The 115,343-nt window shown below is 61.5% G+C and carries 83 protein-coding genes and 1 pseudogene (1 of these 84 running past the window's edge); 25 read left to right on the top strand and 59 right to left on the bottom strand.

Annotated features, from left to right (window positions below; translation table 11 throughout):
* The 3 genes from nfuA to JFU48_RS20410 form a co-directional block, all read right to left on the bottom strand.
* Nucleotides 1-13, bottom strand: the beginning of a protein-coding gene (gene nfuA / locus JFU48_RS20420; RefSeq protein ID WP_003225494.1) for a Fe-S biogenesis protein NfuA. It extends 572 nt beyond the left edge of the window; 13 of the gene's 585 nt are visible here — the first part of the coding sequence; it begins with the start codon at nucleotides 11-13; its stop codon lies off the left edge, out of view.
* A gap of 57 nt (nucleotides 14-70) precedes the next feature.
* Nucleotides 71-1,096 (bottom strand): acyltransferase family protein, encoded by a 1,026-nt coding sequence (locus JFU48_RS20415; RefSeq protein ID WP_201137456.1) that lies wholly within the window; start codon nucleotides 1,094-1,096, stop codon nucleotides 71-73.
* 181 nt (nucleotides 1,097-1,277) lie between these two features.
* Nucleotides 1,278-3,560, bottom strand: a complete 2,283-nt coding sequence (locus JFU48_RS20410; RefSeq protein WP_103520803.1) for a fatty acid cis/trans isomerase — start codon at nucleotides 3,558-3,560, stop codon at nucleotides 1,278-1,280.
* Nucleotides 3,561-3,715: 155 nt separating this feature from the next.
* Here JFU48_RS20410 and metH point away from each other — a divergent pair, with 155 nt between their 5' ends.
* Nucleotides 3,716-7,426: a methionine synthase gene (gene metH / locus JFU48_RS20405; RefSeq protein WP_103520800.1), complete on the top strand. Its 3,711-nt coding sequence runs from the start codon at nucleotides 3,716-3,718 to the stop codon at nucleotides 7,424-7,426.
* A 48-nt stretch (nucleotides 7,427-7,474) separates the two neighbouring features.
* Here metH and JFU48_RS20400 read toward each other — a convergent pair whose 3' ends face one another.
* Nucleotides 7,475-14,530: an NEL-type E3 ubiquitin ligase domain-containing protein gene (locus tag JFU48_RS20400; protein WP_201137455.1), complete on the bottom strand. Its 7,056-nt coding sequence runs from the start codon at nucleotides 14,528-14,530 to the stop codon at nucleotides 7,475-7,477.
* 165 nt (nucleotides 14,531-14,695) lie between these two features.
* Here JFU48_RS20400 and JFU48_RS20395 point away from each other — a divergent pair, with 165 nt between their 5' ends.
* Complete coding sequence (locus JFU48_RS20395) at nucleotides 14,696-14,914, top strand: DUF2970 domain-containing protein (RefSeq protein WP_003225504.1); 219 nt, start codon at nucleotides 14,696-14,698, stop codon at nucleotides 14,912-14,914.
* Between the two features lie 6 nt (nucleotides 14,915-14,920).
* Here the strand turns inward: JFU48_RS20395 and JFU48_RS20390 are convergent, their stop codons facing one another.
* Complete coding sequence (locus tag JFU48_RS20390) at nucleotides 14,921-15,994, bottom strand: ABC transporter substrate-binding protein (RefSeq protein ID WP_201137454.1); 1,074 nt, start codon at nucleotides 15,992-15,994, stop codon at nucleotides 14,921-14,923.
* Nucleotides 15,995-16,518: 524 nt separating this feature from the next.
* Between JFU48_RS20390 and JFU48_RS20385 the strand changes: the two genes are divergently transcribed.
* Both JFU48_RS20385 and JFU48_RS20380 read left to right on the top strand, forming a co-directional pair.
* Nucleotides 16,519-18,177: a nitrite/sulfite reductase gene (locus tag JFU48_RS20385; RefSeq protein ID WP_201137453.1), complete on the top strand. Its 1,659-nt coding sequence runs from the start codon at nucleotides 16,519-16,521 to the stop codon at nucleotides 18,175-18,177.
* Nucleotides 18,161-18,655, top strand: a complete 495-nt coding sequence (locus JFU48_RS20380) for a DUF934 domain-containing protein (protein ID WP_003225515.1) — start codon at nucleotides 18,161-18,163, stop codon at nucleotides 18,653-18,655. Before JFU48_RS20385 ends, JFU48_RS20380 begins: the two co-directional genes overlap by 17 nt.
* Before the next feature lie 57 nt (nucleotides 18,656-18,712).
* Here JFU48_RS20380 and JFU48_RS20375 read toward each other — a convergent pair whose 3' ends face one another.
* Nucleotides 18,713-23,542 carry a dermonecrotic toxin domain-containing protein gene (locus tag JFU48_RS20375; protein WP_201137452.1) on the bottom strand — a complete coding sequence of 1,610 codons (4,830 nt, stop codon included), beginning with the start codon at nucleotides 23,540-23,542 and terminating at the stop codon, nucleotides 18,713-18,715.
* Nucleotides 23,543-23,731: 189 nt separating this feature from the next.
* Entirely contained in the window at nucleotides 23,732-24,763 is a 1,032-nt protein-coding gene (gene sohB, locus JFU48_RS20370) for a protease SohB (RefSeq protein ID WP_003225526.1), read from the bottom strand.
* A 205-nt stretch (nucleotides 24,764-24,968) separates the two neighbouring features.
* Here sohB and JFU48_RS20365 point away from each other — a divergent pair, with 205 nt between their 5' ends.
* A complete protein-coding gene (locus JFU48_RS20365; protein ID WP_201137451.1) occupies nucleotides 24,969-25,679 on the top strand; it encodes a histidine phosphatase family protein in 711 nt (236 codons plus the stop codon).
* Nucleotides 25,680-25,743: 64 nt separating this feature from the next.
* Nucleotides 25,744-26,058, top strand: coding sequence for an SCP2 sterol-binding domain-containing protein (locus JFU48_RS20360; protein ID WP_008015934.1), 315 nt, complete (start codon nucleotides 25,744-25,746; stop codon nucleotides 26,056-26,058).
* 233 nt (nucleotides 26,059-26,291) lie between these two features.
* On the opposite strand, the gene JFU48_RS20355 is transcribed toward JFU48_RS20360, so the two are convergent.
* The 10 genes from JFU48_RS20355 to JFU48_RS20310 form a co-directional block, all read right to left on the bottom strand.
* On the bottom strand, nucleotides 26,292-27,866 hold the full coding sequence (locus tag JFU48_RS20355; protein WP_201137450.1) for an ABC transporter ATP-binding protein: 1,575 nt from the start codon (nucleotides 27,864-27,866) through the stop codon (nucleotides 26,292-26,294).
* A gap of 1 nt (nucleotide 27,867) precedes the next feature.
* A complete protein-coding gene (locus tag JFU48_RS20350; protein WP_103484769.1) occupies nucleotides 27,868-28,890 on the bottom strand; it encodes an ABC transporter permease in 1,023 nt (340 codons plus the stop codon).
* A complete protein-coding gene (locus tag JFU48_RS20345; RefSeq protein WP_103484770.1) occupies nucleotides 28,890-29,954 on the bottom strand; it encodes a microcin C ABC transporter permease YejB in 1,065 nt (354 codons plus the stop codon). Before JFU48_RS20345 ends, JFU48_RS20350 begins: the two co-directional genes overlap by 1 nt.
* The gene (locus tag JFU48_RS20340) at nucleotides 29,941-31,791 is read right to left on the bottom strand and encodes an extracellular solute-binding protein (RefSeq protein WP_201137449.1); all 1,851 of its coding nucleotides are present in this window, start codon (nucleotides 31,789-31,791) and stop codon (nucleotides 29,941-29,943) included. Before JFU48_RS20340 ends, JFU48_RS20345 begins: the two co-directional genes overlap by 14 nt.
* A gap of 228 nt (nucleotides 31,792-32,019) precedes the next feature.
* Complete coding sequence (locus JFU48_RS20335; protein WP_201137448.1) at nucleotides 32,020-34,662, bottom strand: TonB-dependent receptor; 2,643 nt, start codon at nucleotides 34,660-34,662, stop codon at nucleotides 32,020-32,022.
* Between the two features lie 116 nt (nucleotides 34,663-34,778).
* Entirely contained in the window at nucleotides 34,779-35,282 is a 504-nt protein-coding gene (locus JFU48_RS20330) for an RES family NAD+ phosphorylase (protein WP_003225547.1), read from the bottom strand.
* Complete coding sequence (locus tag JFU48_RS20325; RefSeq protein WP_201138504.1) at nucleotides 35,279-35,755, bottom strand: antitoxin Xre/MbcA/ParS toxin-binding domain-containing protein; 477 nt, start codon at nucleotides 35,753-35,755, stop codon at nucleotides 35,279-35,281. The genes JFU48_RS20330 and JFU48_RS20325 overlap by 4 nt, the downstream gene beginning before the upstream one ends.
* Nucleotides 35,756-36,024: 269 nt before the next feature.
* Nucleotides 36,025-38,946, bottom strand: coding sequence for a TonB-dependent receptor (locus tag JFU48_RS20320; RefSeq protein WP_201137447.1), 2,922 nt, complete (start codon nucleotides 38,944-38,946; stop codon nucleotides 36,025-36,027).
* A 90-nt stretch (nucleotides 38,947-39,036) separates the two neighbouring features.
* A complete protein-coding gene (locus JFU48_RS20315; protein WP_003225552.1) occupies nucleotides 39,037-39,984 on the bottom strand; it encodes a FecR domain-containing protein in 948 nt (315 codons plus the stop codon).
* Nucleotides 39,981-40,490: a sigma-70 family RNA polymerase sigma factor gene (locus tag JFU48_RS20310; protein ID WP_003225554.1), complete on the bottom strand. Its 510-nt coding sequence runs from the start codon at nucleotides 40,488-40,490 to the stop codon at nucleotides 39,981-39,983. The genes JFU48_RS20315 and JFU48_RS20310 overlap by 4 nt, the downstream gene beginning before the upstream one ends.
* 296 nt (nucleotides 40,491-40,786) lie before the next feature.
* Between JFU48_RS20310 and JFU48_RS20305 the strand changes: the two genes are divergently transcribed.
* From JFU48_RS20305 to JFU48_RS20290, 4 genes are all read left to right on the top strand, one after another.
* Complete coding sequence (locus tag JFU48_RS20305) at nucleotides 40,787-42,505, top strand: hydrogenase maturation protein (RefSeq protein ID WP_201137446.1); 1,719 nt, start codon at nucleotides 40,787-40,789, stop codon at nucleotides 42,503-42,505.
* A gap of 309 nt (nucleotides 42,506-42,814) precedes the next feature.
* Nucleotides 42,815-43,678: a LysR family transcriptional regulator gene (locus JFU48_RS20300; protein WP_045122483.1), complete on the top strand. Its 864-nt coding sequence runs from the start codon at nucleotides 42,815-42,817 to the stop codon at nucleotides 43,676-43,678.
* Nucleotides 43,679-43,790: 112 nt separating this feature from the next.
* Nucleotides 43,791-44,936, top strand: a complete 1,146-nt coding sequence (locus JFU48_RS20295) for an SRPBCC family protein (protein WP_201137445.1) — start codon at nucleotides 43,791-43,793, stop codon at nucleotides 44,934-44,936.
* Complete coding sequence (locus JFU48_RS20290) at nucleotides 44,933-46,003, top strand: SMP-30/gluconolactonase/LRE family protein (protein WP_201137444.1); 1,071 nt, start codon at nucleotides 44,933-44,935, stop codon at nucleotides 46,001-46,003. The genes JFU48_RS20295 and JFU48_RS20290 overlap by 4 nt, the downstream gene beginning before the upstream one ends.
* 152 nt (nucleotides 46,004-46,155) lie before the next feature.
* Here JFU48_RS20290 and JFU48_RS20285 read toward each other — a convergent pair whose 3' ends face one another.
* Nucleotides 46,156-46,320 (bottom strand): hypothetical protein, encoded by a 165-nt coding sequence (locus JFU48_RS20285; RefSeq protein ID WP_003225559.1) that lies wholly within the window; start codon nucleotides 46,318-46,320, stop codon nucleotides 46,156-46,158.
* 108 nt (nucleotides 46,321-46,428) lie between these two features.
* Complete coding sequence (locus tag JFU48_RS20280) at nucleotides 46,429-46,671, bottom strand: DUF465 domain-containing protein (protein ID WP_027613686.1); 243 nt, start codon at nucleotides 46,669-46,671, stop codon at nucleotides 46,429-46,431.
* 204 nt (nucleotides 46,672-46,875) lie between these two features.
* Between JFU48_RS20280 and JFU48_RS20275 the strand changes: the two genes are divergently transcribed.
* A complete protein-coding gene (locus tag JFU48_RS20275; RefSeq protein ID WP_201137443.1) occupies nucleotides 46,876-47,397 on the top strand; it encodes a DUF4142 domain-containing protein in 522 nt (173 codons plus the stop codon).
* A gap of 65 nt (nucleotides 47,398-47,462) precedes the next feature.
* On the opposite strand, the gene JFU48_RS20270 is transcribed toward JFU48_RS20275, so the two are convergent.
* The gene (locus JFU48_RS20270) at nucleotides 47,463-47,732 is read right to left on the bottom strand and encodes a hypothetical protein (RefSeq protein ID WP_201137442.1); all 270 of its coding nucleotides are present in this window, start codon (nucleotides 47,730-47,732) and stop codon (nucleotides 47,463-47,465) included.
* Nucleotides 47,733-47,981: 249 nt separating this feature from the next.
* On the opposite strand from JFU48_RS20270, the gene JFU48_RS20265 reads away from it, so the two are divergent.
* The 6 genes from JFU48_RS20265 to JFU48_RS20240 are packed head-to-tail and all read left to right on the top strand — an operon-like array spanning nucleotide 47,982 to nucleotide 53,409.
* On the top strand, nucleotides 47,982-48,833 hold the full coding sequence (locus JFU48_RS20265) for an STAS domain-containing protein (protein ID WP_201137441.1): 852 nt from the start codon (nucleotides 47,982-47,984) through the stop codon (nucleotides 48,831-48,833).
* A 4-nt stretch (nucleotides 48,834-48,837) separates the two neighbouring features.
* The gene (locus JFU48_RS20260) at nucleotides 48,838-49,200 is read left to right on the top strand and encodes an STAS domain-containing protein (RefSeq protein ID WP_003225568.1); all 363 of its coding nucleotides are present in this window, start codon (nucleotides 48,838-48,840) and stop codon (nucleotides 49,198-49,200) included.
* Complete coding sequence (locus JFU48_RS20255) at nucleotides 49,197-49,601, top strand: anti-sigma regulatory factor (RefSeq protein WP_003225570.1); 405 nt, start codon at nucleotides 49,197-49,199, stop codon at nucleotides 49,599-49,601. The genes JFU48_RS20260 and JFU48_RS20255 overlap by 4 nt, the downstream gene beginning before the upstream one ends.
* Nucleotides 49,598-50,608 carry an ATP-binding protein gene (locus JFU48_RS20250; RefSeq protein ID WP_201138503.1) on the top strand — a complete coding sequence of 337 codons (1,011 nt, stop codon included), beginning with the start codon at nucleotides 49,598-49,600 and terminating at the stop codon, nucleotides 50,606-50,608. The genes JFU48_RS20255 and JFU48_RS20250 overlap by 4 nt, the downstream gene beginning before the upstream one ends.
* Nucleotides 50,601-51,476 carry a sensor histidine kinase gene (locus JFU48_RS20245; RefSeq protein ID WP_003225574.1) on the top strand — a complete coding sequence of 292 codons (876 nt, stop codon included), beginning with the start codon at nucleotides 50,601-50,603 and terminating at the stop codon, nucleotides 51,474-51,476. The genes JFU48_RS20250 and JFU48_RS20245 overlap by 8 nt, the downstream gene beginning before the upstream one ends.
* Nucleotides 51,466-53,409, top strand: coding sequence for a response regulator (locus tag JFU48_RS20240; protein WP_201137440.1), 1,944 nt, complete (start codon nucleotides 51,466-51,468; stop codon nucleotides 53,407-53,409). The genes JFU48_RS20245 and JFU48_RS20240 overlap by 11 nt, the downstream gene beginning before the upstream one ends.
* 240 nt (nucleotides 53,410-53,649) lie before the next feature.
* Here JFU48_RS20240 and JFU48_RS20235 read toward each other — a convergent pair whose 3' ends face one another.
* The 3 genes from JFU48_RS20235 to JFU48_RS20225 form a co-directional block, all read right to left on the bottom strand.
* Nucleotides 53,650-56,283: an excinuclease ABC subunit UvrA gene (locus JFU48_RS20235; RefSeq protein WP_201137439.1), complete on the bottom strand. Its 2,634-nt coding sequence runs from the start codon at nucleotides 56,281-56,283 to the stop codon at nucleotides 53,650-53,652.
* Between the two features lie 188 nt (nucleotides 56,284-56,471).
* Nucleotides 56,472-58,583, bottom strand: a complete 2,112-nt coding sequence (locus JFU48_RS20230; RefSeq protein WP_201137438.1) for a hybrid sensor histidine kinase/response regulator — start codon at nucleotides 58,581-58,583, stop codon at nucleotides 56,472-56,474.
* A gap of 133 nt (nucleotides 58,584-58,716) precedes the next feature.
* Nucleotides 58,717-59,406, bottom strand: coding sequence for a GntR family transcriptional regulator (locus JFU48_RS20225; protein ID WP_201137437.1), 690 nt, complete (start codon nucleotides 59,404-59,406; stop codon nucleotides 58,717-58,719).
* Nucleotides 59,407-59,496: 90 nt separating this feature from the next.
* Here JFU48_RS20225 and JFU48_RS30020 point away from each other — a divergent pair.
* Nucleotides 59,497-59,607: pseudogene (locus JFU48_RS30020) on the top strand (flavin reductase family protein); the annotation flags it as partial.
* 150 nt (nucleotides 59,608-59,757) lie between these two features.
* Here the strand turns inward: JFU48_RS30020 and JFU48_RS20220 are convergent.
* From JFU48_RS20220 to JFU48_RS20185, 8 genes are all read right to left on the bottom strand, one after another.
* Nucleotides 59,758-60,417, bottom strand: coding sequence for a DUF799 domain-containing protein (locus tag JFU48_RS20220; protein WP_003225580.1), 660 nt, complete (start codon nucleotides 60,415-60,417; stop codon nucleotides 59,758-59,760).
* Complete coding sequence (locus JFU48_RS20215; RefSeq protein ID WP_003225593.1) at nucleotides 60,414-60,782, bottom strand: DUF4810 domain-containing protein; 369 nt, start codon at nucleotides 60,780-60,782, stop codon at nucleotides 60,414-60,416. The genes JFU48_RS20220 and JFU48_RS20215 overlap by 4 nt, the downstream gene beginning before the upstream one ends.
* A 28-nt stretch (nucleotides 60,783-60,810) precedes the next feature.
* Nucleotides 60,811-61,497 carry a CsgG/HfaB family protein gene (locus JFU48_RS20210; RefSeq protein WP_167734216.1) on the bottom strand — a complete coding sequence of 229 codons (687 nt, stop codon included), beginning with the start codon at nucleotides 61,495-61,497 and terminating at the stop codon, nucleotides 60,811-60,813.
* A gap of 268 nt (nucleotides 61,498-61,765) precedes the next feature.
* Nucleotides 61,766-64,843 carry an error-prone DNA polymerase gene (locus JFU48_RS20205; RefSeq protein WP_201137436.1) on the bottom strand — a complete coding sequence of 1,026 codons (3,078 nt, stop codon included), beginning with the start codon at nucleotides 64,841-64,843 and terminating at the stop codon, nucleotides 61,766-61,768.
* Nucleotides 64,840-66,255: a Y-family DNA polymerase gene (locus tag JFU48_RS20200; protein WP_201137435.1), complete on the bottom strand. Its 1,416-nt coding sequence runs from the start codon at nucleotides 66,253-66,255 to the stop codon at nucleotides 64,840-64,842. Before JFU48_RS20200 ends, JFU48_RS20205 begins: the two co-directional genes overlap by 4 nt.
* 7 nt (nucleotides 66,256-66,262) lie before the next feature.
* Complete coding sequence (imuA, locus tag JFU48_RS20195; protein ID WP_139053725.1) at nucleotides 66,263-66,880, bottom strand: translesion DNA synthesis-associated protein ImuA; 618 nt, start codon at nucleotides 66,878-66,880, stop codon at nucleotides 66,263-66,265.
* On the bottom strand, nucleotides 66,880-67,497 hold the full coding sequence (gene lexA, locus JFU48_RS20190; protein WP_003225601.1) for a transcriptional repressor LexA: 618 nt from the start codon (nucleotides 67,495-67,497) through the stop codon (nucleotides 66,880-66,882). The genes imuA and lexA overlap by 1 nt, the downstream gene beginning before the upstream one ends.
* 38 nt (nucleotides 67,498-67,535) lie before the next feature.
* Nucleotides 67,536-68,453 (bottom strand): LysR family transcriptional regulator, encoded by a 918-nt coding sequence (locus JFU48_RS20185; RefSeq protein WP_201137434.1) that lies wholly within the window; start codon nucleotides 68,451-68,453, stop codon nucleotides 67,536-67,538.
* A 103-nt stretch (nucleotides 68,454-68,556) separates the two neighbouring features.
* On the opposite strand from JFU48_RS20185, the gene JFU48_RS20180 reads away from it, so the two are divergent.
* Both JFU48_RS20180 and JFU48_RS20175 read left to right on the top strand, forming a co-directional pair.
* Entirely contained in the window at nucleotides 68,557-70,299 is a 1,743-nt protein-coding gene (locus JFU48_RS20180) for an amidohydrolase (protein WP_201137433.1), read from the top strand.
* Nucleotides 70,300-70,483: 184 nt separating this feature from the next.
* Nucleotides 70,484-71,221, top strand: a complete 738-nt coding sequence (locus JFU48_RS20175; protein WP_201137432.1) for a TorF family putative porin — start codon at nucleotides 70,484-70,486, stop codon at nucleotides 71,219-71,221.
* A 55-nt stretch (nucleotides 71,222-71,276) separates the two neighbouring features.
* Here the strand turns inward: JFU48_RS20175 and JFU48_RS20170 are convergent, their stop codons facing one another.
* The 11 genes from JFU48_RS20170 to JFU48_RS20120 all read right to left on the bottom strand — a co-directional run bounded on the left by JFU48_RS20170 (nucleotide 71,277) and on the right by JFU48_RS20120 (nucleotide 82,039).
* Nucleotides 71,277-71,555 (bottom strand): DUF971 domain-containing protein, encoded by a 279-nt coding sequence (locus JFU48_RS20170; RefSeq protein WP_103521660.1) that lies wholly within the window; start codon nucleotides 71,553-71,555, stop codon nucleotides 71,277-71,279.
* Nucleotides 71,552-72,514, bottom strand: coding sequence for a HEAT repeat domain-containing protein (locus JFU48_RS20165; protein ID WP_201137431.1), 963 nt, complete (start codon nucleotides 72,512-72,514; stop codon nucleotides 71,552-71,554). Before JFU48_RS20165 ends, JFU48_RS20170 begins: the two co-directional genes overlap by 4 nt.
* The gene (locus JFU48_RS20160) at nucleotides 72,511-73,359 is read right to left on the bottom strand and encodes an ABC transporter ATP-binding protein (protein ID WP_201137430.1); all 849 of its coding nucleotides are present in this window, start codon (nucleotides 73,357-73,359) and stop codon (nucleotides 72,511-72,513) included. The genes JFU48_RS20165 and JFU48_RS20160 overlap by 4 nt, the downstream gene beginning before the upstream one ends.
* Entirely contained in the window at nucleotides 73,359-74,141 is a 783-nt protein-coding gene (locus tag JFU48_RS20155; RefSeq protein ID WP_045122486.1) for an ABC transporter permease, read from the bottom strand. Before JFU48_RS20155 ends, JFU48_RS20160 begins: the two co-directional genes overlap by 1 nt.
* Before the next feature lie 139 nt (nucleotides 74,142-74,280).
* On the bottom strand, nucleotides 74,281-75,705 hold the full coding sequence (locus tag JFU48_RS20150) for an ABC transporter substrate-binding protein (protein ID WP_201137429.1): 1,425 nt from the start codon (nucleotides 75,703-75,705) through the stop codon (nucleotides 74,281-74,283).
* A gap of 209 nt (nucleotides 75,706-75,914) precedes the next feature.
* Nucleotides 75,915-76,160, bottom strand: a complete 246-nt coding sequence (locus tag JFU48_RS20145; RefSeq protein WP_003225615.1) for a 4Fe-4S dicluster domain-containing protein — start codon at nucleotides 76,158-76,160, stop codon at nucleotides 75,915-75,917.
* A gap of 25 nt (nucleotides 76,161-76,185) precedes the next feature.
* Nucleotides 76,186-77,916, bottom strand: a complete 1,731-nt coding sequence (locus JFU48_RS20140) for a fumarate reductase/succinate dehydrogenase flavoprotein subunit (protein ID WP_201137428.1) — start codon at nucleotides 77,914-77,916, stop codon at nucleotides 76,186-76,188.
* A 1-nt stretch (nucleotide 77,917) separates the two neighbouring features.
* Nucleotides 77,918-78,664 carry a GntR family transcriptional regulator gene (locus JFU48_RS20135; RefSeq protein ID WP_047597718.1) on the bottom strand — a complete coding sequence of 249 codons (747 nt, stop codon included), beginning with the start codon at nucleotides 78,662-78,664 and terminating at the stop codon, nucleotides 77,918-77,920.
* Between the two features lie 223 nt (nucleotides 78,665-78,887).
* Nucleotides 78,888-79,856 (bottom strand): Gfo/Idh/MocA family protein, encoded by a 969-nt coding sequence (locus JFU48_RS20130; RefSeq protein ID WP_103520313.1) that lies wholly within the window; start codon nucleotides 79,854-79,856, stop codon nucleotides 78,888-78,890.
* Nucleotides 79,857-79,881: 25 nt separating this feature from the next.
* On the bottom strand, nucleotides 79,882-80,769 hold the full coding sequence (locus JFU48_RS20125) for a Dyp-type peroxidase (protein ID WP_003225622.1): 888 nt from the start codon (nucleotides 80,767-80,769) through the stop codon (nucleotides 79,882-79,884).
* 232 nt (nucleotides 80,770-81,001) lie between these two features.
* A complete protein-coding gene (locus JFU48_RS20120; RefSeq protein WP_201137427.1) occupies nucleotides 81,002-82,039 on the bottom strand; it encodes an AraC family transcriptional regulator in 1,038 nt (345 codons plus the stop codon).
* Between the two features lie 210 nt (nucleotides 82,040-82,249).
* Between JFU48_RS20120 and JFU48_RS20115 the strand changes: the two genes are divergently transcribed.
* The 3 genes from JFU48_RS20115 to JFU48_RS20105 all read left to right on the top strand — a co-directional run bounded on the left by JFU48_RS20115 (nucleotide 82,250) and on the right by JFU48_RS20105 (nucleotide 83,919).
* Nucleotides 82,250-83,197: a SphA family protein gene (locus JFU48_RS20115; RefSeq protein ID WP_201137426.1), complete on the top strand. Its 948-nt coding sequence runs from the start codon at nucleotides 82,250-82,252 to the stop codon at nucleotides 83,195-83,197.
* 253 nt (nucleotides 83,198-83,450) lie between these two features.
* Nucleotides 83,451-83,645 (top strand): type II toxin-antitoxin system RelB family antitoxin, encoded by a 195-nt coding sequence (gene relB / locus JFU48_RS20110; RefSeq protein WP_095136765.1) that lies wholly within the window; start codon nucleotides 83,451-83,453, stop codon nucleotides 83,643-83,645.
* Nucleotides 83,551-83,919, top strand: a complete 369-nt coding sequence (locus JFU48_RS20105; RefSeq protein ID WP_342216042.1) for a type II toxin-antitoxin system RelE/ParE family toxin — start codon at nucleotides 83,551-83,553, stop codon at nucleotides 83,917-83,919. Before relB ends, JFU48_RS20105 begins: the two co-directional genes overlap by 95 nt.
* 48 nt (nucleotides 83,920-83,967) lie before the next feature.
* Here JFU48_RS20105 and JFU48_RS20100 read toward each other — a convergent pair whose 3' ends face one another.
* The 9 genes from JFU48_RS20100 to gspG form a co-directional block, all read right to left on the bottom strand.
* Nucleotides 83,968-96,474, bottom strand: a complete 12,507-nt coding sequence (locus tag JFU48_RS20100; protein ID WP_201137425.1) for a filamentous hemagglutinin family protein — start codon at nucleotides 96,472-96,474, stop codon at nucleotides 83,968-83,970.
* 212 nt (nucleotides 96,475-96,686) lie between these two features.
* Complete coding sequence (locus JFU48_RS20095; protein WP_201137424.1) at nucleotides 96,687-97,796, bottom strand: substrate-binding domain-containing protein; 1,110 nt, start codon at nucleotides 97,794-97,796, stop codon at nucleotides 96,687-96,689.
* Between the two features lie 465 nt (nucleotides 97,797-98,261).
* Nucleotides 98,262-99,473, bottom strand: coding sequence for a type II secretion system inner membrane protein GspF (gene gspF / locus JFU48_RS20090; protein WP_201137423.1), 1,212 nt, complete (start codon nucleotides 99,471-99,473; stop codon nucleotides 98,262-98,264).
* On the bottom strand, nucleotides 99,473-100,879 hold the full coding sequence (gspE, locus tag JFU48_RS20085; RefSeq protein ID WP_201137422.1) for a type II secretion system ATPase GspE: 1,407 nt from the start codon (nucleotides 100,877-100,879) through the stop codon (nucleotides 99,473-99,475). The genes gspF and gspE overlap by 1 nt, the downstream gene beginning before the upstream one ends.
* Before the next feature lie 907 nt (nucleotides 100,880-101,786).
* Nucleotides 101,787-104,165 (bottom strand): type II secretion system secretin GspD, encoded by a 2,379-nt coding sequence (gene gspD, locus JFU48_RS20080; RefSeq protein ID WP_201137421.1) that lies wholly within the window; start codon nucleotides 104,163-104,165, stop codon nucleotides 101,787-101,789.
* Entirely contained in the window at nucleotides 104,162-104,710 is a 549-nt protein-coding gene (gene gspM, locus JFU48_RS20075; protein ID WP_103521949.1) for a type II secretion system protein GspM, read from the bottom strand. Before gspM ends, gspD begins: the two co-directional genes overlap by 4 nt.
* Entirely contained in the window at nucleotides 104,703-105,887 is a 1,185-nt protein-coding gene (gene gspL, locus JFU48_RS20070; protein ID WP_201137420.1) for a type II secretion system protein GspL, read from the bottom strand. The genes gspM and gspL overlap by 8 nt, the downstream gene beginning before the upstream one ends.
* On the bottom strand, nucleotides 105,884-106,837 hold the full coding sequence (gene gspK, locus JFU48_RS20065; RefSeq protein ID WP_201137419.1) for a type II secretion system minor pseudopilin GspK: 954 nt from the start codon (nucleotides 106,835-106,837) through the stop codon (nucleotides 105,884-105,886). The genes gspL and gspK overlap by 4 nt, the downstream gene beginning before the upstream one ends.
* An 8-nt stretch (nucleotides 106,838-106,845) precedes the next feature.
* Nucleotides 106,846-107,304, bottom strand: coding sequence for a type II secretion system major pseudopilin GspG (gene gspG / locus JFU48_RS20060; protein ID WP_027613117.1), 459 nt, complete (start codon nucleotides 107,302-107,304; stop codon nucleotides 106,846-106,848).
* A 148-nt stretch (nucleotides 107,305-107,452) separates the two neighbouring features.
* Here gspG and gspI point away from each other — a divergent pair, with 148 nt between their 5' ends.
* Nucleotides 107,453-107,833 carry a type II secretion system minor pseudopilin GspI gene (gspI, locus tag JFU48_RS20055; protein ID WP_201137418.1) on the top strand — a complete coding sequence of 127 codons (381 nt, stop codon included), beginning with the start codon at nucleotides 107,453-107,455 and terminating at the stop codon, nucleotides 107,831-107,833.
* 37 nt (nucleotides 107,834-107,870) lie between these two features.
* On the opposite strand, the gene JFU48_RS20050 is transcribed toward gspI, so the two are convergent.
* The 4 genes from JFU48_RS20050 to JFU48_RS20035 all read right to left on the bottom strand — a co-directional run bounded on the left by JFU48_RS20050 (nucleotide 107,871) and on the right by JFU48_RS20035 (nucleotide 110,809).
* Nucleotides 107,871-108,251, bottom strand: coding sequence for a hypothetical protein (locus tag JFU48_RS20050; RefSeq protein WP_103486241.1), 381 nt, complete (start codon nucleotides 108,249-108,251; stop codon nucleotides 107,871-107,873).
* Nucleotides 108,252-108,375: 124 nt separating this feature from the next.
* Complete coding sequence (locus JFU48_RS20045) at nucleotides 108,376-108,765, bottom strand: hypothetical protein (protein ID WP_103486240.1); 390 nt, start codon at nucleotides 108,763-108,765, stop codon at nucleotides 108,376-108,378.
* The gene (locus JFU48_RS20040) at nucleotides 108,758-110,101 is read right to left on the bottom strand and encodes a hypothetical protein (protein ID WP_201137417.1); all 1,344 of its coding nucleotides are present in this window, start codon (nucleotides 110,099-110,101) and stop codon (nucleotides 108,758-108,760) included. Before JFU48_RS20040 ends, JFU48_RS20045 begins: the two co-directional genes overlap by 8 nt.
* 348 nt (nucleotides 110,102-110,449) lie before the next feature.
* The gene (locus tag JFU48_RS20035) at nucleotides 110,450-110,809 is read right to left on the bottom strand and encodes a DUF6124 family protein (RefSeq protein WP_095136351.1); all 360 of its coding nucleotides are present in this window, start codon (nucleotides 110,807-110,809) and stop codon (nucleotides 110,450-110,452) included.
* Between the two features lie 571 nt (nucleotides 110,810-111,380).
* On the opposite strand from JFU48_RS20035, the gene JFU48_RS20030 reads away from it, so the two are divergent.
* The gene (locus JFU48_RS20030) at nucleotides 111,381-112,634 is read left to right on the top strand and encodes an HNH endonuclease (RefSeq protein WP_201137416.1); all 1,254 of its coding nucleotides are present in this window, start codon (nucleotides 111,381-111,383) and stop codon (nucleotides 112,632-112,634) included.
* Nucleotides 112,635-112,737: 103 nt separating this feature from the next.
* On the opposite strand, the gene JFU48_RS20025 is transcribed toward JFU48_RS20030, so the two are convergent.
* The 4 genes from JFU48_RS20025 to JFU48_RS20010 all read right to left on the bottom strand — a co-directional run bounded on the left by JFU48_RS20025 (nucleotide 112,738) and on the right by JFU48_RS20010 (nucleotide 115,021).
* The gene (locus tag JFU48_RS20025) at nucleotides 112,738-112,905 is read right to left on the bottom strand and encodes a hypothetical protein (RefSeq protein ID WP_201137415.1); all 168 of its coding nucleotides are present in this window, start codon (nucleotides 112,903-112,905) and stop codon (nucleotides 112,738-112,740) included.
* Between the two features lie 84 nt (nucleotides 112,906-112,989).
* Entirely contained in the window at nucleotides 112,990-113,373 is a 384-nt protein-coding gene (locus tag JFU48_RS20020) for a hypothetical protein (RefSeq protein ID WP_201137414.1), read from the bottom strand.
* Between the two features lie 116 nt (nucleotides 113,374-113,489).
* Nucleotides 113,490-113,876 carry a hypothetical protein gene (locus JFU48_RS20015; protein WP_201137413.1) on the bottom strand — a complete coding sequence of 129 codons (387 nt, stop codon included), beginning with the start codon at nucleotides 113,874-113,876 and terminating at the stop codon, nucleotides 113,490-113,492.
* The gene (locus JFU48_RS20010) at nucleotides 113,873-115,021 is read right to left on the bottom strand and encodes a hypothetical protein (RefSeq protein WP_201137412.1); all 1,149 of its coding nucleotides are present in this window, start codon (nucleotides 115,019-115,021) and stop codon (nucleotides 113,873-113,875) included. Before JFU48_RS20010 ends, JFU48_RS20015 begins: the two co-directional genes overlap by 4 nt.
* Between the last annotated feature and the right edge of the window lie 322 nt (nucleotides 115,022-115,343).

The following is a 115,343-nucleotide window of genomic DNA, read 5'->3' as shown; positions in this document are numbered from 1 at the left end:
TAATAGCGGTCATGGAAACTCCTCGCAGGCTTGGGCGCAGTTTACGCCAATCATCGCGCGGCACAAAGTCCTAGTATTTTTGTCGGGAAAGCTCGGTAGCCGATTGACCAACAGGTTCGCGATCAATCCGCGCTTTAAGCCACTGATAGCTGCGTTTTTCCACCCATTCGTAACTCAGCCACGAGCCCACACCGATAGCCAGAGCACAGATAACGAACATCAGATATGGGTTGATACCGTAGCGCCGCGCAATAAAACCACCCACCGACAGCACCAGTACGTGCATCAGGTACACCGAATAGGAACAGTCACCGAGCCATTTCATCACCCGGCTGCGCTCGACGTAGCGTTCCAGTGCGATACAGGACATCACCAGCACCGCGCTCGGCACGCCCCAGTTCAACAGCCTTGGCGCTGGCGCCAGGTGATAGATCGCCATCATCGCAGCACCAATCGCCACCAGCGGCAGCCACAGCCCCGCGCCGATCCAGCCCCGGCGATACAGCACGCCAATGCCGATCCCCAGCAAAAACTCGTAAACGATGTCCGAACGGTAGAACTCATTGAGCCAGCCGAACGCCTGGCACGCCGAAAACAGCAATGCGGCGACCACCAGCAAGCGCAGCTGCCAGCGGAACACCAGCGCGCATGCAAACAACACATAAAAGAACATTTCGTAGTTGAGCGTCCAGCCGACATTCAGCGTCGGATAAATCCCGTAGCCGCCGGGGTTTTGCGCAGGGATGAATAACAACGACGCGAGGAAATGCGCCCAATCCACTGTCTGATCCGGCAACATCGGCCGGGCGAACACCACCAGCAACGCCATCAGCAGCGTGTACAGCCAATACGCCGGGACAATGCGAAACAGCCGATAGAGCAGAAACCGCGCCGGGGGCAACGCTTTGCTTTCGGTAGACAGGAAGATCACCAGCCCGCTGATGACGAAGAAGATATCGACGCCGACTGCGCCTTTGTCGATGAAGAACTGCCCGACCGGGCCGCGCGCCTTGAAGTCGAAGAAAATCTGCATGAAGTGGTGGCAGACCACGGTCCACGCGGCAAGCGCCCGCAGGGCCTGCACTGAAATCAACATCGGCCGCTCCCGATCACAACTGCAAAAACACCACTTCACCCTGTGGGAGCGAGCCTGCTCGCGAAAGCGACGGCACGTTCAATGTATTCGGTGCCTGACACTCCGTCTTCGCGAGCAGGCTCGCTCCCACAGGGGAATTGTGTGTTACCTGTAGCTGTGACAGTCGGCCTGTATTAAACGATCAAAGATTCTCGTAGCGGTTCATGTCCAGCACGCCCTCTTCCACCGGATCGGTTTCGTGGAGGTATTGGCTCAGATCGTGGAAATAGAACCAGAACTGCGGATGACTGCGACGAATCCCCCAGCGTTCGACGATTTTCTCGAAGCGCTCGGCATCCTTGGCGGTTTCCATGGCATCGACAAACTCCGGTACTTGCTCGGCCGGAATGTTGAAGATGAAGTTCGGATAGCTGCTGAGCACGCCCGGATAGAGGGTCAAGGTGTCCAGCCCCGGTTGATAGCGCAGCGATTCCCCCAGCAGGAACGCCACGTTACTGTGCGCGCGATTGCGCAGCAGGCTGTACATCTCGCGTTTCCCGCTGCGGGTTTCGATGCGCAGCATGGTCGCTTCCGGCAACTGGTCGATGACCTTCAAACCGGCGGCCGGACGTGACGTCAGGCGACTCAGCGCCTGCTCGGCATTTTGCAGGGCCGGGTCGATATTCGGCCGCGAGCAGTAGGCGCCGTCACAGCGGTTGATCGGATCGGGCCGCGCATTCAGATCGCCGTAACGCGCCAGCAACTGCATGGCGAAGTCGTATTTCGGGTCCTTCGGATCGAGTTTCAGCGCGGTCGGCTTGTCGTCATCGATGGCTTCGTAGTCGAGCCACATCTTGAACTGGCCGCTGCTCTGATACCAATCGTCGAGGTAGTCCTCGCGGGAATCGGCCGGCATCAGGCGCAGGAAATTCTGTTCGGCGCCGTTGCGGATCAGGTCGAAATACAGGCGGGTCTGCGCCTGATGGGAAACGTTGCCGAACACATCGAAGTTGACCGCCAACTGGTAATAGGTGCGCTCCAGCAGCGGATAGTCGAACAGCCACATCGTCTGTGGCACTTCGCCGATCAGGCCTTTGGTCACCGAGGCGCTGTCGAAGTGACGGAAAATGCTCAGCAGCGCGTTGTCGTTGCCGGCCCACAGCGTCGACCAGCTCGGCGCCGGTAAATCGGCGTAGCTGTCGCGACGCAGCGCTTCGTACTGGTTTCGTTTGTCGCGGTAGTTGTGCCACAGACTCAGGACGCTGCCGACGTCATCGTTCTGACCTGGCATCGCCAGCAGCGGCGTGGCCTGGCCGCGATAGACCGGGTCGGTGATGTACAGGTCGTGTTCCGGCGCCTGGAACAGCGCCCAGAAGTTGTCGCGGATCACGTCCGTCGCAATCTGCCCACGGCACACCGGCCCACGAATGAAGGTGCGTACGAAGTATTCGGCGTTATCGAGCATGAACTGATAGCGCGCCTGCGCCGGAATCGCCTCAAAGGTGGCAAACGGGTTGGCCCGACTCTGCGGGCCGTAACCCGGCAACGCACTGACCTGCCAGTTGCCGCTGTAGAACAGGCTCTTGACCCGCGCCATCTTCGCCGCGCTCAGCGGATAGGTGATGTGGGTCTTGTGCACGATCACCCCTTGCACTGGCCACAAACGGTAGTAAACCTGAGTGCCCGGGTCGTCATTCGGGCGACGGGTGGCGATCAGGTCGATCGGCTGGCCGCTAGGCGTGCGCGAACGCACCCACTGGAAGTAATGCCCAGGCTCACCGTCCTTGAAATAGAGGTGCGCGAGGAACCAGTGTTCGAACAACCAACGCCCAACCAGACTTTCCCGCGCCCCCGGCTGGTTGAGCAGGTTTTCCCACTGGACGATTTGCAGCGCTTCTTTGGCGCTCGGCGCCAGACCTTGCTCGTCGATCGGCGCACCGGATGCCAGCCAGCGTTGCAGGGTCTGGTATTGCTGATCGGTCAGGCCGGTCACCGCCAGCGGCATGCCTTCTTTCGGGTGGGCGCCGGCATAGCCTTCAAACTCGGCGGGCATCGCACACATGTTTTCCCGTTGCAGGCCGAGGACGATGTCTTCCGGCAGTTTGGCGTTGGGCGTCAGCGGGGTTTTGTGACCCAGTTCCAGCATCCGCGCCATCAATGCGGCCTGACTGCCTTGCGCATCAAGTACCGAATAAAAGCCTTTCTGCTGCCAGGCACGTTTGCCGAAGGCGTCGTAGAACAATCGAGTGGTCGGCGCGGCTTGAGTACGCTCGCCATCGTAGACCGGCATCTTGCTCGCGCCCCGCCCTGCACCTTCGCCGCTGCCCAGATTGAGCTGGCAGGCAGAGTCGTAGCAGGCATGGCAGGCCACACACTTCTCGGTGAAGATTGGCTGAATATCTCGGGTATAAGAGATCGCGGGCTCTTGCGCAACGGCGCCGCAGCTTAAGAACAGCATGAAAATGCTGATGACGCGGTACGACATGCCCATGATCCCGATCGTGAAAAAAACGCCGCGATTCTACAGTATGACGCCCGTACCAACATGAGCGATATTCATGCAAAACCACCACACGCTCCAAAACCACACAGGTTTGTTATGATCCCGGCCCTTCGTCATGGTCTTTTCGAGTAGTCCCAATGTCCGATCGCAGCGTCCGTCTTCAAGCTCTCAAGCAAGCCCTCAAAGAGCGCATCCTGATTCTCGACGGCGGCATGGGCACGATGATCCAGAGCTACAAGCTCGAAGAACAGGATTATCGCGGCAAACGCTTCGCTGACTGGCCGAGTGACGTCAAGGGCAACAACGATCTGTTGGTGATCACTCGTCCGGACGTGATCGGCGGCATCGAAAAGGCTTATCTGGATGCCGGCGCCGACATTCTGGAAACCAACACCTTCAACGCCACGCGCATTTCCATGGCCGACTACGGCATGGAAGAGCTGGCGTACGAATTAAACGTAGAAGGCGCACGACTGGCGCGCAAGGTGGCTGACGCCAAGACCGCCGAGAACCCGGACAAGCCGCGCTTCGTCGCCGGCGTGCTCGGCCCTACCAGCCGCACCTGCTCGCTGTCGCCTGACGTGAACAACCCCGGCTACCGCAACGTCACCTTCGATGAACTGGTGGAGAACTACACCGAGGCCACCAAGGGCCTGATCGAGGGCGGCGTCGACCTGATCCTGATCGAAACCATCTTCGACACCCTCAACGCCAAAGCCGCGATCTTCGCTGTGCAAGGCGTGTTCGAAGAACTGCACATTGAACTGCCGATCATGATTTCCGGGACCATCACCGATGCGTCCGGTCGCACCCTCTCGGGCCAGACCACCGAAGCGTTCTGGAACTCGGTGGCGCACGCCAAGCCAATTTCGGTCGGCCTCAACTGCGCCCTCGGCGCCAGTGAACTGCGTCCATACCTGGAAGAGCTGTCGAACAAGGCCAGCACCCACGTTTCCGCGCACCCGAACGCCGGTCTGCCGAACGAATTCGGCGAGTACGACGAGTTGCCGGTGGACACCGCCAAGGTCATCGAAGAATTCGCCCAGAGCGGTTTCCTCAACATCGTCGGCGGTTGCTGCGGCACCACGCCGGGCCACATCGAAGCCATCGCCAAGGCCGTGGCGGGTTACGCACCGCGGCAGATTCCGGACATCCCCAAGGCCTGCCGCCTCTCGGGTCTGGAGCCGTTCACCATCGATCGCAGCTCGCTGTTCGTCAACGTCGGCGAGCGCACCAACATCACCGGTTCCGCCAAGTTCGCCCGTCTGATCCGTGAAGACAACTACACCGAAGCCCTGGAAGTCGCCCTGCAGCAGGTCGAGGCCGGCGCCCAGGTAATCGACATCAACATGGACGAAGGCATGCTCGATTCGAAGAAGGCCATGGTGACCTTCCTCAATCTGATCGCCGGTGAACCGGACATCTCGCGCGTCCCGATCATGATCGACTCCTCGAAATGGGAAGTGATCGAAGCCGGCCTCAAGTGCATTCAGGGCAAGGGCATCGTCAACTCGATCAGCATGAAAGAAGGCGTCGAGCAGTTCATCCATCACGCCAAACTGTGCAAGCGTTACGGCGCTGCAGTGGTGGTGATGGCGTTCGATGAAGCCGGCCAGGCCGACACCGAAGCGCGCAAGAAAGAAATCTGCAAACGCTCCTACGACATTCTGGTCAACGAAGTCGGCTTCCCGCCGGAAGACATCATCTTCGACCCGAACATCTTCGCCGTGGCTACCGGTATCGAAGAACACAACAACTACGCCGTGGACTTCATCAACGCCTGTGCGTACATCCGCGACGAGCTGCCGTATGCGCTGAGTTCCGGTGGCGTGTCCAACGTGTCGTTCTCGTTCCGTGGCAACAACCCGGTGCGCGAGGCGATCCACTCGGTGTTCCTGCTGTACGCGATCCGCGCCGGCCTGACCATGGGTATCGTCAACGCCGGTCAACTGGAGATCTACGACCAGATCCCGCAGGAGCTGCGTGACGCCGTCGAAGACGTGATCCTCAACCGCACGCCGGAAGGCACCGACGCCCTCCTCGCCATCGCCGACAAGTACAAGGGCGACGGCAGCGTCAAGGAAGCCGAAACCGAAGAGTGGCGCAGCTGGGAGGTCAACAAGCGTCTGGAGCATGCACTGGTCAAGGGCATCACCACCCACATCGTCGAAGACACCGAAGAGTCGCGCCAGTCGTTCGCCCGCCCGATCGAAGTGATCGAAGGCCCGCTGATGTCCGGCATGAACATCGTCGGCGACCTGTTCGGCGCCGGCAAAATGTTCCTGCCGCAGGTGGTGAAATCCGCACGCGTGATGAAACAGGCCGTAGCGCACCTGATTCCGTTCATCGAACTGGAAAAAGGCGACAAGCCGGAAGCCAAGGGCAAGATCCTGATGGCCACGGTCAAAGGCGACGTGCACGACATCGGCAAGAACATCGTCGGCGTGGTACTGGGCTGTAACGGCTATGACATCGTCGACCTCGGCGTGATGGTTCCGGCGGAGAAAATTCTCCAGGTCGCCAAGGAAGAAAAGTGCGACATCATCGGCCTGTCCGGGCTGATCACTCCGTCGCTCGACGAGATGGTCCACGTGGCCCGCGAGATGCAGCGTCAGGATTTCCATCTGCCGCTGATGATCGGTGGCGCGACCACCTCCAAGGCACACACCGCGGTGAAGATCGAGCCGAAGTACAGCAACGATGCGGTGGTCTACGTCACCGACGCCTCGCGTGCGGTTGGTGTGGCGACGCAGTTGCTGTCCAAGGAACTCAAGGCCGGCTTCGTCGAGAAGACCCGTCTGGAATACGTCGATGTGCGTGAGCGCACCGCCAACCGCAGCGCCCGTACCGAGCGTCTGAGCTACGCGGCGGCGATTGCCAAGAAGCCGCAGTTCGACTGGGCCAACTACTCGCCGGTCAAACCGACTTTCACCGGCACCCGGGTGCTGGACAACATCGACCTCAATGTTCTGGCCGAGTACATCGACTGGACGCCGTTCTTCATCTCCTGGGACTTGGCCGGCAAATTCCCGCGCATCCTTGAAGACGAAGTGGTCGGTGAAGCGGCCACCGCGCTGTACAAGGACGCGCGGGAAATGCTCACCAAGCTGATCGACGAGAAGCTGATCAGCGCCCGTGCGGTATTCGGTTTCTGGCCGGCCAATCAGGTGCATGACGACGACATCGAACTGTACGGCGATGACGGCAAGCCATTGGCACGCCTGCATCACCTGCGTCAGCAGATCATCAAGACCGACGGCAAACCGAACTTCTCGCTGGCCGACTTCGTCGCCCCGAAAGACAGCGAAGTGACCGACTACGTCGGTGGTTTCATCACCACCGCCGGCATCGGCGCCGAAGAAGTCGCCAAGGCCTATCAGGACGCTGGCGACGACTACAACTCGATCATGGTCAAGGCACTGGCCGACCGCTTGGCCGAAGCCTGCGCCGAGTGGCTGCACCAGCAAGTGCGCAAAGAGCACTGGGGTTACGCCAAGGACGAAGTGCTGGACAACGACGCGCTGATCAAAGAGCAGTACTCCGGTATCCGTCCGGCACCGGGTTATCCGGCCTGCCCGGATCACACCGAGAAGGCCACGCTGTTCACCCTGCTCGACCCCGAGGCCAGCGAAATGCGTGCCGGGCGCAGCGGCGTGTTCCTCACCGAACACTACGCGATGTTCCCGGCAGCCGCGGTCAGCGGTTGGTACTTCGCCCATCCGCAGGCGCAATATTTCGCCGTGGGCAAGGTCGACAAGGACCAGGTGCAGAGCTACACCTCGCGCAAAGGTCAGGAACTGAGCGTGACCGAGCGCTGGCTGGCGCCCAACCTCGGTTACGACGAGTGATCGGCCGGTCAATCCCCGGGGGTGCCGGGGATTGACCGTCACCACGCTTTACGCGCCTGACAACGACCTGGACGAGCCGGGCCTCGGTGCGGAGGCAGACGATTCGATCTGTTCGATCTCCTGTCGCGATAACTCGATGAGCCGGGCATTGCGCTCGGCCGCCTGGTCGAACAGCCTGCTCAGATACAGTGGATCGTCGACACTTAGCCCTTCATCTTCGCCCTCCTCCTGCCATTGCGCTTCATCGAGCTTGCTGAATGCTTCAGGCTGCTGCTCGCGCAGGTAGTCGAGCCAGTAGTCGCGCTGAATCAGGTCCTCCAGAAACCGCTCGGAGCGTTCGGCGTTGAGTATCTCGGCCCGGGCGTTGACCAGTTGCTGCGGGGTAACGCCGGACGCGAACGTCATGTTTTTCGGTTGTCCCGGCAATTCTAGCCCGTCGTCCCAACCCCCGGTCAGCCCGATGCGATAACCGAGGCGCACCTCTGCTTCGTCAAAACCGCTGCTGGCTGCGGCGCTGCGCGCCAGCTCATCGACTTTGTCCAGGCGGAACAGCTTGCGCGACAGCGCCAACAAGGCCTGCCCCCTGATACCCGGACGACCGGCCGGCAAATCGAGCAAGGCGTTATAGGTGAACACTTTGCTCTCCAGGCCGCTGAAGGTGAGGATCCGTCCGTCAACGCAGGTGCCATGGGTGGTGGAGCCGGCGAAGATGACCTCGCGCAGTTGCGTATTGCTGGCGGCGGCTTCCATGACCGTCCACACCCGTCGGGTCAGATCGGCATTGGCGATCCTGAATTCGCGGGTATCCTGCAGACGTTCGAGCAAATGAAAGAACGCCGCGCTGTCCGGCTCGGCCGCCAACTGGTCCCACAACTGGCCGCGAGTGACCATCTGTTCGGGTGCCAGGTTGGCCAGCCACGGGGCCCTCTGCTGGACATCCGCCGGTTCCGGCGGCAGGGTCTCGTCGGACTCGAAACTGTCGGTGGTTTCGCTCAGCCCGCCGGTGGCATCATCGACCATTTCCTCCAGCTCCGTAACCGAAAAACCCAGGACCTGCTGGTAGCCGGTGCGCGTCTGATACGCCCGGATCTGCTCCAGCGTCTGTGGCGAGAGGTTGTAGTTGTCGGTCAGGTCGGTGCCGCCGATCAGGTCATCATGGTCACCCTCGAGCGCTGACTCAGGAATCGTGGTGATGTCGTTACGACTCAGTACCAGCCTTCGCAGGTATTGCGCGTCGAGCGTACCGGCCGGCCATTCGGTCAGGTTGTTGCTGGCAAGATCAAGGCTCTCCAGGCGAGGCAGGAAACTGACATCGAATGCCTCGAAATTGTTGTAGCTCACATCCAGCCAGCGCAGATGTTCAAGACCGGACAACGCCTCGTACAGCGGCCCCGCGTCGTCGAACCCATTGCTGGAAAGCTCCAGCCATTCCAGCGCACTCATGTGCCGGACCGCTTCCGGCAACGTTGTCAGCTCATTGCCATTGAGCACCAGATTGCGTACTTGGCTAAACGCCGAAAGGAAATCGTTGGAACCCTCGGCCGTGAGCATCACACCTGTCAGGTTCAGGCGCTCGACGTGGGCAAAGTCCTGCGGCAGCCGGGGCAGATCGCCCAGTTGCAGCCCGTTGAGATGCAGCACAACCTCCGCCTGAGCCTGCGCGCCGGGCAATCGTGCCCGCCAGCAGGTGAGGATGCGCCAGGCCGCCAGGTTGCGGGTCTGCGACGAGATGGACCAGTCGGTTCCGCGGAAATTCCGGGTGTAGAGCCAGCCATTGAGGGTGCGCACCAGGGATTCGTAAGTCTCGCTCCAGCCGGCGATGCGTGCGCTGATCTGCGTATCCGCAAGCCCACTGCCGCGCAACTCTTCGATGGCCTGCAAGGCCTGCTCATCGGTCAGGGCCGGTTGTATCCGTTGCAGGCTTTCGATCATCCAGGCCTGCCCTTCACTGACAGACGCCTGTGCCAGCGGCAGCAGATGGCGGCTGATCGACAAACCATCCTCGGCCGGGGGAAAGACGTCAGGCACCGGCTCGTTGGCAAACGCCGCCAATGCGCCCACCGGCAAACCGACTTCCAGTTCGATGCGGTGCTGCGCTGCTCGCAGCGCCTCGGACGCTTGCGCCGTCAACGGTGCACCGGTCAGATTGGTATGGATCAACGCATGGCTTTCGAGCAGGGTCGGCGGCAGCGCGGTGATCTGACTGTTGCGCAGATCGACCCAGGATAACTGCGGCAAATCCTCGGCGCCCGTCGGCCAGTTTTGTATCCGCGTGTCGCGCAGACTCAGGGCCTTCAGGCGCCCCAACCGACCGACGTTCAAGTCGGTCAGTGGGTTGTCGTGCAGGTCCAGGTATTCGAGGGCGGGCAAGGCCTCCAGTGTTTTTTGCACCTGCAAGGTGTCGCTCAACCGGTTTGCGGAGAAATCCAGCCGCGACAGCCTGGCCAGCCGCTCTGGCTGCAATGGCAACGCCTCCAGCGAGTTGTCACTCAGGTCGAGAGTCTTGAGCTCGTCGAACGCGCTGACGAAGCTGCGCATCTGCGCCGCGCCCACACGCAGGCCCTGCAGCAGCAAGCTGCGCACATGGCTGAATGCCTCGGCAGGCAACGGGGGTAGATCGCTGAGCATCAGTCCCGACAAATCCAGGGTCGAGGCGGAAACCGTCGAGCCATAGCGTTTGAACAGGCCTTTGCGCCAACTGGTCCGGATGACATGGGCCGCATTGGAACGGCCGATGATCTCCTTGAGTGATTCCTGCGACACCACCACTTGCTGTTGCCAGTCATTGAGGTCGCGATCCAGCGTTGCGTATTGCTCGCTCAAGGCGTCGATGGCGCTGACACGCTGCGGTTCGTCCGGCCAGCGTTCAAAGAAACGGTTGATCACCTGCTCCGGCGACGTGCTCGTACCCTCGCCCAAACGACGCAGTTCACCTTTGCAGTAATCCCTGACCATCGCCTCTCGATCAATGAGGTGTTCGGGATGGCTTTTCACGTATTCGTACGCAACCTTGAAGTTTTCCCGGGAAAACCTCGACCAGTCGAGGGACAGTCCCGACCAGAGTTTCTCGTGCCCTTCAAGCAACTCCGCTGGCAGCGTGCTGATGCCCGTGTCGCTGAGATTCAGCCGTTCCAGATTGGGCAACTGCAGGGTGCCGGCGGGCCACTCGAGCAAGCCGTGTGTATTGATTTCCAATTGGCGCAAATTACGCAGCGCGCTGAAGTCAAAAGCAATCGCCTGATAGCTGGACGCACACACCGTCAGTGCCTGCAACTGGGTCAGCTGGCTCAACCGCACCGGCATGTCGGCGGCGAACGGCATCGCGCTGTAGAGGGTCAATTCTCGCAGTTCAGGCATTGCGCTCAAGGCAGCCGGTACGTTGCTGAACGTTTCGCTGGTGGCATTGATGCGCAGACTTCTGACCTGCGTGAAGCTGGCGAGCAGCGCATCGGCATTGCCATCGGTGATGCACCGCCCGCGAATACTCAAGTCACGGACGTGGGAGAAATCTGCGGTTAATGCGGGCAATTGCTCGTCGCAGGCCAGGTCGAGTCGCCCGCCCCCCGGCTGGATGTCCGCCAGAGGCGCGTTGCGCCAGCTCTGCTTGAGATTGCGCACGACACTGGACTTTCCGCCCATGATTGCCGGCGCGTCCATCAGCGCTTCCGTGCCCTCCCATTGGTCAAGCGTTGATTCAAGCTCAGTCCATTCACGCGTGCGCCGTTGCAACAGCTCATAAATCTGCGCATCGCTCTTGCCCAGCGACAGTTGCTTGAGGATAAAAGCGCCGGCCTGTTGATCGGTCAGCGCCGGATAGAGGTCCTGCACCCGGCTCACCAGCAGCGGATTGACGCCCAGTCCACGACCGCTGGCGTAATAGCCCGGCCCATGCCGAGGCACGCGCACCGGCGGTTTGAACACTTTGCTTGTGCCTTGGCGTTTGGCCGCCAGCCGTACCAGTTCGCTGCGGTGCTGCATGACATGCTCGATCACCGCCCGACGCAGGTCGAGGCTGGCGGAGACATCGGCAAACCCCAGTGACTGCCGGGATTGATCAGGCAATGCATGCATGATCGAAGCGAAGAAATTGTCGCCGTGACGCGGCACGCTGTTGAGGGGTTCGCCGCGCTCGTCGAACGCCTGATAGACCGACCCGCGCTTGACCAGGTATTTGGTCTGCCCGGCGCTTTCGCTGCCAATGCTGTCGAGCAACGGCCCCTGGAAACTGCCCTCGCGCACCTCCAGCCGCACATCATCGCGCCAGCCGCGCAGCCTTTGCAGCGCGCGCAGGGCCAGCCACTGGCGTTCGCCGGTGGCCATGTTTTCCATGTGCAAACCCGCCACCGCGTGATCGAAGCGGCGCTGGCGCGCGTACTCGCGTGATTCCTCCAGCAGCCGCAACGGCACGCGTTTGCCGGTTTGCAGGCGGCCCAGTTCTTCGGCGTTGGCGTTGAGCAACACCCGAGCCGCGGCAGAGCTGCCCAAGCCGGGGGTCGCGGTCTGCAGCCTGGCGATGCGCGGATCCTGCAGTTGCGGCTCGGCATACAGCTGTTCGAACATCGCCGGCTGGCGGTTTTTCATGTGCTCGGCCAACTGTTTTCGCAACTCGGCCGGGCGCGATTCGACGACGCGGGCGGGCTCCCTTCCGAGCATCCACTGGATCTCCGGCTCGTCCAGCGCCGCCAGGATCCGCGCAGGCAACTGCCCTTCAAGCACATCGGCGCGCGACACGCGGATCGGTGCCTTGAGACGTTCACCCGGCAACAGCGACGCACCATACCGCACGCGCGCCCCGCTCAGCCCGGGTCCGTCGAAAACCTCCAGCACCCGTCCGCTCGGCCAGCGCGGCATCTCGCCCAGCAATGGCAGCGTCAGCAGATACTGTTCGTCGAGTGGCAAGCCTTGCTCAACCTGATCGATGATCCGCCCCGTGGCCTGATCGGCTGCGTACAGGCGCAACGTGTCGGCCAGTGCCAGCGGCGCAGGCTGGTGCTCCAGGTGCGTCTGGCGCAGCGCGTCGTCGCTGACGCCGCTGACATCGGCAATCTCCAGCAACTGCTGGTCGGAAAAGGCCTCCGTCGAGTGTCCGAGACGCCTGAGCATCGTCAGTCGATCCCAGGTCAGCGGGCGCTCCAGCGTATGTCGCCACGCGCCGAGGCGGTTGTGCTGCAGGATCGGTTGATAGGCGGTGAGATCGCTCGGGTGCAGAATGCGCCACTTCTGCAGGCTTTCGTCGTACTGCGTGCGGTACACCTTGCCCTCCCGGCGAATCCAGGTTTCGCCGTTCAGGCGATACAGGCCCTGCGCATCGGGGCCGGTTGCCGCGTCCAGATTGACCGGGCTCTCATAGGCCGTCAGGTCGGGCTGCCACAGACGGGTCTTGCCGTCGGGACATTCGACCGGTTCCAGCGCCTCGATCAGCGGCTCGGGCTTGACTGCATTCAATTTGCCGAAGGCTTTGCCCACGCCGCCCATGACCCCGATCAGCGCGAGGTTCTGCGCCACATCGACCAGGTGCGCCTTGGCGGCCTGACGATCACCTTCGGACCACTCGACCACGCCTTCAAGCGATTCGTAGAGCAGTTCCCCGGCCATCACCGTCATCATCACCTCGCCCAGCACCGGCACGAACATCGACACCATGTTCAGGGCGAACATGCCCAGCTCCAGCAGATGGTTGAGCTTTCGCGCACGGGCCTTGGCATCCGCATCGGCGGTCGGCACCGCATGCGCCCGAGCATCGGCGATGAATCGGGCGCGATGCTGTTCGTACAGGTAAGCCCACAAATCGCTGTTTTCCGCCCAGAGCCCGGCCGAGCCCTGGTGCGTGACATCCACCGGATTGAGGTAAGGATCCTCCTGCGGCTCGCGTTGGCCCTGACGCTCGGGCGGCAGTTCCTTGATCCGCGCGACCACAGAAAACGGCGGGATCAACTGCGCGACTTTCACCCACACCGAATGCAGCGGATCCACTGGTGTGGTCGCGGCCGGTCGGGTGAACTGACTGAAATAGTACGGGCGATCGGCATACGCCACGAACTGGCTGAAGAACCGCTGGTAGGCGGTTGTATCGCCTGGCGGCGCCGCCGGATCCCTCGCCGTGAACCGGCGTTTGAGCATTGCGTTCAACTGCGTGAAGTTGCAGCGTTTGAGCGGCTGCTCCGGATCGTGGGGGATGTAGACAATGAAATCATCGGTGTAGCGATAGCGCTCACAGATGCTGAACACCACGCAGCCGGTCATCCGCCGTTTCATCAGGCCCAGGTCGCGGAACCACACCGGTTTGTTGCGCAATTGCGGACGCATTTCGCCGGCGACAACCGACAGGAGCATGCGATAGTCGTCGGCTTCGATGTCCTTTTTCAGCAGGGCCAGTTCGGCTGCGGCGCGCAAGGCGTCTTTCTGGCTGTCGATGAACTGTTCGCGCAGTGCCGGCGTATCGTTGAAAAAGCTGTTCACCCGGGTCTGGTACAACGCTCCGATGTCCAGCGAGCGGCACAGCGCCAGAAACTGACGCACCGTGATGCCGGGAGTGACCACCTGGAACGTGCCGGCAGTCGCGGTCTCGACGACGAACCCCGAGGCGCGATGATAGGCCCCCTCCTCGCACTCCCAGGCCTCGAAGTTGTGCAACGCTGCCTGCAGCAGCGACAGCTTGAGAACCTCGAAAGTGGAGACTTCCACTTCGAGCACGCCGAGTTCCAGCGGACGCCGCAGGCACAGCAATGTCTTGTTGACGTCGACCTCGACGTTGAATTGCGCCTTGAGCGCCTTGACCAGCAGCGCCTGGGCAAAAGCCTCGATGCCCTCCAGGCCCGCCATGGTCTGGTCCAGTCGGGTCTGGGCGCGAAACCCGGCCGTGACCTGCTCGGTCAAGCCCTGCTGCTGTGCAGCGGACAACGCCTGATGCCAGGCCGGCATCCGCGTGGGGGCTTGTTTCAAGGCCGCACGCCGGGCCGGTGTGGCGTCGACCAGCCAGTCGGGAATCGTCTGTTCCAGCAACGGACCATGCAGGCTTGGGCCGGTTCGAGTCGGCGCACTTGCACCGGGCAGATTGCGCGGGGCGCGTGTTTCGACGGGCAACGTCGGGAGTTGAGTGGACATCCTGTCTCTCCTGAAAAGTGAGACGTCAGGACACCATTTCCCCGCAGCCGGTGTGCGGTACATAGTTATCGCATCGACACCCGTTTGTTACCGGACACTTCGCCGACGCAGCACAAACCGGCGCATTGACTATGCTGTCGGAACAGCCTTTGAGACGGGGGATTTATGGACGATCCAGTCGACAACAAGCCACCGAGCTTCTGGCAGATGCTGCACAGCGTCATGGCCGCGGCGTTCGGCGTGCAGAGCGGGAAAAACCGGGCACGTGACTTCACTCATGGCAAACCCAGCCATTTCGTGCTGCTGGGTATCCTGTTTACCGCGATGTTTGCCTTGACGCTGTTTGCCATCGTCAAGCTGGTGCTGCACTTTGCCGGGGTGTGACAGGGTTCAGTGCATCAGGGTCTGCAGGTTGAACGGATAGCGATAGGACGCGGGGCGCCCCTTGGCGGACAGTTTGCGAAAACTCACACCGTAATCCGGCGAGGCGCCCATGGCCAGTATTTGCCGAGCCTGACGCTTGTCGATCAGTTGCAGCAGCGGCAATTGACGGTCACGCCCGCCATGAAGATCCAGATCGACGCCCTGCTCATAGTTATGCAACTCCACCAGCGCCCAGCCACCGAGGGTGAAGTGCCCGCCCACCAGCGCGCTCAAGCGTCCATCGACCACTGCGCGCAACGCCTCGGGCGAGGTATTGACCGCACTGAACAGCACATCCTTGCCCGCCACCTTGCCCACTTCGGCGAACGCGCGCATTGCGCCGAACGCCATTTCGTCATTGGCCGACCACACCAGCGATACGTTCGGATAACGGCCGACCAGTTGTCGTGCCTGTTCGTAGGCGCGCTGCTGTGTCCACTCGCCGTAGACCAGTTGCCGCAGCCGCACCTGGGGATGTTCGGCGAGGGCGCGCTGCATGCCCCGTTCGCGCAATTGCGCCGACGGGGTGATCTTCAGGCCGGAGAATGCCAGCACCTCGATCGACTCACCCCGTGCCACGGGCGGATGCAGGCGAATCAGCTCCTTCATCATCAGGTAGCCGCCCTCCTCGTCATTGGGCACCAGGCTGCCTATGCGGTCAGGCCGCTCCCCGACCAGCGCCTGCTGATCGGCGGTCAGCACCGCGTTGACCATGAACAGCTTGACCCCGCTGCCTTCGGCCAGCCGCAGGATCTGGGGCGCAATGTACTGTTCGTTGACGAACATCAAATAGTCGGGCCGGTTCGGCCCCTGCAGGGCGACTCGCGCCTGAGCCACGGTGAGTTCGGGCTGGCGCTGGGAATAAAGAATCTGCAAGTCGACGCCCAGGTCCCGGGCCGCCGCCTGCATGAATTGCGAATAGCTGACCCAAAACGCTTCCTGAGTGGTACCCGGATTGAGGAACAGCACCGACTCAGCCCGGGCCGCGGGTCCGAAAACCGCACCGAGCAGCAGGAGACTGAGGTGGAAAAACTTCAACATGAATGATTCGGGCCCGGGGAAAAATGGCCGCGCATTATAGCCCCCGAATCAGCGGCTACTGACGCCTGATCCCGTTTTTTGTCCGACAATCGTCGGAAGCAGGCCCGAATCGGTCGTTTACTGATGACTGACCCAGAATACCGCCGTCCCTACTACGAGAATGATCAGGAACAGAATGGCCCACGCATCGACACTGCTATCGCTTTTTTTTGCCTTGGTCGGATTGCTCATTGCATCGCCTCTTGTCGGTTTTATCGGTGATTGCAGAAAGACTCGATCACAGTTAAGACGATGATTGTCCCCGCGACAAATGTGGGTTAATCAACAACCATTCTCGTTAGGCGATTTGGTTCTTTACATATACTCAAACATCACTTTTGCGCATAACTGCAAACGGGTATATTGCCCCGGCTCCGTTAGGGAGTGCGCGGCCGTGCGCGCGTAATTGCAGAGGCACCATCGGACTCCAGCAAGCGAAAACGCAGCGTTTTCCGAGTAGCCCAAAGCCTGAGAACAGGACTTATATGTACGTATACGACGAGTACGATCAGCGGATCATCGAGGACCGCGTCAAGCAGTTCCGTGATCAGACCCGACGCTATCTGGCAGGTGAGCTGAGCGAAGAAGAATTCCGCCCCCTGCGCCTGCAAAATGGCCTGTACATCCAGCGTTTCGCGCCGATGTTGCGCGTGGCAGTGCCTTACGGCCAACTGACCTCGCGTCAGGTGCGCATGATGGCCAAGATTGCCCGTGACTACGACAAGGGCTACGCCCACATCAGTACCCGGCAGAACGTGCAGTTCAACTGGCCGGCGGTGGAAGACATCCCGGACATCCTCGCCGAACTTGCCACCGTGCAGATGCACGCGATCCAGACCAGCGGCAACTGCCTGCGCAACGTCACCACCGACCAGTTCGCCGGTGTCGCTGCAGACGAACTGATCGACCCGCGTCCGTGGTGCGAGATCGTCCGTCAGTGGACCACGTTCCACCCGGAATTCGCCTACCTGCCGCGCAAATTCAAGATCGCCGTCAACGGCTCGACCGCTGACCGTGCGGCCATCGAAGTCCACGACATCGGCCTTGAGCCGGTACACAACGCCGCCGGCGAGCTGGGCTTCCGCGTACTGGTCGGCGGTGGTCTGGGCCGTACCCCGGTGGTCGGCGCATTCATCAACGAGTTCCTGCCGTGGCAGGACCTGTTGAGCTACCTCGACGCCATCCTGCGTGTGTACAACCGCTATGGCCGTCGCGACAACAAATACAAGGCGCGGATCAAGATCCTCGTCAAGGCGCTGACCCCTGAAGTGTTCGCGCAGAAAGTCGATGCCGAGATGGAACATCTGCGCGGTGGTCAGACCACACTGACCGAAGCCGAACTGCATCGCGTTGCCAAGCACTTCGTCGACCCGGACTACAAGGCTCTGGACAATCAGACTGCCCAACTGGCCGAACTCGACAAGGAACACCCAGGCTTCGCCCGCTGGCGCTCGCGCAACACACTGGCGCACAAGAAGCCGGGTTATGTCGCGGTGACCCTGTCGCTGAAACCGACCGGCGTTGCTCCGGGCGACATCACCGACAAGCAACTGGACGCCGTCGCCGATCTGGCCGAGCGCTACAGCTTCGGTCAACTGCGCACGTCCCACGAGCAGAACATCATTCTGGCCGACGTCGAGCAGAGCCAGTTGTTCACCCTCTGGGGCGAGCTGCGTGAAAGCGGTTTCGCCACGCCGAACATCGGTCTGCTGACCGACATCATCTGCTGCCCGGGCGGCGATTTCTGCTCCCTGGCCAACGCCAAGTCGATCCCGATCGCCGAATCGATCCAGCGCCGTTTCGACGACCTGGACTACCTGTTCGACATCGGTGAGCTGGACCTGAACATCTCCGGTTGCATGAACGCCTGCGGTCACCACCACGTCGGCCACATCGGCATCCTCGGGGTGGACAAGAAAGGTGAGGAGTTCTACCAGGTGTCCCTCGGCGGCAGCGCCAGCCGCGACGCGAGCCTGGGCAAGATCCTCGGCCCGTCCTTCGCCCAGGACGACATGCCGGACGTGATCTCGAAGCTGATCGACGTGTACGTTGAACAACGCACCGAAGACGAGCGCTTCATCGACACCTACCAGCGTATTGGCATCGACCTCTTCAAGGAACGCGTCTATGCAGCGAATCATTAAGAACAACGAGGTGGTCGACGAAACCTGGCACTTGCTGCCCAAGGACGCGACCCTCGACGGTATCTCCAACTGCGACGACCTGATCGTGCCGCTGGCCCTGTGGCGTGATCATGCTCACGCGCTCAAGGCCCGCGATGGCGGGCTGGGCGTATGGCTGGATGCCGATGAAGAAGCCGAGGAAATCGGTGCCGACGTCTCGCAGTTCCAGGTGATTGCCCTGAACTTCCCGGCCTTCACCGACGGCCGCAACTACTCCAACGCCCGCCTGCTGCGTGACCGCTACGGTTTCAAAGGTGAACTGCGGGCGATTGGCGATGTGCTGCGCGATCAGCTGTTCTACATGCGCCGTTGCGGTTTCGATGCGTTCGCCCTGCGCGCCGACAAGGACCCGTACGATGCGCTGGAAAGCCTGAAAGACTTCTCGGTGACCTACCAGGCCGCCACTGACGAACCGCTGCCGCTGTTCCGTCGCCGCTGATCGAAAACGCCTTGAGCCGTTGCTCAAGGCGTTCTTCCCCTGCCCTTCGAAGCTCAGTCAGACTGACGCCTCTTCATCAACGTCGCGGCTCCCTGCAACTTCATTGACCGGATTGCGCGCCAGGGCCTCCTCGGTGAGCCGGCGAAGCAACGCCTGACGTTCGTTGCGGAAGTTGTCGTGGATTGCATTCATCTGCACCGCCGCCGCTTCACGGGAAAGCCCTGCCTGCCCCTCCAGTTGCGCCAATGCCTGCGCACTGCGCTCCCTGACGGCAGCGAAGGACGGCGCCTGGGTGGATTCGAGAAACTCGATCCAGAACCGCTGGCCGCTGCACCAGTCGGAGAATGCACGAGTGCGCTCGACGCGCATGACGGCCTGATACACCTCATCCAGATCCGCCGGCGACACTTCGACTTGCAAGGGACGGCTCAGCGCGTGTGGCTGGCCCGGCAGATTCAGGCGCTCGGCCAACCCCACGCGGTAGGCCAGGCTGTACTCCAGCGCCTGTTCGTGCCCCCCCGGTTGGTGGCGACTGTTGATATCGGCCAGGACTCGCTCCTCCAGCTCCTGCAGGCGAAACAACCCCCTGAGCAGATGCGTCAGTTGCCACTCCAGCGGCGCGCCGCCCAGTCCTGCCGCCAGCCTGGCCCGAAAACACAGGACCTGAACCTCCATCTCGCTGAACACCGCCGAATAGCCATCGACACTGATGGCCCCGGCCCGCGCGGTACGAAACAATTCCGTACGCAAGCGCGCATCCTCGGCTGCCGCCTCTACCACATTCCATACCCGCTGGCTGAAGTAGGGGTAAATCTGCGTGTAATCGGCCGTATGAACCAAGTGCGCCAGTACATTGAAAAAATCCCTCGAGCCGGGCGCCGCCCGCACCGCTTCCCAAGTGGTGCGGCGCGGTGCCGCTTCGGCCTCGGGGCTGCCCACCAGCCAGCGCGCGCTCTGGCCATCAAACGCCATGCTCAGTTGCGACAAGCGCTGATAGGTCGGAATCGTCACGCCGAAACTGACGCCGTTCGCCTGCTGATACGTCGCAATCTGTTGCAGCGTTTCCGCCGACAGCGGATTGCCATGCAGCCGGGTGGCGCGACTGAGCGCTGCCGGCCCATCGAACGCCGCCGCTGGTAGCGCGGTGATCTGGTTGTCGCGCAGATCAAGCAGACGCAGCCGCGCCAATCCGGCAATGCCCCGAGGCCATTGCTCAAGGGCGCAGCCACGCAACTTCAGGCTTTCCAGATCAGCCAGCAAGCTGACGTCGGGGGCGTGCGAAAGATGCGGATTCAGGTCCAGGTCAAGTACGCGCAACCGGGTCAGTTGCTCCAGCGCAGACGCTGAAACGGACGACAAATGCAGCTGGTTGTTGCTCAGGTCCAGCTCCGTCAGCCAAGCCATGTTGTTCAGGGCCGGAGGCAGCTGCGTCAGGTCATTTTCCCGCAGCGAGAGGCTGCGCAGATGACTGAAATTCTGCAAAAAAGCGTTGAACCCCAGCGTAGGCGCCACGCCGTCCATCACCAGATGGGTGACGTGGCTGAAATCGCCGACGATCAGCGGCAACTCGCCCAGAGGCTCTGGCGCCAGGCACAAGCTGTCGGGCAATCCGTCACCGGGCCGTCCGCGCTCCTTGCGCCAACTGCGGATGATGGTGCGCATGGCGCGCAGCTTGGCTGACTGTGGCACGAGTTGCCATACGCGATCGGTACCGGCACTCCAGGTTTGCCCGCTCACCCAGCGACTCAGGGTTTCGCGGATCCCTATAAACTCCAGGCGCAGCTTTTCCAGCTTCATCAGAATCGCGATCTCGTCGCTGCCCAGGGTGGCGAGCAGTGCCTGGATCTGCTCGGGAGCGTACGCCGGATAGAGTTCCTGCGCACGCCGCGCCGCGATTGAAATGTTGGCACTTGAGCGAGCACCAGGCCCCGCCGGCGAACGGTCTGCCAGGCCCATCGGCGAAAAATCGCCGGGCCGATCGCCCATGGCCACGGCAAAGGTCATGCGTCGCTGGAGAGCAAGCCGGGTAATATTCTCGCGCAGCACCTCGGCCCCGGCATCCGCCAGCAAGCCCAGTGCGGTTTTGCGCGGCGCCGACAGTCCGTGCCAGAGCGCCTGAAAATAATGTGCACGGGTGCGTCCGGCAAATTCAGTCAGGGGATGCTCGGTGCCATCGAAGACGCTGACCCGGTCTGCCAGCACATTGACCAGCATTCGTTCGCGGGCGTCGACCGGGCCGATCGAGGCGACGTTACCGTAGCTGCCCGACCATTCGAGAATTTCAATCAACGGGGTACCCGACCAGCCTGGCAGGTGCTCAAGGGTGTCGAGCACCAGGCGGTTGGTGTCGTAACCTCCGCCACTGTCCAGATACAGGCCTTCATAGGCGCGACAGACCGCGATAGCCTGCAGATAACGCCGCACCTCCTGTGCCAGACGCAATGGGATGCGGCCGGCATCCAGCTCCTGCGCCTCGCCAATCAATGCATCGCCCACCAGTTCTTCGGCCACGCTGGCCGGCAGATTGGCAAACTTGTCGAGCAGCAATTGCGCTCGGCCATTGCTCGCTGCTTCGCTGCGTCGGTAGACCCGCTGGAACAGTTGCACCCGCAGGCTTTCAGCTTGCTCACTGACAATTTGCAGGAGCTTGCGGCTTTGCTCTCCCGCATCCGTGGTCGTCAGACCAAGCAGAGTCTCACGCTGCCGGGTTTCGAGGGTCGACAACAGCCATGAATACAGTTGGCCCTTGTCCAGTGCCTGTTGGGTGATTCGCAACGAAGTCGTGGCCGTTGGTGCGCCGTAGACATTGCCCCGGATTCCCGCCGAGTCGACGACTTGTATAGCGCTGTCGGCCGGCCAGCCCGCCAATGTCGTGAGCACCTGCAGTTGCAGATCAGGGTCTGCCAATGGCGCGGATGCCGGAGTCTGCAAATGATCGAAAAACTCAGTCACCGCCGCGTCGGCGCGAAACCGCCGGACCGTATCGATGAGCAGCGCCGGAGGATGGCCGTTATCAATGTGAATCTGGCGCAGGACGCTGTCCTCGACACCGCTTACGGCAAGGGCTCGCAACGCGGCGTCGTCCGGGATTCGTTCCCGGGTAAAACCGAAGCGGCGAAACAGCGTCAGGCGATCCCACTCCTGCACCAGTTCGGTGTCATGGCGCCAGGCGCCGCTGCCATTGGTTTCGAGCACCGGCGAATAACGGTTGGCGACCTCGGACGGCGCCAGGACTTCCCACAACTCGGTCTGCGGCTTGGGGCGCACGGCATAATGGTGCGCGTCCAGGGTGAGGAACGCCTGGCCTTCGACCCAGCGCAAACCGCGCTCATCGGGTGGCAAGCCTTGTGGCAGCAGGCGCTGCTGGCGATAGGCGCTGAGGTCAGGCTTCCACAAGCGGGCCTGGCCTGCGGGCAGGCTGATCATGCGCAGCCGTTTGATGAACGCCGATGACCGAACGACTCTGAACGTGGCGCCCGCGGCCCGTGTTCCCGCCGCGAACGCCGCCAGCAGGATCAGGTTCTCGACCACATCGAAAAAGTGATCCGTTGCCTGCTCCTTCTCGCCCCGTGTCCAGCTGGAAATGCCCTCATAGACGGTCCAGAGCAACTGCACCGCGGTAGCTGCCAGCAACACTTCGCCCAGCACGGGGATAAACGATGCGGCCATCAGCAGCAGATCGACGCCGATCGTCTTGTAGGTATCCAGTCGGGCCAGCCGGGTTTTTTCGTCTTCATCGTCGGTGGGAACCACCATCAGCCGGGCATCCGCCAGGGTCTGCTCGGCATGTTGGCGGTACGTCATGCTGAACGGATCACCGACGAAATCGATGCCGGACAACGTGATATAGCCGGAGGCATGTGGCAGCATCGAATTGCTGCGCGGATACAGGCGGGCATCGAGCTCCGTCTCCCAGAGCAAGCGCTCACGGACCTTGATATAGCGGGTGAAGAACTTGCGGAACGCCGTCTTTTTCAGGCGCTCGCTCAACTCCCTCTCGAAATCGCTGAAGGAGGCGTATTCCTTCAGCGGGTGTAATGGATCGCCCGGCAGGTAGACCACGCAACGGTAGTCGTCGTCGGCGTGCTCACTGACCGGCCCGATGAACAGCGCGCCGCCCAGCGTCACCCCGAACATCTGCAGCCCCTGATAACCCAGGGTGTTATGGCCAAGTTTGATTGGACTCTGGTTAGTTGTTACTGCCTGCAACATCTGATGTACATCCGCACTGATGTATTTTTTCATCAGTGCCAAATGTCTTTCCACATCAAATCGATTCCGCCAATTGGCAATGCACTTGTTGCGCAATGGATTAACTTCAGCATCAACATCGAATACAGCCCGAAGATGCGTCTGATACTGCTTGCCCAGATCCAGAGTCCGACACAGTGTTGCAAACTCGTGTGGTTGTAGCGGCAATATCCGAGGTTCGCGCCCGGTTATCTTTTCGGGAATATAAATCAGCGAAGTTTCGTTGTAATTTGTCGCCTGAGTTTCACTTGCTTCAAAGTTTTCACAGGCGGCGCTCAACAGATCACGGTCGATCGGCAATACCAGTTTCCTGCGCAGCCCCAGCAGGCTGGAGGTCGAGCGTACGTGCTGAAAGATCACCCCATTGATATCCAGCGGTTCACCCAACTTGTCAGCCATCGCCTTGGCAAGCAGCGGCGCACAGAAGCTTTGCGGTGACTTCAGGCTACTCAGCGACTTGCCGGTTTCACTCTGGGAGCGATGACTGGCAATCAAGCTTTGATAGAGCTTATGACGCAACTCACCGGGAGCCGCCAACAACCAGTCCGGTGTATTGTTTTTAATTAACTCGAAAAACAGGCCTTTCTGTTCAGGCGTCAAAACAGGAATAGCATCACGAACCGACAAAGAGGACATATTGAACACTCGACAGCTGAAAAGTATCACCAGCTTACCGAGCGCTGCCTTATATAAAAGCGCGAATAGTCGATAAAAACAGCGAGGTTCGAATCAACAATTCGAACTCGAGAAATACATATATACCGCCAAAAAATAAAATAGCCCCGTTCTCGGCAGGACAGAGAACGGGGCTATTGTTTTAGTGCATTACCAGAAACGTTGCTGGGTCAGACGACTCCACCAGTTCAGCAACACACGATCCACCGAACCGCTGGCCGCCATGCCGATGCGTTCCTGCAGGCTTTTTCGTTCGGCGTAGTGCAGGTGGTAGACCTCTGCCTTTTTTGCCCGGTCGGCGAGGTACTCGTCGCTGGTCTTGAGTTCGTCCACCAGCTGTTTGTCCAGCGCCGCGACACCGAGCCAGACCTCACCGGTGGCGACCTCGTCGATGGCCAGTTGCGGGCGGTAGCGGGCGACGAAGTTCTTGAACAGTTGATGAGTAATGTCCAGGTCTTCCTGGAATTTCTCGCGGCCCTTTTCGGTATTTTCGCCAAACACGGTCAGGGTGCGCTTGTATTCACCGGCAGTCAGCACTTCAAAGTCGATGTCGTGCTTTTTCAGCAGGCGATTGACGTTGGGCAACTGCGCGACGACGCCGATCGAACCGAGGATCGCGAACGGTGCGCTGATGATCTTCTCGCCAATGCAGGCCATCATGTAACCGCCGCTGGCCGCGACCTTGTCGATGCACACGGTCAGCGGCACGCCGGCCTCGCGGATACGCGCCAGTTGCGACGACGCCAGGCCGTAGCTGTGAACCATGCCGCCGCCGCTTTCCAGACGCAGTACCACTTCGTCCTTTGGCGTGGCGAGAGTCAGCAGTGCGGTGATTTCGTGACGCAGGCTCTCGGTGGCCGACGCCTTGATGTCACCGTCGAAATCGAGCACGAACACCCGGGATTTGCTCTCGGTTTTGCTCTTCTGCTTCTTCTCGCCTTTCTCAGCCTTGGCCTGGCCCTTGCGCAAGGCCTTGAGCTGATCTTTGTCGAGCAGGGTCTGCTCCAGGCGCTCACGCAGCCCTTTATAGAAATCGTTGAGCTTGCTGACCTGCAGCTGACCCGCCGACTTGCGCCGGCCCTTGCTGCGCAAAGCAGCAAAACTGGCCAGCACCACCAGAATGGCAACGACCAGGGTCACGGTTTTGGCCAGGAAGCTGGCGTATTCGGACAAAAACTCCACAGAGACTCCTTAAAACAATGCGCGGACACGAAACACGCGCGGGATGGCTCCAGCATACCCATGCGCCGGCCCGTCGACCAGCCGTGAAACCTCTGGCAACAGGCCTGTAACGGGCATTTCAAACAAGCGTATGTTTTTTCATTGACAGCACTTCGTCATCCTCATAACCTCGCCACAACCTTCAACGTACCGGGATGACGCGGACGTGGGCAGCATCTATTTGATTCGACATGGCCAGGCCTCCTTTGGTGCAGACGACTATGACGTCCTGTCGCCGATCGGTGTGCGCCAGGCAGAAGTCCTTGGCCAGCACCTCGCCGAGCTGGGAATCCGTTTCGATCGCTGCCTGGCGGGCGACCTGCGTCGTCAGCAACACACGGCCACCAGCGCGCTGGAGCAGTTCACCGCCAAGGGCCTGTCGGTACCGACGCTGGAGACCGACTCCGCGTTCAACGAGTTCGATGCCGACGCGATCATCCGCGCCCTGATCCCCGCCATGCTGGCGGACGAGCCGGAAGCCATCGACATCCTGCGCAACGCGGCGCAAAACCGCGCCGAATTCCAGCGCATCTTCGCCCTGGTCATCGAGCGCTGGCTGGCAGGCACCTACGACACCCCCGGGCTGGAAAGCTGGCTGGGTTTCGTCGAGCGAGTACGGGGCGGACTGCACCGGATCCTCGAACAGGCCGACGGCAACCAGAAAATCGCCGTGTTCACCTCCGGCGGCACCATCACCGCCCTGCTCCACCTGATTACCCAAATGCCTGCCCGGCAGGCCTTTGAACTGAATTGGCAAATCGTCAACACCTCGCTCAACCAGCTGAAGTTCCGCGGTCGCGAGGTGGCTTTGGCTTCCTTCAACAGTCACGCACATCTGCAACTGCTGAAGGCTCCGGAACTCATCACTTTCCGCTGAGTCCGGATAATTGTGACCCTTGCTGTAATCAACCAGCGCCTATTACCCAAGAAAGGATCGAACCATGACCTCCGTAGCTGATGCCGTACAAGCAATGAAAGCCAAGTTCAACCCAGCCGCCGCTGCCGGTCTGGATCTGGTCTTCGGTTTTCGCATCGACGACACCAAAAACTTCTCGCTGATCGTCAAGGACAGCACCTGCGAGCTGCAAGAAGGCGAGAACCCGGACGCTCAGGTCACTCTGGTGATGGACGGCGAAACCCTGGAAGGCATCGTCGATGGTTCGACCGACGGCATGCAAGCGTTCATGGGCGGCAAACTGCGCGCTGAAGGCGACATGATGCTGGCGATGAAACTGTCCGAGCTGTTCCCGTCGTAAGACGTCGTTCGGTTTGAAGAAAATCCCGCCCTGGTGGCGGGATTTTTGCGTCTGGCCCCCAGGTTTCGTCATAAACAGGCCATAGGTGGGAGGGGGCTTGCTCCCGAAGGCGTCGGATCAGCCACAACGTTTGCCGCCTGGCACACCGCTTTCGGGAGCAAGCCCCCTCCCACATGGGTCACGTGGTGCTCCATAAACTGCAGCATGCACTTTCTTCTACGTTGGAACTGTCATCATCCAGCAAATGATGCCGCCAGCAGCTCCTGCGTATAGGGATGTTGCGCCGCACTGAACAGCACATTGGTCTCGCCACGCTCCACCACCTCACCCTCCTTCATCACAATCAGGTCATGGGCCAACGCCCGCACCACCGCCAGGTCATGGCTGATGAACAGATAAGTCAGACCATGCTCTTCCTGCAGTCGCCGCAATAAAGCAACGATCTGTTTTTGCACCGTGCGATCCAGCGCCGAGGTCGGCTCATCGAGCAAGATCAAATCCGGCTTGAGCACCAGCGCCCGGGCGATGGCAATCCGTTGGCGCTGGCCACCGGAAAATTCGTGGGGATAGCGATGACGGGTTGCTGGATCAAGCCCGACTTCACGCAGCACATCGATCACCGCCTGCTCGCGCTCGGCAGCATTCAAATCACTGTGCACCTGCAAGCCTTCGGCAATGATCTGCGCCACGCACAGGCGCGGACTGAGGCTGCCGAACGGATCCTGAAACACCACTTGCAGGCGTTTGCGTAGCGGCCGCAGTTGCTTGCCACTCAACTGCTCCAGCGCCTCACCTGCAAAGCGAATGCTGCCCTCGGCGTCGATCAGCCGCAAAATCGCCTGGCCCAAGGTCGACTTGCCCGACCCCGACTCACCAACAATCCCCAAGGTTTTGCCGCGCTGCAGATTCAAATCGATGCCCTTGACCGCCTGCAGCCAGGTCTTCGGCCGCAGCCCGCCACCACCCAGGCGAAAGCGCACATGCAGATCGCGCACCTGCAACAAATCCTGCGCCACATCCCGGCATAGCGCTTCGCCCCCCGGCTCGGCATTAAGCAACTCGATGCTGTAGGGATGCTGTGGCGCACGGAACAGTTGCTCGCACGGCGCCTGCTCGACGATCCGCCCACTGCGCATTACCGCCACTCGCTGTGCGATGGTGCGCACCAGATTCAGGTCATGGCTGATGATCAGCAGCGCCATGCCGAGCCGCTGCTGCAAGTCTTTGAGCAGCAACAGAATTCTGCGCTGCACCGTCACATCCAGCGCGGTGGTCGGCTCGTCGGCGATCAGCAGTTGCGGCTCGCAGGCCAGCGCCATGGCAATCATCACCCGCTGGCGTTGACCTCCGGAGAGTTGATGCGGATAGGCCTTGAGCCGTTCGCGCGGTTTCTGAATGCCGACCAGTTCCAGCAACTCAAGAATGCGCTCACGGGCTTGCGCGCCCGCCAGGCCTTTGTGCAGCGCCAGGCTCTCACCAAGTTGCCGCTCAATGGTGTGCAGCGGATTCAGCGAACTCATCGGCTCCTGAAAAATCATCGCGATCCGGTTGCCCCGTAACTGCCGCAGATAGCGCTCATGCACACCGAGCAGCTCTTCACCGGCATAACGAATGCTGCCATCGATCCGCGTGATGTTCGGGTCAAGCAATTGCAGGATGCTGTGGGCGGTCACCGATTTGCCGGAGCCAGACTCCCCGACCAGCGCCAGGCATTCGCCCGGACGAATATCGAGGTCGATGCCATGCACCACTGGCTGGCCGTTGAATGCCACACGCAGGTCGCGGATTTCGATCAGGTTATCGTTCATCTCAAGTCCTTGGATCAAATGCATCTCGGCAAGCCTCGCCGATGAACACCAACAGAGAAAGAATCAGCGCCAACGCAAAAAAAGCCGTCAGCCCCAACCACGGCGCTTGCAGATTGCTCTTGCCCTGACCGATCAGTTCTCCCAGTGAAGCACTGCCGGCGGGCATGCCGAAACCGAGAAAATCCAGCGCCGACAAGGTCGCGATCGCTCCGGTAAGAATGAACGGCAGATAGGTCAGGGTCGCACTCATGGCGTTGGGCAAAATGTGACGGCTGATCACCTGCGCATCGCCAACCCCCAGCGCCCGCGCGGCTTTCACGTATTCCAGACCGCGGCTGCGCAGGAACTCGGCGCGCACCACATCGACCAGACTCAGCCAGGAAAACAGCGCCATGATCCCCAACAGCCACCAGAAATTCGGCTCGACGAACCCGGACAGGATGATCAGCAGATACAACACCGGCAGCCCCGACCACACCTCCAGCAACCTTTGCCCGAGCAGATCGACCCAACCGCCGTAATAGCCTTGCAAGGCCCCGGCAGCAATGCCGATCAGCGCACTGGCGGCGGTCAGCGCCAGGGCAAACAGCAGCGACACCCGCGTACCGAAGATCACCCGCGCCAGCACATCCCGCGCCTGATCGTCGGTGCCCAGCCAGTTCTCGCCGCTCGGTGGACTCGGTGCCGGTTCAGTCAGGTCGTAATTCACCGTATCGAAACCGAACGGGATCGGCGCAAACCACATCCGCCCGCCCTGCCCCTCGATCAGTTGCCGCACCTGCGCGCTGCGATAGTCCGGCTGGAACGGCAGTTCGCCGCCGAAATCCTGCTCGGTGTAGCGCTTGAACGCCGGGAAGTACCACTGGCCCTGATACTCGACCATTAACGGTTTGTCATTGGCGATCAGCTCGCCGCCCAGGCTCAGGCCAAACAGCAGCAGAAACAGCCACAGTGACCACCAGCCACGCCGATGGGCCTTGAACCGCGTCCAACGGCGCTGTCCGATGGGAGATAGAGTCAACATCAGGCAGTCCTCGCGGTGAAGTCGATGCGCGGGTCGACCAGCGTGTAGCACAGGTCACCGAGCAGTTTTATCAGCAGGCCGAACAGGGTGAAGATGAACAGCGAACCGAACACCACCGGGTAGTCGCGCGACACGGCCGCCTCGTAGCTGAGACGGCCGAGGCCGTCGAGCGAGAAGATCACTTCGATCAGCAACGAACCGCCGAAAAACACCGTCACCAAAGCCTGCGGCAACCCGGCGACCACCAGCAGCATCGCGTTGCGAAACACGTGACCGTATAAAACCTGACGCTGGCTGAGGCCCTTGGCCCGTGCCGTCACCACGTACAGGCGCGAGATCTCGTTGAGAAAACTGTTCTTGGTGAGAATCGTCAGCGTGGCGAATCCGCCGATCACCAGCGCCGTGACCGGCAGCACCAGATGCCAGAAGTAATCGGCCACTTTGCCCCACGGTGACAGCTCCGCGAAGTTGTCCGAGACCAGCCCGCGCACCGGAAACCAGTCCAGCGCGGTGCCGCCGGCGAACACGATGATCAGCAGCAGTGCGAACAGAAAACCCGGCATCGCGTAGCCGATGATGATCGCCACGCTGCTCCAGACATCGAACGCCGAACCGTTGTGCACGGCCTTGCGGATGCCCAGCGGAATCGACACCAGATAAGTGATCAACGTGGCCCACAAGCCCAGCGACAAGGTCACTGGCAGCTTCTGCCAGATCAGTTCGGTGACGCTGGCACCACGGAAAAAGCTCTGACCAAAATCCAGCTGCGCGTAGCTCTTGAGCATCAGCCACAGGCGCTCACCAGCCGGTTTGTCGAAGCCGTACTGACGCTCGATGTCGGCCACCAGTTTCGGGTCGAGACCCCGGGTGGCGCGGGATTCGCCACCAATGGTTTCGACATGGCCACCGCCCACCGCCGCGCCGACACCAATGCCCTGCAACCGGGCAATCGCCTGTTCCACCGGGCCACCCGGCGCGGCCTGCACGATGACAAAATTGACCAGCAGAATGGCGAGCAAAGTCGGCACGATCAGCAGCAGACGCCGCAAGCTATAACCCCACATGGGCGTACTCCTTTTGCTGTTGCTGCATCTGCGCGGCCGTCAGCGCGGTCGGGCTGATTTCCCACCAGGTGTCGAGTCCGGCGTCGTACAACGGCGCCGTCGCCGGGCGGCCGAAACGGTTCCACCACACCGTGGAAATCCCCGGTGGGTAGTAATTGGGGATCCAGTAATAGCCCCACTGCAACACCCGATCCAAGGCATGGGCATGGCGCAGCAGGCTTTCGCGATTGTCGGCCTGCACCAGACCTTCGAGCAGGGCATCGACGGCCGGATCGCGCAGCACCATGTAGTTGTTCGAGCCGGGATCGTCGGCGCCGTCGGAGCCGAAGTAATTGAACATCTCGCGCCCCGGCGCCTGGCTCACCGGGTAGCCGACGACGATCATGTCGTAGTCGCGATTGCGCACGCGGTTGGTGTATTGCGCGGTGTCGACCTGACGAATATCGAAGCCGATGCCGATCTGCGCCAGGTTGCGCTTGAACGGCAGCAGCAGCCGTTCAAAGCCCTTCTGACCGTTGAGAAAAGTGAACTGCAGCGGCTCGCCATTGGCATTCACCAACTGATCACCACGGGGTTTCCAGCCGGCGGCTTCCAGCAGCTTCAAGGCCTGCAACTGCTCGGCGCGGATGTTGCCGCTGCCGTCGGTTTTCGGCGCTTCGAAGACTTGGGTAAACACCTCGTCGGGGATCTTGCCGCGCCACGGTTCGAGGATTTTCAGCTCCTCGGCATCCGGTAACTCGGTGGCCGACAACGCACTGTGCGAGAAGTAACTGCGCTGGCGCAGGTACATGCTGCGCATCATTTGCCGATTGCTCCATTCGAAATCCCAGAGCATGGCAATCGCCTGACGTACCCGGCGATCCTGAAACAGCGGTTTCTGCAGATTGAACGCGAACCCTTGCGAGCCCTGCGCGGCACCCGGCGCCAGATGTTCGCGAAGCAATCTGCCCTGCTCCAGCGCCGCCCCGGCATAGCCGATGGTGTAACTGGTCGCGGAAAATTCGCGGTTATAGTCGAAGCCGCCAGCCTTGAGCACCTGCCTTGCAACATCGGTATCGGCGAAGAACTCCACGCTCAAGTGATCGAAGTTATAGAGGCCGCGAGTGATCGGCAGATCCTTGGCCCACCAGTCGGCAACACGCTGGAATTTCACACTGCGCCCGGCATCCACGGCGCTGATCCGGTACGGGCCACTGCCCGGCGGGATTTCGAAACCGGCGCCCTCGGCGAAATTGCGCGTACGCCACCAGTGCTCGGGCAACACCGGCAGCGTCGCCAGATCCAGCGGCAAGGTGCGGCTGTCGTTGTTCTTGAAGTTGAAGCGCACTTGCGTCGGCGACTCCACCACGACGTCGGCGACATCACGAAACTGCTGGCGATATTTGAGGCTGCCCTGAGTGATGAACAGCTCGAAGGTGTAACGCACGTCTTCGGCAGTGATTGGCGTGCCGTCGTCGAACCGGGCCTTCGGATTGAGGTAGAAGCGCAGCCAGCGGCGATCTGCAGCCAGTTCCATCTGCTGCGCCACCAGGCCGTAGACGCTGTAGGGTTCGTCCTTGCTGCGATAGGCCAGCGGCGCGTAGAGCCAGCCGTCGATGTCGGCGACGCCGGTGCCTTTGTCGATGTAGGGAATCAGGTGATCGAACGGGCCGCTTTCCAGTGAAGAGCGGCGCAACGTTCCGCCCTTGGGAGCGTTGGGGTTGGCGTAGGCCAGGTGTTGAAAGTCCGGGGCGTATTTGGGGGCTTCGCCATAGACCGAGAGGGCGGGTTGCGGGGCGGCCCAACTGAATGGGCTTAGCAGCGCAAAAGCGCTGAACAGAATGAGCCTGGATAGCATTGGCAGATCCTTTTTGCACGGTGTTGCTACTGGCCTCTTCGCGAGCAAGCCCGCTCCCACAAGGAAGTTGTGCTCACCGCTGTTCCCCTGTGGGAGCGGGCTTGCTCGCGAAGGCGCCAGTACAGTCACCAAACGTCCTGCCTACCTGTGATGTGCAACAGGCCGGCGATTTTTATAGGGCAGGCTTTAGATCAATAAGTGACGAAAACCCGCCGCCTCTGGGCATTTTCAGAACTTGTAATTGACCCGCGTGTACAGCGTCCGGCCGAACGGGTCGCCGTATTTCGGGTCGTAGCCGCTCTGGAAGGTGTAGGTCTGGTTGCTGAACGGTGGCTCACGATCGAACAGGTTCTTCGCGCCGAGCGTTACGCTCAGGGTTTTGCGCCAGGTGTAGGTGCCAGCCAGATCCCAGACGTTGTACGAGCCAACGTAATCGTGGGTCTCGCGGTCGGAGTCGTGGTAGCCGCTGGTGTAGCGGTTGGTCAGGGCGATACCGTAGGGGCCATAGTTCCAGCTGCCGGTCAGGCTGTGGCGCCAGCGGGCCACGGCACCCGCCGAGGAGAAGTCGCCGCCGCGGAAATCGCCGAGCTTGTCGATGTAGTCGCCCTTGAGCTGCTGCTGGTACTCGTACCGACTGACATAAGTGCCCTGCAGGCCGATCCCGAAGTTGCCGTACGGAGTGCTCGGCAAACGGTAGTCGAAGCTGACGTCGACGCCATTGGTCTTGATCTTGCCGAGGTTGGCCAAGCCCGTGACGATGTGATCGATGGAACCGTCAGGCTTGCGAATCAGGCGGTCCGGGTACAGCTCCGGGTTCTCGAACACCGCCGATTCCGGAAACTCCGCGATCTGGTTGGCGATGTTGATCCACCAGAAATCCAGCCCGGTGGTCAGGCGTTCGAACGGCTGATAGACGAAGCCGAGGGTAACGTTGCGTGCGGTTTCCGGACTCAGGTCAGTGTTGCCACCGGTTCTGTTGTAGAACTGCTGGGCGCAGTCACGGTTGGCGATCCCGCCGTTGCTCGGGTTGCCGCCTGCGCACAGCCGAGGGTCGTTGTAGTTGGCGACCGTGAATGTGGTGAAGTTGGGGTTGTACAACTCGTACAGTGACGGCGCGCGGAAACCTTCACTGTAGGCGCCACGCACCACCAGTTCCTTGAACGGCTGGAAGCGGAACGAGTATTTCGGGTTGGTGGTGCTGCCAAAATCGCTGTACTTGTCGTGGCGCACGGCGGCGGACAATTCGAGGCTGTCGAGCACCGGCACGTTGACCTCGGCGTACTGCGCCGAGACGCTGCGATCCCCGGCGACACTGGCATTGGGGTCGACACCCAGGCTCTGCACGTCGGCGGCGAACTGGGCGAAGTCCTGATGGAAATCTTCCTTGCGGTATTCGCCACCCAGCGCCAGCGCTGAAGGGCCGGCACCGAACCAGTCACCGATCTCGCGGCTGACACGCCCGTCAATCGCCTTCACGCGGCCGACCGCCGTGCCGTAATCGCCGTCTACGGAATTGGCTGCCAGCAGCGCCTGCCCGGCAGCCGTCTGCGCACCGAACGGGTTGATGATGCCATTGGCAATGCCGGCGCTGACGGCGCGGTCGTTGACATAGCCGGCCTCGATGCTATTGACCACTTTGTTCTGGTTGTACGACGCACCGACGTTGTAGTCCCAACCGACCACGCTGCCGTCAAAGCTCAGCAGCAAACGCTGCCCGGTGTTGTCGTCTTCATGCTGACGGGCGCCGACAGCACTTTCGCGCCAATTCACATCGACCGGCTGCGTCGGGTCGAGAGCGAAGCTGTTCGGGGCTGGGGTAATGCCGTTACCGGGATAAAACGCCGTGCCGGGATTGACCTGGTTACCCATCAACGTGCCGGGACCGATCTGCGTGCGGTTTTCGTTGCGCGCCCAAAAGTATTCGAGGCTGACGTTGTGGTCGTCCGAAAGCTTGCCGGTTGCTTTGGCGAAGGCCGAGGTCTTCTCGGTTTCCGGCACCAGGTCGAGGTAGTTCCACAGACTCTGGCGGCAGATGCCATTGCGCGCCAGCAGGCCCGGGGCGTTGCATCCGGAACTGGCCAGCGGGTTGGTGGCGTTGCTGCCCTGGCTCCAGTTCGCCGGTGATGCAGTGCCGGAGGTGTAGTCGAGGCCGCGTCCAGGCTGATAGTTGTAGGTGTAGCCACGATCCTCGGCAGCCAGGCGTTGCTGCTTGTCATAACTGACCACGCCGAACACGTTGAAACGGTCATCCTGCAAATCGCCAAAACCCCAACTGCCGCTGAAATTACGACTTTCACCACCGCCGGCATGGGTCGGCGTGTCGTAGTTGGTGCTGAGCTGCCCTTCGGTGAGGCTGGTCTTGGTGATGAAGTTGATCACCCCGCCGATCGCATCGGTGCCGTACAGCGCCGAGGCGCCATCACGCAGCACCTCGACACGATCGATGGCGGCGAACGGGATGGTATTCAGGTCAACCCCGGAACCATTGATCGCATTGGTCGCGTTGTTGCTCAGCCGCCGACCATTGAGCAGCACCAGGGTCTTGTTCGGGCCGATGCCGCGCAAATCCGCATACGACGCACCGCCGCTGCTCGAACCCACCGAACGCCCCGAGCCGACTGAAGACTGGTTTGCGGAAATCCGGTTCACCAGTTCTTCGGTGGTGGTCACGCCCTGCTCGCGCAGTTCTTCAACTCGCAGAATGGTGACCGGCACCGCTGTTTCAGCATCGACCCGGCGAATCGCCGTGCCGGTGACCTCGACTCGTTGCAGCTGGGTTGTCGGCTCGTCAGCGGCGACGGCCGGCAAGGTGTTGATTGCCAGCAGCAAGGCCAGGCTCAAACGAGATCGAACGGGTAAAAAATGGATCATGAACAGCCATCCCTGCGTTTTGGTTTATGCAGGGATGTGCAATGGACAGCAGCGTTTTATAGAGCCCGATTTAGACCGTTGGGTGATGAGGTTATGCAAAAAACGGCAGGCGTGGATCAAGCCAGTTCCCTCTCCTTCAGCAACCGGGTATCCAGCCCAAACCGCTCTTGGGAAACCATCTTGAACTGCCCCTCTGCCAATTCGCAGCTCACCAGCAGATTCCAGGAGTGCCGGGTCGCCGCCGAGGGGATCAGCACAAACGGATGCTCAGCGAGTAACGCATCGGCAAACAGTTGTTGATTGGGTGAAGGCTTTGCGGGGCTCAACCAGTAAGGATTCGGCACCTCCTCCGGCTGGACGATTTTCACTTTTGCTTCGCTGATGACCTCAAAGCACGTGAGTACATAACGTTCGCTGTCGAGCGCATCAAAACTGCGATTGGCTGCCACTTCCAGAATTGCCGAGGACGGATCGACTGATGCATAAACGACTCGCCGCCCGGGTATGTTCCATCGGCCACCATTGAGATTCGAACCCATCCCGCTGTCCCACGTCCCTCCGTAAATCTCGGGGTCCAGCCGCCAGGCATACCAATGCTCGTCCCAGGGCAAGGGATTCATGGGTAAACCCCGTATATCAGCTGCCCCAGATACTGCTCCACCATCTGAAACCCCAGTGAGTGACGGATAAACTCGATGGGTACGCGACCGCTCAGGTAGGTGCTGGGTTTGCGCAGCCACTCTTCGGCCCGTGACTGCCTCCCGAAGGCGTGAATGGCCTTTTCCAGCACCAAGGCATATTGATAGGCGACGACGCTCTGCTGGGGATCAAGCCGTACCGGTTTACCTTCCTTCAGTAATCGCCGTACGGTTCTGACCGACTTGCCGGTGATACGTTTGACCATATCGCCTTGCAGATACAGTTCAGAGGTTGAAAGCATGTTGACGACATCGTTCAGCTCAAAACCTTCGTCGGTAAGTTGAACGATCAGAAAGGCGTCGTCACCTATGTTCTGGCCATGCACGAGCAAGTCGACAGGTTTGCCCTCGGCCCTCTTCACACCCGTCAGCCGGGGTATCCTGACGCTGGGCATCGCGACATCCTCCACGGGGCATCTGGCACGATCGTCACGCCATTGAAGGCGATGGGAATAAGCAGGCGTTTCGTATTCGAGGTGATGAGTTCGCATGATCCATCCGTTATCAGAGGCCTGAGCGTCCAGGCCATGTACGACTTCAATGTCATGTCCGATGCTATAGATCGCGCTTCCGACGACCAACCTGAGAATGTCGTCGGAAATATCCCCACTTATGCGAAAACCCCACCTGTTTCCGTAGGACGTTACGGACGAATAACGCGTGCTCAACTGCCGAAGTGATAACTCACATCCAGCCACCACTGCCGCCCGTACGGGTCATAGTTACCGGTCGGGTAATACGGCCAGCCGGCCGAGTCATCGTGCTTGATCTGGTTGAGCACGTTGTTCACGGTCAGGCCGACACTGGCGCGGTCATTGAGCTTGTAGCGCGCACTGGCATTGAACACCGTCCATGGCGACAGACGCCCGTCGCCCGCGCCGTTGGTCACCGAGCCATAGCGAATGCCCATCAGCGTCGCCGTGGCTTTCTGGTAATCCCAGGTCAGACTGGCGTTGACCTTGCTGCGCCAGTCGTAGTTGGTTCGCGAAGTGCGCCAGTCCTGAGTCGGCGCCTCGTCGGACTCCTTGTAGAAATGCGACAGCACCAGGGTGTAGCCCAGCGCCGAGCTGAATGCGCCGTACTGGCCGGCCCCCCAACGAATGTTGCTCTTGAAGTCCAGGCCGCTGACCCGCTCGCTGGCGGCATTGATCGCATTGACTCGCACCCGTTGCAACTGGTTGGGATCGATAGCGGCATTGCCCGGGTTGCGGTCGATGCGCGCCAGGGTCGACTGGCAGTTGGCCGAGTTGATGTCCTGGGTGCCGTTGCGGCATTCGTTCTCTTGTTGCAGCAGGCGGTTTTCGTCGACGGTGGTCAGCAGGTCGTCGATCTCTACACGCCAGAAATCGGTGGAGAAATCGAAATTGCGCGACGGTGACCAGACAAAACCATAGGTCCAGGATTTACCGCGTTCGGACTCAAGGTCCGGGGTACCGCTCTGGGTGTAGTCGACCCGCCCGCGATCACACGCACCCTGCACACCCTGGCTGCAACCGTAGTAGTCGATCTGCGCCGGGTAGTAACCGTTGCTGTCGGACTGGTAGATGTAGTTCAGGTCCGGTGCGCGGAAACTGGTGCCATAGCTGCCGCGCAGCAACAGGCTGGTGGCCGGACGCCATTCAAGCCCAAGGTTATAGGTCTTCTGCTGCTCGCTGCGGCCACTGAATTTGTACTGGTCCCAACGCCCAGCAGCGGTGGCCAGCACGGTGTCGGTCAGCGGAATGCTGAACTCGCCACCGGCCGCATAGCGCTTGCGCGAACCGCCGGAGCTTTGTGCCGGGCTCACGCCATAGAAAGTGCCGTCATTCAGACCGTCGTCCGGGTCGACGCGATATTCCTGCTTGCCCGCCTCCAGCACACCGGCAAATCCGACCGGGCCGGCCGGCAAGTCAAACAGATCGCCGTTGACCGAGGCGTTGTAGCTGGTGGAAACCGACTTGCTGTTCTGGGTCAGGTTGCTGCGAAACTGATCCCATTCCTGTGGCGTCAGTGGGCGATCGAGACGCGAGGCATCGGGAGCGAACACCGGGTAACCGTTACGTGTGCCCAATTGCGGGCCGAGGTAGAAATCCTGAATCGATGACAGCGGTGTGTAGCGCGTGGTTCTGACGCTGCGGTATTCCGAGCGGTTGGCGGCCAGATCGTAGTTCCAGCCGGTGTCGGCGATCTTGTCCGAGAGGCCGAGGGTGCCGGTCCACGACGTGTCGGTCCATTTGCTGTTGTTGCTGGTACGGCCACCGATTTCCTCTTCTCCGTAACGGCGATACCAGCGCTCAAGATTGCCGCTGTTCTGGTTGATGAAATCCGGTGAGGTGAAGGTCGGGCCCCGGGTGTTGTTCTGGATGTGATCGAGGCCATACATCAGGTCGGCAAACACCTGGCCGCTATCGCTGAAGTGCCACGTGCCTCGGGTGTAGCCGTCGTAGTTTTCCTTTTGCGTCTGAATGGTCCAGTAATCGTTGTACATCTGATCGGTGCGGCAGCGCCCGCCGTTGTTCAACAGCTTGTTGTCGAAGGTGCCTTGATAGGCACCGCAACCGGGGCCAAGGTAGCGGTTGTTGCTCAGGTCGCGACGGTAACCGACGTCCGCCATCGGGCCACTCTGCATGAAGCCTCGGTCGTCGGCCCAGATCGGATCGCGGTTGGTCAGCTCCAGGCCGAACAAGCCGTCGAAGTCGCCCCAACTGCCGCCGCCGCTGATTTGCAGGCGCTGATTGTCGCCACCGCCACGCTCGCTGGTGCCGCCCTTGAGGTTGACGTCAATGCCATTGATCTGCTTCTTGAGGATGATGTTGACCACCCCGGCAATCGCGTCCGAACCGTAGATCGCCGAGGCGCCGCTGCTGAGGATTTCGATGCGTTCGATGACCGCCGAGGGAATGTTCGCCAGGTTGGTGAAGTTGACCTTGCCGTCGTAAGGGGTCGGGTAATCGGCGACGCGTCGGCCGTTGATCAGCACCAGTGTGTGATTGGGGCCAAGGCCGCGCAGGTTGATCGCACTGGCCGCCGGCTGCCAGGTGTTGCCATAGTCTTCGCCCTGGGTCATGCCGGTGTTTTGCGTCTGGGTCGCCAGGGCGTCGTAGACGTTCTTGTAGCCGCGCGCTTCCATCTCTTCGTGAGTGATGACGTTGACCGGGGTCGCACCATCGCTTTGCGCGCGAGCGATCCGCGAGCCGGTGACAGTGACTTTTTCCATGCGGTAATCGGCGCTGGTCGCTGGGGCCACGGCGCTGACTTTGGCCGCCACCGGCGTGTTCGCCTCGCCTTCGCGCACACTCAGGCCCTGGGCGCTCTGCTCGACTTGCAGGCCGCTGCCAAGCAACGCCTTCTCGACTGCCTGACGTCCGCCCAGCGCACCGCGCACCGCACTGCTGCGCTTGCCTTGCACCAGATTCTGGCTGAACGAGATCGGGACGCCGGTCTGACGCGAGATGTCCAGCAGGACCTCATCGAGCGGGCCGCTGGCGATGTCGAAGGTGTACACCTGGGCGGCAGAATCCTGCGCATGAACCACTGTCGGTCCGAACCCCATCGCCAGTGCGGCGGCGAGGGTCAGGCGCGGTAATTGTTGTTTGAATGAAATCATCAAGGGCTTCCCTGTTGAAGGCGTCTGCAGGGAATGAGCAGCGGGCCGGCGCTTTTTATAGGCCGGCGATTAGGCCAAGAAGTTATGACGCTATAACCGTGCACCGATGCTGACCCAGTACGGGTTGTGCCAGGTGACGCGGATCGGCAGCGAGCGCTCCAGCAGTTGCAGGGTGCGGTCGCTATCGTCCAGCGGATAGAGACCGCTCAGGCGCAGATCGGCCACTTCGGGGCTCAGGTGCAGGATGCCGCGTCGGTATGGGCGCAGGCCGTCGATCACTTCGCTCAACGGTCGGTCGCGCACTTCCAGGCGACCTTGTACCCAGGCGCTTTCCTGCCCTGTACTGCGCTCCAGAGCCAGAATGTCCTGTGCGTTGAACCGCAGACTCTCCCCCGCCTCCACCACCTGCCGCGCACCGCCGGCGGTAACCACTTCGACCTGCGAGTGCAGCATCACCAGGCGGGTGAAATCATCGTTTTGTTGCACGAGGAATTTCGTCCCCAGCGCACGCATCCGACCGTGCTCGGTCTCGACCACGAATGGCCGCGCAGGATCCTTGGCGACATCCACCAACAACTCGCCCGTACGCAATGCCAACAAGCGCTGAACCGCATCGAATTGCGTCACTACGCGCGTCCGCGCATTCAGGCTCAGCGCACTGCCATCCTCCAGAGTGAAATCGCGCCGTTCGCCGGTGCCGGTCGCCAGTTCACCGGCTTCCGGCAGCCAGCCGTAGCGACGCCCGAGCAACCCGGCCAGCACCGCGATGCCGAGCACACTCAAGCTGCCGCTGAGAAAGCGCCGTCGACTCGACGGTGCGTTCAGGCTGTGCAGCAGGCTGTTACGCGGCAGCCCGCGCAAGGTCGGATTACGCAGCAGGTTCAGGCCGCCGCCCATTTGCTCGATGATCCGCTGGTGCCTTGGGTCGGCCGCGCGCCACGCTTCGAACGCGGCACGCTCGCCTGCGCTGGCCTCGCCGGACTGCAACAGTGCCATCCACTGCGCCGCCTCGTCGATCACCGCTTCGTCCGGCCTCATGCCTGCATCGCCTGATAGCAACGCTTGAAGGCCTCGACCATGTACTGCTGCACCCGGCTGGTGGAAACCCCCAGCCGTTCGCCGATTTCGCTGTAGGTCAAACCGTCGAGCTGATGGTAGAGAAACGCGGCTTTGGCCTTGGCCGACAAACCGTTGAGCAGGCGATCGACCGCCAGCAGCGCCTCGATCACCAGCGCCCGCTCCTCCGGCGATGGATGCACCGGTTCCGGCGCCAGTGCCAGGCTTTCCAGATAGGCGCGTTCCAGGTCCTGGCGGCGCCAGCCTTCATAGACCAGCCGCCGGGCGATGGTGGTCAGCAGCGCCCGCGGCTCGCGAATGGCGGTCGGGTCCGGCAGGGCCAACACCCGTAGAAAGGTTTCCGATGCGATGTCTTGTGCACTGTGCGGGCAACCCAGCGTGCGGCCAACGGCAGCGCACAGCCAGCGATAGTCCTTTTGGAACATTTGCCCAATCATCCGGTAATGCGGGTTTTGAACATCACCCATGTCTTGCTCCCTGAAACGGGTCCCACCCGCTGCGAAAAACCATCGTTCTGCCGGGATCGTCCGGCTCCAGATCAGGGGGCGACTGTGCAATAGCGCTGCTTACATTTGAAGTAATTAAAAATCAGGATAAGCAAACTATTGAGAATAAGACGCGCCGTCGCCGCAGAAATATTGACTGACACAACGTTGATCCCGGTCAGTTGCCCGCCCTGAAGCACTCTCTAATCTGCGCGCTCCATCGAACGCCAAGGACGGCTCACCGGGAGCCCGCGGCTATCCCTTCAAGGAAGAAAACCATGCGATCACTGAAGATTATTCTGCTGTCCTCGGCATTCAACGGCCTGACCCAACGCGCCTGGCTGGAGCTGCGCCAGGCCGGGCACTCGCCCAGCGTTGTGGTGTTCACCGATGAAGCCTCGGTGTGCGAACAGATCGAACACAGCGGCGCCGATCTGGTGATCTGCCCGTTCCTCAAGGACCGCGTGCCGCATGCGCTGTGGAGCAATGCCCGGCGTCCGGTGGTGATCATCCACCCCGGAATCGTCGGCGATCGTGGCGCCAGCGCGCTGGATTGGGCGATCAGCAATGAACTGACGCGCTGGGGCGTGACCGCCCTGCAAGCGGTGGAAGAAATGGACGCCGGCCCGGTCTGGGCCACCTGCGAATTCAATCTGCCCTCGGGCCTGCGCAAGTCCGAGCTGTACAACGGTCGGGTCAGCGATGCGGCGATTCGCTGTATTCGTGAAGTGGTCGAGAAATTCATCGACGGCGTGCAACCGGTCGCACTGGATTACACCGACCCCAAAGTCCGCGGCCGCTTGCAGCCGAACATGAAGCAGGACGACCGTACCTTCAGCTGGCACGACTGTTCGCGCTTCATCAAACGCTGCATCGACGCCGCCGACGGCCAGCCCGGGGTATTGGCGAGTCTGGCCGGCGGGCAGTATTACGTGTACGACGCGCACCTCGATCAGCGCACCGGCATTCCCGGCAAGATTCTCGCCGTGCATGACGACGCGGTGCTGGTCGCGACCGGCGATCACAGCTTGTGGATCGGCTCGCTGCGGCGCAAACCGCTACCCGGCGAAGAAACCTTCAAGCAACCGGCGCGGCATGTGCTGGCCGGGCAATTGGCCGGCGTACCCACCCTTGACTGGTCGATTGCCAGCCAGCCGTTCAGCGACGAGGCCTATCAGCCGATCCGCTATCGCGAATCCGGGCATGTCGGTGAGCTGACGTTCGAGTTCTACAACGGCGCGATGAGCACCGAACAGTGCCAGCGCATGGTCGAGGCGCTGCGCTGGGCCAAGTCTCGGGACACTCGCGTGCTGTTGATCAAGGGCGGGCGCGGCAGCTTCTCCAACGGTGTGCACCTGAACGTGATCCAGGCCGCGCAGGACCCGGGGGCCGAAGCGTGGGCGAATATTCAGGCGATCGACGATGTCTGCGCCGAACTGCTCAGCGCGCGGCAACTGGTGGTCAGCGGGGTGACCGGCAATGCCGGGGCCGGCGGCGTGATGCTGGCGCTGGCCGCCGACATCGTGTTTGCCCGCGCCGACATCGTGCTCAATCCGCATTACAAGAGCATGGGCCTGTATGGCTCGGAATACTGGACCTACAGCCTGCCCCGCGCCGTCGGCCCGGCGATGGCCGAGCAACTGACCCAGGCCTGTCTGCCAGTCAGTGCCACGCAGGCGCTGCAACTGGGCATGGTCCAGGAAATCGGCCCGCGCTGCCCGGATGAGTTTTCGCTGTGGCTGCTGCAGAAGGCCAACGCAACGCTGAGCGATCCGACCTACGCCGCCGTGCGCGAGCGCAAGTTGCGGGTCGATCAGGCGCTGATCCAGCAGTGCCGGGAAAACGAACTGCAGGAAATGCAGGAAGACATGCTCTACAACCGCAACCAATTTGCCGAGAAGTGCCGCCACTTCGTCTACAAGCGCAAGGCCTGCGGCACACCGGCGCGGTTGGTGGAAGACTGGGCGCGGGTGCGCAAGGTTGAGTTGGCGGGTTGATCTTCACCGCCCACCACAGCCTCATCGCTGGCAAGCCAGACTCCCACAGGTTTCTGCGGCGCTCACAAATCTTGCGTCCGACACAGTACTTGTGGGAGCTGGCCTGCCAGCGATGGCGGTGTGTCAGGCGGCACTGATTTGACAGACCTTCCGCCATCGCGAGCAGGCTCACTCCTACACGGTTCTGCGGTGGCCATCGATTTCGCGAACGATACAACCCCCCTGTAGGAGTGAGCCTGCTCGCGATGAACGATGACGCGGTGGCGAGCCGGCACTTACAATGCGCGCACCTCAGACACCGGCCCGCCCATGGACATCGATCTCGCCCGCACCTTTCTGGAAATCGTTCGCCACGGCAGTCTCGCTGCGGCGGCGCAGAAGCTGTTCGTCACGCAGACGGCGATCACCGCCCGGGTGCAGAAACTTGAAAGTCAGTTGGGCAGTACGCTGTTCGTGCGCAACCGTGCCGGGGCGAAACTGACCGCCAATGGCGAAGCCTTCGTGGTCTATGCCAATCAACTGGTGCAGACCTGGGAAGCCGCGCGGCGCGACCTGCCGCTGCTGGACGGTTATCACAACGTGCTGCACATCGGCGGCGAAGTCAGCCTGTGCAATCCGTTGATGCTCAGTTGGGCCGCCGAACTGCGCGAGAAGATCCCCGGGCATGCCCTGCGCATGGAAATCCGCGACGGCGAAAACCTCCTGCGTCAACTCGAACTTGGTGTGCTCGATGCCGCACTGGTCTATCAGCCCGAATACTGGCCGGGCCTGCAGGTCGAGCAGGTGTTGGAAGAGAAGTTGATTCTGGTGCGTGCGCCGAACCGCCCGGATCCCTACGTCTACATCGACTGGGGGCCGGATTTCCGTCGGCAACACGACGCCGCCCTGCCGGACAAGGCCAAAGCAGCGCTGAGTTTCAACCTCGGCCCGCTGGCCCTGCAATACATCCTCGAACACGGCGGCAGCGGCTACTTCCGCACGCGCGTGGTACGCAGCTATCTGGAAACCGGCGCGCTGGAAGCGGTGACCAAAGCCCCGGAATTCGGTTACCCGACCTATCTGGTGTACGCCCGCGAACGTGACTCGGCGACGCTGCAGCAGGCCTTCGATCTGCTGCGCCAGGTGATCGCCACCGATGACGACTGGTCGCAACGCTGGAACCCGTTGAGCTGAATCGGCCGCTTTACACCGGAGCATGGCGCAAGTGACCTCAAGGTGCGGCCTGCACAAACGGCCGGATCGGCTAATCTGCCGGGTATAACAACAATACCCACAGGTGAACGCAGTGAGGCAGACCACCGAGGCATTCCGCAGCCGCTACCGTGCGGCCATTCATCCGTTGTACAACCCGTGGCTGCACGGCGCCTTCGTGCTGCTGTTCGGCGTGCTGGCGATCGGCGCATTCTGGAGCAGCGCGCATCAGGTACAGCCGCTGGAATGGCTGAGCGTGCCGCTGACCCTGCTGTTCTTCAACTTCGGCGTGTACATGGTTCATCGCCATCTCGGCCATCACAAAAAGACTTTCGCCAAGCTGTTCTACGCCCGGCACGCCGGCGATCATCACAGCTTTTTCACCCCCGGCCACATGACCTATGACGGCGCTCGCGACTGGCGGGTGATTCTGTTTCCGGCCTGGCTGATCGTGGTGCATACGCTAGTCATTACCCTGCCGTTGTGGTGGCTGCTTGCGCAGCTCAACACCAATGTCGCCGGGCTGTTCGGCGGCTGCATGGTGCTGGGCTATCTGGCCTACGAGGTGTTTCACGCCTGCGAGCATTTGCCAGCGCACAACCTGCTGACCCGCCTGCCGTGGATCCGTCAGATGCGTCATCTGCATGAGTTGCATCACCGTCGCGAGCGCATGCAGGAACGCAATTTCAATATCGTTTTCCCGCTGATGGATTACCTGTTCGGCACCCTGTACTGGGAGCCGCAACCCGCCCCGTTGCGCTATTCGAGATCGCCCATGACCCGCATGCAGCACCAGATCGACATCGCCGGCGAGCCGATTGCCGTGCTCCGCTACGCCGCCAGCGTCAGCCACTGGCCAGAGTGGCACCCGTCGTCGCTGAAAATCGACGGCCCGCAAGGCCCGCTGCATGCCGGTGCGCGTTTCGAAGAAGACATTCATGCCGGTGGGCGCGCCGGCCATTTGCGCTGGGAAGTCACCGAGTACCTGCCCGGTCGACGCTGGTGCGCAAAAGCGCGCGGCGATCACGGTTTATCGCTGCTGCTGACCTACGAATGCGCGGCAGAAGCCGATGGCACGCGGTTCATGCGCACCCTGGATTACCAATTCGATGGCCTGGGCATGCGCCTTGCCAATCGCTTGTTGCTCAAGCGCCGCATCGAACGTGAATCGGCGACCTCGATGCAGGCCCTGCGCAGTATGGCGCTCAGACACTTGGCGCTGACGGGGCACCGTTCATGAAGCGCCTGCTGTCAGTGCTGGTGATCCTCGTCATCGCGTTTCTGCTGCTGATGCCGACCAAGGTGCAGCCGGTGGCGTGGAAGCCGCCAGCGGCGCCGTCTCTGAGCGAAGGGCCGTACGCGGAAAACCAGCGGCTCAAGGACGCTGAACAGGTTGGCCCGGGTGATATCGACGGCCCCGAAGCACTGCTGCTGGAGGGCGACTTCCTGATCACCGGCCTGCATGACGGGCGACTGATCCGCACCAGCCTCGATGGCAAGGAGCGCAAGGTGCTGACCGACACCGGCGGCCGGCCGCTGGGTCTGGCGCGACATCCCAATGGTTTGCTGGTGATCGCCGACGCGGTCAAAGGTCTGCTGTCGCTCGACGCCCAGGGTCGGTTGATTCCTCTGACCACCGAGGCCAATGGCTTGCCCTTCGGTTTTACCGACGATGTGGCGATCGACAAGTCCGGGCACTACGCCTATTTCAGCGACGCCAGCAGCCGCTGGGGCTATGGCCATGACAGCGAAGCAATCATCGAACACGCTGGCGACGGCCGTTTGCTGCGTTATGACTTTCAGACCGGCAAGACCAGCGTACTCCTCGACAAACTGGAGTTTGCCAACGGCGTGACCCTCGGCCCGGATGACGCCTATGTGCTGGTCAACGAAACCGGCGCCTACCGCATCAGCCGCTACTGGCTGACGGGGCCCAAAGCCGGGACCCACGACCTGTTCATCGACAACCTGCCCGGTCTGCCGGACAACCTCGCATTCAACGGCAGCAACCGCTTCTGGGTCGCGCTCTACGCGCCGCGCAGTGCCTTGCTCGATGGCACCGCCCGGCATCCGTTCGTGCGCAAGATGATCGTGCGCGCGCTGACGGTATTGCCCAAACCGGTGGAGAAGCGCGGGTTTGTCCTGGGGCTGGATCTTGAGGGCAAGGTGATCGCCAATCTGCAGGACGCCAGCAGCGGTAATTACTCGCCGATCACCACGGCGCGGGAATATGGGGACTGGCTGTATCTGGGGTCGCTGAAGGCCTCGCACATGGCGCGATTGCCACTGGCGGATGCATTGAAGTGAGTCCGGGCCAATGTGGGAGCGAGCCTGCTCGCGAAGGCGGTGTGTCAGGCAACAATGATTTCGCCTGTGCAGGCCTCTTCGCGAGCAAGCCCGCTCCCACAGGGGGATTACATTCCAGTTGTAGGAGTGAGCCTGCTCGCGATAGCGGTCTATCAGTTGCCCGACCTGTCGAATTTGTCCGGATCTTCGTCTTCAGGCAGATCCTCATCCGGCTCTTCGGGGTGGGTGGTGGTGTGTGCCGGGCTGTTCGGTTCGGGATGCGTGGGCACCGGGTCGAAGCCGCCCTGCTCTTCACTGGGGAATCTGGGTGTGTTCATGGGGCACCTCGCAATGAGTCGGTAAGTGAAGACTCTGTACATTCGAGGTGCCGGTCGGGAGCTGCGTTCAGTCATTTCACCATCGCGGATCGGTGAAGCGACTGACGGTCAGGATCGAGCCTGTAACTGCGCGACGATCTTGTCTTTGACCTGCAAGCGTTTCTCTTTGAGCTTTTTCAGTGTGTCATCGCTGGGTGCATCCGAGGTCGCCGTCTCGGCCTTGACTACTTCGGCGTCCGCCTGGGAGTACTTGTTGATCAGCGCATCCAGAAACGGATCCTCGGTGCGTTTTTGCTGGACCTCTTCCTTCGTTAGCTTCAAATCCTGATACAGGTCATGAGTCACCGGCATGGAACACCTCCGTCAGTTGATCGGCAGCCAACGCGACCGATTGCGCTGGCAGTTATCAGAATGGCCTTGGTCGGGCCGTTCTGTCGACCTCCTGTCAGACCAGCGGTGGCCGTTCGTCGCCCTGTCGGAAACGCGATCAAACCTTTTCCCGCTCCACTCCCTCCATTGCATAACGTCAACAAAAACCTGTGTGGAGAAACATCAATGGACGGATTCAACCTGCGTCATCTCGTTTTGGCTGTCGCCCTGAGCACCGGCATGGGCAGTGCCTTCGCCGCCACCTCGAACAGCTTTGTCGACAACGCCGCAGCCGGTGGCATTTCCGAGATCGAAACCAGCCGTCTCGCCCTGGAAAAAAGCCAGTCGGCCGACATCAAGGCCTTCGCCAACATGATGATCACTGACCACAGCAAGGCCAACGATGAGCTGGCCAGCATTGCCCAGGCCCATGACATCAAGGTTCCGGACACCACCACTCTGGTCAAGCAGGCCAAGGAAAAGATCCTCGACATGCGCGATGAATCGTTCGATGCGGCCTACGCCAACAATCAGGTCAAGGCCCACGAAGAAACCATCGAGCTGTTCAAGAAAGAGGCCAACACCGTGACCGACGACAAAGTCAAAGGCGCCCCCGAGCTGAAGGCCTTTGCGCAGAAAATGCTCCCGGCATTGGAAAAACACCTGACCGCCGCCAAAGAGTTGCAGGCCAAACACCCGAGCAAATAGACCGGGCGCTGCACACTAAAAAGGCCGCATTCATTGAATGCGGCCTTTTGTCGTTTCAGAGCGATTTAACCGCCGTCGGTGTCGATGTCGGCATCGGTTTCTTCACCGGGCTTCGGACGATCAGGCTCAGGTTCAAACCCCGGGCTGAACTCGTTGTCGTTATCGGTGTGTTTGTTCTTCTGATCCACCGCCGGATCGGCGCTCTGCGCCTGCTCGGTACTACCCGTGGGTTGCGTTGGCGGGCTTTGTCCCGGCACTTGCGGGTCGATGGCCGGGTCGTTGCGATTGATCGGTTCTGAACCCTGGTTCTGTTGTTGCTTGGTTTGCTCGTTCATGGCTACCTCGTTTTTCACTACCGGCGCGACTGAAACCGGCCGGCCTTGAAGATTCGAAGCCTGGGTAGCGCCAACGTTCAAAACATCGCTGGTTGCCAACTCGCTAACTAGAATACCGTTGCGTTCCATGCCTCAGATCAAAAATATCCTTCCGGACTCGAACAACTATTTCGAACGGCAAAGGTCACTGACTTCGCACCGGTCATTTTTTACAGAACCGGCCCCAATACGCTACGGAGCAACAGGCACATGGCAGCACTGCAGAACAGCACACTCGATGCGATGAAGAACAAACAACCACAACTGCTGGGCGAATGGATCAACGGACTGGAAGCCAGCGGCGCCAACCGCAACCTCAAAGAACACGACCTGCAACAGCAGACCAGCGAATTCCTGCAACTGGTGATCAACGGCCTGCAGGACGACAATGGCACCAACATCAATGCGCCGGGCTGGGAGTCCACCCGCCAGTTCCTCGAAAAGCTCTCCCATAGCCGTGCCCTGCTCGGTCAGGATTCGCAACAGACCGCCAGTTTCATCTTCGCCCTCAAAGGCCCGCTGTTCTCCCTGCTGCAAAGTCACTACCGCGAACAACCCGCGCTGCTGGCCGAACAACTCTGGGAAATTTCCGAGTTGTTCGACGCCTTCGGCTTGCACACCATCCGCACCTTCCAGAAATCCCGCGAGGCGGTGATCAAGCGTCAGCAGGAAGAACTGCTGGAGCTGTCCACTCCGGTGGTCAAGCTGTGGGACGGCGTGCTGGCGCTGCCAATGATCGGCACCCTCGATTCGCAACGTACCCAGGTGGTGATGGAATCGCTCCTGCAACGCATTGTCGACACCGGTTCGGAAATCGCCATCATCGACATCACCGGTGTGCCGACCGTCGACACGCTGGTCGCCCAGCACCTGCTGAAAACCGTGACCGCGATTCGTCTGATGGGCGCCGACTGCATCATCAGCGGCGTACGTCCGCAAATCGCCCAGACCATCGTCCACCTCGGCCTCGACCTGCAAGGTGTGGTGACCAAGGCGAACCTGGCCGACGCACTGAAACTCGCCCTCACCCGCCTGGGCATCAGCCTCGGCCAAGCGGTCTGAGCCGATGGAACGTATCCCGATTCTCCAAATGGGCAAGTTCCTGCTGGTCACCATTCAGGTCGACATGCATGACCAGCTCGCCCTCACGTTGCAGGACGACTTGTCCGAGCGCATCAGCAACACCTCGGCGCGTGGCGTGCTGATCGACATCTCGGCGCTGGACATGGTCGACTCGTTCATTGGCCGGATGATCAGCACGATTTCCGCCCTGTCGAAAATCATGGACGCCGAAACCATGCTGGTCGGCATGCAGCCGGCGGTGGCGATCACCCTGGTCGAGCTCGGCCTGACCTTACCGGGTGTCAGCACCGCACTGAACGTCGAGCGCGGGATGAAACTGCTGCAGGAACGAGTAAACCGGCAATGACCGTACGCAGCAGCGGTACTCAACCCATCCATATCGAGCAGGATGTCGTGCTCGCACGCCAGACCGCCCGCAAACTGGCCACCGAATGCGGGATGCGCCTGATCGACCTGACCAAAATGGTCACGGCGGTCAGCGAACTGGCCCGCAACACCATGGTTTACGGTGGCGGCGGCGACATGGACTGGCAGATTCTCGATGAAGATCACAAGGTCGGTCTGCGCTTGACGTTCCGCGACGAAGGCCCCGGTATTGCCGATATCAAACTGGCGATGACCGACGGCTGGACCTCCGGCAGCGGCATGGGCCTGGGCCTGACCGGGGCAAAACGCCTGGTCGAGGAGTTCGAATTGGACACCGAGCCCGGCAAGGGCACGCGAATAACGATCACCCGATGGACATGAATATTGCAGGGTCGTTGACCCAGGTGCTGCTGATCGAAGACAGCAGCCAGATCGGCCATGCCCGGCGCACCGCGCAACGGCTGGCCGAGCAACATGGCTTTGATGCAACCGATGCCGGGCGGGTGGCGCTGGTTGCCACCGAACTGGCGAGCAATGTGCTCAAGCACGCCAGCCGCGGCGAAGTTCACCTGCGACTGCTGCCGCGCCCCAACGGGTACGGCATCGAGATGCTCGCGGTGGATCGTGCTCAGGGCTTTGACCTCGACGCCTGCCTCACCGATGGCTTTTCCACCGGCGGCACTCAGGGCATTGGACTGGGTGCCGTGGCGCGGCAGACCGAAGTCTTCGACGTCCACGCCGACGCCCGTGGCGCGGTGCTACTGGCGCGTTTATACCCGCGCGGCGACCGTCAACCAGACCTGCGCTACGGCGTCAGCCAGCACTCGTTGCACAACGACCCGGCGTGCGGCGACACCTGGCACCTGGCGTACAACGGCGCCAACGTCAGTTCGCTGATCATCGATGGCCTCGGCCATGGTGAGGATGCCGAGCGCGCGGCCAAGGCCGGCGAGCGGGTGTTCGCCGCGACCCCGTTCGCCAGCCCGGTGCTGCTGATGGAGGACATGCACCGCGACATGATCGGCAGCCGTGGCGGCGCCGCCGCGTTCGCCCAGTTCAATGCCGCCCGCGACGGCCTGACCTTTACTGGCGTGGGCAACATCGGCGCCAGCCTGATCACCGCCGACAAGTCGCGGGGGCTGGCCTCGCATCCGGGCATCGTCGGCGGCCAATACCGGAAAGCCCAGCCTTTTGACTATGCTCACGTGAACGGACATCTATTGATCATGTACAGCGACGGCTTGCAGTCCCGTTGGAATCTTCAAGACTACCCCGGCCTGGTGCACCGCCATCCCGCCGTGATAGCCAGCGTCCTGCACCGCGACTTCTGTCGCGGGCGCGACGATGTAACGGTGCTGGTCGTTGCCCTGGAGGCCGCCCATGGCTGAGTCGCCAACCCTGAACCCCGCCGAGCAGGCTGCGCTGATCGCCCAGTTGCAGAGCGAGACAGCCGCCCTGCGCGAAGAACTCGACGAAACCAATCAGGGCGTGCTGGCGCTCTACGCCGAACTCGATACCCAGGCGGAAGAGCTGAAGCAGGCCTCGGACCTGAAAAGCCGTTTCCTGTCGTACATGAGCCATGAGTTCCGCACCCCGCTGGGCTCGATCCTGAGCATCAACAGTTTGCTGGCCGACGAACTCGACGGCCCGCTCAGCCCCGAGCAGCACAAGCAGGTAGCATTCGTCAGCAGCGCCGCCCGTGAACTCAGCGACATGGTCGATGACTTGCTCGATCTGGCGAAGATCGAAGCCGGGCGAATCACCATTTCACCGGCGTGGTTCGACATGTTCGACCTGTTTTCCGCCCTGCGCGGGATGTTCCGGCCGATCGTCGATGCCTCGGCGGTGGACCTGATCTTCGAAGAACCGGTCGGCCTGCCGCGCCTGTACACCGACGACAAGAAACTCGCGCAGATTCTGCGCAATTTCATTTCCAACTCGTTGAAGTTCACCACCCGTGGCGAAGTGCGAGTCTCGGCGCGCCTGGAAGGCTCGGACAAAGTACGTTTTGCCGTCAGCGACACCGGTATCGGTATCGCGCCGGAGCTGCATGGTGCATTGTTCGAGGACTTCTCGCAGGTCGACTCGCCATTGCAGAAACGCCTGCGTGGTACCGGCCTCGGCTTGTCGCTGTGCAAGCGCTTCGCGGCGCTGCTCGGCGGCGAGGTCGGGATGGACAGTACACCGGGGGTCGGCTCGACCTTTTTCGTGATCATTCCACTGGCGCTCGCCTTGGAGAACGTCGATGAAACGTGACATCCGTCTGTTGATCGTCGACGACAACGTCGCCACCCGCTACGCCTTGCGCCGGCGCCTGGAGCGCCATGGCTACGAAGTGCTGGAGGCCGGCACCGGCAGCGAGGGCCTGGCGCTGATCGCAAGCGAGGTACTTGATGCACTGATCCTCGACGTCAACCTGCCGGACATGAGCGGCTTCGACATCGTGCGTATCCTGCGCGCCGATGCACGCACTGCGTTGCTGCCGGTGATCCACGTGTCTGCCGCGTCGATCCAGACCGGCGACATCATCACCGGTCTGAACGCCGGTGCCGATGCGTACCTGATTCACCCGGTGGACCCGGACGTCTTGCTGGCGACCCTGCGCACCCTGCTGCGGGTGCGCGACACGGAAAACGCGCTGCGTGAAAGCGAGGCACGTTTCCGCGAGATTTTCGTCAACGTCTCGGCGCCAATTGCCGTACTCGATGCCAACTTGAAGGTGCATGAGTGCAACCACGCCTTCACGCAGATGATTCAGGACAATCGCAACCCCGAAACCCTGAGCGAATGCTTCGACGAAGACCAGGGCGCGATCCTCAATGAGCTGCGCCTGCGGCTGGTCGATGGCGAGCGCTGGAAAGGCACGTTGAACATGCGCGTGCAGGGCGAGATCCGCGAAACCGAGTGGCAGATTTCGCCGTACCGCACGCCGCAGTTGAGCCTGGTGTTTGTCGAGGACGTCACTGAACACCGCCGTCGCGAGCGCTCGCATCTGGCGCAACTGGATGACACCACCACGCAACTGGCCAAGGAAGTCGCCGAGCGCGTGCGCGCCGAATCACAACTGCTGCAAGTGCAGAAAATGGACGCGCTGGGCAAACTCACCGGCGGCATCGCCCACGACTTCAACAACCTGCTGACCGGGATCATCACCAGCCTTGAGCTGATTCAGAAACGCACAGCCGACGCGAGGCCGGACAAGGTGCAGTTCTACGCCGAAGCGGCACTCAATTCGGCGATGAGCGCGGCGTCCCTCACCCATCGCCTGCTGGCTTTCGCCCGCCAACAGCCGCTGGATACGCGACCGGTAGACATCAACGAGCAGGTGCGCTCACTGGAAGAATTGCTGATGCGCACCATCGGCGAACGCATCACCCTCAAACTTGAGCTGACCAACAAACCGGCGATCGCCCTGGTCGATCCGGTGCAACTGGAAAGCGCGGTGCTGAATCTGGTGATCAACGCCCGGGATGCGCTGCCCAAGGGCGGCAATATCTGGGTCAACACCTATGCCGCGTACTCCCATGGCGATCCGAACATGGCCGATGGCGCGTATGTTGCGTTGTCGGTACGCGACGACGGCACCGGCATCGAGCACAGTGTGATCGACAAGGTGTTCGACCCGTTCTTCACCACCAAGCCGCTGGGTCAGGGCACCGGGTTGGGGCTGTCGACCATCTACGGTTTCGCTCGCCAGTCCGGTGGCGATGCACACATTCGCAGCGTGGCAAGGCGCGGTACAGAAGTGACGATCATGCTGCCGGCTACCACTGATCCGACCGGGGTCGATGTGGCGCCGGTGGTGGTCGATCCGCAGGGCTCTGGCGAGCATGTGCTGATTGTCGAGGACATGCCGTCGGTGCGGATGTTCGTCACTGAAGTATTGGAGGATGCGGGCTATCGCTGTACCCAGGCAGCGGATATCGAAACCGCACTGGAGCGTTTGCAGAATGACCCGACGATCAACCTGCTGCTAAGCGACGTTGGCCTGCCGCGCATGAGTGGCCGCGAGCTGGCGGACGTGGCGCGGGGCTGGCGTGACGGCTTGCCGATCCTGTTCATGACCGGTTATGCCGAAACCGCGATCAATCGTCAGGTGTTCCTCGGCAGCGGCATGGATATGCTGGTCAAACCCTTCCAGATCAGCGAACTGCTGGACAAGGTTCGTCGCACGCTTGATGGTGCCTGACATACCGCCATCGCCAGCAGGCTGGCTCCCACAGGACGGGAGTCATCCGCAGATTTTGTGCACACCACAAAATCCTGTGGGAGCGAGCCTGCTCGCGAAGGCATCGGTACATCCAGCCTCTCTATTGCCTGACACACCGATTTCGCGAGCAGGCTCGCTCCCACACTGGATCTGTGTTGATCACCAGCCTTGTGCACACCGCAGAACCTGCTGGCGATGGGGCCGGTCGGAACACCTTGGCTATCGGCTCAAGGCCCGCGCCAGAAACGGCGCCGTGCGGCTCTTCTTGTTCGCTGCGACTTTCTGCGGCGTGCCAGCCACAACAATCCTGCCGCCCTGATCCCCGGCCCCCGGGCCGATGTCGATCACCCAGTCACTCTGTGCGACCACGCGCATTTCATGCTCGACCACGATCACCGTGTGTCCTGCCGTGACCAGCGTATCCAGTTGCTCCAACAACCGATCGACGTCACGCGGATGCAGCCCGGTGGTCGGCTCATCCAGCACATACAAGGTCGCGCCACGCTGATTGCGCTGCAACTCGGTGGCCAGTTTGATCCGCTGCGCTTCACCCCCCGACAACTCGGTGGCCGGTTGGCCCAGACGCAGATATCCGAGGCCAATATCCCTCAGCACCTCCAGCGAACGACGAATCCCCGGTTGCTCGGCAAACACCTCGACCGCCTCATCCACGGTCAGTTGTAACACCTGCGCGATGCTCAGGCCTTGCCAATCAATCGCCAACGTCTGCGGGTTGTAGCGCGCGCCATGACAGGTCGGGCACGGCGCATACACGCTGGGCATGAACAGCAACTCGACACTGACAAACCCTTCCCCCTCGCAAGTCGGGCAGCGGCCCTTGGCGACGTTGAAGGAAAACTGCCCGGCGTCATAGCCCGCCGCCCGTGCCTCGGGCGTGGCGGCGAACAGCTTGCGCACGTTGTCGAACAGCCCGGTGTAGGTCGCCAGGTTGGAGCGCGGCGTGCGGCCGATGGGTTTTTGATCGACCTGCACCAGGCGCTTGATCGTCTCCAGCCCCGCTGTCACCTGACCGCTGCTGGCCTGTGGCGCATCGTCTTCGAGGCTGAGTTCTTCCAGCTCGCCCTCCACCACTGGCCGCCCGAGTTGCGCGCCGACCAGCTCCAGCAACGCCTGACTGACCAGGCTCGACTTGCCCGAACCGGAAACCCCGGTCACCGAGGTGAAGCAGCCCAAGGGAAATTCAGCGCTGAGGTTGTGCAGGTTATTGCGGCTGATGCCATCGAGTTTCAGCCACCCGGTCGGCTTGCGCACAGTGCGGACCTGCCGCTGGCTTTCCGCGAACAGATAGGCGCGGGTCTGCGACGCTGCAACCTCGGCCAGCCCGGCCGGCGGGCCGCTGTACAGCACCCGCCCACCCTTCTCGCCCGCTGCCGGGCCGACGTCGATCAGCCAGTCGGCGCGGCGCATGGTTTCCAGGTCATGCTCGACCACAAACAGCGTATTGCCGTCGGCCTTCAAGCGCTGCAAGGCTTCGAACAGCGCCTCGCCATCGGCCGGATGCAGACCGGCGGACGGCTCGTCGAGCACATAGATCACGCCGAACAACTGCGAACCCAATTGCGTCGCCAGACGCAGACGCTGCAGCTCGCCGGACGACAACGTCGGCGTGCTGCGCTCCAGCGCCAGATAACCGAGACCCAGATCGGTCAGGGTGCTGACCCGTTCCAGCAAGTCCTCGGCAATCCGTTGCGCCGCCAGGCGTTTTTCCAGCGACAGGTTCGGTGTGTGGCGCACGTCCGGCGCACTTGCATGGCCGCTGGCACCATGAGCGACACGCTGCTGGCGGGCCTCACGGGTTTGCGCATGACTGAGGGTTTCGCCGCTTTCCTCGGACTGCTGCAGATACGTTGCAGCTGCGACTGGCCGCAGTACTTCGGCCACTTGCAGCAACGGCATCTGCGACAGTTCACCGATGTCGTAACCGGCAAAGGTCACCGACAACGCTTCACGCTTGAGGCGCTTGCCGTCGCACAACGGGCACGGGCTGCCGAGCATGAACTGCGAAACACGCTTCTTCATCAGCGCACTTTGCGAATGGGCAAAGGTGTGCAGGATGTAGCGGCGGGCGCCGGTGAAGGTGCCCTGATAACTCGGCTCCATCTTGCGCTTGAGGGCGACCCGGGTTTCCTCCGGGGTCAGCCCGGCGTACACCGGCACGGTCGGGGTTTCTTCGGTGAACAGAATCCAGTCACGCTGCTTTTTCGGCAGCTTCTTCCAGGGGATATCGACGTCGATGCCCATGGTCACGAGGATGTCGCGCAGGTTCTGCCCTTGCCAGGCCAGCGGCCAGGAGGCCACGGCGCGTTGGCGGATGGTCAGGTTCGGATCGGGCACCATCAGCGCCTCGGTCACCTCATAGACTCGCCCAAGGCCATGACACTCGGGGCACGCCCCCTGTGGCGTGTTCGGTGAGAAATCCTCGGCGTAGAGCATCGGTTGCCCCGGCGGATAACTGCCGGCGCGGGAATAGAGCATGCGGATCAGGCTCGACAGCGTGGTCACGCTGCCCACCGACGAACGCGTGCTCGGCGTGCCACGCTGCTGTTGCAGGGCCACGGCCGGCGGCAGGCCTTCGATGGAATCGACATCCGGCACCCCGACCTGGTCGATCAGCCGCCGCGCATACGGCGCCACCGACTCGAAATAGCGCCGCTGCGCTTCAGCGTACAAGGTCGAAAAGGCCAACGACGACTTGCCCGAACCGGATACACCGGTGAACACCACCAGCGCATCACGGGGGATATCGACGTCGACGTTTTTCAGATTATGTTCCCGGGCGCCACGCACCCGGACCATGCCGGTGGGTGCCTTGGAATTACGCTTGGAAGTCATTGGCGGGCCTTGATCGGAAAATGTAAGTCGAACCCAAAACCTGTGGCGAGGGAGCTTGCTCCCGCTGGGCTGCGAAGCGGCCCCAAATCCAGACGAATCAACCCGGCAGGTAAACCGCGGTTCCCGGGTTTACGACTGCTTCGCAGCCGAGCGGGAGCAAGCTCCCTCGCCACAGGGGAATTAGCCAGTCAGGCACTGAGCACCGAACGAATCATCTGCAACAACGCCTGCGGGCCATACGGTTTGCCCAGCAAGTGCGTGTCCGGGCTCAACTGGTGGTTGCGCGAGATGATGTCGCGGGTGTGGCCGGAGGTGAACAGCACCGCCACTGCTGGCCTCTGCACCTTGGCCCACGCGGCCAGATCAGAACTTTTGATCAGCCCCGGCATCACCACGTCGGTGAAAATCAGATCCACCTTCGCGCCGTCCAGCAGCATCTGCATCGCCACGTCGCCATTGCCGGCGGTCAGCACGCGGTAACCCTCTTCGCGCAGCAACTCCACGGCCGAGGCGCGCACCGCGTCGTTATCCTCGACCACCAGAATGGTTTCGTGGCCACCGCCCTGCTGCTTGCCGAGGCTCGGTGACTCTTCGAGGATCGGGCGCAGGCTGCGCGGAAAGTACAATTGCACCCGAGTGCCTTCGCCCACGGTGCTTTCGATCTCGACGTGGCCGCCACTCTGTTTGACGAAGCCGAACACCATGCTCAAACCGAGCCCGGTGCCCTGACCATCGGCCTTGGTGGTGAAGAACGGCTCGAACACTTGCTCGAGCATTTGCGGTGCAATGCCGACGCCGGTATCGCTGACCATCACCCGCACGAAATCGCCGGCAACGATGCCTTTGCCGGTGCAAAAGCTGCTGTCCAGCCGAGTATTGACGGCGCTGAGGACAATGGTGCCTTCGCCCTTCATCGCGTCCCGGGCGTTGATCGCCAGGTTGAGAATGGCGTTTTCCAGTTGATTGCGGTCGACGTTGATGTGCCACGGCTCATGCGGCAATTGCACGTCGATTTGAATGGTCTCACCGAGGGCGCGTTGCAGCAGTTCGCCGACACCATCGAAGATCTGCCGTGGATCGCAGACCGCCGGTGACAACGGCTGACGCCGGGCGAAGGCGAGCAATTGCGACGACAGCTTGGCCCCACGCTCGACCGCGGCCAGCGACGCGCTGACCCGCCGTTGCACGTTGGCATTGTCCGGCTCATGCCGCGCCAGCAGGTGCAGATTGCCGGCGATCACCTGCAGCAGGTTGTTGAAGTCGTGGGCCACGCCGCCGGTCAGTCCGCCGATGGCTTCGAGCTTCTGCGACTGACGCAATTGCTCCTCGGCCGCCAGCCGCGCCCCGACTTCATCGGCCACACGCTGTTCCAGATTGCGGGTGAATTTGAGCAGGGACTCTTCGGCGTTCTTGCGCTCGTGAATGTCGATCAACACCCCGGGGAAACGAAACGGCGAACCGTGTTCGTCGAACTCGCAGGCGCCGCTGGCCAGCACCCACAGATAACTGCCGTCCGGGCGCTGTACCCGGTACTCGGCGTTGTAGGGCTCACCGGTCTGCAGCGAATGGCTGACCCGATCGTTCACCCACGCCAGATCATCTGCGTGGATCCGCGCTTCGCAGTGGGACTGCGGCAGATTGCTCAGGTCCTGATCCGGTGGATACGAAAACGTGCGGGCGAAACGCTCGTCCGCCGACAACACATTGTTCTTCACATCCCAGACAAACGAGCCGAGCAAAGCCCCGGCATTCAGCGCCAGACGCACCCGCTCGTTGTCGGCCCGATAGGCATCTTCAGCGGCCTGACGCAGGCGTTCGGAGCGCACTAAGTCGGTGGTCTCGACCACCATCGCCATCACCCCGGCCGGCACACCGTCATCGTTCGCCACCGGGCTGTAATACAGATCCATCCAGACGTCTTCGGGCACGCCATCACGCAACAGCACCAGTTCCTTGTTGCGAAACGACAAGGTGCCACCCGCCAGACAGGTATTGACCACATGCCGATTGAATTCGGCGACTTCCGGCCAGCCCAGTTCCACCGGCACCCCCAGCAGATACGGGTGGCGGCCACCGGCAAACTGCGAGTAGGCGTCGTTGTAGATCATGTAGCCGGCGCGGCCCCAGAGCATCACCATCGGCAAGGGGGACGCCAGCATCAACTGCACGGCGCTGCACAGACTGGCGGGCCAGGCGTCCAGCGGGCCGAGTTCGGTCTGACTCCAGTCGAACGCACAAATGCGCCCGGCCATCTCGCCTTTCCAGCCCTCACAACCGTGGCTATCGGATAAAAACTGCATCGATTGACTCGGTGTCCTGTGGTGTTTGCCCGATACATCGCGACGGCAGAACGCCGCGACGCCCGTCTGTTTCGAGCGTCACCGGCCGTAATGGTTTCATTAGGTTATAGCCGATTTCACACCCGATTCGACTTTAAACCCCGATCAGGTGCTTGAGCGGATGGTAGCCAGTTTTCATCTTCGCCGCGACGTCGAGAATCGCCTTCTCGATGCCGTTCAAATGCGTGCAGGTCAGTTCGATGGCGGCGCTCTGGTCACCCGCTTCAATGTATTCGATCAGGCGCAAATGTTCGTTGTCGCGGCAGGCTTCATGGCTGTCGTCATCCAGCGCGGCGACGTACAGCGAGGCGCGGGAAATCAGCTTCTGGAACCAGTCGAGCAGCACCGGGTTATTGAGGCTGCGCGCCAGTTTGAGGTGGAACTCGCCGAGCAGGTAAATCAGTTGCTCGTGATCGCCCGCCGCGTGGGCTGCGTCTTCCAGTAGCAGGTGCTCGCGCAAGACCTGCATGGCGGCGGTGTCCTTGCGCCGACAGAGTTCGGTGACCATACCGATCTCGATCAGCCGACGGGTTTCGAACAGCGAGCGGATCTCTTCGTTGCTCGGCAGCGACACCGATGCACCTTTATTGGGTTCGGTGGTGACCAGCCCCTCGGCTTCCAGTTGCTTGAGCGCGGCGCGTACCGACGTGCGGCTGACATTGAACAGTTCGGCCAGCGACGCTTCGCCCAGCTTCATCCCCGGACGCAGCGAACGCTTGCTGATCGCCTGGTAAATCCCTTGGTAGACGCGGTCGACCGTGGTTTCCTGTTTCTTCTCGGTCATTCGAACACTCCTTTAGCCTCGGGCGAACACGGTGTTCCAGCGTTATGCGCCGTTGCACAGATAAGTGTGGCGCAGGATATCGCCTTCGGCGTCGAGATGCAGGATCTGGATACGATTGGTCGGCGGGATGATTTCGATTTGCCGACCCGCTCATTGCAAGCGTGGACGGAAGCACCGGGCGTTGGCGAGCGGTTTTGGCCGACGCCAAATAAATCGGCTGAGAAATGCCTTCCCCTTGTGGGAGCGGGCTTGCTCGCGAAAGCGGTGTGTCAGTTGGCAAATAAGTGGCTGACACACCGCTTTCGCGAGCAAGCCCGCTCCCACAGGAGATTTCAGGCGTGCCGGTAATTGTCAGTCAGTACCGTACTTCGGCGAACGCGGGCCATACAGCAGGCCTGCGCGCTGACCGGCCGACAACAGGCGATTGCTCGCCACCCCGGCAATCGGGTATCCGGCGTCGGTCGAACTGTTGATCACCTGCTTTACCGCGGCGGTGATCAGCATGCCGACCAGGCCGCCACCACTGTTGTTGCCGCCCTCTTCGCTCGACGCCCGTGCCGAACCGGTCCACAGCGTGGTGCCGGATTTCAGATCCACCAGTCTGGCGGTGGCGGTCACGGCGGTTTCGCTGCTGATGACCATGTAGCGCGTGCCGTACTCGGTCACGGTGATGTAAAGCGCAGCGTCGGCGCCGAAGATTTCCTTCAGCTTGTTGGCCGGTGCCTGATGAATGTCATCCGGCGTGGTCAGGCCGTTCTGGCGGAAAGTTTCATCCACCAGAGTGATCGGCAACACGTAGTAACCGGCTTCGGCCAATGGGAACGTTACCTGCGACAGCAAGCTGTAGGAAGCCTTGACGTCCGGCGAGGTGTTCAGCGGTGGCAGCACCAGAATGGTCTTCGGGCGCGCCTGCTTGTACGCCGAATAGTCGACGGTTTTCGGTGCGACGCAGCCACCGAGTACGGTCAGGGCCAATCCGGCGGCCAGCAGTTTAAGGGTACGCGAGATCATTTGGCGTCTCCGGTCTTGGCGTTTTTAAGCAGAAAATCCATGTACGGGCCGGACTCGGGGAACAGCGCTTTCTCGGTGCGGAACTGCTGCACCATCTGATCGTCCTTGCCCATGCTCAGGTACAGCAGGCCCAGGTGCGCGTGGTAACCCGGCGGTACGGCCTTGCCGGTGGAACGGATCTTCTGCAGGTCGCGCTCCAGCACTTCGGCCTGGGCTTCTTTTGGCTCTTCGCCTTTGAAGTATTCGTAAACCTGCGGTTGGTAGTCTTCCCACTGGTACAGGGTTTTCGGGCTGCTGCAACCGGCCAGCAAGGCGCTGGCGGCCAGCGTCAGGGCCAGCAGCGACCGCGACAAAGTCAGATTCATGGGTGTTGCTCCTTGCAATGAATAGCGATCAGTTACCCGGTTTCCAGGCACCGGCGTTCATGCCATCAACCAGACGATTGATCGCCTCGCGCATGGCCAGATCGAGGACTTTGCCGTTGAGGGTGGAGTCGTACGCGGCGGTGCCGCCGAAGCCGATGATTTCGCGGTTGGACAAGGCGTATTCACCGGCGCCCTGAGTCGAATACACCACTTCGGAGGTGCTGATGTTGACGATGTTCAGGTTGACCTTGGCGTAGGCGACCTGGGTCTTGCCACGGCCGAGAATACCGAACAGCTGGTGGTCGCCGGTTTCCTTGCGGCCGAACTCGGTGACGTCACCGGTGACCACGTAGTCGGCGCCCTTGAGGCGCTGGGCCTGGCCCTTGATCGCCGCTTCCTGCTGGATCTCGCCCATATTGTCGCGATCCAGTACCGAGAAACGGTTGGTCTGCTGCAAGTGAGTGATCAGGATGGTCTTGGCCTGGCCACCGAGACGATCAACACCATCGGAGAAGATCCCGCGCATGTAGCTGGAGCGGTTATCGAACTTGCCCACCGCCATCGGTACGCGAGCACCGGTCCAGACTTGCGTGGCGCTCTCGACCTTGGCCACCGGCAGTGCGCGAGAGCTTTCGGTGGCGCAGCCGGCAAGGGAGCCGGCGATAGTGCCGAGCACGGCAATCGCAACGCCTGAGACCAACATCCGGGAGATCATTCTCACTGTGCATTCCTTCTGAAAAAAACGGTGTGTCCCGGCACGGCAAGGCGGTGGGGAGCGGAAAAGGGGCGGCATTATGACAAAGTGCCATCATTGGCGACAGATATTTTTGACGCCAATGAATTGGCTTGTCTGGACGCACACAAATCCCCTGTGGGAGCGGGCTTGCTCGCGAAGGCGTTCTGTCAGAGACATTTGTGCTGACTGACACACCGTCTTCGCGAGCAAGCCCGCTCCCACAGGGGGGATTTGTGGTGTTCTGGGTTTAGTGAAAATCGCGGCTCTGCACGCGAATGCCATCCAGCAGCGGACTCAGGTCGCTCAGCCGTCCGGCGATCAAATGCCGCACTTCGCCCTCGCGCTCCCAGCGGCCATCGACCCTGAGCAATTGCGAGCCGACCAGCACCTGACGCTGGCGCTCGGCCAGATCGCGCCAGACCACCACGTTGACGTTGCCGAACTCGTCTTCGAGGGTGACGAAAGTCACGCCGCTGGCAGTGCCCGGTCGCTGACGCCCGGTGACCAGCCCGGCGATGCTCACCGGCCGCCCGTGCTCGACGTCCAGCAACTCCTGCGAACTGCGGCAACGCCGCGCCTTCAGTTCGCCACGCAGCAGCGCCAACGGATGCGGCCCCAGCGTGGTGCCGATGGTCGCGTAATCGGCCTGCAGGTCTTCACCGACACTCGGTTTGGGCAGCAGCACATTGGCCTCTTCCCGGCTCGGCAACCCGGCAAACAGGCCCAGTTGTTTCTGCACCCCGGCCACTTCCCAGCGTGCGCGATGCCGATGCCCGGCCATGCCGCGCAACGCGCCGGAGTCAGCCAACAGCGCCTGGGCGCGACTGTCGAGCGCGGCCCGCTCGCCCAGATCGGCGACATCGGCAAACGCCCCGCGCGCCCGCGCCGCTTCGATGCGCCGGGCGTCATCCTCGCGAAAGCCCTTGATCATCCGCAGGCCCATGCGGATCGCCGGCTGCGCGCCGCTGATCGGCTCCAGGCTGCAATCCCAGTCGCTGGCGCGCACGTCCACCGGACGGATCTGCAATTGATGGCGGCGCGCGTCCTGCAGAATCTGATCCGGACTGTAGAAACCCATCGGCCAGCTGTTGATCAGCGCACAGGCGAACGCTGCTGGCTCGTGGCACTTGAGCCAGCAACTGGCGTAAGTCAGCAAGGCGAAACTGGCGGCGTGGGACTCGGGAAAACCATAGCTGCCAAAACCCTTGATCTGCTCGAAGATCTGCGCGGCGAATTCCTCGGTGTAGCCGTTTTTCTTCATGCCGGCGGCGAGGCGTTCCTTGTGCGGCTCCAAGCCTCCATGGCGTTTCCACGCGGCCATCGAGCGACGCAACTGATCGGCCTCGCCGGGACTGTAGTCAGCGGCGACGATGGCGATCTGCATCACCTGTTCCTGAAACAACGGCACGCCGAGGGTGCGTTTGAGCACCACTTCAAGTTCCGGCGAGGGATAGGTTTCCGGTTCTTCCTTGTTACGCCGGCGCAGGTACGGATGGACCATCCCGCCCTGAATCGGCCCTGGGCGGACGATCGCCACTTCAATCACCAGATCGTAGAACTTCGCCGGTTTCAGCCGCGGCAGCATCGACATCTGCGCCCGCGACTCGATCTGAAACACGCCGATGGTGTCGGCGCGGCTGATCATCTCGTAGGTCGGTTTGTCTTTGTCTGGAATCGTCGCCAGGCTCAGATCGAGATGGCGATGACGACGCAGCAGATCGAAGCAACGGCGGATGGCACTGAGCATGCCGAGGGCGAGGATGTCGACCTTGAGCAGCCCGACCGCGTCGAGATCGTCCTTGTCCCACTGAATGATCGTGCGCTCGGCCATGGCGGCGTTTTCCACCGGCACCAGCGTATCCAGCGGCTGCTCGGAAATCACAAAACCGCCGGGGTGCTGCGACAGGTGCCGGGGAAAACCGATCAGTTGCCCGGTCAGGCTCAGCACCCGACGCAGCACCGGGCTGTCGGGGTCGAACCCGCCTTCGAGCAAACGTGCCAGTGGCGGTGTTTCGTCGCTCCAGTGGCCGCAGCAATCGGCCAGTGCATTGATCTGATCCGGCGGCAGCCCAAGGGCCTTGGCCACATCACGCACCGCCCCGGCGGCGTGGTAGGTGCTGACCACCGCCGTCAGCGCCGCACGCCGCCGGCCATAACGGCGGAACACGTATTGCAGGACTTCTTCACGGCGTTCGTGCTCGAAGTCGACGTCGATGTCCGGCGGCTCGTTGCGCTCTTTCGACATGAAACGCTCGAACAGCAGCGTGGTGCGATCCGGGTCGATCTCGGTGATACCCAAGGCAAAACACACCGCCGAATTGGCCGCCGAACCGCGGCCCTGACAGAGGATTTTTTGCTTGCGGGCGAAACTTACTACGTCGTGCACGGTGAGGAAGTAGCTTTCGTAGCCGAGCTCGGCGATCAGTTTCAGCTCATCGTCGATTTGCTTGAGCACTTTGGCCTGCGGCCCTTTTGGCCAGCGCCAGGCAATGCCTTTTTCGGTCAACTGCCGCAACCAGGAACTGCCGGTGTGCCCCTGCGGCACCAGCTCCTTCGGATACTCATAGCGCAACTCGCTCAGCTCGAAAGTGCAGCGCCGCGCCAGTTGCACCGAGGTGTCGAGCAACGCTTGCGGATACAGCTCGCGCAACACGTCGAGGCTGCGCAGGTGCCGCTCGCCGTTGGGGTGCAGGCGCAACCCGGCTTCGGCCACCGGGACGTGATGGCGGATCGCGGTCATGGTGTCCTGCAAGGCGCGCCGGCCACGGGCGTGCATGTGCACATCGCCGCTGGCCACGGCGAGAATCTGCAGCTGATCCGCCAGGTTAAGCAGTGCCGCCAACCGACGCTGGTCGTCCTGCCCGCGATGCAGCTGCACCGCCAGATACAGGCGCTGGCCGAAGGTCTGCTTCAGCCAGCGCCCCTCCTCCACGTCATCGACGCTGTCCGGCACCCACAGCGTGAGCAAACCCGGCAACGGCTCGCTGAAGTCCTCGCGCAGCACTTGGTACTGGCCCTTCTGCGTACGCCGTCGGGCCTGAGTGATCAAGCCGCACAAGGCCTGATAGCCGGCAAGGTTCTCCACCAGCAGTACCAGTTTCGGGCCGTTGTCGATGCGGATTTCGCTGCCGATGATCAGCGGCAGTTCAACCGATTTCGCCGCTTGCCAGGCGCGAACGATCCCGGCCAGCGTGCACTCATCGGTGATCGCCAGCGCCTGATAGCCGTGCTTTTTCGCCCGCTGGAACAGCTCAAGGGCACTGGAGGCGCCGCGCTGGAAACTGAAGTTCGACAGGCAGTGCAGCTCGGCATAGCCGTCGTTCATGCAAACCAGCCCTGCAGCCACAACGGACCGCCCTCGCCCACGGCCCGATAGGCCCAGCCCTGCTGACCGGCACGGTTCTGAATCAGGTAGTAATCACGGCGCACATCGTCACCGTCCCACCAGCCGGATTCGATGCGCTCGGGGCCCATGAGGATCCGCGCCGAACCTTCCGGCACGCTTTGCGGCTCGCCGAGCAGCCAACCCGGACGCTGCACGCTCGGCAAACCGCTGCAACGCTGCTTGTCGACGCCGTTCTGCCACGCACATTCCGGTCGGTGGTCGGCCTGAAAGCGCAGGCCCTGCACCGCCTCATCGCCGAGCCGCGCGCGCAGGCGTTCGCGCAATTGCTCCCAGGGCAAGGTCTGTTGCGGACGGTCATCGAACAGTTCCTGACACTGCGGCACAAAACTCGGCAGATCTTCGGCACGCAGACGGAAGCCGCGCACCGGGGCCTCGACCAGGACTTGCTCCAGTCGTCCACGGGCCAGTTCGAAAAGCATCGCCGGATCGCGCTCGGCGCTGAGCAGGCCGACCTTGATCAGCGTGTCCGGCAGCCCGGCGTGTTCCAGATGCAGGTCGAAACGCTGCACGCCGCTGTCACGCCCGCAGAGGAACGCCGACAGGTCCGCGGTCAAGCGGCGTAACGGGAACAGCAGCGCCTGATGGGATTGCACGTCGAAATTCAGTTCGATGCGCACATCGAAACGATCCGGCGGCAGATAGAACGCCAAGGCCAGCGGCCGTGCACCGAACAAGGTGTCGAGATGCTTGAGCATCGACGCTTCGAAGCGCCGGGCCAGGGCCTGACGCGGCAGGCTCTGCAGTTGGTTCAGGTTGCGCAGGCCCATACGCGTCAGCGCGGTGGCGACCTGCGGTTCCAGCCCGACGCGGTCGACAGGCAACTGCCCGAGGTGATGCTGCAGGGCTTCGCCGTCCGGTACGACGAGGCCGTCGTAGGCGTTGGCCAGCACCCGCGCCGCCACCGGATTGGGCGCGGCGACGATGCGATGGCGGAAACCCAGTTCAGTTAGTTCCTTGCGCAGCCGCGCTTCGAACTGCGCCCAGGAGCCGAACAGACCCAGGCTCGACTCGATCTCGAACACCACGGTGCGCGGGTAATGCACGCTGACCTGCGCGCTGAACCGGTAAGCCCACGCGGCGAGAAACTGCTGCCAGCGCTCGACCTCGGCGAGGTCGTAATCGGCGGTGGCAAAGCCTTTGCTCAGGGCTTGCGCCGCGGTCATCGACTGACCGGCGCGCAGGCCGAGTTGACGCGCCGCCGGATTGACCGCTTGCAGCACCCGGCGCTGGGCCGGGCCACTGAGCAGCACCAACGGCTCAGCGGGATCGGCACGCTGACGCAGCACCGCGTCGAGGGCCAATTGCGGGAACAGAATACACACCCAGCGCATGACGACCTCAGTGCCCCACGGCAAACGCAATCGGCGCCGTGCGCGCCAGTCCGCCACGGCACTTGAGCACGCGCAACTGGGCCGGTCTGGCGTCGATGGCGATGCGCAACGCGGCCGGCGACGGATTGATCGCCTCGCTCAACGGGCGCCAGGCAAACGCCAGGGTCTGGCCGGTTTCCGCCGCCACCTGCAAGCGCCGCAACGCGCGGTCATCGGCCTTGTGCGGCCAGCACAGCACCGCACCGCAACTGCCCGAGCGCAGGCATTGTTCCGCCGCCCACAAGGCATCGCGCTCGCTGGCCTGAATCACCGACAACTGACGCAGATCGACCCCGGCGTTCGCCCACGCCTGCGGGTACGGCACGAACGGTGGTGCCACCAGCACGATGCGCTCGCCCGCCGCCGACAGCCGCGCCAGCGTCGGCCACACCAGTTGCAGCTCGCCGACCCCGGGGCCGGCCAGGAGGATTTCGCTCAGCGCCGCTTCCGGCCAGCCACCGCTGGGCAGTGCCGCATCCAGCGCGGCATGGCCGGTGGGTTGCGGGCTGGCCGTCGGCGGCGCAGGCCGGCCCTTCCAGACCTGGCCGCCATTGAACAGCGTATCGAGTGCAACGACGGCGCCCATCAGCCTTGCCTCACCAGACCGCAGAACACGCCTTCGATGGCCAGGTCCTGATCATCGCGCACGACAATCGGCTGGTACGCCGGGTTGCGCGGCAGCAGCCGGACCTCATCGCCGACGCGCTCGAAGCGTTTGATCGTCACTTCGCCATCGAGCCGCGCCACGACGATCTGGCCGTTGAGCGCTTCGGGATTGCGCCGCACACCGACCAGATCGCCGTCGAGAATGCCGTCCTCGATCATCGAATCGCCCTGCACCCGCAGCATGTAGTCGGGGGTACGGGAGAACAGCGCCGGGTCGAGCATCAAGCGGCTATGGATATCGGCATCGGCACCGATCGGCGCACCGGCGGCCACCCGGCCGAGCACCGGAATATCCAGGAGCTCCGGCCGCGCCGGCTGCCCGAGCAGGCGAATGCCCCGGGCCTGATGCGGATTGACCTCGATAAACCCGGCTTCGGTAAGCGCCAGCACATGCTTGCGCGCCACGCTGCGCGAGGCAAAACCAAAAGCCTCGCTGATTTCAGCGAGGCTTGGGGGCTGACCGTGTTCGGCGATGCGTTCGCGGATAAAGGTCAGGATGGCGGTACGGCGGGGAGTCAGATTGGTCATGGAGTACATTTGTACTCTTTCGCATTTTTGCTGGCAATGACCGCCAGTCAGTTCAATCCACGCTCGGCCAGAAATGCCGAGATGTAATCGATGAATGCGACGACCTTGGCCGTGGCCCGCCGATGGCTCGGGTACACCGCAAGAATGTGCGGGCCGAAGGTGTCGGGGTCGATTTCATAGTCAGCCATGACCCGCACCAGACGCCCATCGGCAATGTACGGCGCGGCGCTCCACAGCGGCGTGTGCAGCAAGCCGCGTCCGGCCAGCGCGCTGGCCAGCAACAGGTCGTAATTGTCGCTGCGCAAGCGCGGTGCCGTCGGTTGCGCCAGGCTCAGGCGCTGGCCGTCGCGCTCGGCCCACCAGAACTCGCGGCTGAGCAACGGGTGCTGATACAGCAGCCATTCATGCTGCTCGAGGGTTTGCGGGGTGACCGGCAACTCTTTGCGCGCCAGATAGTCCGGGCTGCCGCACAACGCTAGGCGGTTGCTGCCGACCATCCGCGCGATCAGCCCCGGCAGGTCGTCATGGCCTTCGCGCAAGGCCAGGTCATAGCCGCTTTCCAGCAGATTGACGAACGCGTCGCACAGATCCACTTGCAGGCTGATCTGCGGGTATTGCTGCAAAAAGCCGTCACACGCCTGATCGAGAAAAGCCCGCCCGTACGCCAACGGTGCAGTGATTTTCAGGCTGCCGCGCAGACCGTGCTGCAACTGCTCGATTTCCTCGCTGGCCTCCTCCAGCCGCTGCAACACCAGCCGCGCGGTTTCCAGATAGACCCGGCCGATTTCGGTGAGCAGAATCCGCCGTGTGCTGCGCTCGAACAGTCGCGCGCCGAGTTCCGTTTCCAGGTGATTGACCGCTTTGGTCAGGGCCGACGGAGTCTTGCCCAGTTGCTCGGCCGCACGGCTGAAACTGCCGAGCTGTGCGGTGACCACGAACATTTTCAGTGCACCCAGCTTGTCCATGCTTTTTCCATTCAGGCAAAAACGTTTTTCGTGAGGAAGGCGTTCTGTCGGCCAGTGTCAGCCACTAATCTGGCCATCAGACGCAATAACAAGGAAATCTTCAATGAAAAGATTCATCCCGAGCCTGTTGGTTACCGCTATAAGTTTTGCCTCGATGGAAGCCATGGCCGCCACTGATCTGGTACTGGTCAACGGCAAGATTTTCACCGCCGATCGTTCACAACCGGAGGTGCAGGCGCTGGCCGTGGAAAACGGCAAAGTGCTGAAAGTCGGTAGCGACGCACAGATCAAGGCGCTGATCGAGCCCGGCACCCAGGTCATCGACCTCGGCGGCAAGACACTGATGCCTGGCTTTATCGACAGCCATTCCCACGCGATTTTCGGTGGCCTGGAAATGGTCTCGGCCAACATGGAAGACGAAGTCGTCGCCCTCGATGAACTGGAAAAACGCCTGCGCGCCTGGCGTGACGACGGCAAGGCCAGACATGGCGATGTGCTGAGCATTGCCGGCATGAGTTCAGCGTACTGGGCGCAGGCCGAAGCGCTGGGCAAAACCTTCAACCACGGCGAATGGGCTGACGTGCCGGTGGTGTTCACCGGCAGCGATCACCACACCGCGTGGGCCAACAACGTGATGCTCAAGCGCGCCGGCATCGACGCGGCGTTGCTCAAGACCCTGCCCGCTGCGGAACAAGACACGATCGGCAAACTGGCCAGCGGCGAGCCCAACGGCTTTCTGGTCGATGCCGGTTGGGACCGGGTCGCCGCGAAAATGCCGGTGCCGAGCCCGGCCGATATGCTCACCGCGGCCAAATCCGCTGTGCGCTTCAACAACAGCCTCGGCATCACCGCGTGGATGGACCCCGCCGCCAACGCCGCACCGGGCGAGCCAGTCTTCGCCCTCAAACCCACCGAGAAAACCGTCGGCGTGCTGCCGGCCTACAAAGCGCTGTCGGAAAGCGGCGACATGAGCGTGCACGTTGCAGCGTTGCTGGTCGCCAACCCGAAAAGCCTGCCGGCCGATCTCGATACGCTGGATAAGGTGCGCCAGCAATTTCAGGGCATCCCCAACCTGACCCTGCCCGGAGTCAAGATCTTCGCCGATGGCGTGATCGAGTACCCGGCGCAGAGCGCGGCGATGATCGATCCGTACCGCAACTCGCACAAACAGGGCGAGCTGCTGATCGACCCGCAGCATTTCGGCGAACTGGTCAGCGCCATCGACCAGCGCGGCTGGCTGGTGCACATCCACGCCATCGGCGACCGTGCGGTGCGGGAATCACTCAATGGCATCGAACGCGCGCGCAAGGATCGGCAGAGCGGCATTACTCACTCGATCACCCACCTGCAAATGGTCAATCCAAAAGAGTTCGCCCGCTTCAAACCGCTGAACGTGGTCGCCTCGATGCAATTGCTGTGGGCCAGCGCCGATGACTACACCACCGACATGATCAAGCCCTACGTCAGCGCCCTCGCCTTCCGCTATCAATACCCGGCGCACTCGCTGCTGAAACAGGGTGCGACGATTGCCGGTGCCAGCGACTGGCCGGTGTCGTCGCCCAATCCGTTCAACGCCATGGCCCAGGCCATCACCCGCGTCGGCCCGTTGGGGGTGCTGAATGCCGACGAGCGTCTGGACCGCGAAACCATGTTCTACGCCTACACCGCCAACGCGGCGCAGACCATCGGCCTCGACCAGCAGATCGGCTCGCTGACGCCGGGCAAACAGGCCGATTTCATCGTGGTCGACCGCGACGTGTTCAGCGTCGACGAAAAAGCCCTGCATGACACCCAGGTTCTGCAAACCTGGTTTGGTGGGCGTCAGGTCTACACCGCCGCCCAATAACAACAGAATCCCTCACTCTTTTGTGGGAGGGGGCTTGCTCCCGAAGGCGTCCGGTCAGCAAACATTTCGATACCTGACCCACCGTCTTCGCGAGCAAGCCCGCTCCCACAGGGACTTTCACCCTACCCAAGCATTTCCACTGCATTTTCCAGCCCCCATAACAATCACAACATCGGGACTTCACATGAAAGCCTTGCCCTTGCTCGCCCTGAGTTCCTTGAGTCTGTTGCCCCTGAGTAGCCACGCGATCCCCTTGAACGACGACTTCGCCGTGCTGGTTGACCTGACTCTGGCCAGCGACTACCGGACCCGCGGCATCTCGCAAACGCAGAACGACCCGGCCCTGCAAGCCGGCCTGACCCTGACGCACAGCAGCGGTTTGTACGCGGGTGCCTGGAGCTCCAACGTCGATTTCGGCGGTGGTCTGAAAACCCGTCAGGAAGTTGATTACTACGCCGGCTGGCTGTGGCAGGCCACCGAGGACGTCAGCCTCGATCTGGGTTACCTCAAGTACGCCTACCCCAAGGAAAGCCAGTTCAACCAGAGCGAGGTCTACGGGATTCTCGGCGTCTACGGGGTGAAGCTGGCGGCGTATTACTCCAGCGATGCGCCGGGGGTCGACAGCAAGCAGAGCTCGCTCTACACCTATGTCGGTTATGAAACCGGGCTGCTGTTCGATTCCGGGCTGAAACTGCGTTACGGCAACATGGACTTCAAGGACCCGCACCTGTACTCGGCGTCCGGGCATGGCGAGAACAGCTATCGCGAATGGGAGGTCAAACTGACCCACAATCTGGCCGGGGTGGTGTTGGGCCTGAGCTACATCGACACCGATCTGTCGCAGAGCCAGTGCCTGAGCAACTGGGGATTCAAGGATATGTGCACCGCCACTGTCGTCGCCAGCCTGAGTAAATCCTTCTGAAAATCACGATTCCCCTGTGGGAGCAAGCTTGCTCCCCCAGATGATTGTGGTGAAGCTAAGAACCAAGTTGTGCCAGGTAGTCCCAAGGGTAGATCCCGCGTTGATGGCCGTCGCTGAACACCAGTTGTACGCCATACCCCTGCGGGTTGATCTCGATCAGACGAACACGGTCATCCACCAGCGGAGTAACACCTTTCAGGCGAAACGCACGGCACTGCGAGCACGGGCACTGGCGGCGCAGTTCGGCGTGATTGAACAGCGACTCGCGGCCGTCCGGCCAGCTCAGGCGCAGGGTCTGCTCGCTCTGTGAATTGCCCAGCGACAGCGGGTTCATTGCAGCTGACTCAAGGCAATCCGCACCGCTTTGCGCACTTCCGGATCACCGTCATCCTGCGCCGCCTGCAACGCCGCCACCGCGCCGCGATCATTCAACTCACCGAGGGCCAGCGCGGCTTCCTTGCGCAGGTTGCTGATGCGATGGCCGAGGGTCTCGATCAGAGCGTCCAGCGCCGGTGCAAAACGCAAGCGACCGAGACTGCGGGTGGCGCGCAAGCGCACTTGCCAATAGTCATCGCCGAGGGCGGCGATCAACGCCGGACCGGCGTCGCTGTGGCCGACTTTACCCAGCGTCGTGGCCGCTTCTTCGCGCACTTGCCAGGCAGCGTCCTGCAGCGCCTGACGCAGGGCCGGCAGCACTTCGGCACCGGACGCCAGACCGAGGGCACCGGTGGCGGCGCGGCGCACTTCGGTGTCCGGGTCGGCGCTGGCCAGTCGCGCCAGGGCCGGCAGTGCTTCGAGCTGTTTGAGCCAGCCCAGAACGCCCACGGCTTCGCGGCGTACGTTGGCGTCGCTGTCGTTGAGTGCCGCAATTGCAGCCGGTGCGGCCTCGGCGAAACGCAGTTCGCGCAAGGCACGGAACGCGGCGATCCGCACACTGACTTCGGCGTGATCGGTCCACGGCAGAATCACCCGGCCTGCCGCTTCGGTTTTGAGCAGACTCAGGCTTTGCGCGGCGGCCGCCTGCACGGCCGGAGACGGATCGGTCAGCGCCCGGCACAGCGCAGCCACCACCGGTTCGTCTTCCCACGCTTCCAGCAGCCGCGCGGCTTCGGCGCGGACTTCTTCGGCGGGATCTTCGCTCAGTTTTTCAACCAGCCACAGCAGGCCGTCCGGCTCTTCCAGATCAGCCAGTTCGATCAGGGCAATGCGCCGTACACCGGCATCGTCAGCGGTCAGACGCGGTTGCAGGGCAAGGATGTCGTCGTTATCGGTCACAGCAAAAAATGAGGTCATAGGGCAAATCGCGGCAAAGGGTTTTCGGGAGGCAGGCCGAGCGGGTTGAGGCGCGGCAGCGGTCGGGGGTTGTCGTGGCGCAGCAGGTCAAGGCAATGGCGTTTGAGGCGGGAGAATTCGGGGCTGGTCACCAGTTCGCTGGTACGCGGACGCGGGAAGTCCAGGCGCAGATCCTCGATGATTCGCCCCGGTCGCGCGCTCATCACCAGCAAGCGATCGGCGAGAAACAGCGCCTCGTCGATATCGTGAGTAACGAACACCACGGTGGTGCGGATCCGCGTCCAGATGTCCAGCAGCAGTTCCTGCATGTTCAAGCGGGTCAAGGCATCCAGCGCACCAAACGGTTCGTCCATCAACAACAGCCGTGGACGGTTGACCAGCACCCGAGCGATCTCGACCCGTTGTTGCATGCCGCCGGAGAGCTGATCGGGCCAGCGTTGGGCGAAGCCGTCGAGGCCGACCAGTTTGAGCATTTCGTCCGCCGCGCGATGCCGTTCAGCCTTGCCGATGCCGCGCATCTTCAGGCCGAAAGCGACGTTGTCGCGCACCGTGCGCCACGGAAACAGCGTGTGATGCTGGAACACCATGCCGCGTTGCGGCGACGGCCCGGACACCTCGCCGCCATCGACTTTGAGGCTGCCGGCATGGGCTTGCAGGTGCCCGGCCAGTGCACCGAGCAAGGTCGATTTGCCGCAACCGGACGGGCCGAGAATGCACACGAACTGGCCCGGCTCGATCTGACAATCCAGCCCCTGCACGGCTTCGAAAGCGTGTTGGCCTTCGCCGAGAACGATCGACAACTGGCGAATATCGATCCGCCCTTCGGGGGTTTGCATTGCGCTCATCAGGCTTTTCCTCGTGGTCGGTGCCAGGGCGTGAACAGCCCGCCCAGACGCTTGATCAGCAGACTGCTGCCCATGCCCAGCACACCGATCAGCAGCATGCCGACGACGATGTCGGCGTAGTTCTGAATGGTGTAGGACTCCCAGGTGTAGTAACCGATGCCGAACTGGCCGGAGATCATTTCCGCCGTGACCAGGCAGAACCACGAGGTGCCCATGCCGATGGCGAGGCCAGTAATGATGCTCGGTGCGGCGCCGGGCAAAATCACTTCCAGCAGAATCGCCCGGCGCCCCGCCCCGAGGCTTTTTGCCGAGGCGACCAGCCGTGGGTCGACCCCTTCCACCCCGTGCACGGTGTTAAGCAGGATCGGGAACAGCGCCCCCGTAAAAGTGATGAACACCATCGACAGCTCCGACGACGGGAACATCAGGATCGCCAACGGAATCCATGCCACCGCCGGGATCGGGCGCAGCACTTCCAGCGGTGGCAGCAGCAGGTCTTCAGCCCATTTCGAGCGGCCAATGGCGAGACCCAGGGCGATGCCGATGATCAATGCCGCGAGATAGCCGGCGAACACGCGGCTGAGGCTGGCGGTCAGGTGTTGCAGCAACTTGCCGGAATCGCCCAGACCCAGCGCCGCTTCGATCACGGCCAGTGGGGTTGGCACGTTGGCGAAGGTGACCAGGCCGAGGTTCCAGTGGTGGCTCGCGGCGAGTTGCCAGAACAGCAGGCAGAGCAGCAAAGAAGCGGCCCTTGGAACCCAGCGTGAAAATGATCGGTACACAATTTTTCCTCTCAACCGAGATCCCCCTTGTGGGAGCGGGCTTGCTCGCGAATGCGGGGTGTCAGGCAATCATTTGCTTACTGATACACCGCATTCGCGAGCAAGCCCGCTCCCACAAGGGAATATGGTGTGCCTAAGATCAGCGGGCAGCTACTGCCTGGGTCGTGGCATCGGTGAAATCGAAAACCTTGCCGCCCTGCGCCGCCGCATATTGCTGGGCCTGGCCCTTGAGCAGAAACGCGCTCAGGCGGCCCTTGGCATCACTGGCGAACCACGCCTGATCGGCGAGCAACTTGATCCCGCTGTCACTGGCCTGGGCATACACCGCGCGGATGTTTTTGCCTTCCTGCTTCAACGCGGCCAACGCAGTGAACGCCGATTCAGCCGAGGCGTACTGGCGCACCTTGTCTTCGCCGCGCACCCAGATTTCGGCGACGTGGCTGAAGTCAGTGATCGCTTTGCCGCTGGCCGCATCCAGCGCTTTCAACGGCGTCTGCGCGTAATTGGCGAGCTGCGCGGTGTAGTCCAGATTCGAGGCCTTGAAGGCGGCGCGGATGTACTGATCGTCGATGAAGGTGTTGAGGTCGAGGCCGCGATCAGCCTTCTTCAGCAGCTTCAGGGTGTCGATCGCCGTGCCCACTGCCTGACGGTACTCCGGCTTCCAGCTCAGGTCGCGGGTCTGCACGCCGAGCGGGCCGTGGAACAGGTAGTTGACCTCGGCATCGACGCCGGTGACTTTGGCGATCAGCTCGCTGTACTTCTCAGGTTCAGCGGCCAGCAACTGGTTGGCCTCGATGCTCGCACGCAGGTAGGCGACGACGATTTCCGGGTACTGTTTCGCGTAGGCCTGATCGACCAGTGCACCGTGGAAAGTCGGCGCATTGGCCTGGGCGCCGTCGTAGATCTTGCGGGCGAAACCACGGCTCGGGAACAGTTCGGCGAACGGCACGAAATCGGCGTGGGCGTCGATCTTGCCGGCCTGCAACGCGGAGCCGGCGACTTCCGGTGGCTGAGCGATGATGTTCACGTCTTTCAGTGGATCCCAGCCCTGCTCCGCCACCGCGCGCAGCAGCATGCCGTGGGCGGTCGAGGCGAACGGCACCGAGATGGTCTTGCCCTTGAGTTCGCTCAGCGCCTGCACCCCGGACGCACTCGGCACCACGATGCCGTTGCCGCTGCCCTTGATGCTGCCCGACAACACGCTGATGAACAGGCTGTGCTTGCCGGCGGTCTCGAACGCCACACCGTTGAACGCGCCAGGGAAATCGGCCATGGCGCCGAAGTCGAGTTTGCCGGCGACCATCTCGTTGGTCAGCGGCGCACCGCTGGTGAAGTTCTTCCACTGCACGTCGTATTTCGCGTCTTTGTAGGCGCCGTCGTGCGGCAGGTATTTGTCGAGCAGACCGAGTTCACGAATCAACAGTCCGCCGGCGGCGCAGTTGATGGTGGTGTCCTGGGTGCCGATGGCGATGCGGATGGTTTCGGCCGAGGCCGACAGGGTGAATGAAGCCAGTACCAGACCGGCGATTGCTGCACGCAACATGAGTGTTTCCCCTCGAATCATTTATTGGATGTTCGTCTCCGCCGCGATCAGGGCGCGGTGGGAAACGAGGGGGTTTCGGTTTTTCCAGCGTCCGGGTGTTCCGGGTAGCTGATGGCTTGCCACAAATCCCTGTGGGAGCGAGCCTGCTCGCGAAAGCGGTTTTTCAGGTGTCGATGTGCTGGCTGGATCACCGCATTCGCGAGCAGGCTCGCTCCCACAGTGGATCGGGTTCAGCGCAGGAGATAGGGGATGTCGACCTTGACGGCACCGGTCGGGCAATCCTTCTCACACGGCATGCAGTACCAGCATTCATCGAACGCCATGTAGGCCTTTTGTGTGGCCGGGTTGATTGCCAACAGGTCCATCGGGCAGACGTCGACGCACACGGTGCAGCCTTTTTCGGCGATGCATTTGTCCTCGTCCACGGTGACCGGGGCGTTGGAGCGGAAGAAGATTTCCTGGGCTTGATAGGCCATGGTTCGGACTCTCTCTGGTGATGCATCAAGCGGCGAACGCGCCCACGCGCAAGCGGTCGTAAGCCTGCATTTCTTCGGCATCGAGCGGGATGATGTACGGCTCGACGGGTTTCTTGAAACTGGTCATGCGGCCGTCTTCACCCTTCTTCAGATGGCAATGGCAGAACCACTCGCTGTCGTTGCGCTGCGGGTGATCGACGCGGTAGTGGTACAGGCCCCAGCGGCTCTCGGCGCGGAACAGCGAGGCGCGCGCGGCCATTTCCGCGCAGTCGCGGATCACGCTGGTTTCCATGGCGCGCATCAGTTCGTGGGCGTTGTTGGCTTTCATCTGCTCAAGGTCGCGTTCGATGTCGCTGAAGCGCTGCAGACCGATCTGCATTTTTTTGGTCACTTTCGGCGGTTGCAGGTAGTCGTTGACGAAGCGCCGCAGCTTGTACTCGACCTGCGCCGGCGGCAGCCCGTGCTCTCGATCGAGCGGTGCGTAGACCCGCGCTTGCTCCTTTTCGATCTGTGCGGCATCCAGCGCGGAAAACTCGCGCCCGGCGACAAAATCCGCCGCGTTGTGCCCGGCGAACCAGCCGTAGGTGAACGCGCCGAGCATGTAGTTGTGCGGCACAGCGGCCATGTCACCCGCCGAGTACAAACCTTTCACCGAGGTCTCGGCACGCTCGTTGACCCACACCCCGGACGCCGAATGGCCGCTGCAAAAACCGATCTCCGAGATGTGCATCTCGACCATCTGCGTGCGGTAATCGGTGCCGCGATTGGCGTGGAACTGGCCGCGACTCGGGCGTTCGTTGCTGTGCAGGATTTCCTCGATGTTCTGGATTGTTTCCTCGGCCAGGTGATCGAGTTTGAGGAACACCGGGCCGTTGCCGCTTTCCAGTTCCTGGTGGAACTCCCACATCATCTGTCCGCTCCAGTAATCGCACTCGATGAAGCGTTCGCCCTTGTTGTTGGCGGTGTAGCCGCCGAGCGGGCCGGTGACATAGGCGCAGGCCGGGCCGTTGTAGTCCTTGATCAACGGGTTGATCTGGAAGCATTCGAGGTTCGCCAGCTCGGCCCCGGCGTGATACGCCATGGCGTAGCCGTCGCCGGCATTGGTCGGGTTTTCGTAGGTGCCCATCAGGTAGCCCGAGGACGGCAGGCCGAGGCGCCCGGCCGCGCCGCAGGCGAGGATCACCGCTTTGGCCTTGATCACATGGAAGTCAGCGGTGCGGCAATCGAAGCCCATCACGCCGTTGACCGCGCCCTCCTCGTCGGTCAGCAAACGGGTGCAGACCAGGCGATTGGTGATGCTCACCCGCGCACGTTTCAACTGGCGATAAAGCACCTTTTTGATGTCGTGCCCTTCCGGCATCGGCAGCACGTAGGCACCCATGTGGTGGACTTTTTTCACCGCGTAATCACCGGTTTCGTCCTTCTCGAACTTCACGCCCCAGCGGTCGAGTTGCTCGATGGTTTCGAAACTGTGAGTGGCGTAGGCGTACACCGCCGCCTGATTGACGATGCCGTCGTTGGCAATGGTGATTTCCTTGGTGTACTGCTCCGGCGTCGAGTGGCCGGGGATGATCGCGTTGTTCAGGCCGTCCATGCCCATGCTGATCGCGCCGCTGCGTTTGACGTTGGCCTTGTCGACCAGCAGCACGCGCAAATCACGGTTCTTCTCTTTGGCCTTGATTGCCGCCATCGGGCCGGCGGTGCCACCGCCGATCACGACGATGTCGTATTCCTGCTCTAAGGTCTTGCGGGTCATGTCACGCCCCTTTTTGCCGGTCGATCCGCAGGCGGTACTGGAACGCATCGCCACGGTAGTAAAGGTGTTCGAAGTCCAGCGGCTGGCCGTTGGCGTCGTGGGTCAGACGCTCGATGCGCATGATCGGCGAGCCGGCCTCGACGTTCAGCGCCTGGGTCAGGTCGCTGTCAGCCAGCACCGCGTCGATCGCCAGATCGGCGTGACCGAGGGCGATGCCGCAGTCGTTTTCCAGAATCAGAAAGATGTCGCGAGTCACCAGATCGGCCTTCTCCAGCCGTTCGCCGATGGCTTTGGGCAGGTAGGTGATTTCCAGCGAAATAGGCTCGCGGTTGATCAGTCGAACGCGTTTGATCTGCGCCACGGTCTCGCCTTCGGCGACTTGCAGGCGCTCGGCGACACGTTTGTCGGCGGGGATGAATTTGAAGCTGCGCAGACGGTTGATCACCTCGTAGCCGCGCCCGGTCATGGACTCGGCGAGGCCTTGCAGGCTGCTGACGTTTTGAAAGGTTTTCGGCTTGGCGACGAAGGTGCCTTTGCCATGGATCTTGAAGATCAGCCCTTCTTTCTGCAGATCACCCAGCGCCTGGCGCACGGTGATGCGGCTGACTTTGAACAGCGTGCCGAGTTCGCTTTCGGACGGCATCTGGCTGTCTTGCGGGTATTCGCCATCGAGAATGCGTGCGCGCAGGACGTCGCGCAGTTGGGTGTGCAGCGGGACGCTACTGAGGGACAGGACGTTATCGGTCATCAGGGATCACTTGTTATAACGAGTTATGACGTGATCTTAGAGACGTTATGACAAGCTTGAGAAATACCGAATGGGCATAACCTTAGACACGACGACACACAGACCTTTGTGGGAGGGGGCTTGCTCCCGAAGGCGGTGTGTCAGGCGATGGAAATGCCAGCAATGCCGGCCTCTTCGGGAGCAAGCCCCCTCCCATAAGGAAATGGTGTTGTGGTCTGGAGGATCAGTACCGTTTGAGGATTTGGTCCATCACCCAATCGGTCTTCAGGGCTTGTTCGGCCACCGCCGGATGTTGCGAATCACCACGAATATGCGCGTTCATGCCGAGGACGTGATGCCACTGAATGTGTTCGTGATGGGGGATTTCCAGACTGATCTGTTCGTCGGCAAATAGCTGGACCGGATGCTCATCGAATACGGAAAAACTGATGCGCCCTCCACTGCCGATAATCTCCACCCGATCCTCGCGCCGATCCGCGACAAAGCTCCAGCAGCCCATGCCCAGCGCTCCGCAGGCGAAGCGCCAACTGGCGCTGACCGCGTCTTCCGCCGCATACAAACCAGCCTGGCGCGCGGTGAAACCGGCGACTTCGACGATATCGCCGAGCAGGTACTGAAACAGGTCGAAACCATGGCTGGCGAGGTCGGCAAAGTAACCGCCACCGGCCACGTCCGGGTCGGTTCGCCAGTTGGCGCTGCCGTCCAGATCCGCCGCCGAGGGGGCCTTGGTCAGCGTCCAGCTCAGGTGCCGCACCTCGCCGATGCGGCCTTGCTCCAGCCATTGGCGCACTTGGGCAAAACGCAGCAACGAACGGCGGTAGTAGGAAACGAACAGGTGCAAACCGGCGTCGGCAAACGCCTGCTGCATCTCGCGACTTTGCCCGGCGTTGAGCGCCATCGGTTTTTCGACGCAGCAATGCTTGCCGGCGGCGGCGACTTTCAGGCTGTAGGCGTGGTGACTGTCGGGTGGCGTGGCGATGTACACCGCGTCCACCTCGGGGTCGTTGATCAGTGCATCGACATCGGTATAAACCCGAGCGATGCCATGGCGCGCGGCGTAATCGGTCACCGCTTCAAGGCGGCGGCCCATCACCGCCACCAGCGCCGAGCCGGGTGCCTTGTAAAAGGCCGGCCCGCTCTTGCGTTCCGTGACGCTGCCGCAACCGATCATGCCCCAACGCACCACGTCCATGCTCAACTCCCTTTGTTTGAAACACTCAGCCGATGCGCAACGCGCGCAGATCGAGGTGGCCGTCCTTCAGCGGCGGGCACCAGTAGTAGCCGCCGGTGATCGGCCGGCTGATGCGATACAGACCGTCAGTGATGCCGTCTTCCAGACCGCTCATGCGCCGCAGCTGGGCTTCGAAGGCGTCCAGCGAAACACCGAACGCGAGGAACATCAGACCGGCACGCTCGCCTTCGATCCACGGCATCGAACGACGCACGACGAAGGCTTCCGGGGCGAAGCTTTCCTGGGCGGTGCGTTTGACGTGGGCGGAGACCGGCGCGTCGTCGATCTCTTCGTTGTCGCTGAGGCGACGGCCCATGATGTTGTCCTTGTCTTCGGCGGACAGCTTGTGGAAACCCTTGAGGTCGTGCTGCCACTGCTGGATCGCGGCGAAACTGCCACCAACCAGACCATCAGCGCCCTCGCCCAGCAACGCGGCGGCAATCGCGGCGTCATCGTGCGGGTTTTCGGTGCCGTCTTCGTAACCGGTCAGGTCATGGCCGTCCTTGTGGCGAAAGGTTTCCTGGGCCTGGACCAGACGCAGCGCCGGAGCCAGCGCGGCTTCGAAGGCGTTGCAGCGATTGAGCAATTCACCACGGTCGACACCGTGCAGCCAGACCCACAGTGCGTGCTGGGTCGACGGGTTTTCCACGCCGACGCCGGTCATGGCCGGGAAGCTGCGCAGGCCGTCGATCTGCACATTCAAGGCCTTGGTCAAGGATTCACCGAAACCGATCACAGCCGATTTACCGTCCACCAGATTCATCAGGTTGTCGATCGCCTGCGGCAGTGCGGCTACCGACTCAAGGGCGAAAAACAGGTGACGTGCTTGCGCAGGAACAGGGGTGGCGAGAATGCCCGGCTGGTAGTAACTCATGTGAACTCCTTGGGAAAGTGCGCGGGAGTTTACCTGTAGCCGGAGGGTTTGTGGGGTTGGAATACTGGTGAGTGGCGCACGGAAGCCTGTGGCGAGGGAGCTTGCTCCCGCTCGGGGGCGAAGCACCCGCAAACCCCGCCGGCAAGGTGTGTCTGGAGGAATGGCGTGGCAGGTTTTGGGTCTGCTGCGCAGCCCGGCGGGAGCAAGCTCCCTCGCCACAGGGGATCGATGTCTAAGCGGTGCTTGCATCCTGGCGCCACGCACTCGGGCTCATCCCCGTCCAGCGCTTGAACGCCCGGCGAAAACTGCGCACGTCGCTGTAGCCAACCTCTTCGGTGATGCGTTCAATCGGCATCTCAGGATTGGCCAGCAGACTCATGGTCCGCGCCTGGCGCACCTGTTCCAGCAGCGCCTCGAACGTCAGTGCATGCTCGGTCAAACGGCGGCGCAGGGTGCGGCTGCTCATGTTCAGGTCGCCGGCGATTTTTTCGATATGGCTGCCCCGGCTCAAGTCCCGGGCAATCGCCCGCTCCACTGCCTGAATCAGATCGAGTTTCTGGTGCACCTGTGCCGCTTCCAGCTCCAGCAAGGCAACCGCCTGACGCAGCGCGAGCGAATGATGATTGGGCAGGTTGACGTCCAGCCACTGGGCATCGATCAGCATGCGATTGTGCAGGCAGCCGAAGCGCACATCGGGCCCGAGCAGGCGGTGGTATTCGCTCAGGTAATCCGGCGCGGCGTGGACAAATTCCACGGCAATCGCCTTGAACTCATGGCCCACCAAGGCCCGGCCATACACCAGCAGGCTGGCGAAAAACTCTTCAACCGCAAACACCTGCACATCGGCGAACGGCAAGCGACATTCGGCATCGAGGTGCACCTGGTCGCCGACCACATCGACACTGGACACCACGATTCCGCCGGAGGTGTGCTGGTGGCGGATGCCCAGGGCAAAGGCATCGCGCAAGGTCTTGCACAGCGACAGCACGTGCCCGAGCAACCCCAGCGTACCCAACACATTCTGCGCCCCGACCCACAGCCCCAGCCCCTGATTGGGCAGCACTTTGAGCGCGCGTTGAATCATCGCCACGGCCTGACGGTAGGAAATGCGTTGCGCCGGATCCTGCAGATCTTCAAAAGTGAACCCCAGGCCACGGCACAGGCTTTCGGGGTCGATGCCTTTGTTCTGCGCGACTTCGGCGAGGGTTTGCAGGAGAAACGGCGAGACCAGCGCCAGTTCAAAAGTGGGGTCTTGGACTTTTACGTTCATGGGGGCTGACATTCCGGATCACGCTTGATTGTTATTTTTGTAACCGGTTATGTCGAAGGAAGTTAGCACAGGGTTGGCCGACTGTCCGCAGAAGCCCCCCTAACTGTCCGCCAATACCCTGCCCCGTCGCACGCCAAGCGCTTATTTCTATGGTGCCGGACGTTCTGCGTACCGGCGCCACGTCCCAACACAATAATAATGAGGACAGCCATGAGCCCGAACCGCGCCACATTCCCCTTGCGTCTGGCACTGACTCTGCTCGGTTGCTCCGCGGCCCTGTCGGCCCTGGCCACCGAAGCCGGGGTCGACAACATCGGCCCCGGCACCGACGGGTTCTTCATGCTGCCGCTGGAGGTCGACAGCCTTCCGGAGAACATGGTCGCGTTCAACCTCTACTACAACCATTACAAGTCGACGAAGCTCAACATCAGTTCGTTGGGCGGCAAGGTGCCGAATGTCGAGATCGAATCCACAGCGGTGATCCCGCGTATTGATTACCTGAGCCCGGTACGAGTGTTCGGCGGACGTCTGGCCGGCTACATCGCCCAGCCATGGCTGAAGCAGGAAGTCTCGGTCTACGGCGTCAGCGATACCCGCGAAGGCATGGGCGATACCACGATTGCGCCGATCATCCTGTGGGACATGGGCAAGAACCTGACCCTCGGCGCAGCCCTTGAAGTAACGGTGCCCACGGGGGAATACAGCGTCGATCGGCTGGCCAACACCAGCAACAATTTCTACACCTACAAGCCGCTGTTCTCCTTCACCTGGCTGCCGACCGACAAGACCGAAGTGTCGATGAAGACCACCTACAGCTTCAACGAGAAGAACAAGGACACCGACTACAAGTCCGGGCAGATCTTCCACTTCGATTATTCGGCCAGCTACAAGATCACCGACGATGTGATGTTCGGCCTCAACGGCTACTACCTCAAGCAGACCACCGACGACAAACAGTACGGCCACACTGTGCAGTTCGCCGGGCAAGACGTGAACGACGGCGTGCGCGGCCAGGTGTTCGCGATCGGCCCGGCGTTGCACCTGACCTTTCTCAAGTACGCCAGCGCGGAGATTCGCTGGGCCAAGGAGTTTGACGTGGAGAACCGGCCAGAGGGGGAAATGTTGTGGGCGAAGGTGAGTATTCCGTATGCGTTCTGAGTGCATTTGTAGGAAGGTGCGCGCGGATTTGTAGGCTGGAAACCTGAAAAACAGAGTGGAGGAATAGGCCTACAACGGCGGTCGAGATTGCCGGACAACGGAGGGAAACGTCCGGCAGATTCCAAAGGGGCGCTTGCAGATACTGGGCTTCGTTATCCCATGGTTCTTCGAGAGCTCATGGGGTACATCGTCTGCCAGTGACGACAATGGGCCATTCCCCCTTAAACTGCTGAGATTGATCACGGAGATCACTATGAGCTTATTACTTTCCCCGTTTTACTCTGACTTCGAATCCGAAGAAGAGGCAGAGAGCTACGATCGCTGGTTTCGTGCCAAGGTGCAGGAGGCACTCGATGACCCCAGCCCTGGCATTCCCCATGATGAAGCTATGGCAATGCTTGACCAGATGCTGGAAGAGATGCGCAGGAAGCGCCGCGCTGCTGCTTGAATGGAGCGATCAAGCTCTGAACGATCTGGCTGACATTATCGATTACGTTGAACAATACAACTCCAACGCTTCAGTGGCTCTACAGCACAAGGTTGGTGCAGCAACGCAAAGGCTTTCATCAATCCCCTATGGTTACCGGGCCGGTCGAGTGCCAGGCACTCGGGAAATGGTGGTCAATCCGAACTATCTGCTGGTCTATCGAGTGAACGGGCGCATCAAAATACTGACGTTAGTCCACACCCGACGACAATACCCACGATCCTCATCAACATAAAAAAAGGGCGGCCAAAAGGCCGCCCGAAGCGTACTACACGAGAGTCTTTTACAACGTCAGTTGCCCCCGCTCCTCCTCGGTCAACTGCTGTTTCGCCTGTTCATCCAGCGCCCCTGCCCCTAGCACCTGCACCGGGCTGTTCGGGTTGTATCCGGTCGCCGGCGCACGGCTTGCTCCATCGCGGTTCGGCGCCAGTTGCTCGTTGCCGAAACTCAGCACCTGCACCGTGAACACCGACGCCTGATTCTGCCGCGCGGCTGCCTGCTGCTGACGCGCCACATCTTCCGCCGCTTGCGTGGCCGAAGAGGCGGCGGAGCTGGCCGAGGTAATCGCTCCGGTGTTCACCGCGGCCACCACCGGTACGCCGCTGGTCTTGCCCTGCACCGCGATGTTGGCGGCGTTGACCACGGTCAGCGCGGCGATGTTGACGTTGCCCGAAACACGAATCCCCGCCTCCCCCGCATCGATGGTGCCCAGCGGTGCGATCAGGTCGATGTCGCCGGGTGCCACTTCGGCGATCGGGTTGAGTGTGGCGATACCCGCGCCGGTGCTCGGCACCGATGGCGACAGGGTCACGTTGCCCCAGGTGTCGTACACGCGTTTCGGTGGGGTGTAGACCACCGTGGTTTTCGAGCCGCGACCGGCGTTGATGTCGCCCTCGGCCGACCAGCCCAGGATCGAGCCGCCGAAGGTGGTCATGATCCGGCTTTGCCCCAGCAGAATGCTGCCCTGCGAGTAGAGCTGAATGTTGCCCGAACCCTGGGTGATGATCCCGGCGGTGGACGGTGGCGCCGCGCCTTCGATGCCGAACACCTGACCGCCGCCCGGCGTGAGCATCTGAATGTCGCCGCCGAACAGGGTCTTGACCCCGGCACCACCGTACAGCGTGATGTCGCCGTCGTAGCGGAGCGGATTGCCCGCCACGTCGGTGGTCGGGAACAGCGCGGCGATGGCGTTGCGACCGCGCAGGTAACTGCCTTTGCGCGGGCCGTCGACGTCGTTGTATTCCAGGCCACCGGCGCGCAATTCGGCGAAGTACACCTGCCGCGCGAAGATCGTCTGCGCGGAACTCGGCAGCGCGGCAAAGAACGCTTGCGCCTGCTCTTGATTGCCGCTGAAGCCGTAGCCGAGGCTCAGCCAGCTCTGCAACTCGTCGAGGTAAGTCTTGACCACTTTGCCCGGTTGCGCACTGAGCGCCACGTCCTTATTGGCAACGTTCTGCGGATTCAGATAACGGGCAATGAACCGCGAATAATCCGGCCCCTGCACACCAACCCCGGCCTGCAACACCACATTGGCCCCCGCACGCTTGTCACCTGGCGCCAGCGGCCCGGTGCTGGTGATACTGGCGCGATCCTCCATGAGGATATTGCGCCCGGCATTGACTTCCAGCGTGCCGGGGCCGGCGATGTCGAAGCTGCTGTACAGAATGTCGCGCCCGGCTGAAACCTTCGAAACATCCCGTGGATCGTTATGCACGAACAGGTTGCCGGTGGAGTAGATCGTGTCCTTGGTGGTGCCGACCCCGTCCTTGGCAGACGTCGTCGGACTGCCGAGGTTGGTGCCGGACGCCACGATATCGCGACCGGCCAGCATCCACACCGGGCCGGCAGCTTCGTACCAGGTACGCAGCGAATCACTCGCCCGCAGGGTCTCGCCGCTGCGCACGCCGACCAGATCGCCGGTCAACGCATAGAAGCGCGCAGGCCCCTGCACGTCATTCAGACCGGAATAGGTGTTACTGCCGAACGCGAACAGCGGGTAACGCCTGTTGGCATCGGCCGCGACGCCATCGCTGCCGCTGTTGCTGATGAACGGAGTTTGCGACTTGTTGTTGGCAAATCCGTTGAACGCCGGGGCGAACGGTGTGGCAATCGCCAACGGGCTGGCACCAGACTGGTTGATCGCATAACCGCCGGCATAAATCGAATCACCGGCCAGCAACTCGAGCTGACCGGCAGTCGAAGGTGCCAACAGCAGCGAATAACCCATCGCTGGCGCTTCATTACCCACCCCGTAGGTGGCCGACGAGCCGGCATAGATCGAACCTTGTGCGGCCACCGCACGCAGTATCGACGGGTAGACGAAACGGCTGTCGGTGGGCGAGGTGTTGTGACCGGTGAGTGGCCCGTTGGTATCGGTTTCGGCCAATTGCGTGCTCGGCGTGAGGTTGCCCCCGGCCGAGAACAGATCAATGGCCGTGTGCGCAGTCCACAGCGAGAAACCGCTGAGGATCCCGCCCTTGCTGACCGTGCCGTCGCTGTCGAACAGCGGCGTGGCGTTCTGCAACTGCACCCGGCCCGGGTCCACCGCGCCCCCCAGCACCAGGTCACCCCGGGTGTTGATGCGCATGCCCGAGTCACCGGGTATCAGCACCAGGCCACCGGAAGCATTGCTGCTGGTCGAGGTAAATGGATCGGCCGCGCGGGTTTCACGGGCATCGTGAACTGACTTGTTCGCGCCGTATTGCAGGTTGATCCCGCCCACCGCGCTACCGGTCAATTGCGCAGCGCCGCGCAGATTGATCAGGGCGCCTTGCAGGTCGTGCTTCGGCTGACTGGTACCCAGCGCACCCGCCCGGGCCTGCAGTGACGGATTGAGCGTGCCGCCGATGCGAATATCCATGTCGCCGCCACCGGTCAACTCCAGACGGCCATCGCTGCCGACCCGCCCGGTGCTGCCCACGGCGACGATCAGCCCCTGACTGCGCAGATTGACCCGGGAATCGCCCAGCGGTCTGAGCATGCCGCCATCGTCACCGACACGCAGGCTGATGTTACCGCCACCCAGCGTGCCGAAACCGGTAAATCCCACCAGGTATGGCGCGGCGTCGGCGCCTTCATCCGGCAGCGGTTGACTGGCGTAGCTGCCGAAGTTGATCCACCACGCGGTCGGCACATCACTGCTGCCGGTGCCCTGACGCCACAGCCAGTTACCCACGGCCACGCTCGACTGCTGCTCCCGGTAAGTGCCACCGGTAGCGGTCTCCCGACGCCCCAGGCTGTCACCGGAAACAGAACCGCTAGCGCTGACCGTCAGGTTGCCGCCCATCTGCGGGTACCAGGCCTGATAAAGGCTTTCGGTGCCGCCGTTGACCCACTTCTCGGAGTCAGCACCAGCGCTGCCCAGCACTGATCCGTCGTCCGACAGGCGTCCGCGCACTTGATTGAAACGTGGATCGACATCGCTCGACTGCGTACCGGCGGTGTACACGCCAAACGGCGAATTCATGCTCAGGTTACCCGCCGCCAACAGGTCCAGATCCCCGGTGCCGGTGCGCAGCACACTGAACATCTGGCTGTGGATCCGCGCACTGGTCGCCGGATTGCTCTCGACACAGACTTCCGGATAACTGTCGCACAGGGCCAAATACTCTTCGGGAATCGGCGCGTAATCCTGGAACCCGAACATATTGCCCGGCGCCCAGGTCCAGCGCGCCATCGGTGCACAGGCTCCCGGGTCGATGTCGCACAGCACCAGATACTCTTCAGGCACCGGTTCAAAGGCCGGAAAGCCGTACTGATTGGTCTCGGACCACACCGGTTTCGGATTGCCCTGCGTCACCTTGGCGCCGTAATGAGTGTCCGCCAGACGCAGGTTGCCTTCGCGGGTCAGCGGCTGCACCGCGCGGTTATCCGCCGCCCCCAGGTCCGCGCCCGCCACCACGCGCATCGACCACGACGAGCTGCCCGCCGGCAACATGCTTGCCAGCGCCCAGTTCGCGCCCTGGCGTGTCCCGGCCAACGGACGCAGTTCGACAAAGGCAGCGCCGTCAGCCAGAACCACGTTGGTCATGGACGGAATCAACGAGCCGCGCAACAGCGCCAGTGAACCGCGCAACAGCAGGTTTTTGCTGCTGCCGGTATCGGCGTCGAACGCCCCCGGCAGCGGTACACCTTTTGGCCAGTCGATTGCCTGCAAAGCGGTATTGCGGTTCAAGCGAATGCCGGCGCCCAGACGGCTGTTGGCGGGCAAGGTCAGGTTTTCGCTGAGCAGCGTTCCGGCGGCGTACAGCAGATTGCCCGATGCGTCGTGCACGGCGCCCGCCAACACGGTGCCGGCATTGAAGGTATAAGGCGCGGCCAGTTGCACCTCAACCGGCAACAGCGTGCCGCTGACCAGCGTGGTGGCCTGGATCGGCAAGTCGTAGTTCAGCGTGGTACCCGACGGGAACTGCGTACCCTCAGCCAGCGTTACGCCGGTGCCCGGCACAATCAGGTCGCCACCGAACGGTTGCACGCCCGGCAACAGTTTCCAGCCGGCATCGTCAGCGGTTTCCGGTGGCGGCGCGAAGCCGTCGTTGAGACTGCCGTAGATATCCAGGTTACCGCCGGCGCGAATCACCAGACTGCCGGACTCGCCCGAGCCGTAGACGCCGGCGACTTTCTGTGTGTGCGGGTTGAGGCTGGCATAGCGGTAACGGGACAGATCGATGTCGCCCTCCACCACCAGATCGCCATCGGCGGTTTTACTGGCGATCTCGACCCCGGGACGCAGATGGAACGCATCGGCGTAAGTGGCATTGTTCAGCCCCGCCAGTTTGCGTTGCAGCAGATCGGTGTTGCCCAGCGCGGCATTGATGAACGTAGTGCTGTCGCCATCGATACGCTCGAACAGGGCCTGATCGATCACTTGATAAGGCCGACCGCTGACCGCCGGATCGAGCCCATCGCGAGCATCGGTGTAACGTCGCATGCCATTGAGGCCGATCGAACGCGCGCCCTGAATAGTCAGTGTGCCGCTGGCATCGATGGCAATGTCGCCGACACCCAGGCGCGGCGCGTTCAGTTCCAGCGTGCCACGCAGCATCTGGTCATGCTGCCCCGCCAGATACCCCGGTACCGCATCGGTACCATGACGCAAGTCGATGCGTGCGCCGGAAGCCAGGGTCAACACGTCGTCACCGGAGTTGAGTTCGACCATCGCGCGGTTCGGCGCATCAATGATCTTGCCGTAACTGTCGACGCGCAACACGCGGCCATGGGCATCGAGCACACTGTTGCCGGTCAGCGTCAGACCGTCCCTGGCCGACAGCCGAATGCTGCCGACACGCTCGCCACTGGCATCGATCAGACCACCGACCGTCAGCTTGCCGGCGTCCACCGACACATTGATCTCGCTCGCCTTCATGCCGTCGCCAATAAACAGATCACCTTGCTTGAGCTGCAAGCTGCGACTGCCGAAAACCTGACCGGCATTCAGACGCTGATTGAGGGCGGCGAACTGTTCACTCGCGTCTGCGCCCAGACGCTGGGCGCGAATCTCCACGCCACCGGACTTGTACGGCACCAGCGTGCCGCCAGCGTCGTAATAGCCGCTGCTGCCACCGCGAATTTCACCCTGCAAGTCGACGATGCCCGCCGCGCTCGCCAACGCGACCGCACTGAGGTTGCCGGCCTGATTGTTTTTCGCCGACAGGTCGATGCGCGAACCGGGCGCCTGGCGGATATTGCCACTTTGGCTCAACAGCGACACGTCGCCGCCCCAGCTGTACTTGCTGACATCGTTGAACGGCAAGGTGCGCCCGGCAAGGTCCAGCTGCGCACCATTGGCGAGGGTCAGATCGTGCTCGGCCGTGACCGCCAGTTTGCCGCTGGCCAACGCGATACGACTGTCGAGCACAATGCGCTCGGCTTGCAGATTCAACTCGGCGCCCAGGGCATCCGCCGCGGCAGAATTACCGGCGCCAGTGCCGCTGAGCGTCAGGTTGTTGCCAGCCTTGAGCAGGTTGACCGACGCCGCTTCGCCGGTAAGCAACGGCGTACGCAGATTGAGGTTGCCGCCGCTGTAGAGGTAGCCCTTGAGCGGATCGTAAGCGCCCTGTTCCTGATACACCGCCAGACTGCCCTTGTGGTTGGCGGTAATGCGTTCGCTCGCCGTCAGGTTGACGTTGGCAAAACCCAGCGCCAGACGGCTGTTGTGATCCAGCCCGTTCGGTTGCGGCATCGGGCCGTAACCCAGTTCGATACGTTGAGCCTGAATCTCCAGCGTGCCGCTGCCGGTGCCGGCACCACCGGCGATCACACTGCCCGGATCCTGAGTCGCGCCGTTCCAGATCAGGTTGGCGGTGCGGATGGCCGCCACATCATTGGCATTGCCCGCCCCGTAAATCGCCGGGGTGGCGAGCACCAGATTCTGCAATTTGCTCTGTCCGGTCTGCGGATCCAGGGTGTCGAGGGTCACGCTGCCGTACAGATTGAAGGCATCGCGGGTGGTCAGGCTCAGGGTTTCCAGAGCGGGCGCACCGAATTGGCTATCACCGCGCATCAGGCGATCCAGCACATTCTGGTTCAAGGTCAGCCCGGCCGGCACCCGGTTACCCGCAGCGGCCAGCGCTTCGGCACTGCCGGCGTTCACCGCACCGACGGCCAGCGCCAGGTGACGCGTGCCGAAGCGCACCGCTTCGCCGAGTTCGAACTGTCGGTCGGTGGCGGCGGTAATGCTGCCGTTGGAATAGAGCTGGGTCGGGCTGCTGCACAGCCCCGTCGAGCAGACGCCGATGCGGATGTCGCCAGCGCCGAAAGCATTGCTGCCGGCCTCGGGAGCGAGCACGTTGGTCCAGCCGTTGGACATCACCAACAGGCTCGCGGCACCGGGCTGATAGATGTAGCCGGCCGTGGAGTCGTAAGCGACATTGCCGCGCCCCAGCGTGTTGATGCCGGCACCGGCTTCGATGGTGATCGCGCCCTGCGCGGAGTTGGTGCGCAACAAGACTTCCGGTGCCGAAAGAACGGCCCCCTGACGCAACACGATGTCGCTGGTGTCGCCAGTGAAGTTGATGATGTTGCCGGCGGTGTTGTAGTTCACCGTCGGCAACGCACCGAGGGTCAAGCGTGCGGCGCCCAACTGGTTGAGGGTGTCGGCGTACAGCGAAATGCCGTCGAAATCCTGGGTCGGTGCCTGACCGGCACCGAGGATTTCGAAGCGGGTGCGGGCGTTACCACTGCGCACCGCCGCCGTGCCGACCAGCCCTCCCTCGGCAGCATTGAATTGCGCGCGCCCGTTGAACTGCAAGGCGATGTCCTGCTCGCCACCGGCCACCAGACGCAAGTCCAGAGTTTTGCCGTCCATGGGTGCCAGCGCGCGTGGTACGCCGCGGCGTGCCGCATCGCTCTGAATGAATTGGGTGAAACTGGTTTCGTTGTATTGCGAGTAACGACGCAACACGTCGGCGGAGGTCAGGATGACTTGACTGGCGAGGCTGTCGCGCAAACCGGTGTTGGCGATCGACAGCTGCCCGCTGCTGGTCCATGAACCATTGCGCAGCGCCAACGCCGCTCCTGGTGCTGCCGCCGTCGCCTGGCCATTGACCTCGACCCGGAACGCGCCGGGCAACAGGGCAAAGGTCGAAGGCAGCAGCGTATAGGTGCCAGCGGCCAACCCCGGGACACCGGCACCGAGAGTGATTTGCTGGCCGATACGCGGATCAACCGCGCCGCCTTCGGCGAGCATCGGTGCGTAGATGCTTTGATTGCCCGGCACGATGGCGTACACCGGATTGCTCGCCAGCCCCGGCAGGCTGAACGTGCCGTCGGTGGCATTGCGCACCAGCGGGTTGAACCGGGCATCGGTGGAACCGCCGCGTCCGGACACGAAACCGGCGCCACGCAGGTCACCGCCCCCCGACAGATCAAGCAACGCGCCAGGCTGCACATCGATCAATTGCGAGCGCATCGACACACCAGCGGTCTCGCCAGTGATTCCGTTCAATTCCACAGACTTGCCGTCATAGCGATAGTCGATGCCGTCGGTGGTACCGCCATAAGGCATGACCAGTCCGGCGCCACTGACCGAGGTCACACTGCCGGGTAACAAGCGAACTTCGCGGGTGGTCGTCAGCAAATCGTCGCCCAGGGTGATCATGCCGAGCGGCGCACGAAGCACGCCGCCCTGCTCGATGTAAGCGGCTGACAGTTCCAGTCTGCCAAACACCGAATACGGCATCGCTGCCGGTGCCGCGCCGTGGCCGCTGATGCGCAAGGTGTGCTGGGAAACCGGCACGGCGCCCTGATAACCGACGCGCACCTCGGCCTGAACACCACTGGCCGGATAGATCTGCGCGGCGCTCAGGTTCAAGTCGCCCGGGGTCCACAACCGCGACTTCTGCGCGCCATCGGTCGGTGCCAGGAAACGCAGATCGCCACGGCTGTCGAGACTCACCTGCCCGAACGCCCAACGGCTGTATTCAGCGGCCGGCGCCTTGAGTTGCAGAATCGAACCCTGAGTACCGAACGACAGGCCATTGCCCAGATCCAACAAGTCGGCCGAGGCGTTGAACTGCGCCTGCGACAACTGCGTGGTCGGGTTATTCGTCAGGCGTGGCCGGATCGCACCGACGATGCCGTAGTAGCTGCCAACACCGGACAAGCGCAGATACGGTGCGCTCACGTCAACACGCGCAGTGTCCTGCGCCGACTCAGCCAGCGACAGCGCGCCGGCGTACAGGCTCAGACTCTGATTCATGTGCAAGTTGACATCGCCATCGAATGACAGCAAACCGTTACTCAACAGGCTCAGATTATCGAAGCCGCCAGACATCAGGCCATCGGCGCTCAAGCGCGCCTGTCCATAGCGCAAGCCAGCGGCGCCCTGCCCCGGTCGCAGATCCGCCGCGAGCCGCTCTTCAGACATGCCTTGGCCGATGATCATCTCCCTCGGCGCTCGTACGCTGTTATCCGCCGAGTCGGCGTACAGCGGCGTTTCCAGAGCGATCTCCAGACGCCCGCCCGCCGCCCCGACGCCACCGGCCGTTGCCCGCAGATCACCGTCGATGAACAGGCCGTTGTAGGAACTCAGGCTGATGCGCCCGCCGTCCGTGGCGACGCGGGTCGGGCCTTGACCGGCGATGTCGAGCAGCGCTTCGCTGCCGGAAGCGTCCAGACGTGCGCCTTGGCGCACGATCACGTAGGCATCGGCCGCCGTGGCCGTGGCGAGTTTCGCGTCGATCTCGCCGCCAAGGATGATACTGCCGCCCTTGCCGACCTGACCGTAACGGCGCCCCAACGCATCGACGGCGGTGCTGGCCCGCCCGGCCACGTCGAGCACCGCGTATTCACCGATCCAGATCGAACGGTTGTGTGCGTTCGGGTCAGCCTTTTGATCGGAGGTGGCCGGTTTGATCGAGCCCAATTGCTGCTGGCGAATGTCGATCGTGCCGCCCCAGGCATTGAGTTCGCCGTCCACGGTGATCTGCCCGGCCCCGCGCAGTTTGATGCTCTGGCCAGGATCGACACTGATGCGCGCGCCGCGGCCAATGGTCAGCGGGCTGTTGGCCGCATCGATCAGGTTGATCAGACTGGCCCCGCCTTGCAGCGTCAGGCTGGCACCGCCGCGCTGCGTCAGGACGCCCTTGGTCGGATTCTCCTGGTACCGCGCCGGCGTCCACAGCTCCAGCGCCGATTGCGGATCGACGCCGCTGGCCTGATTGGGTGCCGAATCCGCATAGCGATAGACCGGCATCGTCACATCAATCGCAGTACCTTCGGCGACGCCCAGCCCGTTCAAGCCAATGAGGTTGTAAGCCGAGAAACCCTTGCCGAACAGGTCCGCAGACAGTTGCAGCGTGTTGGTCGCGGGCAACGTATCGGCCTGGCCGATCTGAATCCTGTTGGCCTGCACGGTCAGCGTGCCGCCGCCCTTGACGCCATAGCCACGCAGTTCACCCTCCAGGCGCAAATGCGATTGGCCCGGTGCGGAAATCGCACTGGACTCCAGCGTCAGATCGCCACCCTTGCCGCCCTGGGTCTTGCCGTTGGCGAGCAGCGCGCCGCCCGAAGAAACGTCGAGCAGGCTGTCAGAGGCAATGTCGATATCACCACTGCTGCGGATCGACAGCAGACCACCGTTGAGAGCCCCGAGGCCGGCGTTGTCGTCGGGATTAGTGCGCAGATTGCTCCACACCCCACGGGTATCGAGGTGTACGCCTGCAGCCACCGCCACTTGCGTGACCTTGTCGGTTTTCGCCGTGAGCCGGGTATCGGTACGCTCGGTGCCGTTGAACTGATTGAGCACGTTGCCCAGATGCAAACTGCCGCTGCGCGCACTCAGGTTGGCGTCAATCTGCACATCCGGCGCATACAGGGTGATGTCGCCACCGTTGTCGACACCCAGCGCGCCAGCGACAGCGATCTGGTCCCGAGCCGCGACCTTGAGCGCGCCGAGACGGAAACCGTTGAGCTGATCGTTATCAAGAAACAGCTTGCCCTTACGCGAGTCCGCCACGGCTCCGGTCAGATCCGGGTCAGTGCCGGTGACTGGACGCTGGCCGCCAATCTGCACTTGATCAAGCAGGGGATTGAGCGAGTACAACAGGCCACTGGCCGCTGCCACATAGGCCGGGTCATAGCTGCCGACAATCAGTTGCGCACGACGCGCCAGTGCGTTCTGGCTCTGGTCATAACCATCGAGTACCGCTTGTGGCGCCTGGTTCTGCCGCTCGCCCTGATACACCTCGCCGAGCATCTGCCCATCGAGCACGGCGTTGGCGGTGGAGATCACCAGTTGCCCGGCGTCGCGTCCCACGGTGTAACCCGATTCGAAACGCGAGCGCGGCGCGATCAGCGGACTGTAGTAATAACGGGTCTGGCCCCAGCGTTCGCTGCTGTCTTCATAACCTTTGTACAGTCCGGTGTAGAGCAGATCCCCCGGGGCACGGGAGACTTCATACAGTTTGCCGTCGGCGCCGCGCAGCCAGCTCTGGCGAATCTCGCCGCCCTGCACGTCCAGGGTGCCACCCGACAGATTGATCAACGAGCCCTTCTCGGTGACCACGTCATTGCCGGCAAAACTCACCGTACCGCCCTGGGCCATCCACTCGCCGATGCTGTGACCCTGGGTGCCGAGATAGCCACCGACTTCAAGCAAGCCACCGGCCGTGTACCAGCGATCCGTGGCATAGCCGTTGGTGCCGGCCGGGACGTACACCAGCTCACGCACATCGACCCAGATGTCGTTGCTGTTGAGCGCGCCCTTCTCGCGGTTGACCGACGCATCGCGCTGCTCGTTGCCCTGCACGTTGATCTTGATGCTGTTGTTTTCCATCGCCACGTTGACGCCAACCGCACCTGACACATCAATCAACGCGCCATCACGCACCAGGCTGCGGCGCTGTGCACTGACAGCGACCTGGCCGCCGGTGGCCAGAGTGATCGAGCCGTTCTGGAACTCGACGCTGCCGCCGCTCTGGATCTCGATGCGCGACTGATCGCCACGAATCCGGTTGTTCGCGCTGACGCTGGTCAGGGCAGCGTCATGCTGGCTGTCGAGCGCCGTCAGGTCGCTGCTGTCGAGCATGATCGCCGTCGCGCTGCCCTGCCCCAGCGTGACGCTGCCGCTGCTGTCGGTGCTCGGGTTGCTCAGATGAATCGTGCCGCGTGTCGCCACCGAGGTGCTGGCGAGCAATACGCCGTTCTGCACCACCTCGTGGCCGGTCAGGGTGATGTCGCCGGTCGCGGACTGGATCAGGCCGTTGTTGCTGACCTTGCCCGCAGCAACGCTGGCCTTGAAGCCCGGAATGACTTCGCTGCCGAAGGTCGTGGACAGCGCATTGCCTTCGGTGCCCGAACCCTTGCGAATGTAGAAGCGATCACCGGCGGCCAGCACGGTCTGGCCCTTGGCGGTGCTGATGCTGCCGTCGTTCTGCACTTCGCTGCCGAGCAGCAAGGCATAACCGCCAGCATCGGTGGACGCCGCCGGTTTGTGCGTGGCGATGCTCGCACCGCGTTCCACCAGCACCTTGCCAGCGGCCTCGGTGAACGTCGGCTGCGTGCCGTTGCTGTCGAAATACAGGCCACGTTCACGGAACTGGATGTCGGTGATATTCGCGGCGGCCGCCACCAGATTGCGCACGTCGACCTGACTGCTGCCGCTGAACACGATGCCGTTCCGGTTGATCAGCATCACCGTGCCGTCACCCTTGATCTGACCTTGAATCTGACTGGCGCGTGCATTCGGATCGTTGACCCGGTTGAGCACGGCCCAGTCCGACTGTTGGGCGAATTCGACGCTGGTGTTACGCCCGACGTTGAAGGTCTCCCAGTTGAGGATGGCCTTGTCGGCAGTCTGCTCGATCTTCACCGTGGTCTTGCCGTCGGCCTGAGTCTGTTGCGGGCCTTTGGCGTTCTGCCAACCTTGCGTAAGGCTGTTATCGACCTTCAGGCCACCCTCACCCAAGCCATCCGGCACCGCTTGCACAGTGCCAAGCGCCGTGGCACGTCCGGCGGCCTGGGCCGCCTGTTGTGCGGCAATCGCAGCCACGGTGTTGTTCAGGGTCTGGATCGAACGCTGCAACTGCTGACTGGCTTTCTGCTGCTGCGCCAATGGCGGGGTCATTCCCGGCAAACCACCGACGCTCGGACGCGCAGCGGCTGCTTGCTGTGCCGCGCCCTTGGCGGCAAACCAGCCCGAGCTGAACGCCGTCTGCGCCTGCGCACTGCCCGCCACCAGACACAACGCCACGGCGTGTGCCAACGGCTTGAGCAACCACAGCGCCGGCTCCGCGAGTTCACGCTTGAATGACTGGGCGTTGCTACGACGACGGGATGGGCGAGCGAGCATCACTACGAGATCCTTTTGAGTTGCCACACGAGGCCGCAGGCCTGCAAAAACCTGCTGTTACGACATAGGCAGTTGGCGCGGCCCACGACCGAACGGATGTCACACAAACTTCATGTTGGCGGAGTATTCGCGGGGCGCAGGCGATTTGGACGGGCAAAAAAAATGGCAGCCCCGAGGGGCCGCCATTCGTGTTGCGGGTTGAATCGAACGTCTTACAAAGGACGACCGATGGTGTTGCAGACGCTGGTGTTGTTGATGTTCAGGTTGTAGCCGGCAGCGTTGCTGACGAATGTTTCGTACACCTTGGTTTTCCAGGCGGCAGGCACGGTCACGAAACCGTGGTTCTTGACCGCCAGGTCGTTGGTGGTGGTGTTGTAGTGCGTGGTCAGGAAAGCCTTCACGTCGTTGGCCACGGCTGCATCCTTGTAGCACTGACCGACGATGAAGTTGGTGTAGGCCGCCAGTTTGTAACCGATGGCCGGGTTAGCCACCACTGGCGACCAGCGAGTCGGATCGGCAGCCAGGGCAGCAGTCGAAGGTGGGGTCACCGAGGACAGTGCCAGCGCAACGTTGGCGGAAGTTGGCTGAACGTTGTTGACGCGGGCAACCAGCGCGTTGCTGGTGGCATCTACACCGTCCGGACCGACATAGCCGAGCGAGCCGTCAACCGCGGCCACAGCAGGTGCCACGTCAGCAGTGTTGGCGACGCCAACCCAGTTCGATGGCAGGGTGGAACCGGCTGGACGGGCGTTGACGAACGTCGAGTTGGTGGTGAACTTGGTTGGGCAGACAGCGTTCAGGTGACGGGTGAGGATTTCCGAAGTACCGCTGGACACGTTGCGATAAACGATGCGGATCGGGGTGGTGTCAGCAGTGCCCAGCAGGCCGCCCCAAGTGGTGACGGTGCCCGAGAAAGCGTCGCACAGTTGAGCGCTGGTCAGGTTCAGCGCGGTCTGACCGGATTTTTTGTACGGGATGGCAACCGAAGTGGCAACCGATGGCAGCTGGATCAGCGGGCCGTAGGCAGCGCCGAAGTTGGTGTTGTAGGTGCTGATTTCCGAAGCGCTGAGTACCGAGTCGCTACCGGCGAAGTGCACAGTACCGGTGGTGCCGAAGCCAGTGGCAACGTTGGTCAGGAAGGCAGTCTTGCCGGCACCGCTACCCACGGCGGCGTAGCTGAAGTTGGCAGGCAGGATGCTGTCGGCCGAACCTTTGTACAGAGCGGCTGGCAGAGTAGCGCCACCACCGGTAACGGCCATGGCTTGAGCGGAAGCCAGCGCGGCGACGGTCAGGGAAGCTGCGATCAGAGTGCGCTTGAACATGAAGAATCTCCTTTTCAACGATGGTTGTGAACACAGGTTTTCAGGGGTCTTGCATGACACTGGGAGGACTCACCGCCGACCTTCGCAAGCGGGGTCCGTGGTTAAGTCGCACTGAGAAATTCGCAGTTTCCGGTGACAGATAAAGGAAAAAACCTCGGGAGCTGCGCGCTGATTTTCCGGTGGTTTTCTCGGGTGTTTGTGGGGGATTGCGAGGGGTCTGGATCGGGGGTTTTGCTGAAATTGGCTGCAGCCATTGCGGGGTGGTTGCAGATGACAGAAAGGAGAACCCGAGGATGGGGGGAATGAGGGTCGGGTGAGCATCAGGCTGAAGGGAAAATATCTGAAGTTTTTGCTGTTTCGGCCGGCGTCATCGCGAGCAGGCTCACTCCTACAAATTGAAATGCATTACACGTGTAGGAGTGAGCCTGCTCGCGATGACGCCAGACCAGACACCCAAAAAATCACCTACTGCACCAACTGGTTGATCTCAATGATCGGCAACAACACCGCCATCACAATCACCAGCACCACCCCGCCCATCACCACGATCATCAGCGGCTCGAGCAACGCGGTCATGCCCATTGCCCGCCGTTCGATATCGCGGGACAGAGTCTGCGCCGCCCGTTCGAGCATCGGCGGCAGTGCGCCGGTTTTCTCGCCGCTGGCGATCAGGTGAATCAATACCGGCGGAAATACGTTCTCCACTCGCAGAGCCGCCGCAAGATTCACCCCTTCGCGAACCTTGGCTGTCGCATCGCTGACACTCAGACTCAGGCGATCATTCGATAGCGTCTGCCGCGCCGCCTCCAGCGCCCGCAACAACGGCACACCGGCACCGCCGAGAATCGCCAGGGTCGAGGCAAAGCGTGCGGTGTTCAGGCCCAGGACGAAACGTCCGATCAGCGGCAATTTCAGCACCCGATGATGCCAACTCAAACGTGCCGCCGGATTACGCAGGTACAGACGCCAGCTCCAGAAAGCACCCGCGATCAGCGCCGCACATAGCCAGCCCCACGCCCGAATGAAATCACTGGCGGTGAGCATCGCCAACGTCAGCCCCGGCAAGTCCTGCCGCGCCTGGGAAAACGCACTGACCACCTGCGGCACCACGTAACTGAGCAAGAAAATCACGATGCCGATCGACACCAGCCCGACCACACCGGGATAGATAAACGCGGTGAGAATCTTGCCGCGCAGGTTGTTGCGCTCCTCGATGTAGTCGGCCAAGCGCTCCATCACCTGCGCCAGATCACCGGACTCCTCCCCGGCGGCGATCAGCGCGCGGTAGATCTCCGGAAAATCCCGTGGCCGTGCGGCCAGAGACTCGGCCAGACGCATGCCGCTGCGCACGTCGGCACGCACCGCGCTGAGGGTATGGGCGATATGTTTTTTCTCGGCCTGCTCCACCGTTGCGCTGAGTGCCGCTTCGAGCGGCAGGCTGGCCCCGAGCAGACTCGCCAATTGCCGGGTGGCCCAGGCCAGATCGTTATCCGACATCCGCGCACTGAACAGGCCACCGCCGCCATGCTGGGCGACGTTGCTCTCCTTGTGCACCGATAACGCAGTCAACCCACGGCTGCGCAACACGCCAAACGCGGCGCCCTGACTGTCGGCTTCCAGATGCCCGGAATCAATCTTGCCAGTGGCGTCGGCGGCTTCAAAACGATAGCGATTCATCAGGCGTCCCGGGTCACACGGAGAATTTCTTCAGGCGCGGTGGCACCGCTGCGAATCCAGCGCTCGCCGTCCTCGCGCAGGCTGAACATCCCGGCCTTGGCCGCTGCCGCACGCAGGGCCTGCTCCCCTGCGCCTTGGTGAATCAGGGTGCGGATGTCGTCGTCGATGCAGAACAATTCGTGGATGCCGGTACGGCCGCTGTAGCCGGTGTGATTGCAGGCGGCGCAGCCGACCGGGCGCCACGTCCCCGGCGCTGCTGGATCCTCCTGTTTGCACGCTTTGCAAAGGCGTCGCACCAGCCGCTGTGCCAATACCCCAAGCATCGACGAGGCCAGCAGAAACGGCTCGACACCCATGTCGATCAAGCGATTGACCGCCGACACCGCGTCGTTGGTGTGCAGCGTCGCCAACACCAGGTGACCGGTGAGCGACGCCTGCACGGCGATTTGTGCAGTTTCCAGATCGCGGATCTCGCCGATCATGATGATGTCCGGGTCCTGGCGCAGAATCGCCCGCAAGGCCAGGGCGAAGGTCATGTCGATCTTGGCGTTGACCTGAATCTGGCTGATCCCCGGCAGGTCGTATTCCACCGGGTCTTCGACGGTGAGGATGTTGCTGGTGCTGGCATCCAGGCGCGCCAGCGCAGCGTACAGGCTGGTGGTCTTGCCGCTGCCGGTGGGGCCGGTGACCAGCACGATGCCGTGGGGCTGGCGGATCAAATGATCGAGTTTGGCCAGCACCTGCGCATCCATGCCCAAGGTTTCCAGATGCAGGCGCCCGGCCTGCTTGTCGAGCAAGCGCATCACTACCCGCTCGCCATGCCCGGTGGGCACGGTCGACACGCGAATATCGATCGGCCGCCCAGCCACACGCAGCGCGATACGACCGTCCTGCGGCAAGCGTTTTTCGGCGATGTCGAGTTGCGCCATGATCTTGATCCGCGACACCAGCGCGCCGTGCAGCGCCTTGCGCGGCGAGACCACATCACGCAGGGTGCCGTCAACCCGGTAGCGCACCACCGAATGGGTTTCGAACGGTTCGATGTGAATGTCGCTGGCCTCGTCCCGCGCAGCCTGTGTGAGCAAGGCGTTGATCATGCGGATCACCGGCGCGCCGTCCTGAGTGTCGAGCAGATCGGTGATTTCCGGCATGTCCTGCATCAGCCGGTCGAGATCCACTTCGTTCTCTGCCGCACCGACCACAGCGGCGGCGCTGCCGGTGTCGGCATAGGCGGTGGCGAGCAGGCCGTCGAGCTCGTCGTCGCGCACGCGCTTGAGCGAGGTTTCACCGAACTGGCGCCGCACCTCACTGATCGACCAGCCCGGCGTCGATGGGCAAACGGTCAGCACGCCGTCGCACAACAGAATGCGCTGGGCCTTGGCCCAGGCGTAGGGAAGCGCACTCATCTAAAGCCCTCCCCAACCCCAGGGTCTGGACATGTTTTTGTGGTGAGGGGATTTATCCCCGATGGGCTGCGCAGCAGCCCCGAAACCTGACATCCGAATACATCTGACTCACCGCGTGCATAGGCTTTAGGTCTGCTGCGCAGCCCAGCGGGAGCAAGCTCCCTCGCCACAGGAATGTTTTTCAGCTTGCGGACCGAGTTCATGGCCTTGGACCAAGCGCAGCGAAGCGAACTCATCTCAAAACCTCCCCAACTCGAGGGTCTGGACATGTTTTTGTGGCGAGGGAGCTTGCTCCCGCTTGGGGGCGAAGCCCCCGTAAATCCGGCACGCAGGGTGTATCTGGAAGAATGGGGTAGCAGGCTTTAGGGCTGCTGCGCAGCCCAGCGGGAGCAAGCTCCCTCGCCACAGGAATGTTTTTCAGCTTGCGGACCGAGTTCATGGCCTTGGACCAAGCGTAGGGAAGCGCACTCATCTCATGCCCTCCCCAACTCGAGGGTCTGTACATGTTTGTGTGGCGAGGGAGCTTGCTCCCGCTCGGGGGCGAAGCCCCCGTAAATCCGGCATGCAGGGTGTATCTGGAAGAATGGAGTAGCAGGCTTTAGGGCTGCTGCGCAGCCCAGCGGGAGCAAGCTCCCTCGCCACAGGAATGTTTTTCAGCTTGCGCGCCGAGTTCATGGCCTTGGACCAAGCGCAGGGAAGCGCACTCATCTCAAAACCTCCCCACTCTCTCTGCCTGGAGGTGTTCCTGTGGTGAGGGGATTTATCCCCGATGGGCTGCGCAGCAGCCCCGAAACCTGACATCCGAATACATCTAACTCACCGCGTGCATAGGTTTTAGGGCCGCTTCGCTGCCCATCGGGGATAAATCCCCTCACTACAGGGTTACTTCTCAGATTGATGGAGGGATTCAAAAGCGTGTGCTCCCTTCGATCGGCACAGCCTTGATCGTCGCTCTCGGCCCCGTCCCCGGTACCACCGCCGGAACCCCCTGCGCCGCCGTCGGCAGCTGCGGCGCCTGCATGTCCGGCATTGCCCAGCTGCGCTCCGGTTGCAGCCCACCCTGGGCGCGGCGCATGAAGTCGTAGCGGTTGAGGGTGATGCTGCGCCCCGCTTCGCTGTCGCGGATGATGTACGGGCGCAGGAACACCATCAGGTTGGTCTTGGTGATCGCCCGGCGTTCGTTGCGAAACAGTGCACCGATCCCCGGCAGCGTCCCCAGCCATGGCACCGCTTCGTTGCTCTGGCTGTAGCCGTCCTGCAGCAAGCCGCCGAGAACCATGATCTGGCCGTCGTCGAGCAGGATGCTGGTGTCGATCGCCCGTTTGTTGGTGACGATGCCCGCCGACGCCGCGCTGGCCGAAGCGCGCTCGTCGATGCTGCTGACCTCCTGATAGATATCGAGCTTGACCGTCCCGCCCTCGGAAATCTGTGGCCGCACATTCAGCTTCAACCCCACCTCTTCACGGGTCACGGTCTGGAACGGGTTGTTGCTCGTCCCCCCGCCCCCGGTGACATAGCTGCCGCTGACAAACGGAATGGTCTGGCCGACAAAAATGCTCGCCGCTTCGTTATCCAGGGTCAGCAGGTTTGGCGTCGACAGCACGTTGGTGCCGCCCTTGCTCTTCAACGCTCGGGCCAGCACTTTGAGGTCGAGGATCTTGCCGATGCCGGGGATGTCGACCGTGCCGTTGACGTAGCCGAGGTTCAAGCCTTGCGGCAGCACGTCGAGACTGGTCTTACCGTTGAGATTGATCCCTGACCCACCGAGGTTCGCCCCGCCGATCACGCCTTTGCCGCCGAGATTACCGGTCTGCCACTGCACGCCAAACTCGCTGGCATCGTCTTCGCCGACCTCAACGATCAGGCTCTCGATCACCACTTGCGCACGGCGCTGGTCGAGCAAATCGATGACCTCGCGCAGATTGCGATACAACGGGTCCGGCGCGGAAATCAGTAAGGTGTTGGTGGTGGCGTCGGCCTGAATTGTCACCCCGCCGGCGCTGAACGCGACGTTCTGTTCACTGGCCTGTTTGCCGGCGCTGCTGGTCGCACTGCTGCCCTGCGCGTAACTGCCGCCGGTATTGCCAGTGCTTGAGGTGGTCGAGGTGTTGCCACTGGTTTGCGTGCCGCTCTGCGCACTCGACCCGCCATTGTTGCCGTTGCTGCCCATGGCGCTGAGCACCGAGCGCGCACTGTCGCTGGTGCCGCTGTCGCTCTCGCCGGTGAGCAGCCCGCGCAACGCCTGCGCCAGTTTCGCCGCTTGCGCGTTGCGCAGATAAACCACGTGCAGGTTGCTCGGATTGCTCTGCGCGTTGTCGAGTTTGTAGATCAGATTGCGCGCCAGCTCGGTGCGCTCGGGGCTGCCGGCGCGGATGATGATGGTGTTGGAGCGCGGGTCGCCGATCACCGCGATTTTCTGCGTCGGATCGTTGCCCGGCGCGTCGAGCAGATCCGCGACCATCGGCGCGATGTCAGCGGCGATGCCGTTCTGGATCTGCACCACGTCGGTGTCGATTGCGCTCGGGCTGTCGATGGTCTGGATCAACTGGGCGACGCGGGTCAGGTTCTCGGCGTAATCGGTGACGACGATAGTGTTGTTGCCCGGGTAGGCATTGATCGGATTGTTCGGCGATACGATCGGGCGCAGCACCGGAATCAGGTTCACCGCGTTCTCGTATTGCAGGCGAAAGGTGCGCGTGAGCATGCCATTGCCGGCGGGTTTGTCCGGGCTGTAGATCGGTCCGCCGAGCAGTTTCGCATCGGCTTCCGGCACCACCTGGGCGACGCCGCCGACATCGACCACGCTGAAACCCTGCATGCGCAACGCCGCGAGCAACATGTCGTAGGCCTGCCGCGCCGGCACCTGACCTTCCGAAACCAGCGTCAGGTTGCCCTTGACCCGAGGGTCGACCAGAAACTGCTGGCCGGTCGAGCGCGACAGCGCACGCACCACCGCTTGAATATCGGCATCGACAAAATTCAGCGTCACCGGCTGATCACCCAACGGGTTGCTCGCCAGCGTGTTGCTGCGCGGAGCCGCGCCACTGCGCGCACGCTCAGTGATGTTGTGCATTTGCCGTGGTTGCGGCGCCGCTTGCGCCTGGGCGCGTTGACGATCGAGCAGCGCATCGCCGCTGCGCTGGGTGTTGGCCAGTGGCCGGCCGAGTTCGCTGTCCACCAGCAATGGCGGCTGGTTCGGCGGAGTGGTAGTGTTGCTGCACGCGCTCAACGCCATCAGCAGCATCGGCAACGCCATGCGCGCCGGTTTGGATCCTGACCCCTTCATGAAGCTTCCTTAGCGCCCAGCGCCTGATCCATGCGAACGGTGCCTGACAATGTGCCGGCAGTGACTTCGGTCGAAGCGTTGTCGGCGCGTTGCAGACGGGCCTCGACCACTTGCAGAGAAAGTTGTGCCGGGTTGCTCAACAGCCAGTCGAGCAGCGCATCGGCCGGCGCCGCGTCGAACGTCAACTGCCATGCGCCGGCCTCCCCGGCCTGTAATTGGTAGTGCCCGGCCAGGCCGCTGGCCTGCAGGGTCTGCTCAAGAGACTGCTCGATGCTTTGCCCCTGCGGACGCACGCTGACCTCGCGCAACAGCACTTCAAGGGCTTCGGTCTGCGCGCGCAGCTTCGGCGTTTCGCTTTGCCAATAGCTGATTTTTTTCAGCGGCGGCTGAATCAATGCGACCCACACCAACAACGACAACAGCACCACCGCCATGCCGCCGACCATGCGTTTTTCGCGCAGGGCCAGCGCTTGCCAGCGCGCCTGAAGTTGCGCGCTGAAACGCTGCCAACGGGCGCGATAAACCGCGAGCGATGCCTTATTCATCTTCTGCTCCGCTGTCGTCAGCGCTTTCGTCGGGGGTCGTGACTTCGTCGCTCGGGCGCAGCAGCCAGCCTTCATCGTCAGCCGTCGCACTGATCCCGACCTGAGCCAATGCGGCTTGCCAATCCTTGTCCTTGTCATTGGCGCTGCGCCGGGCATCGGCCAGCAGACTCAACTGCAAGGTGCCATCAACAAACGTCAGGCGCTCGACCGTGCCGGCCATGAACGGCATGCCACTGCCGGCCTGCAACACCAGCCGATTGAACGGCTGCGCCGGGTCCTCCGCCGCGCCCTTCTGCCGCGCCGCCAATTGCTGGCGCGCCTGCTGCAGCGGATTGAGGATCACCGGCAACTCGGGAAAGGCCTGCTTCACCCGCTGCGCCATTTGCGCCTTGAGCTGCTGGCCCTGACTCGCCTCGCGAGCGGCATACAGATTCAAACCGATCACCCACACCGCCACCGCCAATGCGCAAAGTCCTAACGCCCGGCCCCAACCGCGATGCTCGCTGCGCTGCTGTTGCACCGCACCCTGCAGGCCCCAACCGGGCAACGGCCCGGTCCAGCGCTGCGCCTCAGCCATCGGTAATTGCGCTTGCGGCGGCGGTGCCGAACCGATCCAGTGCAGCGGCGTGCCGCAGGTCAGCAGCCAATCGCCAATCTCCTCGTCGAACAGCGGCTGCACCCGCGCCACCTGCACGCTTTCGCGCAGCAACAAATGGCCGTCCTGCCGACAGGCCACCGTGCCCGGCAGCACCGGCAAGCTGTACGCCGCCGGGTACAGACCGCGCAGATTCAGACCGGCCTGTTTCAGCAGTTGCCCCAGGTGCAGCAAGCGCTGACGCGGCGCCCAGGCGATCTGCACCTGCCCCGCTTCATCCCGCGAACTGTGGGCGATGTGCATGTCATTGCTGTCGCCGAGCATCAAGGCCTGCGCCGCACATTGCACCGCCGCTGCGGTCTTGTTCGCTGGCAACGGCGGCAATTCGATGCTCGCCAGCAGGCTGTCCGACGGGTGCAGAAAAGCGCTCAGCGCTGGCTGCTTCGCTGACTGCCCCAGTTGGCTAAAGGTCAGAGGCTGCTCACGAATGACCTGCCCCTGACGGTCCAGCCACGCACATTCCATCTCACTGTCGAGACTCAACCCCGCCAGTGGCGGCAAACTCACACGCAACTGACTCATACACCCACCCGCGACCAGATCACTTGTGGCAGACGATCCTCGCTGCGGTGCAGCAACGCATCGAGACTGACCCGACGCTGATCACGCCGCGCCTCGCCGCGCAGACGAAACCAGTCACTGGTGATGCCGACCTTGACGCTGGTCAGCTCCAGATTGGGCATGCGCAAGCGGTTGACGAAATCGCCACGGTTGATGAACCAGCGCCCGGCATCGCGCTCATTGATCAGCGCCTGCGCGCGCTCCAGCGACAACCCCGGCACGTACGCGGCCAACACAGGTGCGGTGGCGGTATTGCCATTGAGCCAAGTGGTCGCCGGGATCACCGTCAGGTACGGCGCCAGTTTGCCGATGACCGCCTCATTCACACCCTCCACGCTACGCAGATCATCAACGCTGCGCAGCATCGGCAACTTCGGATTCTGTGGCTTGCGCGACGCATTCGGCGACGTGGCGCGGCCACTGTCAAAGCCGTTTTTGCTCGCGGTGTTTTCGGCAATCTGCGGGTTCAACAGATACGGATAAGAGCCGATCACCCGCTGACTGATGCGCTGACTCAACCCGGCGCTGATGCCGATCAACTCGCACAACCGCTGAAACGCCTGCACCTGCGCCTCATCGACACGCTCGTTGGCCACCAGATTGCGCAGGTTGAACTTGCCCTGCTCATCCTCCAGCCGCCCCTCGAAACCCTGCGCACTCAAGCGCTGCGCCCACGGCTGATCGAGCCGGGTCAACGGATCACGCTGCCGCGCATCCCAGAGCAATTGCCGGCTGATCTCCAGACCGCCGTGCAACACCCAGCGTCCCTGCACCCGCTGTTGGTCCGCCTCTAGCGCACGAGTCGAAACGCTCTGCCGGGTCAACATCCCCGCTGCAATCACCGCGACCACCGCCGCAATCAACAGCGCACTGATGATCGCCATCCCCTGCTGGTTCGATTGGCTGTTCATCGCCGGCCTTACAGCTGCCAGGAACCGATATCGGCATTCACGCCGTCGCCGTCAGGCTGACCGTCGGCACCGAGGGAAAAGATATCGATCTCGCCATTCGCGCCGGGGTTGAGGTACTGATAAGGCCGACCCCACGGATCGTTCGGCAAACGCTCCAGGTACGAACGCCAGTTACTGTTCTTCGCATCCGCCGGCCGCTCCACCAGCACTTTCAAACCCTGACTCTGGCTCGGATAAGTACCGTGATCGAGGCGATACAACTTTAGCGCCTGCATCAAACCGCCAATATCCTGCTTCGCCGCCGTGGCCCGCGCCTGATCCGGCCGATCGAGCACCTTGGGCACCACCATCGCCGCCAGAATCCCGAGAATCACCACCACCACCATGATCTCGATCAGGGTAAAACCCTGCTGCCCACGGGGCATCCGGCTCGGTCGTCCGGGCTGTTTGAACTGCGCGATATCCATCTCGACATTCCCTTGGCTTGATTCGATTCGACGCGCAGTGTTGCAAGAAGATATGTCAGGGATGTTGAAAATCCTCGGGAGTTTTCGTCGTCAAGCCGTCAAGGACGGGGGTTAGGGTCGAGGGCTGTGTTCTGGTTTTGGGCCTTTTATGCGCGCGTGTTCCCGAGAAGCGGGTTTCACCCTGATTGAAGTGCTGGTGGCGCTGGCGATCATTGCCGTGGCGATGTCGGCGGCTGTGCGCGTGGCGGGGTTGATGACGCAGAGCAGCGGGATTTTACGGGATCGGTCGGTGGCGATGATTGCGGCGCAGACACGCATGGCGGAGCTGCAACTGGAAGGCCGAATGCCGACTGGTGTGAAAGCTGTTGATTGTGATCAGGGACGGTTGTTGTTGCGGTGTGAGCAGGTAATCGCAGCTGCCGAAAACGGCCGACTGCTCAAGGTCGGCATCCAGGTCTTCAACCGCAACCAGGACGCCCCGCCCCTGGCCCGCCTGGAAACGTTGCTCAGCCGGGCCGAAAGTCCCTAGCCCTTACGAATCGCCGAACCGTCAAAGACACCTGCTCCTACAAAAAACCTTTGTATTTCCCATAAAGCCAAATCACCCACGATGCACCGCACACGACATAGCTGACATGAAATGGACTCGTCGCCCAGAACCTGAGTCCGCTGGGCAGGCGTTGAACGGCATCGATCAGCAAGGGTTCCTGCAGTTGGATACTCTTGGATGTAATCAACTGGCTGACAGCGGTCATCCGCTGAGTTCTCGAGTAAAAACTTCCCCCTGATGAACCACAGTCCATGGATAGGTACAGCCACTCATCAAAGTGTTTTTCCAGAGCATCGAGTTTTGTATAAACGGCGTAGAAAATCATTGCGCAGTTGATCACGCCCAGCAGGATCAGCGCCCCACATGCCCAGGCAAATACTATTTCGGTGATTTCCATTATTCGGAATACTCATGAGTTTCTTGCCCTGAAAACTCACCATCATCAAACATCCTTTTTCTGTCTCCACGGCACCCAGACGGCTCGCGATAGCACTTGATAGACGACAGGTTTCTCATGGTGCTTACTCGAACAGTCCTAAATATTCCGCCCAACCATACAAAGCCAGAATTCCCAGCAGAGAAAATGCATTCAATCGATATGGAATTTCGACCCACCGCCGCAAATTCAGCGGAAGGCTCTGGACATCTTCGAGCGCGCTCGGATTATCCAGCAACAGGCGCGAAGGACGTTTACGAAGCAAAGCAGTGATCAGGTTGAGCCTGTACCTTCGCGCCCAAAAACCGGAACGTCCCTTCTGAGGGCAGTTGTGGAGCAGAAAGCAATTTTCAAGGTGCAATTCAATTTCGGAAAGCTTGAAATACCCGACATAGATCATCACCAGAACGTTGGAGATGATCAGCACCAGTAACGCAATGCCAGTGGCGGCGAACAGAAGTTTGATTTCAGTCATTTGAGGTTACTTCGTAAACGATTTCACCGACGACATCGCCGATCTTAGATCCTGTATTGCCTGCTACAGAAGCTGTCGCGCCGCTGATGACGAGGACGCAAATAACGCCGCCAATGCCTCGTGTTTTTAGTGCAACACCTGCGCAATACTCCATTGTGAGCGGTGCGGTATATGTGGTTGCCGCGAGAGTTGTTCCAACGTTACCTGCCAGTTTACTGCCTTCGATGAATTTAACCTTCTGGCATTCTTGATCAGTACCGGTACGGCACACTTCGTTGATTCGTAGAGTTGCCGCCCCTGTTGCTAAACCTATTCCGACGTAACCTCCGATCTGCATGAACTTTGCCGCCCGCGCAACGCCAACGATGTTGGACGCATATCCCGGCAACTGAGTGGGACCTCCCGCTTTATCCCAACGGTGAATGGTTCTTCGAGTCGACAAACCCAATGCTCTTTTAAGCTTGGGGTGATCGGCAATTCCGGTTCCCTTGCGTACCAGCGCCCCAAGGCCACCATCAAGCTTCGTCAAGATCCGTTTGCGCTGTGCAAAAAAATCCGGCGAGCGAAGATGCCCGTATTGCCGATAATGCTGCTGGTGCAGTTGCTCCATATCCTGCAAAGCTTTTTTCAACCCATCCAGATGCTGGCCGATCATATAAGAGGCAATCCCCAGCGACCCCGCCGACACCTCCAGAAACGGCTCAATGACCTCATGGTGCTCAACCATGAACGAAGCTTCTTCATCCGAAAGGTCTTTCAACGCCTCGTTCACCTTCTCCGCAGCGGCCATCATCTGCGCTTCTTCGCGCCGGCACATATAGTTGCGAGAGTCACTGAACAAGACCATTTGCCCAGGTTTGACCCGCTCACCGAGGTGTCGATTGAGTGAGCGGAATTCGCGAAGCAGTGAATCGCCAGGCCTTATTTCGTACAACTCCCGTTCAAGCGCTTCGAGCGTCATAGGTTTCTGAACGATGTGGAAACCCGATTCGGCGGGTTGCGGCAAGGTATAGGCGTGTTCCTCCACCAGATGTTGTGCGGGAGGAGGCTCGGGTTTGGGGTTGAAGGCGCTCCAGGAGGCACCGCTGCTATCTGCAACCTTGCGCGGTTTCACTACTGCCCACTCACCGTTATGCACAGCATCGATGAGTTTTCGCTTATTCGCGCCTTGCCTGTAGTTGGAACGATGCAGGCCCATGGCTTTTAACAAGTCGTCGAATCCGGGCAAGTCGTCCGGGCGATTCATTGCCTGTCGGAATTCTTCCATGGCTTGGTAGGAATCAAGGATCTGGTCTCGCTGACCATGCAGCTCGCTTTGCGGAATGAGTCTGGCCACGCCCGTCTCCAGTTCTGAAAACGGGGGACTTTGGCGAACAGACTCAACTTTGAATGCAGGATGGATCGCTGTTCGTTGTAGGGGAAATCCGGTTTTCTGGCTTGCAGACGCCGCGCTCAAATCATCAATGTTTTATGACGCCTGTGCGTGGCGGATCGGCGAACTGCGCGACAGAGGGGACCGATTTATTTTCCGAGAATAAATCCGTCCCCTCTGTCCCCAGCTCCCACCGGTTTCAGCGACTTACACAAAATCTGTAATCAACATAAATCCCTGTGGGAGCGAGCCTGCTCGCGAAGGCGCCAGAATGAACACCCGATCAATCACCAGGTGATCCCGACACCCGCATCACCCCGGCAACTGCAAATTATCCAACGCCCGATTCACCGCCAACTCCCCCAGCATGATCAACTGCGCAATCCCCGCCAGCGCATGACGCTGCGACACCGGCAACAAGCTGGCGATGTTCTGCGCGAGGGTTTTGGCCGAAGCGAGTGTTTCACTGGCATCGACCAGCAGTTCTTCGGTTTTGTTGTCCGCCGTCACGGCATACATGCCACGGGTTTTACGCGGCGGCGGCGTGGAACCGGGCGGACAGAGGTAATGGTCGAGCGCGCGATCGGCGGCTTCGTGGAGTTTTTTGGAATCGATGGATTCGTAGGGGGAAACCGAGGCGGTTTCGGGCGGGTTGGGTGTTGGTTTGATCATGAGTGAATCTCCAAATCTTAGAAAAGGAGCCATCATCTTTCGCTACCAAACGAAGGGGTGGTGGCCATACGAAGGTTGGTAGACCGGTGACTTGGAAAACCGGCGCGCCCGAAGACGCCCTGCGCATGGCCACCATAAATACACAGCCCCAAAAGGGCCTGCATCGGGTGACGCAATGCGCCAAGTCTAAGCCGGGCTACCAAACCCGATCGCTGATTCGTCAGCGACCGAACCACAATAGAACCCGCTCCCAAGGCGCACAAGCCGGCGGATTCTGGCGTAGCTGTAGGCAAAGGCGCAAGGATATGTAGCCTGAGAGAGTGTCTGGAGATGTTTTTTTAAACGTTGGCGTTTATCGGAGCCTCACTCAGTCACCTCGTCCTTCAATAAACCACCCCCAGGCTCGAACTACGACGTGGACAACAGTTCGGTTATTCGAGCAACTACGTCGCCTTCAAATCGCCAACCATCGCATGGACAAATGACTTACTGGATGCTGCACCGGTAAACTTGCATCTGTTTGAAAAATTCCTGCATCACTTCTGAACCTAAAATTGAATGGAGTCAGCATTTGGCTTATTACGTCTTCAACATCGGCTTACCCGCCACTTCCGAGTGGTGGGCACAAAATCTGGACCGAAAGGTCATTACGGCCGGCTACAAAGGCCAGTCAGGTGATCGTGGAGACATAATCCTAAATCAGCTTATTCCGGGCGACTGGGTCATCGCCTATGTCAACGGTCATGGGTATGTGGGTGCAGGGATAGTCCTCGGTTATGAAACATACCGATTGCACCTCCAACTTCCGAGTGGTTCCTTGTCGGACCATCGGCACGAACGTGCAGTTGACTGGCGATATTTTGTTGAGGATATAAGTCATGCAGTCAACATCGATGAGGCTAATCGGCAGCAGCCCCGACAAACCAAAGAGAGCATTGATTCAGAAAAACATGCCGAAAGGATGATTGGTGAAATCCAGGCACGCTCAGGGGACAGAAAAGGCAGGCATGGCAGGCTGCGGTGGGAGCTTGTCAGAGAAGCAGTATTTGACCTTGGGCGTGCTGTATCCGTGGCCGAGGTAAGGGCGCTGATCGCAATGCGAGATCCACAGTTCAATTCAGAAAATATCAGGCCCGATCTGGAGAAAATGTCAGTCAATAGCGATATCAGGGCCCATTATCAAGGCGTGAAAAAAGGACGCAGAAGTGATTCTGGGCATGCTGCCGACAGGCTATTCAAAACGTTCTCCGAGACAAAGGTTCGGTACGAACCCTATATTCCTGAGGTTCATGGGGTTTGGATACTGGAATACGACTTTGCAGGCAATGGCAAGGTATACCAGGCGCCGCAAACATTGATTGCACATGCTGCGACATTAGCTCGTCGAGAAGTCGACGCGATTGAGATGGCACCGATCGATAGCGAATTAGATGGTCGGAAGCGAGTATTGATGCAGGTTGCCATGCGGCAAGGGCAGTTTAATTTCCGTTCGTTGATGCTGGTCGCGTACGAAGAGAAATGCGCAGTCACGGGATGTTCTACGGTTGATGTGCTTGAAGCCGCACACATCATTCCATATCGCGGCATCCATACAAACCGAACTGATAATGGACTGCTTCTGAGGTCGGACATCCACACATTGTTCGATATGGGGCGTCTTTGGATTGACCCAAAAACGATGGCTGTTCGTCTCGCCAGCGATATGAAAAACACTGATTATTGGCAATATGAAGGAGTTAAAATTTCTCTGCCAAAATCTAGAAATGACTGGCCGAATCCTAAGCATCTGACCAAGCACATTGAAGACTCAAGCCCTGCAAAGTAGAGAAGACAACAAAAGAAAACAAAGGGGTTGATTTATTTTCTGGGAATAGATCAGTCCCTTTCCCTTCAAAGCAGGCGTCCAAACACTGGAAATTACTCCCCATTCAGCTAATTGAATGATAATAGGGCAGACTTATCTCTCTCTCACTAGCCTCGACGGCATTGAAAAATAAATCCGTCCCGTTTTCGTACACGCCTATCCAAAGAACAATCCCCACCAGACCAATCATCGCCATGAAAAGAAGTACTGTATCAATAACATTCAAACTCATTCGCCCGCCTAATAAATCTTCCCACTGACCCTGTACCTGTTGCACCTACGAGTGTTCAAACAAGGGAAAAAACCTGATGCCAGGTTATTTGAGAACTCCTGATTTACCCAAAGCAACAAGTAAAACCATCGCAAAAAGCAGCACTATAGCGCTCCATTGCATCCATACAAGTTTCTGCCTGAGTGAGGCCGGAAAGCTTGCTACATCCTCGATGTTAAGCGTGCCGCGCCTGATGTAGAAATTCGCATACGTAACGAGACCAGAGGCGCCACCTACCAAAAGCAATCTGCCCCACGCACCTCCGTGCTTCAGCGCAGCTAACCTGGTGCCGGCAGAGCTGTTTTTGAGGTGTTCAAGGATCACGTCCGTCTTGATGTGCGCAATGTGGAGCGCAATCCCGATCCAGATGAGCATTGAGATAATCACTACGCCACACAACCCTCCGGCTATTAGTTCTGCGATATTCATTTGGTGACCTCGTAAATCATTCCGCCAGCCGGCTCACCTGACACCCGCCTGTTTAACCATCGGCGCTTATCCAGACTTCACTGTGCCTACGGCGCGACCCGCGCAGTTCAGAGGCGCTAAACGAAACCTGATTTAACAGCTATTCCGAAGCTGATCATGACCAACAACAGGCAAATAACGCTCCATTGCAGCACTACTAACTTACGCTTGAGATGGGGTGGGAAACTGGCCAAATCTTCGGAGCTTAGCTCGCCCCTTTTCAAATAAAACTTGGGGAAGGTGACGATGCCTGAAATACCACCCACGAGCAGAAGCTTTCCCCAAGGTCCACCGTGCCTAAGTGGTGCGCGAGTCATGATGGCTGAGCAATTCTTCAGGTGCTCCAACATCAAATCCATCTTCGTATAAGCCAGGTGCAAACAGACTCCAATCCAAAGAATAAGCCCTGCCAGATCAACGACGGCAATGGATAGAAGTACCTTATCAACGACGTTCAAACTCATTTACTTGCCTCATAGATCTTCTCACCGGCCCACTCGCCTGTAGCCCCACCAAGGGCCCCACCAGCGTATGAACCTGCAGCTACGACGATGACGCCACATGCCAAGGTTGCCATGCCACCTGTAGGCACACCTAAGCCGACACAGATAATCCCCGCCGTGGAGCCGGTCAAAAACGCACCGGTAGCAGCACCGCCGGCCACTCCTCCGACGAAGTTACCACCCTCGGTATATTTGATCTTTTCACAGGCGTCTTTGTTGCCTGCCGCACAGACTTCTTGAACCTTCATGTAAGACGCCCCACCACCTACGGCTGTACCAATCCAGCCACCGTACTTAACAACCTTGGCTGCTCTCGCGACACCTTCCGTATGAGTGGCGTAGCCAGGAATCTGCCCCGGAGCCCCCGCCAGACTCCAGTGATGCACCAGACTTTTGCTGGATATGCCGAGAGCTGATTTCAGGCTCGGATGATCAGGGAAGCCGATGCCCTTTCTGGTTAAACCGGTGAGCTGTCTATCGAGCTTGGCAAACAAACGTGCACGTTCTGCAAAGAACTCTGAACTACGCAAGTGACCGTCACGCTGAAAACTTTTCTGGTGCAACGCTTCGATTTCCTTCAGCGAGGTTTTCACGTCCTCCAGGTTCTTGGCGAAAATCGATTCACCCACACCGATTGATGTTGAACCTTGCGAAAGAATGGATTCAATCTCGCCCCGATAGCGAACCATGAAGCTCGCCTCTTCATCGCTCATGGGTTTGAGTGCAGCATCCACTTTCTGAGCCGCTTCCATGAGCAACGCTTCTTCACGCGTGCACTGCGGATTGTTCGGATCACTCAACACGATAAGTTGACCGGGCTTGGCATAACCGGTGACGTGAGGGTTGAGGCGCGTGAATTTCTCAAGCGTCGCCCCATCCGGCTTATCGAACAGTGCAGCTTCTAGCGCAGAGCGCGGCATGACTTGCTGAACGATGTAGAAACCGGGCTCCGCTGGTGCCTTCGCAGCAGCCGGTTTCTCCGCCGGTTCCTCAGGGTATTCCGCCCAGTACTTGGCGTGCAGGTCGGTCGGTTCTACTCCGCGATAGACCTTTTTTCTTGGTGGGTTAGGTAGCGCGGGCCTTGGTACATTTCCATATTCACTCATGCATCATCCTTGTCATTTCGGGAATACTGACTTGAAGTTCTGACAGCCGCACGCTATCGGAAAGCCCAAGTGCAGGCTGTAGGACAAAGCCTAAAATGCTACGTCCTAGCTGCTGATTCCTGTCATTCGTGGGGTGCGCAGGATAACTGGTGAGGGAAAATGGTTGTATGGCAGCAGATGGCCATCTCGTTGCGGTACCAGATGACTCGCGTGCGTTGATCTATTTTTCACACCCGATGGCTGCTTTCGGCCAGAAGCGGAAGCTTAAGACGGGTCTGCTTTCGGCCAAAAGCAGGCGGTCGGATGCGTCTAGGAAATTAGG

The organism is Pseudomonas sp. TH49, from assembly GCF_016650625.1.
Lineage (GTDB): Bacteria > Pseudomonadota > Gammaproteobacteria > Pseudomonadales > Pseudomonadaceae > Aquipseudomonas > Aquipseudomonas fluorescens_H.
The sequence above is the reverse complement of the archived record's forward strand: the minus strand, read 5'-3'. Positions and strand labels throughout refer to the sequence as shown.

Coding starts and splice junctions, on each gene's coding strand:
- JFU48_RS20135 (WP_047597718.1), bottom strand. CDS start 78,664: ATGACCGATAACGTCCTGTCCCTCAGTAGCGTCCCGCTGCACACCCAA.
- JFU48_RS20045 (WP_103486240.1), bottom strand. CDS start 108,765: ATGACTGAAATCAAACTTCTGTTCGCCGCCACTGGCATTGCGTTACTG.
- JFU48_RS20280 (WP_027613686.1), bottom strand. CDS start 46,671: ATGCCGGTGACTCATGACCTGTATCAGGATTTGAAGCTAACGAAGGAA.
- relB (WP_095136765.1), top strand. CDS start 83,451: ATGAGCTTATTACTTTCCCCGTTTTACTCTGACTTCGAATCCGAAGAA.
- gspD (WP_201137421.1), bottom strand. CDS start 104,165: ATGAAGGGGTCAGGATCCAAACCGGCGCGCATGGCGTTGCCGATGCTG.
- JFU48_RS20415 (WP_201137456.1), bottom strand. CDS start 1,096: ATGTTGATTTCAGTGCAGGCCCTGCGGGCGCTTGCCGCGTGGACCGTG.
- JFU48_RS20240 (WP_201137440.1), top strand. CDS start 51,466: ATGAAACGTGACATCCGTCTGTTGATCGTCGACGACAACGTCGCCACC.
- JFU48_RS20380 (WP_003225515.1), top strand. CDS start 18,161: ATGCAGCGAATCATTAAGAACAACGAGGTGGTCGACGAAACCTGGCAC.
- JFU48_RS20105 (WP_342216042.1), top strand. CDS start 83,551: ATGACCCCAGCCCTGGCATTCCCCATGATGAAGCTATGGCAATGCTTG.
- JFU48_RS20385 (WP_201137453.1), top strand. CDS start 16,519: ATGTACGTATACGACGAGTACGATCAGCGGATCATCGAGGACCGCGTC.
- JFU48_RS20050 (WP_103486241.1), bottom strand. CDS start 108,251: ATGGAAATCACCGAAATAGTATTTGCCTGGGCATGTGGGGCGCTGATC.
- JFU48_RS20180 (WP_201137433.1), top strand. CDS start 68,557: ATGAAAAGATTCATCCCGAGCCTGTTGGTTACCGCTATAAGTTTTGCC.
- JFU48_RS20340 (WP_201137449.1), bottom strand. CDS start 31,791: ATGCTATCCAGGCTCATTCTGTTCAGCGCTTTTGCGCTGCTAAGCCCA.
- JFU48_RS20100 (WP_201137425.1), bottom strand. CDS start 96,474: ATGCTCGCTCGCCCATCCCGTCGTCGTAGCAACGCCCAGTCATTCAAG.
- JFU48_RS20230 (WP_201137438.1), bottom strand. CDS start 58,583: ATGCAGTTTTTATCCGATAGCCACGGTTGTGAGGGCTGGAAAGGCGAG.
- gspG (WP_027613117.1), bottom strand. CDS start 107,304: ATGGATATCGCGCAGTTCAAACAGCCCGGACGACCGAGCCGGATGCCC.
- JFU48_RS20035 (WP_095136351.1), bottom strand. CDS start 110,809: ATGATCAAACCAACACCCAACCCGCCCGAAACCGCCTCGGTTTCCCCC.
- gspL (WP_201137420.1), bottom strand. CDS start 105,887: ATGAGTCAGTTGCGTGTGAGTTTGCCGCCACTGGCGGGGTTGAGTCTC.
- JFU48_RS20335 (WP_201137448.1), bottom strand. CDS start 34,662: ATGATCCATTTTTTACCCGTTCGATCTCGTTTGAGCCTGGCCTTGCTG.
- JFU48_RS20220 (WP_003225580.1), bottom strand. CDS start 60,417: ATGATCTCGCGTACCCTTAAACTGCTGGCCGCCGGATTGGCCCTGACC.
- JFU48_RS20345 (WP_103484770.1), bottom strand. CDS start 29,954: ATGTGGGGTTATAGCTTGCGGCGTCTGCTGCTGATCGTGCCGACTTTG.
- gspF (WP_201137423.1), bottom strand. CDS start 99,473: ATGAATCGCTATCGTTTTGAAGCCGCCGACGCCACTGGCAAGATTGAT.
- JFU48_RS20375 (WP_201137452.1), bottom strand. CDS start 23,542: ATGTCCTCTTTGTCGGTTCGTGATGCTATTCCTGTTTTGACGCCTGAA.
- JFU48_RS20410 (WP_103520803.1), bottom strand. CDS start 3,560: ATGTCGTACCGCGTCATCAGCATTTTCATGCTGTTCTTAAGCTGCGGC.
- JFU48_RS20165 (WP_201137431.1), bottom strand. CDS start 72,514: ATGACCTCATTTTTTGCTGTGACCGATAACGACGACATCCTTGCCCTG.
- JFU48_RS20355 (WP_201137450.1), bottom strand. CDS start 27,866: ATGAACGATAACCTGATCGAAATCCGCGACCTGCGTGTGGCATTCAAC.
- JFU48_RS20395 (WP_003225504.1), top strand. CDS start 14,696: ATGGACGATCCAGTCGACAACAAGCCACCGAGCTTCTGGCAGATGCTG.
- imuA (WP_139053725.1), bottom strand. CDS start 66,880: ATGGGCGCCGTCGTTGCACTCGATACGCTGTTCAATGGCGGCCAGGTC.
- JFU48_RS20245 (WP_003225574.1), top strand. CDS start 50,601: ATGGCTGAGTCGCCAACCCTGAACCCCGCCGAGCAGGCTGCGCTGATC.
- JFU48_RS20320 (WP_201137447.1), bottom strand. CDS start 38,946: ATGATTTCATTCAAACAACAATTACCGCGCCTGACCCTCGCCGCCGCA.
- JFU48_RS20115 (WP_201137426.1), top strand. CDS start 82,250: ATGAGCCCGAACCGCGCCACATTCCCCTTGCGTCTGGCACTGACTCTG.
- JFU48_RS20315 (WP_003225552.1), bottom strand. CDS start 39,984: ATGAGGCCGGACGAAGCGGTGATCGACGAGGCGGCGCAGTGGATGGCA.
- JFU48_RS20120 (WP_201137427.1), bottom strand. CDS start 82,039: ATGAACGTAAAAGTCCAAGACCCCACTTTTGAACTGGCGCTGGTCTCG.
- JFU48_RS20265 (WP_201137441.1), top strand. CDS start 47,982: ATGGCAGCACTGCAGAACAGCACACTCGATGCGATGAAGAACAAACAA.
- JFU48_RS20140 (WP_201137428.1), bottom strand. CDS start 77,916: ATGACCCGCAAGACCTTAGAGCAGGAATACGACATCGTCGTGATCGGC.
- JFU48_RS20210 (WP_167734216.1), bottom strand. CDS start 61,497: ATGATCTCCCGGATGTTGGTCTCAGGCGTTGCGATTGCCGTGCTCGGC.
- JFU48_RS20185 (WP_201137434.1), bottom strand. CDS start 68,453: ATGGACAAGCTGGGTGCACTGAAAATGTTCGTGGTCACCGCACAGCTC.
- JFU48_RS20125 (WP_003225622.1), bottom strand. CDS start 80,769: ATGAGTTACTACCAGCCGGGCATTCTCGCCACCCCTGTTCCTGCGCAA.
- JFU48_RS20010 (WP_201137412.1), bottom strand. CDS start 115,021: ATGAGTGAATATGGAAATGTACCAAGGCCCGCGCTACCTAACCCACCA.
- JFU48_RS20095 (WP_201137424.1), bottom strand. CDS start 97,796: ATGTTCAAGCGCACTCTGATCGCAGCTTCCCTGACCGTCGCCGCGCTG.
- JFU48_RS20020 (WP_201137414.1), bottom strand. CDS start 113,373: ATGAATATCGCAGAACTAATAGCCGGAGGGTTGTGTGGCGTAGTGATT.
- JFU48_RS20150 (WP_201137429.1), bottom strand. CDS start 75,705: ATGATTCGAGGGGAAACACTCATGTTGCGTGCAGCAATCGCCGGTCTG.
- JFU48_RS20205 (WP_201137436.1), bottom strand. CDS start 64,843: ATGAACGACGGCTATGCCGAGCTGCACTGCCTGTCGAACTTCAGTTTC.
- JFU48_RS20285 (WP_003225559.1), bottom strand. CDS start 46,320: ATGAACACACCCAGATTCCCCAGTGAAGAGCAGGGCGGCTTCGACCCG.
- gspM (WP_103521949.1), bottom strand. CDS start 104,710: ATGAATAAGGCATCGCTCGCGGTTTATCGCGCCCGTTGGCAGCGTTTC.
- JFU48_RS20175 (WP_201137432.1), top strand. CDS start 70,484: ATGAAAGCCTTGCCCTTGCTCGCCCTGAGTTCCTTGAGTCTGTTGCCC.
- JFU48_RS20300 (WP_045122483.1), top strand. CDS start 42,815: ATGGACATCGATCTCGCCCGCACCTTTCTGGAAATCGTTCGCCACGGC.
- JFU48_RS20215 (WP_003225593.1), bottom strand. CDS start 60,782: ATGAATCTGACTTTGTCGCGGTCGCTGCTGGCCCTGACGCTGGCCGCC.
- JFU48_RS20290 (WP_201137444.1), top strand. CDS start 44,933: ATGAAGCGCCTGCTGTCAGTGCTGGTGATCCTCGTCATCGCGTTTCTG.
- JFU48_RS20160 (WP_201137430.1), bottom strand. CDS start 73,359: ATGAGCGCAATGCAAACCCCCGAAGGGCGGATCGATATTCGCCAGTTG.
- JFU48_RS20310 (WP_003225554.1), bottom strand. CDS start 40,490: ATGGGTGATGTTCAAAACCCGCATTACCGGATGATTGGGCAAATGTTC.
- JFU48_RS20305 (WP_201137446.1), top strand. CDS start 40,787: ATGCGATCACTGAAGATTATTCTGCTGTCCTCGGCATTCAACGGCCTG.
- JFU48_RS20270 (WP_201137442.1), bottom strand. CDS start 47,732: ATGAACGAGCAAACCAAGCAACAACAGAACCAGGGTTCAGAACCGATC.
- JFU48_RS20250 (WP_201138503.1), top strand. CDS start 49,598: ATGAATATTGCAGGGTCGTTGACCCAGGTGCTGCTGATCGAAGACAGC.
- JFU48_RS20275 (WP_201137443.1), top strand. CDS start 46,876: ATGGACGGATTCAACCTGCGTCATCTCGTTTTGGCTGTCGCCCTGAGC.
- JFU48_RS20350 (WP_103484769.1), bottom strand. CDS start 28,890: ATGTTGACTCTATCTCCCATCGGACAGCGCCGTTGGACGCGGTTCAAG.
- gspI (WP_201137418.1), top strand. CDS start 107,453: ATGCGCGCGTGTTCCCGAGAAGCGGGTTTCACCCTGATTGAAGTGCTG.
- gspK (WP_201137419.1), bottom strand. CDS start 106,837: ATGAACAGCCAATCGAACCAGCAGGGGATGGCGATCATCAGTGCGCTG.
- JFU48_RS20360 (WP_008015934.1), top strand. CDS start 25,744: ATGACCTCCGTAGCTGATGCCGTACAAGCAATGAAAGCCAAGTTCAAC.
- JFU48_RS20015 (WP_201137413.1), bottom strand. CDS start 113,876: ATGAGTTTGAACGTCGTTGATAAGGTACTTCTATCCATTGCCGTCGTT.
- JFU48_RS20130 (WP_103520313.1), bottom strand. CDS start 79,856: ATGGACGTGGTGCGTTGGGGCATGATCGGTTGCGGCAGCGTCACGGAA.
- JFU48_RS20145 (WP_003225615.1), bottom strand. CDS start 76,160: ATGGCCTATCAAGCCCAGGAAATCTTCTTCCGCTCCAACGCCCCGGTC.
- JFU48_RS20255 (WP_003225570.1), top strand. CDS start 49,197: ATGACCGTACGCAGCAGCGGTACTCAACCCATCCATATCGAGCAGGAT.
- JFU48_RS20225 (WP_201137437.1), bottom strand. CDS start 59,406: ATGACCGAGAAGAAACAGGAAACCACGGTCGACCGCGTCTACCAAGGG.
- JFU48_RS20235 (WP_201137439.1), bottom strand. CDS start 56,283: ATGACTTCCAAGCGTAATTCCAAGGCACCCACCGGCATGGTCCGGGTG.
- lexA (WP_003225601.1), bottom strand. CDS start 67,497: ATGTACTCCATGACCAATCTGACTCCCCGCCGTACCGCCATCCTGACC.
- JFU48_RS20390 (WP_201137454.1), bottom strand. CDS start 15,994: ATGTTGAAGTTTTTCCACCTCAGTCTCCTGCTGCTCGGTGCGGTTTTC.
- JFU48_RS20325 (WP_201138504.1), bottom strand. CDS start 35,755: ATGCCCAGCGTCAGGATACCCCGGCTGACGGGTGTGAAGAGGGCCGAG.
- JFU48_RS20400 (WP_201137455.1), bottom strand. CDS start 14,530: ATGTCCACTCAACTCCCGACGTTGCCCGTCGAAACACGCGCCCCGCGC.
- metH (WP_103520800.1), top strand. CDS start 3,716: ATGTCCGATCGCAGCGTCCGTCTTCAAGCTCTCAAGCAAGCCCTCAAA.
- JFU48_RS20260 (WP_003225568.1), top strand. CDS start 48,838: ATGGAACGTATCCCGATTCTCCAAATGGGCAAGTTCCTGCTGGTCACC.
- JFU48_RS20330 (WP_003225547.1), bottom strand. CDS start 35,282: ATGAATCCCTTGCCCTGGGACGAGCATTGGTATGCCTGGCGGCTGGAC.
- gspE (WP_201137422.1), bottom strand. CDS start 100,879: ATGAGTGCGCTTCCCTACGCCTGGGCCAAGGCCCAGCGCATTCTGTTG.
- JFU48_RS20200 (WP_201137435.1), bottom strand. CDS start 66,255: ATGCGCTGGGTGTGTATTCTGTTCCCGCAATTGGCCCTCGACGCGGTG.
- JFU48_RS20170 (WP_103521660.1), bottom strand. CDS start 71,555: ATGAACCCGCTGTCGCTGGGCAATTCACAGAGCGAGCAGACCCTGCGC.
- JFU48_RS20025 (WP_201137415.1), bottom strand. CDS start 112,905: ATGAGTTTGAATGTTATTGATACAGTACTTCTTTTCATGGCGATGATT.